General features: G+C 69.6%; 101 protein-coding genes and 1 tRNA gene. 50 read left to right on the forward strand and 52 right to left on the reverse strand.

The window, feature by feature from the left end; translation table 11 throughout:
• Positions 1–898: TIGR03557 family F420-dependent LLM class oxidoreductase (locus IMZ11_RS16230; RefSeq protein WP_228642238.1), on the reverse strand; the 898-nt coding region annotated here is incomplete at its 3' end.
• A 126-nt stretch (positions 899–1,024) separates the two neighbouring features.
• Here IMZ11_RS16230 and IMZ11_RS16235 point away from each other — a divergent pair.
• From IMZ11_RS16235 to IMZ11_RS16250, 4 genes are all read left to right on the forward strand, one after another.
• The gene (locus IMZ11_RS16235; RefSeq protein ID WP_228642240.1) at positions 1,025–1,918 is read left to right on the forward strand and encodes an ABC transporter ATP-binding protein; all 894 of its coding nucleotides are present in this window, start codon (positions 1,025–1,027) and stop codon (positions 1,916–1,918) included.
• 87 nt (positions 1,919–2,005) lie between these two features.
• Positions 2,006–2,776 carry an ABC transporter permease gene (locus tag IMZ11_RS16240; protein ID WP_228642242.1) on the forward strand — a complete coding sequence of 257 codons (771 nt, stop codon included), beginning with the start codon at positions 2,006–2,008 and terminating at the stop codon, positions 2,774–2,776.
• Between the two features lie 105 nt (positions 2,777–2,881).
• Complete coding sequence (locus IMZ11_RS16245; RefSeq protein ID WP_228642244.1) at positions 2,882–4,150, forward strand: sensor histidine kinase; 1,269 nt, start codon at positions 2,882–2,884, stop codon at positions 4,148–4,150.
• A complete protein-coding gene (locus tag IMZ11_RS16250) occupies positions 4,147–4,752 on the forward strand; it encodes a DNA-binding response regulator (RefSeq protein WP_228642246.1) in 606 nt (201 codons plus the stop codon). Before IMZ11_RS16245 ends, IMZ11_RS16250 begins: the two co-directional genes overlap by 4 nt.
• Before the next feature lie 119 nt (positions 4,753–4,871).
• On the opposite strand, the gene IMZ11_RS16255 is transcribed toward IMZ11_RS16250, so the two are convergent.
• The gene (locus IMZ11_RS16255; RefSeq protein ID WP_228642248.1) at positions 4,872–5,294 is read right to left on the reverse strand and encodes a hypothetical protein; all 423 of its coding nucleotides are present in this window, start codon (positions 5,292–5,294) and stop codon (positions 4,872–4,874) included.
• Positions 5,295–5,533: 239 nt separating this feature from the next.
• Here IMZ11_RS16255 and pip point away from each other — a divergent pair, with 239 nt between their 5' ends.
• The 6 genes from pip to IMZ11_RS16285 all read left to right on the forward strand — a co-directional run bounded on the left by pip (position 5,534) and on the right by IMZ11_RS16285 (position 10,443).
• Positions 5,534–6,496, forward strand: a complete 963-nt coding sequence (gene pip / locus IMZ11_RS16260; protein ID WP_228642251.1) for a prolyl aminopeptidase — start codon at positions 5,534–5,536, stop codon at positions 6,494–6,496.
• A 148-nt stretch (positions 6,497–6,644) separates the two neighbouring features.
• Positions 6,645–7,388 (forward strand): MOSC domain-containing protein, encoded by a 744-nt coding sequence (locus IMZ11_RS16265; protein WP_228642253.1) that lies wholly within the window; start codon positions 6,645–6,647, stop codon positions 7,386–7,388.
• Between the two features lie 54 nt (positions 7,389–7,442).
• A complete protein-coding gene (locus IMZ11_RS16270) occupies positions 7,443–8,186 on the forward strand; it encodes a cyclopropane-fatty-acyl-phospholipid synthase family protein (protein WP_228642255.1) in 744 nt (247 codons plus the stop codon).
• A 201-nt stretch (positions 8,187–8,387) separates the two neighbouring features.
• On the forward strand, positions 8,388–9,572 hold the full coding sequence (locus IMZ11_RS16275; protein ID WP_228642257.1) for an acyltransferase: 1,185 nt from the start codon (positions 8,388–8,390) through the stop codon (positions 9,570–9,572).
• Between the two features lie 131 nt (positions 9,573–9,703).
• A complete protein-coding gene (locus tag IMZ11_RS16280; RefSeq protein WP_061260165.1) occupies positions 9,704–9,898 on the forward strand; it encodes a DUF5999 family protein in 195 nt (64 codons plus the stop codon).
• Positions 9,895–10,443 (forward strand): ATP-binding protein, encoded by a 549-nt coding sequence (locus tag IMZ11_RS16285; protein ID WP_228642259.1) that lies wholly within the window; start codon positions 9,895–9,897, stop codon positions 10,441–10,443. Before IMZ11_RS16280 ends, IMZ11_RS16285 begins: the two co-directional genes overlap by 4 nt.
• Here the strand turns inward: IMZ11_RS16285 and IMZ11_RS16290 are convergent.
• The 9 genes from IMZ11_RS16290 to IMZ11_RS16330 form a co-directional block, all read right to left on the reverse strand.
• The gene (locus IMZ11_RS16290; protein ID WP_228642261.1) at positions 10,423–10,851 is read right to left on the reverse strand and encodes a nuclear transport factor 2 family protein; all 429 of its coding nucleotides are present in this window, start codon (positions 10,849–10,851) and stop codon (positions 10,423–10,425) included. The genes IMZ11_RS16285 and IMZ11_RS16290 overlap by 21 nt on opposite strands.
• Before the next feature lie 161 nt (positions 10,852–11,012).
• A complete protein-coding gene (locus IMZ11_RS16295; protein WP_228642263.1) occupies positions 11,013–12,440 on the reverse strand; it encodes an L-fucose/L-arabinose isomerase family protein in 1,428 nt (475 codons plus the stop codon).
• A 106-nt stretch (positions 12,441–12,546) separates the two neighbouring features.
• Positions 12,547–14,625, reverse strand: coding sequence for a bifunctional aldolase/short-chain dehydrogenase (locus IMZ11_RS16300; protein WP_228642265.1), 2,079 nt, complete (start codon positions 14,623–14,625; stop codon positions 12,547–12,549).
• 90 nt (positions 14,626–14,715) lie between these two features.
• Positions 14,716–15,873: an L-rhamnose isomerase gene (rhaI, locus tag IMZ11_RS16305; protein ID WP_061260065.1), complete on the reverse strand. Its 1,158-nt coding sequence runs from the start codon at positions 15,871–15,873 to the stop codon at positions 14,716–14,718.
• Between the two features lie 12 nt (positions 15,874–15,885).
• Positions 15,886–16,203 (reverse strand): L-rhamnose mutarotase, encoded by a 318-nt coding sequence (locus IMZ11_RS16310; protein ID WP_061260066.1) that lies wholly within the window; start codon positions 16,201–16,203, stop codon positions 15,886–15,888.
• Positions 16,204–16,234: 31 nt separating this feature from the next.
• Complete coding sequence (rhaS, locus tag IMZ11_RS16315; protein WP_228642267.1) at positions 16,235–17,326, reverse strand: rhamnose ABC transporter substrate-binding protein; 1,092 nt, start codon at positions 17,324–17,326, stop codon at positions 16,235–16,237.
• A gap of 4 nt (positions 17,327–17,330) precedes the next feature.
• Positions 17,331–18,353: an ABC transporter permease gene (locus tag IMZ11_RS16320; protein WP_228642270.1), complete on the reverse strand. Its 1,023-nt coding sequence runs from the start codon at positions 18,351–18,353 to the stop codon at positions 17,331–17,333.
• Positions 18,343–19,365 (reverse strand): ABC transporter permease, encoded by a 1,023-nt coding sequence (locus tag IMZ11_RS16325; RefSeq protein WP_228642272.1) that lies wholly within the window; start codon positions 19,363–19,365, stop codon positions 18,343–18,345. The genes IMZ11_RS16320 and IMZ11_RS16325 overlap by 11 nt, the downstream gene beginning before the upstream one ends.
• 34 nt (positions 19,366–19,399) lie before the next feature.
• Positions 19,400–20,914: a sugar ABC transporter ATP-binding protein gene (locus tag IMZ11_RS16330; protein WP_061260167.1), complete on the reverse strand. Its 1,515-nt coding sequence runs from the start codon at positions 20,912–20,914 to the stop codon at positions 19,400–19,402.
• A 226-nt stretch (positions 20,915–21,140) separates the two neighbouring features.
• Between IMZ11_RS16330 and IMZ11_RS16335 the strand changes: the two genes are divergently transcribed.
• Both IMZ11_RS16335 and IMZ11_RS16340 read left to right on the forward strand, forming a co-directional pair.
• Entirely contained in the window at positions 21,141–22,148 is a 1,008-nt protein-coding gene (locus IMZ11_RS16335; RefSeq protein ID WP_228642414.1) for a LacI family DNA-binding transcriptional regulator, read from the forward strand.
• Positions 22,149–22,158: 10 nt separating this feature from the next.
• Positions 22,159–23,613: a rhamnulokinase family protein gene (locus IMZ11_RS16340; RefSeq protein ID WP_228642274.1), complete on the forward strand. Its 1,455-nt coding sequence runs from the start codon at positions 22,159–22,161 to the stop codon at positions 23,611–23,613.
• Here the strand turns inward: IMZ11_RS16340 and IMZ11_RS16345 are convergent.
• The 3 genes from IMZ11_RS16345 to IMZ11_RS16355 form a co-directional block, all read right to left on the reverse strand.
• Positions 23,597–23,911 carry a hypothetical protein gene (locus tag IMZ11_RS16345; RefSeq protein WP_228642276.1) on the reverse strand — a complete coding sequence of 105 codons (315 nt, stop codon included), beginning with the start codon at positions 23,909–23,911 and terminating at the stop codon, positions 23,597–23,599. The genes IMZ11_RS16340 and IMZ11_RS16345 overlap by 17 nt on opposite strands.
• Positions 23,912–23,956: 45 nt before the next feature.
• Positions 23,957–24,184, reverse strand: a complete 228-nt coding sequence (locus tag IMZ11_RS16350) for a hypothetical protein (protein ID WP_228642278.1) — start codon at positions 24,182–24,184, stop codon at positions 23,957–23,959.
• A gap of 66 nt (positions 24,185–24,250) precedes the next feature.
• Positions 24,251–24,712 carry an NUDIX hydrolase gene (locus IMZ11_RS16355; RefSeq protein WP_228642280.1) on the reverse strand — a complete coding sequence of 154 codons (462 nt, stop codon included), beginning with the start codon at positions 24,710–24,712 and terminating at the stop codon, positions 24,251–24,253.
• 253 nt (positions 24,713–24,965) lie between these two features.
• On the opposite strand from IMZ11_RS16355, the gene IMZ11_RS16360 reads away from it, so the two are divergent.
• Positions 24,966–27,233: an MMPL family transporter gene (locus tag IMZ11_RS16360; RefSeq protein WP_228642282.1), complete on the forward strand. Its 2,268-nt coding sequence runs from the start codon at positions 24,966–24,968 to the stop codon at positions 27,231–27,233.
• A 13-nt stretch (positions 27,234–27,246) separates the two neighbouring features.
• Here IMZ11_RS16360 and IMZ11_RS16365 read toward each other — a convergent pair whose 3' ends face one another.
• On the reverse strand, positions 27,247–28,128 hold the full coding sequence (locus tag IMZ11_RS16365; RefSeq protein ID WP_228642284.1) for a hypothetical protein: 882 nt from the start codon (positions 28,126–28,128) through the stop codon (positions 27,247–27,249).
• Between the two features lie 88 nt (positions 28,129–28,216).
• On the opposite strand from IMZ11_RS16365, the gene IMZ11_RS16370 reads away from it, so the two are divergent.
• Entirely contained in the window at positions 28,217–29,458 is a 1,242-nt protein-coding gene (locus tag IMZ11_RS16370) for a nitrate/nitrite transporter (RefSeq protein ID WP_228642286.1), read from the forward strand.
• Here the strand turns inward: IMZ11_RS16370 and IMZ11_RS16375 are convergent.
• Positions 29,450–30,196, reverse strand: a complete 747-nt coding sequence (locus IMZ11_RS16375) for an MBL fold metallo-hydrolase (RefSeq protein WP_228642288.1) — start codon at positions 30,194–30,196, stop codon at positions 29,450–29,452. The genes IMZ11_RS16370 and IMZ11_RS16375 overlap by 9 nt on opposite strands.
• Before the next feature lie 137 nt (positions 30,197–30,333).
• Between IMZ11_RS16375 and IMZ11_RS16380 the strand changes: the two genes are divergently transcribed.
• Both IMZ11_RS16380 and IMZ11_RS16385 read left to right on the forward strand, forming a co-directional pair.
• Positions 30,334–31,164, forward strand: coding sequence for a putative RNA methyltransferase (locus IMZ11_RS16380; RefSeq protein WP_228642290.1), 831 nt, complete (start codon positions 30,334–30,336; stop codon positions 31,162–31,164).
• 174 nt (positions 31,165–31,338) lie between these two features.
• Complete coding sequence (locus tag IMZ11_RS16385; protein WP_374462278.1) at positions 31,339–33,054, forward strand: prolyl oligopeptidase family serine peptidase; 1,716 nt, start codon at positions 31,339–31,341, stop codon at positions 33,052–33,054.
• On the opposite strand, the gene IMZ11_RS46215 is transcribed toward IMZ11_RS16385, so the two are convergent.
• Positions 33,029–34,561, reverse strand: a complete 1,533-nt coding sequence (locus IMZ11_RS46215; protein WP_228642294.1) for a PP2C family protein-serine/threonine phosphatase — start codon at positions 34,559–34,561, stop codon at positions 33,029–33,031. The two genes, IMZ11_RS16385 and IMZ11_RS46215, sit on opposite strands and share 26 nt — an antisense overlap.
• A gap of 157 nt (positions 34,562–34,718) precedes the next feature.
• On the opposite strand from IMZ11_RS46215, the gene IMZ11_RS16395 reads away from it, so the two are divergent.
• Entirely contained in the window at positions 34,719–38,888 is a 4,170-nt protein-coding gene (locus IMZ11_RS16395; protein ID WP_228642296.1) for a HAMP domain-containing protein, read from the forward strand.
• 3 nt (positions 38,889–38,891) lie between these two features.
• Positions 38,892–39,524: a two-component system response regulator gene (locus tag IMZ11_RS16400; protein WP_228642299.1), complete on the forward strand. Its 633-nt coding sequence runs from the start codon at positions 38,892–38,894 to the stop codon at positions 39,522–39,524.
• 394 nt (positions 39,525–39,918) lie between these two features.
• On the opposite strand, the gene IMZ11_RS16405 is transcribed toward IMZ11_RS16400, so the two are convergent.
• Both IMZ11_RS16405 and IMZ11_RS16410 read right to left on the reverse strand, forming a co-directional pair.
• A complete protein-coding gene (locus IMZ11_RS16405; RefSeq protein WP_255706566.1) occupies positions 39,919–41,502 on the reverse strand; it encodes an NYN domain-containing protein in 1,584 nt (527 codons plus the stop codon).
• Between the two features lie 208 nt (positions 41,503–41,710).
• A complete protein-coding gene (locus IMZ11_RS16410; protein ID WP_228642303.1) occupies positions 41,711–44,326 on the reverse strand; it encodes a sigma factor in 2,616 nt (871 codons plus the stop codon).
• A gap of 179 nt (positions 44,327–44,505) precedes the next feature.
• Here IMZ11_RS16410 and IMZ11_RS16415 point away from each other — a divergent pair, with 179 nt between their 5' ends.
• Positions 44,506–45,048 (forward strand): orotate phosphoribosyltransferase, encoded by a 543-nt coding sequence (locus IMZ11_RS16415; protein ID WP_061260083.1) that lies wholly within the window; start codon positions 44,506–44,508, stop codon positions 45,046–45,048.
• Between the two features lie 21 nt (positions 45,049–45,069).
• Here the strand turns inward: IMZ11_RS16415 and IMZ11_RS16420 are convergent, their stop codons facing one another.
• Positions 45,070–45,504: a hypothetical protein gene (locus tag IMZ11_RS16420; protein ID WP_228642305.1), complete on the reverse strand. Its 435-nt coding sequence runs from the start codon at positions 45,502–45,504 to the stop codon at positions 45,070–45,072.
• Positions 45,505–45,583: 79 nt separating this feature from the next.
• A complete protein-coding gene (locus IMZ11_RS16425; RefSeq protein ID WP_228642307.1) occupies positions 45,584–46,267 on the reverse strand; it encodes a DedA family protein in 684 nt (227 codons plus the stop codon).
• A 137-nt stretch (positions 46,268–46,404) separates the two neighbouring features.
• Between IMZ11_RS16425 and fbaA the strand changes: the two genes are divergently transcribed.
• The 4 genes from fbaA to IMZ11_RS16445 all read left to right on the forward strand — a co-directional run bounded on the left by fbaA (position 46,405) and on the right by IMZ11_RS16445 (position 50,476).
• The gene (gene fbaA / locus IMZ11_RS16430; RefSeq protein ID WP_061260086.1) at positions 46,405–47,427 is read left to right on the forward strand and encodes a class II fructose-bisphosphate aldolase; all 1,023 of its coding nucleotides are present in this window, start codon (positions 46,405–46,407) and stop codon (positions 47,425–47,427) included.
• Positions 47,428–47,576: 149 nt separating this feature from the next.
• Positions 47,577–47,996, forward strand: a complete 420-nt coding sequence (locus IMZ11_RS16435; RefSeq protein ID WP_228642309.1) for a DUF3151 domain-containing protein — start codon at positions 47,577–47,579, stop codon at positions 47,994–47,996.
• A gap of 165 nt (positions 47,997–48,161) precedes the next feature.
• A complete protein-coding gene (locus IMZ11_RS16440; RefSeq protein WP_228642311.1) occupies positions 48,162–49,445 on the forward strand; it encodes an adenylosuccinate synthase in 1,284 nt (427 codons plus the stop codon).
• A gap of 104 nt (positions 49,446–49,549) precedes the next feature.
• Positions 49,550–50,476 (forward strand): glycerophosphodiester phosphodiesterase family protein, encoded by a 927-nt coding sequence (locus tag IMZ11_RS16445; protein WP_228642313.1) that lies wholly within the window; start codon positions 49,550–49,552, stop codon positions 50,474–50,476.
• 18 nt (positions 50,477–50,494) lie between these two features.
• Here the strand turns inward: IMZ11_RS16445 and IMZ11_RS16450 are convergent, their stop codons facing one another.
• Complete coding sequence (locus IMZ11_RS16450) at positions 50,495–50,722, reverse strand: ferredoxin (protein WP_228642315.1); 228 nt, start codon at positions 50,720–50,722, stop codon at positions 50,495–50,497.
• A gap of 13 nt (positions 50,723–50,735) precedes the next feature.
• On the reverse strand, positions 50,736–51,935 hold the full coding sequence (locus IMZ11_RS16455) for a cytochrome P450 (protein WP_228642317.1): 1,200 nt from the start codon (positions 51,933–51,935) through the stop codon (positions 50,736–50,738).
• A 109-nt stretch (positions 51,936–52,044) separates the two neighbouring features.
• Here IMZ11_RS16455 and IMZ11_RS16460 point away from each other — a divergent pair, with 109 nt between their 5' ends.
• Positions 52,045–52,680, forward strand: coding sequence for a TetR/AcrR family transcriptional regulator (locus IMZ11_RS16460; RefSeq protein ID WP_228642319.1), 636 nt, complete (start codon positions 52,045–52,047; stop codon positions 52,678–52,680).
• 39 nt (positions 52,681–52,719) lie between these two features.
• Here the strand turns inward: IMZ11_RS16460 and IMZ11_RS16465 are convergent, their stop codons facing one another.
• Positions 52,720–53,511 (reverse strand): DUF2785 domain-containing protein, encoded by a 792-nt coding sequence (locus IMZ11_RS16465; protein WP_228642321.1) that lies wholly within the window; start codon positions 53,509–53,511, stop codon positions 52,720–52,722.
• A 57-nt stretch (positions 53,512–53,568) separates the two neighbouring features.
• A complete protein-coding gene (locus tag IMZ11_RS16470; protein WP_228642323.1) occupies positions 53,569–54,618 on the reverse strand; it encodes a magnesium and cobalt transport protein CorA in 1,050 nt (349 codons plus the stop codon).
• 585 nt (positions 54,619–55,203) lie between these two features.
• Between IMZ11_RS16470 and purD the strand changes: the two genes are divergently transcribed.
• From purD to IMZ11_RS16495, 5 genes are all read left to right on the forward strand, one after another.
• A complete protein-coding gene (gene purD, locus IMZ11_RS16475; RefSeq protein WP_228642325.1) occupies positions 55,204–56,445 on the forward strand; it encodes a phosphoribosylamine--glycine ligase in 1,242 nt (413 codons plus the stop codon).
• A gap of 56 nt (positions 56,446–56,501) precedes the next feature.
• Entirely contained in the window at positions 56,502–57,350 is an 849-nt protein-coding gene (locus tag IMZ11_RS16480) for a phosphoribosylaminoimidazolesuccinocarboxamide synthase (protein ID WP_308066799.1), read from the forward strand.
• A gap of 99 nt (positions 57,351–57,449) precedes the next feature.
• Entirely contained in the window at positions 57,450–58,727 is a 1,278-nt protein-coding gene (gene murA, locus IMZ11_RS16485) for a UDP-N-acetylglucosamine 1-carboxyvinyltransferase (RefSeq protein WP_061260096.1), read from the forward strand.
• Positions 58,728–58,950: 223 nt separating this feature from the next.
• Complete coding sequence (locus IMZ11_RS16490; RefSeq protein ID WP_228642418.1) at positions 58,951–60,237, forward strand: transcriptional regulator; 1,287 nt, start codon at positions 58,951–58,953, stop codon at positions 60,235–60,237.
• A gap of 31 nt (positions 60,238–60,268) precedes the next feature.
• Complete coding sequence (locus IMZ11_RS16495) at positions 60,269–61,195, forward strand: EamA family transporter (RefSeq protein ID WP_228642327.1); 927 nt, start codon at positions 60,269–60,271, stop codon at positions 61,193–61,195.
• Between the two features lie 13 nt (positions 61,196–61,208).
• Here the strand turns inward: IMZ11_RS16495 and hisC are convergent, their stop codons facing one another.
• The 5 genes from hisC to IMZ11_RS16520 all read right to left on the reverse strand — a co-directional run bounded on the left by hisC (position 61,209) and on the right by IMZ11_RS16520 (position 65,419).
• A complete protein-coding gene (hisC, locus tag IMZ11_RS16500; RefSeq protein ID WP_228642329.1) occupies positions 61,209–62,273 on the reverse strand; it encodes a histidinol-phosphate transaminase in 1,065 nt (354 codons plus the stop codon).
• A gap of 80 nt (positions 62,274–62,353) precedes the next feature.
• On the reverse strand, positions 62,354–62,998 hold the full coding sequence (locus IMZ11_RS16505) for a response regulator transcription factor (protein WP_228642332.1): 645 nt from the start codon (positions 62,996–62,998) through the stop codon (positions 62,354–62,356).
• Entirely contained in the window at positions 62,989–64,143 is a 1,155-nt protein-coding gene (locus IMZ11_RS16510) for a sensor histidine kinase (protein ID WP_228642334.1), read from the reverse strand. The genes IMZ11_RS16505 and IMZ11_RS16510 overlap by 10 nt, the downstream gene beginning before the upstream one ends.
• A complete protein-coding gene (locus IMZ11_RS16515; protein ID WP_061260174.1) occupies positions 64,128–64,790 on the reverse strand; it encodes a DedA family protein in 663 nt (220 codons plus the stop codon). Before IMZ11_RS16515 ends, IMZ11_RS16510 begins: the two co-directional genes overlap by 16 nt.
• Positions 64,791–65,005: 215 nt before the next feature.
• Positions 65,006–65,419, reverse strand: a complete 414-nt coding sequence (locus IMZ11_RS16520; protein WP_228642336.1) for a GNAT family N-acetyltransferase — start codon at positions 65,417–65,419, stop codon at positions 65,006–65,008.
• Positions 65,420–65,642: 223 nt separating this feature from the next.
• Between IMZ11_RS16520 and IMZ11_RS16525 the strand changes: the two genes are divergently transcribed.
• The 4 genes from IMZ11_RS16525 (at position 65,643) to IMZ11_RS16540 (ending at position 70,585) form a co-directional block, all read left to right on the forward strand.
• Positions 65,643–66,515: a leucine-rich repeat domain-containing protein gene (locus IMZ11_RS16525; protein ID WP_228642338.1), complete on the forward strand. Its 873-nt coding sequence runs from the start codon at positions 65,643–65,645 to the stop codon at positions 66,513–66,515.
• 91 nt (positions 66,516–66,606) lie between these two features.
• Positions 66,607–68,592, forward strand: coding sequence for an ATP-binding protein (locus tag IMZ11_RS16530; protein WP_228642340.1), 1,986 nt, complete (start codon positions 66,607–66,609; stop codon positions 68,590–68,592).
• Positions 68,577–69,242, forward strand: a complete 666-nt coding sequence (locus IMZ11_RS16535) for a response regulator transcription factor (RefSeq protein WP_228642342.1) — start codon at positions 68,577–68,579, stop codon at positions 69,240–69,242. The genes IMZ11_RS16530 and IMZ11_RS16535 overlap by 16 nt, the downstream gene beginning before the upstream one ends.
• Before the next feature lie 77 nt (positions 69,243–69,319).
• A complete protein-coding gene (locus tag IMZ11_RS16540) occupies positions 69,320–70,585 on the forward strand; it encodes an alpha/beta hydrolase (RefSeq protein WP_228642344.1) in 1,266 nt (421 codons plus the stop codon).
• A gap of 280 nt (positions 70,586–70,865) precedes the next feature.
• On the opposite strand, the gene IMZ11_RS16545 is transcribed toward IMZ11_RS16540, so the two are convergent.
• A complete protein-coding gene (locus tag IMZ11_RS16545; protein WP_228642346.1) occupies positions 70,866–71,975 on the reverse strand; it encodes an FAD-dependent monooxygenase in 1,110 nt (369 codons plus the stop codon).
• A gap of 134 nt (positions 71,976–72,109) precedes the next feature.
• Between IMZ11_RS16545 and IMZ11_RS16550 the strand changes: the two genes are divergently transcribed.
• Positions 72,110–73,081 (forward strand): TetR/AcrR family transcriptional regulator C-terminal domain-containing protein, encoded by a 972-nt coding sequence (locus tag IMZ11_RS16550; RefSeq protein ID WP_228642348.1) that lies wholly within the window; start codon positions 72,110–72,112, stop codon positions 73,079–73,081.
• A 69-nt stretch (positions 73,082–73,150) separates the two neighbouring features.
• Here IMZ11_RS16550 and IMZ11_RS16555 read toward each other — a convergent pair whose 3' ends face one another.
• Positions 73,151–73,486: a YnfA family protein gene (locus IMZ11_RS16555; protein ID WP_228642350.1), complete on the reverse strand. Its 336-nt coding sequence runs from the start codon at positions 73,484–73,486 to the stop codon at positions 73,151–73,153.
• On the opposite strand from IMZ11_RS16555, the gene IMZ11_RS16560 reads away from it, so the two are divergent.
• A complete protein-coding gene (locus tag IMZ11_RS16560) occupies positions 73,485–74,390 on the forward strand; it encodes a CU044_5270 family protein (protein WP_228642352.1) in 906 nt (301 codons plus the stop codon). The two genes, IMZ11_RS16555 and IMZ11_RS16560, sit on opposite strands and share 2 nt — an antisense overlap.
• Before the next feature lie 419 nt (positions 74,391–74,809).
• Positions 74,810–76,036 (forward strand): MFS transporter, encoded by a 1,227-nt coding sequence (locus IMZ11_RS16565; RefSeq protein WP_228642354.1) that lies wholly within the window; start codon positions 74,810–74,812, stop codon positions 76,034–76,036.
• Positions 76,037–76,258: 222 nt separating this feature from the next.
• Here IMZ11_RS16565 and IMZ11_RS16570 read toward each other — a convergent pair whose 3' ends face one another.
• The 5 genes from IMZ11_RS16570 to IMZ11_RS16590 form a co-directional block, all read right to left on the reverse strand.
• The gene (locus IMZ11_RS16570) at positions 76,259–76,915 is read right to left on the reverse strand and encodes an NUDIX domain-containing protein (protein WP_061260109.1); all 657 of its coding nucleotides are present in this window, start codon (positions 76,913–76,915) and stop codon (positions 76,259–76,261) included.
• 63 nt (positions 76,916–76,978) lie between these two features.
• Positions 76,979–78,814, reverse strand: coding sequence for a DUF4434 domain-containing protein (locus IMZ11_RS16575; protein ID WP_228642356.1), 1,836 nt, complete (start codon positions 78,812–78,814; stop codon positions 76,979–76,981).
• A gap of 66 nt (positions 78,815–78,880) precedes the next feature.
• Positions 78,881–79,969: a glycosyltransferase gene (locus tag IMZ11_RS16580; RefSeq protein WP_228642358.1), complete on the reverse strand. Its 1,089-nt coding sequence runs from the start codon at positions 79,967–79,969 to the stop codon at positions 78,881–78,883.
• Between the two features lie 13 nt (positions 79,970–79,982).
• Positions 79,983–81,254, reverse strand: coding sequence for a nucleotide sugar dehydrogenase (locus IMZ11_RS16585; protein ID WP_228642360.1), 1,272 nt, complete (start codon positions 81,252–81,254; stop codon positions 79,983–79,985).
• Positions 81,255–81,358: 104 nt separating this feature from the next.
• A complete protein-coding gene (locus IMZ11_RS16590; protein WP_228642362.1) occupies positions 81,359–82,993 on the reverse strand; it encodes a glycosyltransferase family 4 protein in 1,635 nt (544 codons plus the stop codon).
• Between the two features lie 84 nt (positions 82,994–83,077).
• On the opposite strand from IMZ11_RS16590, the gene wecB reads away from it, so the two are divergent.
• The 3 genes from wecB (at position 83,078) to IMZ11_RS16605 (ending at position 87,951) form a co-directional block, all read left to right on the forward strand.
• A complete protein-coding gene (gene wecB, locus IMZ11_RS16595; protein ID WP_228642364.1) occupies positions 83,078–84,211 on the forward strand; it encodes a non-hydrolyzing UDP-N-acetylglucosamine 2-epimerase in 1,134 nt (377 codons plus the stop codon).
• Between the two features lie 50 nt (positions 84,212–84,261).
• Positions 84,262–86,325 (forward strand): glycosyltransferase, encoded by a 2,064-nt coding sequence (locus IMZ11_RS16600; protein WP_228642367.1) that lies wholly within the window; start codon positions 84,262–84,264, stop codon positions 86,323–86,325.
• Between the two features lie 81 nt (positions 86,326–86,406).
• Positions 86,407–87,951, forward strand: a complete 1,545-nt coding sequence (locus IMZ11_RS16605) for an MDR family MFS transporter (protein WP_228642369.1) — start codon at positions 86,407–86,409, stop codon at positions 87,949–87,951.
• A gap of 69 nt (positions 87,952–88,020) precedes the next feature.
• Here the strand turns inward: IMZ11_RS16605 and IMZ11_RS16610 are convergent, their stop codons facing one another.
• From IMZ11_RS16610 to IMZ11_RS16625, 4 genes are all read right to left on the reverse strand, one after another.
• Positions 88,021–89,499 (reverse strand): flotillin family protein, encoded by a 1,479-nt coding sequence (locus tag IMZ11_RS16610; protein ID WP_228642371.1) that lies wholly within the window; start codon positions 89,497–89,499, stop codon positions 88,021–88,023.
• Positions 89,500–89,534: 35 nt separating this feature from the next.
• A complete protein-coding gene (locus IMZ11_RS16615; protein WP_228642373.1) occupies positions 89,535–89,714 on the reverse strand; it encodes a hypothetical protein in 180 nt (59 codons plus the stop codon).
• A 343-nt stretch (positions 89,715–90,057) separates the two neighbouring features.
• Entirely contained in the window at positions 90,058–91,170 is a 1,113-nt protein-coding gene (locus IMZ11_RS16620; protein ID WP_228642375.1) for an acyltransferase family protein, read from the reverse strand.
• Between the two features lie 72 nt (positions 91,171–91,242).
• Positions 91,243–92,076 (reverse strand): SDR family NAD(P)-dependent oxidoreductase, encoded by an 834-nt coding sequence (locus IMZ11_RS16625; protein ID WP_228642377.1) that lies wholly within the window; start codon positions 92,074–92,076, stop codon positions 91,243–91,245.
• Positions 92,077–92,261: 185 nt separating this feature from the next.
• On the opposite strand from IMZ11_RS16625, the gene IMZ11_RS16630 reads away from it, so the two are divergent.
• From IMZ11_RS16630 to IMZ11_RS16645, 4 genes are read left to right on the forward strand one after another with little or no spacing between them, the layout of a single operon-like run.
• On the forward strand, positions 92,262–94,805 hold the full coding sequence (locus IMZ11_RS16630) for a nitrate- and nitrite sensing domain-containing protein (protein ID WP_228642379.1): 2,544 nt from the start codon (positions 92,262–92,264) through the stop codon (positions 94,803–94,805).
• A complete protein-coding gene (locus IMZ11_RS16635; protein ID WP_061260117.1) occupies positions 94,802–95,200 on the forward strand; it encodes a roadblock/LC7 domain-containing protein in 399 nt (132 codons plus the stop codon). The genes IMZ11_RS16630 and IMZ11_RS16635 overlap by 4 nt, the downstream gene beginning before the upstream one ends.
• A 43-nt stretch (positions 95,201–95,243) precedes the next feature.
• Positions 95,244–95,612: a DUF742 domain-containing protein gene (locus IMZ11_RS16640; protein WP_061260118.1), complete on the forward strand. Its 369-nt coding sequence runs from the start codon at positions 95,244–95,246 to the stop codon at positions 95,610–95,612.
• Positions 95,593–96,171, forward strand: coding sequence for an ATP/GTP-binding protein (locus IMZ11_RS16645; protein WP_061260119.1), 579 nt, complete (start codon positions 95,593–95,595; stop codon positions 96,169–96,171). Before IMZ11_RS16640 ends, IMZ11_RS16645 begins: the two co-directional genes overlap by 20 nt.
• 23 nt (positions 96,172–96,194) lie before the next feature.
• Here the strand turns inward: IMZ11_RS16645 and IMZ11_RS16650 are convergent, their stop codons facing one another.
• The 5 genes from IMZ11_RS16650 to xylA all read right to left on the reverse strand — a co-directional run bounded on the left by IMZ11_RS16650 (position 96,195) and on the right by xylA (position 101,958).
• Entirely contained in the window at positions 96,195–96,575 is a 381-nt protein-coding gene (locus IMZ11_RS16650) for a DUF742 domain-containing protein (RefSeq protein WP_228642381.1), read from the reverse strand.
• Complete coding sequence (locus IMZ11_RS16655; RefSeq protein WP_228642383.1) at positions 96,572–98,473, reverse strand: nitrate- and nitrite sensing domain-containing protein; 1,902 nt, start codon at positions 98,471–98,473, stop codon at positions 96,572–96,574. Before IMZ11_RS16655 ends, IMZ11_RS16650 begins: the two co-directional genes overlap by 4 nt.
• Before the next feature lie 117 nt (positions 98,474–98,590).
• Entirely contained in the window at positions 98,591–99,280 is a 690-nt protein-coding gene (locus IMZ11_RS16660) for a DUF998 domain-containing protein (RefSeq protein WP_228642385.1), read from the reverse strand.
• A 93-nt stretch (positions 99,281–99,373) separates the two neighbouring features.
• Positions 99,374–100,816, reverse strand: coding sequence for a xylulokinase (gene xylB / locus IMZ11_RS16665; protein WP_228642387.1), 1,443 nt, complete (start codon positions 100,814–100,816; stop codon positions 99,374–99,376).
• Positions 100,813–101,958 (reverse strand): xylose isomerase, encoded by a 1,146-nt coding sequence (gene xylA, locus IMZ11_RS16670; RefSeq protein WP_061260124.1) that lies wholly within the window; start codon positions 101,956–101,958, stop codon positions 100,813–100,815. The genes xylB and xylA overlap by 4 nt, the downstream gene beginning before the upstream one ends.
• Before the next feature lie 100 nt (positions 101,959–102,058).
• Between xylA and IMZ11_RS16675 the strand changes: the two genes are divergently transcribed.
• Positions 102,059–103,225: an ROK family transcriptional regulator gene (locus IMZ11_RS16675; protein ID WP_228642389.1), complete on the forward strand. Its 1,167-nt coding sequence runs from the start codon at positions 102,059–102,061 to the stop codon at positions 103,223–103,225.
• Positions 103,226–103,358: 133 nt separating this feature from the next.
• On the opposite strand, the gene IMZ11_RS16680 is transcribed toward IMZ11_RS16675, so the two are convergent.
• Positions 103,359–103,571: a hypothetical protein gene (locus IMZ11_RS16680; RefSeq protein ID WP_228642391.1), complete on the reverse strand. Its 213-nt coding sequence runs from the start codon at positions 103,569–103,571 to the stop codon at positions 103,359–103,361.
• Positions 103,572–103,690: 119 nt separating this feature from the next.
• On the opposite strand from IMZ11_RS16680, the gene IMZ11_RS16685 reads away from it, so the two are divergent.
• A complete protein-coding gene (locus IMZ11_RS16685) occupies positions 103,691–104,200 on the forward strand; it encodes a VOC family protein (RefSeq protein WP_228642393.1) in 510 nt (169 codons plus the stop codon).
• 156 nt (positions 104,201–104,356) lie between these two features.
• Here the strand turns inward: IMZ11_RS16685 and IMZ11_RS16690 are convergent, their stop codons facing one another.
• Positions 104,357–105,541 carry a serine hydrolase gene (locus IMZ11_RS16690; protein ID WP_228642395.1) on the reverse strand — a complete coding sequence of 395 codons (1,185 nt, stop codon included), beginning with the start codon at positions 105,539–105,541 and terminating at the stop codon, positions 104,357–104,359.
• A gap of 400 nt (positions 105,542–105,941) precedes the next feature.
• On the opposite strand from IMZ11_RS16690, the gene IMZ11_RS16695 reads away from it, so the two are divergent.
• From IMZ11_RS16695 to IMZ11_RS16710, 4 genes are all read left to right on the forward strand, one after another.
• A complete protein-coding gene (locus IMZ11_RS16695; RefSeq protein WP_228642397.1) occupies positions 105,942–106,772 on the forward strand; it encodes an SAM-dependent methyltransferase in 831 nt (276 codons plus the stop codon).
• Positions 106,773–106,783: 11 nt separating this feature from the next.
• Positions 106,784–107,248 carry a MaoC family dehydratase gene (locus tag IMZ11_RS16700; RefSeq protein WP_228642399.1) on the forward strand — a complete coding sequence of 155 codons (465 nt, stop codon included), beginning with the start codon at positions 106,784–106,786 and terminating at the stop codon, positions 107,246–107,248.
• Between the two features lie 200 nt (positions 107,249–107,448).
• Positions 107,449–107,521: transfer RNA gene (locus IMZ11_RS16705), tRNA-Arg, on the forward strand.
• 478 nt (positions 107,522–107,999) lie between these two features.
• Positions 108,000–108,590, forward strand: a complete 591-nt coding sequence (locus tag IMZ11_RS16710; RefSeq protein WP_228642401.1) for a DUF5677 domain-containing protein — start codon at positions 108,000–108,002, stop codon at positions 108,588–108,590.
• A gap of 381 nt (positions 108,591–108,971) precedes the next feature.
• Here IMZ11_RS16710 and IMZ11_RS16715 read toward each other — a convergent pair whose 3' ends face one another.
• The 3 genes from IMZ11_RS16715 to IMZ11_RS16730 form a co-directional block, all read right to left on the reverse strand.
• Complete coding sequence (locus tag IMZ11_RS16715) at positions 108,972–110,138, reverse strand: protein kinase family protein (RefSeq protein WP_228642404.1); 1,167 nt, start codon at positions 110,136–110,138, stop codon at positions 108,972–108,974.
• A gap of 1,140 nt (positions 110,139–111,278) precedes the next feature.
• Positions 111,279–111,848: a hypothetical protein gene (locus tag IMZ11_RS16725; RefSeq protein WP_228642406.1), complete on the reverse strand. Its 570-nt coding sequence runs from the start codon at positions 111,846–111,848 to the stop codon at positions 111,279–111,281.
• The gene (locus IMZ11_RS16730; RefSeq protein WP_228642408.1) at positions 111,845–112,261 is read right to left on the reverse strand and encodes a hypothetical protein; all 417 of its coding nucleotides are present in this window, start codon (positions 112,259–112,261) and stop codon (positions 111,845–111,847) included. The genes IMZ11_RS16725 and IMZ11_RS16730 overlap by 4 nt, the downstream gene beginning before the upstream one ends.
• A gap of 37 nt (positions 112,262–112,298) precedes the next feature.
• On the opposite strand from IMZ11_RS16730, the gene IMZ11_RS16735 reads away from it, so the two are divergent.
• Positions 112,299–112,463, forward strand: coding sequence for a hypothetical protein (locus IMZ11_RS16735; protein ID WP_228642410.1), 165 nt, complete (start codon positions 112,299–112,301; stop codon positions 112,461–112,463).
• A gap of 93 nt (positions 112,464–112,556) precedes the next feature.
• Here the strand turns inward: IMZ11_RS16735 and IMZ11_RS16740 are convergent, their stop codons facing one another.
• The gene (locus IMZ11_RS16740) at positions 112,557–113,360 is read right to left on the reverse strand and encodes an HNH endonuclease (RefSeq protein ID WP_228642412.1); all 804 of its coding nucleotides are present in this window, start codon (positions 113,358–113,360) and stop codon (positions 112,557–112,559) included.
• Positions 113,361–114,028: the final 668 nt, after the last annotated feature.

A 114,028-nucleotide genomic window follows, 5' to 3' on the forward strand; every position in this document is an offset into this window, starting at 1 on the left:
GGCCGATCTGGACCAGGGCGACGTGGGTGAACCCGGCGTCGGTGTACTGGCGCACCGCCTCCACCACGGCGTCGACGTCCGCGCCGCACGGGACCTTCTCCGCGACGTCCTCGGGCCGTACGGTCGCGGCGCAGGCGTCGAAGTTCACCGGCGCGGGCAGTTCGGCCATGACCTTCCAGCCCGCCACCGCCCAGCGCCAGAGCCGGTGGGCCCGCTCCACCGCCGCTCCCCGGTCCGGGTCGTAGGCGATGGCCAGCTGGCCGTAGACCGGCTTGTCCTTGCCGCCCTCGGCGACGAACTTCGCGACCAGGTCGGCGTCCGGATCCGTCGCGACCAGGCCGTCGCCGTACTCGGCGGCGATCTCGCAGGACTGGTCCCCCGAGGCGGCGACCGCGATGGGCACCGGCTCGTCCGGAAGGTCGAACAGGCGGGCCGAGTCGACGTCGAAGTGCGCGCCGCGATAGCTCGTGTACCCGCCCTCGAACAGCTCCTGGATGATCTCGATGGCCTCGCGGAACATGTCGTGCCGCGTGTTGACCGGCGGCCAGCCGTGGCCGATCACGTGCTCGTTGAGGTTCTCCCCCGCTCCCAGGCCGAGGGTGAACCGTCCCTCGGACAAGGCTCCGACGGTGGCCGCCTTCTGCGCGACCACCGCCGGGTGGTACCGCATGATCGGGCAGGTGACGTACGTCATGAGCGGCAGGCGCCGGGTCGAGACGGCCGCCGCGCCCAGCACCGACCACGCGTACGACGCGTGCCCCATCTCCTCCAGCCAGGGGAAGTAGTGGTCGGAGATCACCGCGTAGTCGAACCCCACGCGCTCGGCGATGACGACGTCGTCGACCAGCTGCCTGGGGGGTGTCTGCTCGGTCATCATGGTGTACCCGATCTGAGCCATACGCCGACGACTACCCACCTCCGGCCGGGGCTCGCCGAGGCGGGAGGTCTCTTTGCCGGGCGTCCTCTCACGGAAGTCGTGAATTCTTCACTGCCGCCGTCCCGTGGCGATCCGAAGAATCGGACCATGGAAGCGATCCGGGTGGACGGGCTCAGGAAGAGCTACGCGGACTTCGAGGCGGTCAGAGAGATCTCCTTCAGCGTGGCCAAGGGCGAGATCTTCGCCCTGCTCGGCAGGAACGGCGCGGGCAAGAGCACGACGATGGAGATCCTCGCCGGGTTCCAGCGCCCCGACGGCGGCACCGTACGGGTGCTCGGGCTCGACCCGGTCAAGGACCGCGCCAAGGTGCGCAAGAGCATCGGCATCATGCTGCAGGAGGCGGGGTTCTTCCCCGACCTGACCGTGGCGCAGACCGTCGACTCCTGGAGGGAGTTCGTCCCGGTCGCCCGGCCCCGCGCGGAGGCCCTGGAGCTGGTCGGTCTGACCGGCAAGGCGGGGACCAAGGTGCGCCAGCTCTCCGGCGGTGAGAAGCGCCGGTTGGACCTCGCGCTGGCCACGCTCGGCCGTCCCGACCTGCTCTTCCTCGACGAGCCCACGACGGGCATGGACCCCGAGGCGCGCAAGGCCACCTGGGACGTCGTCACCGACCTGGCCGCGCGGGGCACCACGGTCCTGCTCACCACGCACTACCTGGAGGAGGCCCAGCGGCTCGCGACCACCATGGCGATCATGGACAAGGGCGCGATCGTGGCGAGCGGCGGCATGGCGGAGACCCTGGCGGCCCAGACCGGGCGGGTGGCGTTCGAGCTGCCTTCGGGGGTGGAGGCGCGGGACCTGCCCGTGGGCGTCACGGCCGTCGAGGGCACCACGGTCGTCTGCCGCGTCCCCGATCCCGACGTGGCCGCGCAGACGCTGCTCGGCTGGGCCGGGGAGCGCGGGCTGCGGCTACGCGGCCTGGAGGTCCGTACGGCGACGCTCGAGGACCTGTTCCTCGACCTGGCGAGCAAGGAGAAGGCGTGACGACCACGGTCTGCGAGACCCTCGCGAGCAAGGAGCGGACGCGATGACGACCGTGGGCGAGACCCAGACAGGTAAGGAGCGGACGCGATGACGACGGTACGCGAGACCCTGGCGGTCGCCCGCCTCGGCGGCCGGATCTACTGGCGGGACAAGCAGGCGCTGACCGCGACGGTGCTGACCTCGGTGGGGCTCGGCATCGGCCTGCCGGTCATGATGGACCGGCTGCGCCCGGGCGAGACCTCGGTGATCGTCGCCCAGCTGCTCGGCATGCTGGCGGTGTCTCTCACGCTCAGCGGGTTCAACCAGAGCGCGGTCTCGTTGACCGCCCGGCGCGACCAGCTCATCCTCAAGCGGCTGCGGGCCTCCGGGCTGGGCGACGGTGCGGTGCTCGGCGGTGAACTGCTCAACATCATGGCCCAGGGCGTGCTGATCGCACTGGTCACCACGGTCGCGGTGGTGAACCTCACCTCGGCCACCGCGCCGCGCGACCCGGTCCTGTTCACGGTCTTCGTGGTGCTCGGCGCGGCCGTGATCACGTCGCTCGGCGCCGCCTGGACCGTGGTGATCCCCCGGGCGGAGGTGGCCGCGCCGCTGAGCATCCCGTTCTTCATGATCGCGGGATTGGGCGCCGGTGCCTTCGGGCCGATGAACCAGCTCCTTCCTGGCTGGCTGTCGACCGTACTCGACCTGCTGCCCACGGCCGCGGTGGTCACGGTGGGCAGGGCGACGTTCGCCGACGGCACGTTCGCCGGTGACCTGCAGGCCGCGGTGGTACCGCTGCTGAACCTGAGCGTCTGGGCCGCCGTCGCGCTGCTGGTCATCAGCCGCCGGTTCCGCTGGGAGCCGCGCCGCTCATAGTCGGGCCGCTCATAGTCGGGCCGCTCATAGTCGGGCCGCTCATAGTCGGGCCGCCCGAATCGGGCCGGTCATAGCCGATCACGCCATAATCGGGACGTCATGCGTATGAGTTCGCAAACCCTGGCCATCGCCGTGGTCGGCACGATCTCGGTGGGATTCACGATCACCATGATCGCCTCGGTCCTGATGTTCGGCTCCTTGCTGTACGACGGGATCATGGTCGCGGGAATGGCCGGGTTCTTCGTCCCCCACTACCTTCAGATACGCGCGGCCCTGCGGGAACGAGTCTTCCGGGGATTCCCGGTCGCTCTCCTCGTGCAGGCGGTGGCCACCTACGCGCCGATGCTCGCGTTCGGCCACTACTGGATCGCCCCGATGGCTCCGATCCTCATGGGGGCGGTGCTGCTCCGCCTGCGGTTCGCCGTGGCCCTGCCGATCGTGGCCTGCGCCATGACCGTGCACGCCTGGGTGTTCACCGTCACGCCGGGCGGCACCGTGGGAAGCGGCTTCTACTACGCGATCACGGTTTTCGTGACCGGTTTCGTGATCTACGCGGTGACCCGGCTCGTGGTCGTGACCAGGGAACTCGAGCGGGCCCGTGCCGATCTCGCCGAGGCCGCGGTACTGAAGGAACGGCTGCGCATCTCCCGCGATCTCCACGACGGGCTCGGACACAGCCTGTCCGCCATCGCGCTCAAGGGCGACCTGGCCAGAAGGCTCGTCGAACGTGACCCCGTCATGGCCTCCGGCGAGCTCGACGAGCTGGTCCGGGTCGCCAGGGACGCGGCGCAGGACGTACGGCAGGTGGCCCGCGGGTTCAGGGAGATGTCCCTGACGCAGGAGGTGCACCGGGGCACGGCGCTGCTGGAGGCCTCCGGCGTCGACTGCCACGTCAACCTCGCCGAGATCGAGCTTCCGAAAGCCGTCGGCGAGACCCTCGCCTGGGGTGTGCGCGAAGGCGTCACCAACGTCGTACGGCACAGCCGCGCGACCACCTGCTCGATCAGCACCTCCCGCCGGGGCCGTGCCGTACGCCTTGAGGTGGTGAACGACGGCGCCTCGGGAACCGGCGCCTCGGGACCCGGCGCCTCGGCAGGCGGCACCAATCAGGACGGCGCCATGCAGGACGGCGCCATGCAGGACAGTGCCAAGCAGGACAGTGCCAAGCAGACCGGCGTTCCGGGGGCAGGTGGCTCCGCCGGTAGTGGTGGCGGCGACGGCGGCAACGGGCTGGCGGGGCTGCGTGAGCGGGCCGCCCAGATCGGCGGATCCTTGCTCGCGGAGCGCGTCGGCGACAGCGGGTTCCGCCTGGTCATGGAGGTGCCCCTGGCCGTACCCGCTCCCGGAGCGGCGGGAACGGAGGTGCCGGTGTGATCAGGGTGCTGCTCGCCGAGGACATGCATATGATCAGAGCGGCGCTGACGGCGCTGCTGCGTCTCGAATCCGACATCGACGTGGTCGCCGAGGTTACCCGAGGGGACGAGATCGTCCCCGAGGCCCTCCGCGCGCGACCGGACGTGGCGGTCGTCGACATCGACCTCCCCGTCGTGGACGGCATCACCGCCGCGGCCGAGCTGCGCGACCGCCTGCCCTCCTGCCGGATCCTGGTGCTCACCGCGATGGGCCGGCCCGGACAGGTACGGCGCGCCCTGTCGGTCGGCATCGAGGCGTTCCTCGTCAAGGACGCCCCCGGCGACCGGCTCGCCGACGCCATTCGCCGTACCGCGCAGGGCCTGCGCGTCCTGGATCCCGAACTGGTCGCGTCCGCGATGGAGTACGGCGCGAGCCCGCTGACGCCCCGGGAGACGACCGTGCTCAAGGAGGCCGCCCGCGGCTCGGCGGCGGAAGAGATCGCGGGGCGGCTGCACCTCTCCGCCGGAACTGTTCGGAACTACCTGACCAGCGCGATCGCCAAGACCGGCGCACGCAACAAGATCGACGCCATCCGGGTGGCCCAGGACGCCGGCTGGCTCTGACCCGAGTCCGTGTACAGGAGGGGGCACCTGCCGATCGGATCGGAGAACTTCGTCGTCGTGACAGGAGGGCCATGATCCGCTGACCCCCTCGGATCGATCTCACCGGCCCTTCGGGTCGCTCAGTCGCGGCGGCCGAGCTCTTCGCAGAGAAGGCTGGCGCCGATGCCCACGAGCCAGGTGTCCTTGGCGATCGCGATCCCCTCCCGCGTGGGCCGCAGGCTGCCCTCCTCCCGCAGACCGGGCGTCTTGAGGTACAGGCCCATCAGTCCGCCGGCGAACGCGGTGAGCGCGGCTCCCGCGAGAACCGACGGGACGACCGGGACCAGCAACGCCACCCCGAGCGCGATCTCCGCCTTGGACAGCAGGTTGACGAAGGACATGGGGTCCATGTCCTTGAGGAAGGGATAGGTCCCCGAGGCCATCCCGTGCAGACCGGCGGCGGTCTCCTCGTCCGCGGACGCCTTACTGAGTCCCGAGTTCAGCATGAACAGCCCGGTGGCCAGCCGTACGGGAATCTGGTGTGGCCGGACAAGAAACCTCATGTCTTCCCCCGAAGAGCGATTCATCCGGTCAATCCGCCCTACCCGGTGGCGTCCCCTGTATCCCCCGCTTGAACTTTTATTGATCGCCGCGAGGGCGGGGCTGTGCCACCGGAACGCGCCTGGAACAGCGGCTCGCGGGAACAGCGAGCCGGGAGACGGCAGGTGGTGATGACAGGGATCGTGGGACAGCGGTGCCGCACAGCGCCGACCGGGGTGACGACGGATCATAATGACCGCTCATGAGGACGCTTTATCCACCGATCGAACCCCATGATTCCGGCCTGCTCGACGTCGGCGACGGCAACCAGATCTATTGGGAAGTGTGCGGCAACCCCCGGGGCAAGCCCGTCGCCATGGTCCACGGAGGTCCCGGAGGCGGCTGCACCGCGGAGCACCGCCGCCAGTTCGATCCGGAGGCGTACCGCGTCGTGCTGTTCGACCAGCGCAACTGCGGGCGCAGCCGGCCGCACGCGTCCGATCCCGCGGTGTCCCTTGAGCACAACACGACCTGGCATCTGGTCGCCGACATGGAGCGGCTCCGCGAGCATCTCGGGATCGACCGGTGGCAGGTGTACGGCGGGTCCTGGGGCAGCGCGCTCTCCCTGGCGTACGCACAGAGCCATCCCGACCGGGTGTCCGAGCTCGTGCTGCGCGGCGTCTTCACGCTGCGGCCGGTCGAGCTGCGCTGGTTCTACCAGGAGGGGGCCTCGATGGTCTATCCCGACCTGTGGGAGAGCTACGTCGCGCCGATCCCGGAGGACGAGCGGCATGACCTCATCGCCGCCTTCCACGCGCGGCTGAACGATCCCGATCCCGCCGTACGGGTTCCCGCGGCGCGGGCCTGGAGCGTGTGGGAGGGCTCGACCATCACGCTGCACCGCGATCCCGGGATCATCGCCAAGCACGCCGACGACGACTACGCGGTCTCGTTCGCCAGGATCGAGAGCCACTATTTCGTGCACGGCGGCTTCTTCTCGGAGGAGCAGTTGCTCCGCGGCATCGACCGGATCAGGCACATTCCCTGCGTCATCGTGCAGGGACGGTACGACATGTGCACTCCGGCGGCCACCGCGTGGGACCTGCACCGGGCCTGGCCGGAGGCCGAGTTCCACATCGTCGACGACGCGGGGCACGCCTACTCGGAGCCCGGCATCCTGGACCGCCTCATCGAGGCGACCGATCGCTTCGCCCATCGGCGCTGAACGGAAGCACCGGCGTTCGCGGGGACCGTGAGGTCCAGGCCGCGGGGACCGTGAGGTCCAGGCCGCGGGGACCTCGCCAAGCGCCTTCTCGTAAACAGGGGCTTTGCACCGTTGCGTCCGATTTACCAGACGACCCTAAAATCGAGGCATGTATCGGGGAACCGTCGACGGCCTGTACCGCTGGCCGGTCAAGTCCTTGCGCGGAGAACGCGTTGCCGCCGCGCTGCTGGATCACCGGGGGCTGGCCGGCGACCGGGCGTACGCGCTCATCGACGAGCGTCCCGCGCACGCGGGGAGGCGGCTCACGGTACGGCAGTCGCCCGGGATGCTGGCCTGGGAGGCCGCGTACCCGGCGACCTGCGACGGCTCTCCCGAACCGCCGGGGTCTCCGGTGCTCTACTCGCCCGGCGGAGTGCCGTGGGCGTGGGACGATCCCGAGCTGCCCGCCGAGCTGACCGGCTCGTACGGCGTACCGCTCTCGCTCCGGGCGGCGGACGGCCAGCAGGACCGGGGCCCGACGGTGCTGGTGACCTTCGAGGCGTCCCTGCGCGGCCTGGAGGAGGAGATGGGCGCGGAGGTGGAGCTGGACAGGTTCCGTCCCAACGTCCATCTGGTCACCGACGCGCCCGCGTTCGCGGAGGAGTCGTTCACGGAGGGCACCGTGATCTCGGTGGGCGAGGCCGTCCTGGAGGTGACGGGCGACCACACGGGGCCCTGCATCCGCTGTGCCGTACCGAGTTGGGATCCGCAGGGGCGGCAACGCTGGCCGGAGCTGCAGAAGCATCTCATCACGGCCCATGAGAACAAGTTCGGCGTGATCATGCGGGTGACCGGTCCGGGAACGGTGCGCGTCGGCGCGGCCGCCGAAGTCCGGCCACAGCCGCACCGATAGCCCACAAGGGATATTCAGTAGCGTTCCGGGCGCAGCATAGGAAAAGGTCTGCGGATGGAACGTGATCTGATCAGCCACATCGCGCACGACGACCACCCCATCGCGTCGCCCATCAGCGAAGCCCATATCGACCGCCTGCTCACCCGTGCCCGGCTGCCCAAGGGGGCACGGGTCCTCGATCTGGGCTGCGGCGGGGCCCAGTGGACGCTACGGGCACTCGCGCTCTATCCGGACGCGACGGCCGACGGTGTGGACATCTCCGCCCACGCCCTCGCCTCCGCCGCCGAGGCCGCCGAGGAGGGGCGGGTGACCGACCGGATCCGCCTGCACCAGGCGTCCGCCACGGAGTTCACCGGCGACGACGGCCCGTACGACCTCGTGTTCTGCGCGGGGGCGACGCACGCCTTCGGCGGACTCGTCCCGACCATGGAGGCGATCGCCCGCCACCTGCGTCCCGGCGGCCTCGCCCTGGTCGGTGAAGGATTCTGGGAGCGGACGCCCACCCCCGAGGCGCTCGCGCTGGTCGACGATCCGGATGACTACGCCGATCTCGCCGGGACCGTGGCGCGGGCCGAGAGCGCGGGCTACGTCACCGTCTACGCCCATACCAGCGAGCTCGGGGAGTGGGACGAGTACGAGTGGTCCTGGACCGGAACCCTGCTCCGCTGGGCCGAGGAGAACCCCGGCCCCGACGGCACGGCGGCGCGCGAGGCCGCGCTCGACCACCGTGACATGTGGCTGAAGGGATACCGGGGCGTCCTCGGCTTCGTCTCGCTCCTGCTGCGCCGTACCCGCTAGCCGGGTCGTCTCCGGCCGGTCACGCCCTGCCGCGCACGGCCCGGTCCGCCACGCCTCCCGCGTTTCATGGATCTTCCTGGCCCGTCGCCGCCTGTCGCCCTGGCGGCCGGGATCCACGAAACGCTCCCGGAGGCGGATCACATCCGGTCGAACCTGGCACTCCCTCTGCGCGCACAAGGCGCATCCTTTAATGTGACATGAGTGCCGATTGACGACCAGCCGCCCATAACCCGATATAGGTGGCTCGATGCGTTGCGCGGGCTGGGCGCGACCGCGGTGCTCCTCGAACACATGACGTACCGTTTCCTGCCCGATGTCCGACCGACCTGGTTCAACCTGGGCAACTACGGCGTACTGGTGTTCTTCCTGGTCAGCGGGTACATCATCCCCGCATCGCTGGAGCGCAGGGGCGACGTGCGGGCGTTCTGGATCGGCCGGGTCTTCCGCCTCTATCCGCTGTACGTCCTGACCATCGTGATCGTCCTCGCGATGGCCTCGATCGCGCCGTTGCGCAAGAACATCGACCTCGTCGGGCACATCACGATGCTGATGGAGGTCACCGGCTCCTGGGCGTTCACCGAGCCGATGTGGACGCTGTCCTACGAGATGGTCTTCTATATCCTCGTCACCGCCCTGTTCGTGGCGGGCGTGCACCGGCGCAGCGGGCTGTTCGCCCTGGCGTTCGGGCTGCTGTCGGTCCTGGTGGCGTTCGCCATGCCGACCCGGGGCCTGCTCGGCGGTCCGGTGGTGCCCGTCGTCGTGCTGGCGGTGCTCCTGGCCGGCCTGGGCGGCGTCCTGTTCGGCTCCGGGAGGGTCCGTACGGCGGGGGCGCTGATCCTGGGCACGCTCGCCATCGCGCTCGTCGTGGTGGGCAGCCGTGTGCCCTGGCAGGGGGCGATGGTCCTGGCGGTCATGTTCACCGGCACGGTGATCCACCGATGGGAGCGCGGTCAGGGATCGGGGATCTGGCCCGTCCTGGGGGTGGCGTTCCTGATCTGCCTGACCCCTTTCATGAAGCCGGTGACCGTGAACGGGATGGCCAACCTGATGACGGTCGCCCTGGCCGGGGGCACGTTCTGCCTCTTCTACGCCCTGCGCGGCCGGCGCATCCCGTACGGCCTGGCCTGGCTGGGGCTGATCAGCTATTCGGTCTACATGTTGCACATGCCGTTGCTGCGGCTCTTCTTCTTCGTCGCGGGCGATCCGCTCAGGTTCCCCGTGGTGGTCCAGCTCGGGCTCGGCCTCGGTGTCCTCGCCGCCGTGTGCGGTGTGAGCTGGCTGACCTACCGGTTCGTCGAGCTGCCGATGCAGCGGGTCGGCCGCCGCCTGGCGAAGGGACGCCCCGCGGTCCCCTCCCCTCCCCGGGACCGCATTACCATTGGTTAGCACGAGTGGGTAGCGGAGAATACGTACCCATATGGGGGTTTATCCCCTCACGACGTGGTCGCTCCCTTGGGCATCCTGATGGTGGAAGAAAAACCACCACGACCAGCGAGGATCTCCCGAAGGACGACATGATGTGCAAGCACCGGCCTTCCTGCCCTCCCGCCTCCGCCTCCGATCACGAGGCGGCCATCCTGGTGGCCTACCACCCGGAGCAGGGCTGGGGCCTGCTTTGCAACGGTGTGGTGGTCTTCGACGACAGCGGTGAGCTGCTGCCCGACGGGCGCAGTGTCCCGGCCGATCGGAAGCTTTCGGGGTGTGCGGCATGACCATCGACATCGCGGCCGCGGGCGTGCGGAACGCCCCGGTCACTTCGGCGTTCTCGGCCCGGCGGACCTGGGCCGTCGACTGGGACCGCGCGTGGGTCAAGGCCGAGACCGAGGCCGTCCGGCCCTCCCGCGAGCCCGAGCGTGCGCCCGAGACGCTCACCGCCACCTGGGAGCTGCCGCAGCGCCTGGCCTCCACCTGCATGGCGAGGCGCGTGACCCGCGCCCGCCTCAACACGTGGGGCCTGCCGCAGGACACGATCGACGTCGCCGAACTGCTCGTCAGCGAGCTGGCCGGCAACGCGCTGCGCCACACCCACGGCCCCGTCCAGCTCTCCCTCTTCTTCACGGAGGGCCTGCTGCGCTGCGAGGTCGAGGACGCCGACCGGAACCCGCCGCGCATCCGCGAGGCGGACGACGACGACGAGCGGGGTCGCGGGCTGAGCATGCTCGACCTGCTCTCCTGCTGCTGGGGAAGCGACCCCACGCCCACCGGCAAGATCGTGTGGTTCGAGCTGTCGGCACGCTCAGACGTCGGCCTCCGGTAGGAGGCCGAGCTGGGCCAGCAGCTCAAGCTGGTCGAAATAGAAGCGCATGCTGACCATGAGGCCGTCCTCGACCGTGCACATGGCGCAACAGCGGAGCTGGATGGGCCGGCCCGTTCCGGGGACGGCGCGGCCGCCGGGCATCAGATAGGTGCCCCCGTGGGTGCCGACCATCATCAGCTCCTCGGCCGCGAGGTCGCCGTGGTCGACCTTCTCCCACACGATCGCGCGGACGTCCGGGAACGCGGCGAAGAACTGCCCGATGTACGAGGCGATCTCCTCGTGTCCCTCCGCCGGGCCCTCGGGGCTGATCCACACCGCGGCCGGGCTGACATTACGCAGCAGCGCGTCGATGTCGTGGTTGTTGAACGCGGCCGTATGCCTGTCCAGAACCTCCCGGGCCTGGGTCATGATGCCTCCTTCCCGCCGGTGGTCGTCGTACCGTTCCCCCTGCGCACCCCCCTACGCGAAATGGTACGACGCACCGGCGGGACCCCCCGGCCCCAGCTACGGGACCCAGCTACGGGACGCTGCGGCGACCCATAGCTGGTGAACTCCTGAAGAGCGCGAAATCACGGAGCGACCTCGACCAGGTCCACGCCGAGAAGGTCGGCCACGGCGCGCAGCTCGGCCGCGCGGTGCCCGACGCCGAGCGCCCAATGGTGGGAGATCCCGGTGGCGCTCCACTGGTCGACCCACTCCCCGGGGTCGCAGCCGAAGTCGACCCGCGAGGTGGTGTTGCCGATCCGCAGCAGCGGGCCGTCCACGACCTCGCCCTCGGACACGACGAAACCGAACCTGCCGTCGGGCTTGTGCAGCAGCCCGAACGCGGTGACCGGACCGTGCGCCACGTCGAACTCGACCGACACACCCCAACCGCGCTTCCCGTGGTAGACGCCGAGCCCGCGCAGCAGCGGGCGCCGGGCGCTGATGGCCAGGTGGGCCGGCCCGTCGTGGCCCATCTCGACGTGTCCACGGGTGAAGTCGAGCGCCTGCAGTTCGGTGAACGAGCCGCCGCCGCCCAGCCGGTCCATGATCATCATCGCCAGCGAGGTGCGCAGCTCGTACTCGCCGGCCGTGGGCACGCCCCGGGCCGTGAGCAGCGAGGCGCCGAGGATCATCCCGGCGCCCAGCCGCTCGTGGATCTCGCCGTCCAGACCGCGGTGGTAGTACGCGAGGCTGTCCAGCGAGAAGTCGTCCACCAGCCGGTCGAGGCCGACGGACACGCGTGCCGCCCAGGAGAAGTCGTCCTCGTTGACCGTGTCGGCCAGCTCGAAGACGTCCCTGGCCAGGTCCATCCGCTGCGTGACCTCGGAGTCGGTGACCTTCTCCACCCGTACGCGGAGGTCGTCGAACTCCAGGACCTCGACGTGACCGCCGAGGTTGGCGGTGACGAGGGTGAGGTCGGTCGCGACGTCGAGCATGCCCGGGTAGAGGTGGCCCATCAGGCCGTGCCGTCCCCGGCGCAACGCCGCCCGCACCCCCGCCGCCCTGACCCAGCGGCCGATCTTCGACCAGGCCCGCTCGTCCTCCAGGTAGCCGGAGACCGAGCGGAACGGGATGCCGCAGCGGGTGAAGGCGTTCGCCATCTCCGGCAGCGGGCAGGCGCCGCAGTACGCGAGCCACTGCCCGGTGTCGAAGGTGGCGTGGTCCATCGACTCGGTCGGCTGCAGGTTGATCAGCAGCACCGGAGCGCCGCTGCGCTGCGCGACGGGGACGAGCATCGTCGCCGTCATGTACGTGGTGAGGAAGCCGACGATGATGTCGCAGCCCGCCTCGCGCAGCCGCTCCGCCGCCGCCGCGCCCTCCTGGGCGTCGGAGATGAAGCCCACGTCCACGACGTCGCAGCCGAGATCGCGCATCCGTTCCGACACGCGGTCGGCGGAGCGCCGCAGCTGCGGCAGCAGGTCGGGGAACTGCGGCCAGTACGCGCCGAGTCCCCCGGCGACCAGCCCTACTCGCGTGCGCGGAGGGCTGATCCGATCCAGCTCGATGGTCATGACACGTCCTCTCGGGGGATGGCGTCGGAACGTCGAGGAACGATCGCCGGGACGCCGAGGACCGGCGCGGAGAACGCCCGGTCCTCGGCGCGAAGAACGCCGTTGCTCAACGAAGGAAGGCCGCCGCCACTCCGGCGTCGACCGGGATGTGCAGTCCGGTGGTCAGCGACAGGTCGCCGCCGGTGACGGCGAACACCGCCGCCGCGATGTGCTCGGGCAGCACCTCGCGCTTGAGCAGGGTCCGCTGGGCGTAGAACTCGCCGAGCTTCTCCTCCGGCACGCCGTACACGGCGGCGCGGTTGGCACCCCAGCCCGAGGAGAAGATGCCCGAGCCGCGGACCACGCCGTCGGGGTTGATCCCGTTGACGCGGATGCCGTACTCGCCCAGCTCGGCCGCGAGCAGCCGTACCTGGTGCGCCTGGTCGGCCTTCGCCGCGCCGTACGCGACGTTGTTGGGGCCGGCGAAGACCGAGTTCTTGGACGAGATGTAGACGATGTCGCCGCCCATGCCCTGGTCGATCATGATCCGGGCGCCCTCCCTGGAGACCAGGAAGGATCCGCGCGCCATCACGTCGTGCTGCAGGTCCCAGTCCTGGACCGTGGTCTCCAGCAGCGAGCGCGAGAGCGACAGGCCGGCGTTGTTGACGATCAGGTCGACGCCGCCGAAGGCCAGCGCGGCCTGCCCGAACGCGGCGGCGATCTGCTCCTCGCCGCTCACGTCCACGCCCACGGCCACCGCGACGTCCGCGGCCCGGTACGCGCGGGCGCCGAGCTCGGCGGCGACCTTCTCCGCCGCGGCGAGGTCGCGGTCGGCGACGACCACGCAGGCCCCTTCGGCGGCGAGGCGGCGCGCGGTGGCGGCCCCGATGCCGGACCCGCCGCCGGTGACCAGGGCCACCCGCCCGGCCAGCGGCTTGGGCGCGGGCAGGCGGCGCAGCTTGGCCTCCTCCAGCTCCCAGTACTCGATCCGGAACTTCTCCACCTCGGGGATGGGCGCGTAGGAGGAGACGGCCTCGGCGCCGCGCATCACGTTGACGGCGTTGAGGTAGAACTCGCCGGCCACCCGGGCGGTCTGCTTGTCCTTGCCGAAGGAGAACATGCCGACGCCGGGGACCAGCACGATCGCCGGGTCGGCGCCGCGCATGGCCGGGGAGTCGGGCGACGCGTTGCGGTCGTAGTACGCGCGGTACTCCTCGCGGTAGACCGCGTGCAGCTCGCGGAGCCGGGCCGTGGCCTCCTCCGGCGACGCGGTCGCGGGGAGGTCGAGCACGAGCGGGGCGACCTTGGTACGGAGGAAGTGGTCCGGGCAGGACGTGCCGAGCGCGGCCAGGCGGGGGTGCTCGGCCCGGGACAGGAACTCCAGCAGCTCCGGGGTGTCGGTGAAGTGGCCGACCTGCCGCGCGTCGGTGCTCGCCAGGCCGCGGATGAGCGGGAACAGCGCGGCGGCCCGCGCGCGCCTGTCCTCCTCCGCCAGCGGTTCGTAACCGGGCAGGACCGGCCCGAACGGCTCCGGCCTGCCGTGCTCGGCGATGTACGCCTCGGCGGTACGGATGATCTCCAGCGAGTTCGCCTGGCACGCGTCGGAGGTGTCGGCCCACGCGGTGATGCCGTGGCCGCCCAGGATGCACCCGATGGCCTGCGGGTGCTCCCTCCTGATCGCGGCGATGTCCAGGCCGAGCTGGAAACCGGGCCGCCGCCAGGGCACCCAGACCACCCGGTCACCGAAGATCCGCCGGGTCAGCTCCTCGCCGTCGGCGGCGGTCGCGATCGCGATGCCCGCGTCCGGGTGGAGGTGGTCCACGTGCGCGGCCTCCACCAGGCCGTGCATGGCGGTGTCGATGGACGGCGCCGCGCCGCGCCGCGTCCGTCCCGGCTCCGCCACCCCGCCCAGGCCGAACGCGCAGAAGTCGAACGCGGCGACCATCTCGTCCTCGCGCTCGACGCCCGGGTAGACGCCGGTCAGCGCGCGCAGCCGGTCGAGCCGGAGTACGGCGAGGCCGGACTCGGCCAGCGTGCCGAGGTCGCCGCCGGACCCCTTGACCCACATCAACTCGACGTCGGAGCCGGTCACCGGGTCCACGGCCACGCCCTTGGCCGAGGTGTTACCCCCGGCGAAGTTGGTGTTCCGGGGGTCGGCCCCGAGTGCGTGCGACCGGTTCAGCAGCTCTTCAACCGGCGAAGTCATGAAATATCCCCCAAAGTGTTCTCAGGCGTCACGGTTGCCGCGGTGCCTCGGTGTTCCCAGGCGTCACGGTCGCGCGATGCCTCGGTGTTCTCAGGCACCCCAGCCGGCCTGCCGGCCGCCCACTCGCTCGGTGCGGATCTTCTCGAAGTAACCCGAGCGGGCGTACGCCGCCATCGGGTCGCGGTCCAGGCCCTGCTCCTCGCGGAGCTCGGCGAGCAGCGGGCGGACGTCGGTGTTGTAGGCGTCCATCAGGACCGCGTTCGCGCCGAGCACGTCGCCCGCCGCCTGCGCCGCGGCCAGCGCGTCGCCGTCCACGAGCAGTGCCTTGGCGGTGGCCTCCTGCACGTTCATCACCGACCGGATCTGGCCGGGGATCTTCGGCTCGATGTTGTGGCACTGGTCCAACATGAACGCCACGCCGGAGTCCGGGCCGTACCCGCCGCCGCGCACGACCTCGTACATGATGCGGAAGAGCTGGAACGGGTCGGCCGCGCCCACCATCAGGTCGTCGTCGGCGTAGAAGCGGGAGTTGAAGTCGAACCCGCCGAGCTTCCCCTCGCGCAGCAGGAACGCCACGATGAACTCGATGTTCGTCCCCGGCGCGTGGTGCCCGGTGTCCACCACGACCTGGGCCTTGGGTCCGAGTCGCAGGCAGTGCGCGTACGCCGTGCCCCAGTCGGGCACGTCGGTGACGTAGAACGCGGGCTCGAAGAACTTGTACTCCAGCAGGAAGCGCTGCCCCTCACCCAGCCGGTCGTACACGGCGGAGAGCGCCTCGGCGAGCCGGTCCTGGCGGGCGCGGATGTCGTCCTGGCCGGGATAGTTCGTCCCGTCGGAGAACCACAGCTTCAGCGTGTCGGACCCGGTGAGGTCCATGATGTCCACGCACTCCAGCAGGTGGTCCAGGGCCTTGCGGCGCACCGCCGGGTCCGGGTTGGTGACGCTGCCCAGCCGGTAGTCGTCGTCCTGGAAGACGTTGGAGTTGATCGCGCCGATCCGCACGCCCAGCTCGGACGCGTGCCTGGCCAGATCGCCGTAGTCGTCCACCTTGTCCCACGGGATGTGCAGCGAGACCCGCGGCGCCACTCCCGTGAACGCGTGCACCTGGGCGGCGTCCGCCAGCTTCTCGTACGGGTCGCGCGGCACGCCCTCCTGCGCGAACACCTTGAACCGGGTGCCGCTGTTGCCGTACGCCCATGACGGCGTCTCGATGGACTGCTGCCGCAGCGCCGCCTTGATGTCGCTCATCGAACCCCCGGTTCAGTCGAGATGGAAAACTTCGCGGAGGGCGACCATGCCCTCGTCCGGAGCGCCGTCGAGCTCCTCGAAGAACGGCGCCATCTCGGCCTGCCAGCGAGCGTTGACGTCCCGCTCGGCCATCGCTGCCCGCGCCGCCTCGAAGTCGTCGGTCTCCAGATAGCCCACGAGGAGGCCGTCCTCGCGGAGGAACAGCGAGTAGTTGTGCCAGCCGGTCTCGCTCAGGGCCTCCCGCATCTCCGGCCACACCGCCTGGTGGCGCTCGCGGTACTCCTCCAGCCGGTCCGGCCGGACCCTGAGCAGGAAGCAGACGCGCTGCATGATCACGTTCCTCGCTGTTCCGTACGCGGGATCAGAAGTCGAACTCGTCGATGTTCTCGGCGTTGAAGGTGAAGGGCGGGCCGAGGATGACCTCGCCGTCCTTGCCGATGGTGAACTCGCCGAGCTTGCCGGCTGTGAACTTCTCGCCCTCGGCGCCGGTGATCCGGCCCGAGGCCAGCGCGGCGGCGCTGAAGCTCGCCAGGTAGCCCAGGTCCTTCGGGTTCCAGAGCGCGAACTCCTTGACGGTGCCGTTCTTGACGTACTCCCGCATCTGGTTCGGCGTGCCGAGCCCGGTCACCGCGACCTTGCCCTTGTACTTCGAGCCGGAGATGTAGCGGGAGGCGGCCGAGATACCCACCGTGGTCGGGGAGATGATGCCCTTCAGGTCGGGGTACGCCTGGAGCAGACCCTGGGTCTCCTGGAAGGACTTCTGGTCGTCGTCGTCACCGTAGGCGACCTTGACCAGCTTGAGGTCCTTGTACTCAGGCTTGCCGAGCTCGTCCTTCATGAACTCGATCCAGGCGTTCTGGTTCGTCGCGTTCGCGGTCGCGGACAGGATCGCGATCTCACCCTTGCCGCCGATCTGGTCGGACAGCATCTTCACCTGGGACCGGCCGATCTCCTCGGAGCTGGCCTGGTTGATGAACAGGTTCCGGCAGTCCTTCGCGGCGTCGGAGTCGTACGCGACGACCTTGATGCCCTTGGACATGGCCTGCTTGAGCGGGCCGCAGACGGCGTTGGCGTCGTTGGCCGCGATCAGGATCGCGTCCTGCTTCTGCTGGATCAGCGTGTTGATGTAGGACACCTGCGAGGAGGCGGAGGCGTCGGACGGGCCGACCTCCTTGGCCTCGCCCTTGTACTCCCCGGCCGCCTCGATGCCCGCCTTGTCGACGATCGTCTCGTACGGGTTGTTGATCTGCTTGGGCAGGAAGGCGATCTTCAGGCCCTCCTTGATGGGGGCGTTCGGATCGGCCGACGCCGGAGCCGAGCCGGTGGTCTGGCCGCCCCCGCCCTGCGCGGCGGTGGAGTCCTTGGTGGTTCCGCCTCCGCAGGCGGACAGACCGAGCGAGAGCAGGCCGACCAGGGCGGCGGCCGAGGCGACCCTTCGCGAAGAAGTGAACATGCGTCTATCCCTCAGGAGTTGGCTGGGTTGTGAGCGTCGGAGTGCGCCGTCGTTGCCGTACGGCGGCCACGAGACGAGGAGTGATCACGGAGATCACCAGGAGCAGACCGGTGACGATGGACTGGATCTCGGTCGACACGTCGTTGAGCATCAGCAGGTTGCGGAGCAGCCCGATCAGCAGCACGCCGGCGATGACGCCCCCGAGCGTCCCCTTGCCGCCGTCGAAGTCGACGCCGCCGAGCAACACGGCCGCGATCACGGCCATCTCCAGGCCGCTGCCGTTGTCGGCACGCGCGCTGCCGTACCGGAAGGTGTAGATGACACCGGCGAACGCGGCGACCACGCTCGCCACCACGAACAGGATGAGCTTGATCCGCTTGACCCGGATGCCGGCGAAGTGCGCGGCCTCCACCTGCGCCCCGATGGCGAACAGCGACCGGCCGAAGCCCGTGGCGTGCAGCACCACCCCGGTCACCGCCGCGAGGACGACGAACAGCATGACGGGGTACGGGATGAACGTTCCGGGCACGTCGTTCACGGCGAGATCGGTGAACTGCTGGGGGAACCCGGCCACCGCGCGGTCGCCGAGCACGACGTAGGCGAGGCCGCGGTAGAGCGCCATCGTGCCGATCGTCACCGCGAGCGACGGCAGCCCGAGGCGGGTCACCAGCAGCCCGTTGACGAGGCCGCACAGCGCGCCCACCACGACGACCAGCGGGATGATCGTCTCGATCGCCCATCCGGCGTCCCAGAGGTTGCCCACCAGCGCGCTGGACAGGCCGAGCACCGAGGCGACCGACAGGTCCACCTCCGCGGCGACCACCAGCAGGGTCATCGCCAGCGCGATCAGCGCGATCTCGCCGAGGTCGCCCAGGGCGAAGGACAGGTTGTCGATGTTGCCGAACTGCGGCGATCCGGTCAGGCCGCCGGCGAACACGAGCACGAGCAGCACGCCGACCAGCACATCCCAGCGGAGGAAACGCTGGAGCGAGCCTCCGAGTGCGCCTGTCGTCACGTCAGGAGCCATGCCGGGCGTTCCTCCTCCGTAGAATCCGCGCGACGCGCAGGGCGAGCAGCCGGTCCACGCTGATCGCCAGGAGCAGCAGCGCTCCGGTGATGGCCTGCTGCCAGAACGGATCGACCTTGAGCACGACCAGCGCGCTCGTGATGGTGGTGAGCAGCAGCGCTCCGAGTGCCGCGCCGTACACGCTGCCGACGCCTCCGGTGATCGCCACACCGCCGACCACGACGGCGCTGACCACCTGGAGCTCCCAGCCGTTGGCCGCGTCGGCGACGACCGTGCCGAACCTGGCCAGCCAGAGCACCCCGGCCAGTCCCGCCAGTCCCCCGCTCAACAGGTAGGCCGTCATCACGCGGCGCCGTACGGGCAGGCCCGCCAGCCGCGCCGCCTCCGGGCTGGAGCCGATGGCGTAGAAGTCCCGGCCCGAGGCGTACGAGCGCAGGTAGTAGCCGGCCGCGGCCATCACCAGCACCGCGATCAGCGGGAGGTACGGGATGCCCAGCACGCCGCCGTTGCCCATCGACAGCAGCGCGGAGGGCAGGTCCACGGCGTTGATCTGCCGGCCGTGGGCGATGAAGTGGTCCAGCCCCTGGATGACGTACAGCGTGCCGAGGGTCACCACGAGGGCGGGCACCCGGCCGAAGCTGACCAGCAGCCCGTTGGCCAGGCCGCAGACCGCGCCGATCGCGACGCCGAGGACGACCGCGAACACGATCCCCCGGCCGTGGTCGGCGGCGAGGAAGTCACCGACGGTGAAGGCGACCAGGCCGACGACCGACCCGACGGACAGGTCGATGTTCTTGGTGATGATCACGAAGGACTGGCCGACGGCCAGCAGCACCAGGATCGACGCGTTGAGGAAGATGTCCTTGACGCCCTGGCCGGAGAGGAAGTTGCCGTTCACTCCGGTGGTCACCGCGACCAGCAGGACCAGTGCCGCCACGATGCTCAGTTCGCGGGCCCGGAACACCAGGTCGACCAGGCTGCGGCCGCCGCGCCCGGCGGTGACGGCGGTCATGCGCGCTCCCCCGTCCCGCCGCTGCAGTGCTCGTTCACGAAGCCCTCCCGGTCGCCGCTGCCATCACGCTCTCCTCTGTCGCCGCGTCCCGCGGGATCTCGGCGACCAGCCGCCCCTCCTGCATGACCAGCACCCGGTCGGCCATGCCGAGCACCTCGGGCAGGTCGGAGGAGATCATCAGTACGGCGAGGCCGTCGGCGGCCAGCTCGGACAGCAGCCGGTGCACCTCGGCCTTGGTGCCGACGTCGATGCCGCGGGTGGGCTCGTCGATGATGAGCACCCCCGGCCGGGTCGACAGCCACTTGCCGAGCACGACCTTCTGCTGGTTGCCGCCGGACAGCACGTTGACCGCGTCCGACAGCCGGTTGAACTTGAGCTGGAGCCGGATCGCCCAGTCGCGGGCCCGGTCCCGCTCGGCGGCCCGCGAGATCACCGGACCGCGGCGGAGGTTCTTCAGACCGGTGAGGCCGATGTTGCGCTCGATCGACTGCTCCATCACCAGGCCCTGCTGCCGCCGGTCCTCGGGGACCAGGGCGAGGCCCGCCGACATCGCGGCGGTCGGCGACGCGGCCGGAAGCCCGCGCCCGTTCACCTCGACCGACCCGGCGTCCCAACGGTCGACGCCGAAGATCGCGCGGGCGACCTCGCTGCGTCCCGCGCCGACGAGCCCGGCGAGCGCGACGATCTCGCCGCGCCGTACCTCGAAGGAGACGTCGGTGAAGACGCCCTCCCGGGTGAGCCGGTGGACCTTGAGCGCCACCTCGCCGGGGACGGTGTCCAGCTTGGGATAGAGGGCGTCGAGGTCGCGGCCGACCATGCGCCGGATCAGGTCGTCGTGGGTCATCCCGGCCACCGGCTCGCTGGCGATCCAGGTGCCGTCGCGGAGGGTCGTGACCCGCTGGCAGAGCTCGAAGATCTCGTCCAGGCGGTGCGAGATGAACAGGACCGCGCATCCCTGCTCGCGCAGGGCCTTGACCACGTTGAAGAGACGGGTGACCTCGGCGCCGGACAGCGCCGCGGTGGGCTCGTCCATGATCAGCACCCGGGCGTCCCTGGAGAGTGCCTTGGCGATCTCGACGAGCTGCTGGTCGGCGATGGACAGGCCGCGGGCGGGCTGCTCGGGGTCGAGTGCCACGCCGAGCCGCTTGAACAGCTCGGCGGCGCGGCCGTGCATGGCCCCGCGGTCGATACGGCGGAGCGCGGCGCGCGGCTGGCGGCCGATGAAGATGTTCTCCGCGACCGACAGGTCGGGGAACATCGTCGGCTCCTGGTAGATCACGGCGACGCCCGCGTTCTGGGCGTCGGCCGGACTGTGGAACTCGACCGGCTCCCCGTCGAGCAGGAGCTGTCCGGTGTCCGGCCGGTACACCCCGGTCAGGGTCTTCACCAGCGTGGACTTCCCGGCGCCGTTCTCACCCGCGAGGGCGTGCGCCTCCCCGGCGAACAGCTCTAGGGAGACGTCGCGGAGCGCCTGCACGGCACCGAACGCCTTGCTCACCCCGCGCAGCGCCAGGACGGGCGGCGCGTCTCCTCCGGGCGGCTCGGTCACCGCGCCCACCCCTTCCCAGAAAAACGTTTTAGCGAACTGCCCCCGGACGGTAATCGCCCAGCTAGAAGCTTGTCAATGGGAGATGAAGCGCTCGTTTCCAGAGCGTTACCCAGCTCCCGATGCAGGATACGTGCAACCATGCTGACCTGCATGTTCAGGTAAGGTCTTGCCAAATCTGGCTAACACGTTTTAATAGATCGCGACCGGAGGAGGGCAGTTGGGCACCGTGACCATCAAGGAGGTCGCCCAGCGCGCGGGGGTGTCTCCAGGCACGATCTCCAACGTGCTCAACCGGCCGGAGCGGGTGGCCCCGGCCACCCGGAAACGCGTCGAGGAGGCGATCCGCGAGCTGGGTTTCGTCCGGCACGGCTCGGCGTCGACGCTGCGCGCCGGTCACAGCCGGATCATCGGCCTGTCCGTGATGGACATCGGCAACCCGTTCTTCACCGACGTCGCGGCGGGCGTCGAGGAGACCGCGAGCGCGCTCGGCTACGCCGTGATCCTGGGCAACTCGGCCGGCTCGCTGGCCAAGGAGGAGCGCAACCTGCGCGTCCTGGCCGAGCAGCGCGTGCGCGGCGTCCTCATCACGCCGTCGGACGACGATCCGGCCCGGTTCGACCAGCTGCGCGATCGGGACATCAGCGTCGTCCTCGTCGATCACCCGGCGCACCGCCCGGACCAGTGCTCGGTCACGGTCAACGACGTGGGCGGCGGCCAGATGGCCATGGCGCACCTGCTCGACCGGGGCGCCCGGCGGATCTGCCACCTCACCGGCCCGCTGACCATCCGGCAGTGCCGCGAGCGAAAGCTCGGCGCCGAGCAGGCCGTGATCGCCGCCGGCCTCGATCCCGCCACCACGCTCGAACTCGTCGAGGCGCCCGCGATGACGGCCCGCGCCGGACAGCAGGCGGCCGAGGGCATGCTCGCCACCGGCCGGCTCCCCGAGGCGGTGTTCTGCGCCAACGACCTGCTCGCCGTCGGCGTACTGCGCGGCCTGCTCCTCGCCGGCGTGAACGTCCCCGACGACGTCGCCCTGATCGGCTACGACGACATCGACTTCGCCGCCGCCTCCACGGTGTCGCTCAGCTCGATCAGACAGCCCACGTACCGGCTCGGCCAGATCGCCACCGAACTGCTGCTCGACGAGTGCGACAACCCCGGCACACACGCCCACCAGCAGATCATGTTCCAACCCGAGCTCGTCCTGCGCGAGTCCACCGGCTCCCCCCGCTGAGAGGTACGAAATGAGCGTTCACGCGGCTGTCGATCTCGGCGCGTCCAGCGGCCGGGTGATGACCGTACGGATCGACGGCGACCGGCTCGACCTCACCGAGACGCACCGCTTCGCCAACCGGCCGGTCCGCGTCGGCGGGACCCTTCACTGGGACGTCCTGGCGCTGTACCGGGGCGTGCTGGACGGGCTCGGCCGGGCCGGACGGGTCGACTCGATCGGCATCGACTCCTGGGCGGTCGACTACGGCCTGCTCGACGCCTCAGGACGGCTGATCGGCAACCCGGTGCACTACCGCGACGAGCGGACCGCCGGGATCATGGAACGCGTCTCCGCCGAGCTGGGGGCGGGCACGCTCTATCAGGTCGGCGGCCTCCAGTTCCTGCCGTTCAACACGATCTACCAGCTGCTCGCCGATCCGCTGCTCGACCGGGCGGAGACGCTGCTGCTGATCCCCGACCTGCTGGCGTACTGGCTGACCGGCTCCGTCGGGGCCGAGATCACCAACGCCTCCACCACCGGCCTGTACGACGTGCGCGCCGGGTCCTGGGCGCACGATCTGGCCGACCGGCTGGGCCTCCCGTCCCGGATCCTGCCCGCGCTGCGGCCGCCCGGCGCCCCCGCGGGGACGCTGCGCGCCGACGTCGCCGCCGAGGCCGGACTGCCCGGCGCCACCCCGGTCACCGCGGTCGCCTCGCACGACACCGCGTCGGCCGTGGCCGCTGTCCCGGCGGTCGGCGGGCGGTTCGCCTACATCTCCTCGGGCACCTGGTCGCTGGTCGGCCTCGAACTGGCCCGGCCCGTGCTCACCGAGGAGAGCCGGCTGGCCAACTTCACCAACGAGGGCGGCCTGGACGGAACCATCCGCTACCTCCGCAACGTGATGGGGCTGTGGATCCTCCAGGAATGCCTGCGCGCGTGGGGCGAGAGCGACCTTCCCGCGCTGCTGGCCGCCGCCGGGCGGGCCCGGCCGTTCGAGGCCGTCATCGATCCGGACGACCCGGCCTTCCTGCCGCCGGGTGACATGCCCGCCAGGATCGCGGACTTCTGCGCGCGCACCGGCCAGCGCCCGCCCACCGGCAGGGCGGAAGCCGTGCGCACCGTGCTGGAGGGCCTGGCCCTCGCCTACCGCAGGACACTCCGCGACGCCGTACGGCTCAGCGGGCAACAGGTGGACGTCGTCCACGTCGTCGGCGGCGGTGCCCGGAACGCGCTGCTCTGCCAGATGACCGCCGACGCCACCGGCCTTCCCGTGGTCGCCGGTCCGGTGGAGGCCGCCGCGCTCGGCAACGCGCTGGTCCAGGCCCGCGCCCAGGGTGTGGTCTCCGACATCCGCGCCCTCGTCCGGCACAGCGAGCGGCTCGTGACGTACGAGCCGCGGGGAGACCGCGCGGCCTGGGACGCCGCCGAATCCCGCCTCGCCGAGCTCACGGCCGAGCTTCCCCCTGACCTCACCGCCAGGCTCTGACCAGGTCATCCGGCCCGTACGCGGTCACGCCGGAGCAGGACACCCCGCTCCTCGACACCGCGACCAGCGGGAGTACCCGGTCCGTGAGCGCGGACCTGTGCTTGATCAGCCGCTGCAGATCATGATCGTCGAAGGGGCCTTCGAGCCACTTGATCGACCCGACGAAGCGCAGCTGCGAGCAGTTGGAGCGCGCTGTTCCAGTTGCCCGGCGCCGCCTCGGCGAACCGGTCACGGTGAGGCAGCGCCGAGAGCGCGACATCGGCCCGCAGTTGCTCCAGTCGGCCATGCTGAATGGCACTTCGAGGGATACTATCGCCGGCGAAACTATCGTCGATCGAAGTATTCACGCCTGGCCGAGGCGGCGGAGCAGCTGCTCACGTCTGAGTTCGAGGTCCTCGATCAACGCTTCCTGCTGTTCGACCTGGGTGATCACGGCCGACATCTCGGCGGCGTCCGTGGGGCCGGCCCCACGCCCCCCGATCTCCCTGCGCATGTCCACCACCTCCTGGCGCAACCGCACCAGATCGGCGTCCACCCGCTCCAACTGCTCCCTGTACTTCAGTTCGTTCATCGATTCCCGCCCGTCGTCGTAGGCCGTCCTTCAACGACATTCCCCTACACACCGGACTAATCGGACTCAGGGCGCCAGGTAGACGACGGTTCCGTCCGTACGGGCGGTCTGCGCGGCCCTGAACCGGGCGACAAGGAAGGACGGCATCAGCGCGTCGGCCTCCTCAGCGGTGAAGAACCCGAAGTCGTCGAGCTCCTCGTCCTGCAGGACGATGCCGTCGCCGCCGTCCAACGTGCCGCAGTCGAAGAGGAAGTGCACCAGCGGGACCGGACGGTCGTCCAACGGCTCCACCCAGTTGACGACGAGCAGCGGCCCTACCGGCAGCGTCAGGCTCAGCTCCTCGCGCACCTCCCTGCCGCAGGCCGCCTCCGGCGACTCACCCTCGTCGACGTGCCCGCCGGGCCAGCCCCAGTGGTCGCGGTAGTTCGGCTTGACCAGCAGCACGCGACCGGCGGGGTCGGTGATGAACCCGCCGGCGGCCACGATCACCTTGTGCAGCCCGGCGTAGAACACGTCAGCGGGGATCACGGGCGGGCCCTCCAGTGGAATGGACGCATGCCCCCGAGCATAGATCGTCGCCCTCTCGGGGTGGCAGACCGCCGGTGAGCTGCGGATTCGGGGCGTCACCCCGGCTCCCGGCAGGTCGTCCCCTACGCGGCCCCCAGGGATGTCCAGTAGCTCTCGAGGCGGACCCGGGTGTCGTCCGCTCCGTCGACGGCAGGAGCACGGGTTGGTCTTCCGGCCGGAGGTTTCCGGCCTCATCGATTCCTACGGTTTCCCTGTGACAGGGAAGACGCCGACGCGCCGCCGTAGAAACCTCGCCGCCTCGATCGGAGGCTGGAGCGCCCGCCACAGATGGTGGGCGTTGCTCATCTGGACCACCTTCGTGATCGTCTCGGTGTTCGCCGGGAACGCCGTCGGCGTCGCGAAGATGAAGTCGTACGAGAACGCGAACGGCGATTCCCGTGAAGCCGCGCGGATCCTGGACGGAGCCGGGTTCGAGGACGTGGCGAGCGAGGTCGTCCTCCTCCAGAGCGGCACCCTGACCATCAAGGACCGGCGGTTCCGCGACGCCGTCGCCGATGTGAAGAAGGCCGTCGAGGCCACCGGCCAGGTCGAACACGTGCGCACGCCGTACGACAAGGAGCCGTCGCCGGTCACCGAGGACGGGAAGACGGCGCTGGTCCAGTTCGACATGAAGGGCGAGGGCGCGACCGCCAAGGATCGGGTCCGGCCGGTACTCGACGCCGTGGCCGGGGTCGCGGCCGCGCATCCCGGCGTGCGGATCGAGCAGGCGGGCGGGGCGAGCGCCGACAAGCTGATCGGCGAGGCGATCGACGAGGACTTCGTCCGCGCCGAGCAGCTCTCGCTGCCGATCACCCTCGGCATCCTGCTCGCCGCGTTCGGCGCCCTGCTGGCCGCGGTGGTCCCGGTCGCGCTGGCGATGACGGCGATCGTCTCGGCCACCGGCCTGCTGGCCCTGACCAGCCACCTCCTCCACGTGGACGACGCGACGAGCAACGTGATGCTGCTGATCGGCCTCGCGGTCGGCGTGGACTATTCGCTCTTCTACATCATGCGCGAGCGCGAGGAGAGGGCGAAGGGCCGGGACAAGCGGCGGGCCATGGAGATCGCGGCCGCCACGTCGGGCCGGGCCGTCCTGGTCTCCGGCGTCACCGTGATCGTGGCGATGGCGGGGATGTTCCTGACCGGCAACGGCATCTTCATGGGCTTCGCCGAGGGAACGATCCTCGTGGTGCTGACGGCCGTGGTCGGCTCGCTGACCGTGCTCCCCGCGCTGCTCTCCCTGATCGGCGACAAGATCGACGCCCGGGTGATCCACGGCACGGTCCGCGCCGTCACCCGCGGCCGGGTCACCTGGCGGCGCGTCCTCGGTGTACGCGGTGGCGAGAGCCGCTTCTGGGGCGCGGTCCTCGGCCCGGTGCTGCGCCGCCCGGCGATCTCCGCCGTCCTCGCCGGCGGCCTGCTCGTCGCGCTGGCGATCCCCGCGGTGGGCCTGAAGACCGGCCCGCAGACCATCGACGACCTCCAGGGCGACTACGCGATCGCGGAGACCTTCAAGCGGATCGACACGGCGTTCCCCGGCGGCAACGAGCCGGCCGTGGTCGTGCTCAAGGCTGCCGACGCGACCTCCCCCGAGGTCACCTCGGCGATCGAGGAGTTCCGGAAGCGGGCGCTGGCCACCGGCGAGGCGAACGAACCATTCAACGTCTCGATAAATCCGGACAAGACGGTGGCGCGGATCGCCATCGGAATCAAGGGAACCGGCACCGACGCCGTGTCCGAGCACGCCGTCCACACGCTGCGCGAGAAGGTCATCCCCGCCACCATCCCCGGCGCCCATGTCACCGGCGCCACCGCGGGCTCGATGGACTTCAACGACCAGTTGGCCCGGAGCCTGCCGCTCGTGTTCGGGTTCGTGCTCCTGTTCGCGTTCCTCCTGCTGCTGGCCTCGTTCCGCTCCCTGGTGGTCGCGGTCAAGGCCATCGTGCTCAACCTGCTGTCCGTCGCGGCGGCGTACGGCGTGCTCGTACTGGTCTTCCAGAAGGGGTACGGCGAGAGCCTGCTGGGCTTCGAGTCCACCGGGACGATCACCGACTGGTTGCCGCTGTTCCTGTTCGTGATCCTCTTCGGGCTCTCGATGGACTACCACGTCTTCATCCTGAGCCGGGTGCGTGAGGCGTACGACAGGGGCATGCGGACCGAGGACGCGGTCGCGTACGGCATCAGGAGCACGGCGGCCGTGGTGACCAGCGCGGCGCTCATCATGGTGGCGGTGTTCGCGACGTTCGCCACGCTGTCGCTGCTGACGTTCATGCAGCTCGGGGTCGGCCTGGCGGTGGCGGTCCTGATCGACGCCACGATCGTGCGGGCGGTGCTGCTGCCCGCGACCATGAAGCTGCTCGGCGACTGGAACTGGTACCTGCCCCGCTGGCTCCGGTGGCTGCCCCAGCTCTCCCATGGCGAGGACAGCGAGGAGGAGGAGCGGCCCGCCGATCGGGGCCGCGTCCCGGCCCCGGTCGGCTGACGCCTCGGGCGGGCTACGGCATCAGACCGAGGAGGGCGAACTTGCGTGCCTGCGCGGGCTCGGCCATCCGCTGGACCTCCTTCAGGTTCGTCCCGAGTACGACGATCGTGTTGTTGGGCGTTCCCTTCACCCGGACCGCGAGCCTGCCGTCCGTGAGGTAGGTGGCGCCGATCAGGCTGCCCTTGACCGGCAGCTTGATGGTGCTCCCTGTCACGGTGTCGACCAGCGTGGGACGGAACCACAGCGGCCAGGAGCCGTCACCGCCGGGGGAGCTCGCGCCGATCTTGTTGACGATCACCCGGCGGCCGTCGGGCGACAGGCTCTGGACGTGGTTCGCGAGCTTGATCCCCGCCGCCCGCCGGGTCTTCCCGATGGTGGTGTCGAGGAGGAAGACGCCGTCGGTCGTTCCGGCGTAGCCGGCCAGGTAGCGGCCCCCCGCCGACCAGGCGAGGTGGCACACCCCGTACGACTTGCCGATCTTGCGGCGGTTCTTGCCGTCGGCGCCGACGATCCCGATGGGCGCCATGGACTCCGCGGCGGTCATCGCGTACGCGATGCGGGTGGAGTCGGCGGACCAGACAGGGGTGGCGCACGGAACGCCGGAGACCGCGCCCTTGGCGACGACGGTGTCTCTCGTTCCCTGGGTCACGTGCAGGCGCCCGTTGTCGTCGACCCAGGCGACCTTCTTCCCGTCGGGCGCGGCCGAGATCTGGATCATGGTGCCGACCTTGGTCTTCGTGAAGCCCTTGCCCGGCAGGTACGTGTGGACGATGGCCGCGGTCCCCTCGTATCCGAGGAAGGTCGCTCCACTCACCTGCCGTGCCGCCGCCTGGGCCGGGGCCGGAACGGCGAGGAGGGGTAGGGCGAGCACCGGCAGAGCCGTCATGATTCGCATAGCCGTAACGATTATCGGATCATCGCCACATACGGCAATTCACCCCCCAATTTGTCCGGAAAAATCATGTTTAGGTAAAGTTTGCGCCATGGGGGCTCTCGGAATCGTTCGACGGCCCCTGACCTTCTGGATCGTGGGCGTGTTCGCCTACATCGTCGCCGTCTTCCACCGCCAGTCGCTCGGCGTGAGCGCGATCGACGCGACGGCCAGGTTCGGTATCGGCGCGACGGGCCTCTCCCTCCTCGCGATGCTCCAGCTGCTCGTCTACGCGGCCATGCAGATCCCGGTCGGCGTCCTGGTCGACCGGCTGGGATCCAAAAAGATGATCATCATCGGCGCGGCCGTCATGGCCGCGGGGCAGGTCGTCTTCGCGCTCGCGGACGGCCTGCTCGGAGCCGTCGCCGGCCGGATCCTGATCGGTTCCGGCGACGCGCTGACCTTCATCAGCGTGATCCGCATCGTGAACCTCTGGTTCCCGGCCCGCAGGAACCCCCTGATCGTGCAGATCACCGCCCAGCTCGGCCAGGTGGGCGCGATCGTGTCGGCGGTGCCGCTGATCAGCTCACTCCACTCGTACGGCTGGACCCCCACCTTCCTCGGCGCCGCCGCCCTCAGCGTGCTCGTGCTCGTCTCGGCGGTGATCCTCCTGCGCGACCGGAGACCGGACGCGACCACCGCGGGGATGGGAGTGCGCGCCGCGTGGGCCCACCCGGGCACCCGGCTGGGCATGTGGACCCACGCCGCGACCCAGTGCTCCTCGGCCGCGTTCACGATGTTGTGGGGATATCCGTACCTGGTCGAGAGCCAGGGGCTGTCCCCGCAGGCCGCCGGCCTGCTGATCACCACGCTGACCGTGCTGTCGATGACGGCCGGGCCGTTGCTCGGCTACCTCGCCGGGCGGTTCCCGTTCCACCGTTCCCGGATGGTGTTGATCGTCATCGGCGCGACGGCGGCGGCGTGGACCGCGGTGCTGCTGTGGCCGGGCCACGCCCCGCAGTGGGTGCTCGTGCTGCTGGTGGTCGTGCTCGCGACGAACGGCCCCGGCTCGGCCATCGGCTTCGACTACGCGCGGACGTTCAACCCCACCGAGCGCATCGGCGTGGCCACCGGCATCGTCAACAGCGGCGGCTTCGCGGCGTCGATGACGGTGATCACCACGGTCGGCGTCCTCGTCGACCTGGTCGGGGACTACCGCTGGGCGTTCGCCGTGCAGTACCCCATCTGGCTGCTCGGCGCGGTGCAGGTCGTCCGCTACCGCGTGCGCGCCCGGCGCCTCCAACCGGCCCCGGCCCCGGCCCTGAACCCCAACCCCGGCACCGCCTCAGCCTGAGACCGGGGCACCGGTCGGTACGAAGGGGTCGGCGAAGTGCCCGGTGCCCAGGACGGCGACGCGGCCGAGGAGGGCGACCCGGCTGCGCACCGCCAGTTCCGGATCCTCGTCGTAGACATAGGTGATCGTGGGATCACGCAGCTGCTCCGGATGGAGCACCACGTCCCCGCTGAGCGCGAGATCGCCCACCTCGACCGTCTGGTGCCCAGGGGTGTGGCCGGGGCTGTGGACGGCGGTGATCCCGGGCAGCAGCTCGGCCGTGCCGTCCAGGATCTGGAGCGAGTCGCCGAGCGGGACGACGACCTGGTCGCGCATCGGACCACGCACCCAGTCGAGCTCGGCCCGCTGTACGGCATAGCGCGCGTTGGGGAACGCGGGACCGTCACCGGTGACGCTGCCGCTCGCGTGGTCGCTGTGCAGGTGCGTCAGGACGACCAGGTCCACATCCGCCGCGGCGACGCCGTGGGCGGACAGCTCCTCGAACAGCCGTCCCGGCACGGGTGCCCAGCTCGCCGCGGGAGACCCGGCTCCGCCGATCCCCGTGTCGACCAGGACGGTACGGCCGGCCGCCCGCAACAGGTAGCAGTGGAAGTGGAGGATCCACTCCTCACCGTCCGCGAACGATCCTCTGGGGAACATCTCGGGCAGCGGCTTGCGGATGTGCGAGCCCATCGGCCCCACCGCATCACACAATGGGATGACCTCGACACCGGACACGATCCTCGCTTCATGCGCCATGGCCCACACAATAGGAGAATCAGGGCTCTTCCATATCTCGCTCATCTCTCTCGCTGAACGCCGATTTCGGCACGAAGGCCAGCAGATCGCTCCGGGCGGAGCGTCGCCCCGCACCGGGGCACGCCATGATGGAACGCATGCTCGCCGACGTGATCGATCACCTGACCTGCCCGGTCTGCCGGGAACGGCTGGCACTGGCCGAAGGCACCGTCAGGTGCGAGCGCGGGCACAGCTTCGACGTCGCGCGGCAGGGATACGTCAGCCTGCTGACGGGATCGGCGGTCCCCGGCACGGCCGACACCCCTGCGATGGTGGCGGCCCGCGCGGACTTCCTCGCCGCCGGCCACTACGCGCCGCTCGCCGGCCGTCTCGCCCGGCTCTGCGCGGACGCGGACGCGTCCGTGGTCGCGGACGCGGGCGCGGGAACCGGCTACTACCTCGCGCACGCCCTTCCCGGCCGGGCCGTCGGCATCGCGCTCGACGTCTCCAGGCACGCGATCAAGCGGGCGGCGCGGGCGCACCCCCGGATCGGCGCCCTGGTCGCGGACGTGTGGCGGCCGCTCCCCGTCCGGGACGCGAGCGTGGACGTGCTGCTCAACGTGTTCGCGCCGCGCAACCCCTCCGAGTTCGCGCGCGTCCTGCGGCCCGAGGGGACGCTCGTGGTGGTCACGCCGGCCGCCGGCCACCTGCGCCCGCTGGTGGAGCGCCTCGGCCTGTTGTCGGTGGACGAGGACAAGGAGCGGCGGCTGGAGGATGCCTTCGGCGACCGGTTCACGAAGGCGGGACGCGAGGACGTGGAGATCACGCTCGATCTCTCCCATCCGGCGGTCGAGGCCGTGGTGGGGATGGGCCCGAGCGCCTGGCACACCGACCCGGGCACGCTGGCCGAGGGCGTCCGCGCGCTGCCCGATCCGGTACGCGTGACCGCGTCGTTCCAGATCACCACATGGACGCGAAAGCCCTCCTGATACTCCAGTGACTAAAGGGGTATTTCGCCAGAAATTCCGCTTTAAGATCCTCCGGTTCTCCGGCCATTCCGCAGATTCGCGGGACATACTTGACGCGACCCCGCCGGCATCGATTCCAGGGGAGGCTGCTTGAAAGCCGAGGAGCGCTGGCAGGCCAGGTTCCGCGCGCCACGCATGACCCTGCCGACATGGGCCCGCCAAGCACCACATCACGCCGTGTACCGCGGCGACGCCTCCGGCACCTGGGAGATCCACGCCTGGGACCGCTCGACCGGGCGTACCCGCCAGGTGACCGACCGGCCCGGCGGCACCACGCACGCGGCCATCGACCCCACCGGCCAGTGGATCTGGTGGTTCGCCGACACCGACGGCGACGAGTACGGCGGGTGGATGCGCCAACGGTTCTCCGGCGGCCCCGACATCCCGGTGGACACGCCCCCCGGTCACCCCGGCGGGCTCGGCCTGTCCGTCGCGGGCGGCGCGGCGGTCGGACGGTCCGGCCGCGACGGCTTCCAGGTCCTGCTCGTCCGCGACCAGGAGGACCCGGTCACGATCTACGAGCACGGCGAGCGCGCCTCCGTGGCCGCGATGTCCCTCGACGGGTCGCTCATCGCGATCGACCACAGCGAGCACGGCGACTCCCGTCATCCCGCCCTCCGGGTCGTCAGGGCGAACGGCCGCACCGTCGGCGAGCTGGACGACGGCACCGGCAAGGGCGTGACCGGCGTCCGGTTCGCCCCCGCGCTCGGCGACCGACGGCTGCTCGTCCTGCACGAACGGCGCGGCCGGCACGAGCCGCTGATCTGGGACCCCGCCACCGGCGAGCAGCGGGAGATCTGGCTCCGGGTGCCCGGGGAGATCGACGCGGACTGGTACCACGACGGCCGCGCCCTGCTCATCGTGCACAACCACCGAGGCCGTACGGAGCTCCTGAAGTACGACCTCACCGGCGGCGGGCTCACCCCGATCGACAGCCCGCGCGGCGTCATCGACGCGGCGGCCCCACGCCCGGACGGCTCCGTGGAGTACTCCTGGTCGAGCGCCTCCCAGCCGCCCGTGATCAGGTCGAGCAACGGCCACGTGGTGATGAACCCCGGGCGGGCCGCGCCGGCCTCGGTGCCCGTCGAGGACGTCGACGTCGAGGGCCCCGGCGGCCGGATCCACGCGTTGATCTCCCGGCCGGAGGCCGGTGCCCCGCCGTACCCCACGGTGTTCCTCCTGCACGGCGGCCCGGCCGCGCAGGACGGCGACGCGTTCCTGCCCGGTGTCGCGGCCTGGGTGGACAGCGGGTTCGCCGTGGTCCGGGTCAACTACCGCGGCTCCATCGGATACGGCTCCGCCTGGCGCGACGCCCTGCACGGGGACGTCGGGCACATCGAGCTCGCCGACGTGACGGCGGTGCGCGAATGGGTGGTCGGCCGGGGCATCGCCGATCCCGAACGGCTCGTCCTCGCCGGCGGATCGTGGGGCGGCTACCTCACGCTCCTCGGCCTGGGCACCCAGCCGAAGATCTGGGCCGCCGGCATCGCCGCCGCGCCCATCGCCGACCACGCCGCCGCGTACGAGGACGAGGCGGAGCGGCTGCGGGCCTACCATCGGGCGCTGCTCGGCGGGTCACCCGACGAGATGCCCGAGCGGTACGCCGCGTCCTCCCCCATCGCCTACGCCGACCTGGTCCAGGCGCCGCTGCTGGTCCTCGTCGGCGAGAACGACCCCCGATGCCCGATCCGGCAGATGGAGGACTATCTCGAAGCCCTGGCCCGGCGAGGGCACGACCCGCACACCTACCGGTACGACGCGGGGCACGGCACGCTCGTGGTGGAGGAGCGCATCCGGCAGATGTCCCTCCAGATCGACTTCGCGATCAGGGCGCTCGCAGAACGAGAATAGCCAGGTCGTCGGCGCTCGGCTCGGGGGCGAAGTCCTGACAGGCACGGCGGATCCGCTCGGCCACCGCCCGCGCGGACAGGTCCACGCACTCCGCCAGCAGCTTGGCCAGCCCGCCGTCGTCGTCGAGCAGCCGCGAGCCGCACCGCCTCTCGGTCACCCCGTCGGTGACCCCGAGCAGCACGTCGCCGGACTCCAGCCGGACGCTCTCCTCGTGGAACTCCGCCTCCGGGAAGACGCCGAGCAGGGACTGCGGGGACGCGACGGCCTCCACGACGCCGCTCGGCCGGAGCCGGAGCGCCTCGGGATGCCCGGCGGACACCAGGTTGATGTCGAGGCCGCCCTCTGTACGCGTGATCTCGCCGTGCAGCAGGGTCAGGAACCTGGCCCTGTCGCCTTCCTCAAGGATCGCCTGGTTGAGCCGGGCGACCACGGCGGCGACGCCGTACCCCTCCCGGGCGAGCAGGCGGAGCGCGTGCCGGGCGAGGCCGGTGACCGCCGCCGCGACCGGGCCGGTGCCGCAGACGTCGCCGATGGCGAACCGCCAGATGCCGTCTCCGACGGGGAACAGGTCGTAGAAGTCCCCGCCGACCTCGTTGGTCTCCCCGGCGGGCTCGTAGATGACGTGGGAGTCCAGGCCGGGTGTGTGCGGCTCCTCCGGAGGCAGCAGGCTGCGCTGGAGCGCCAGGTTCGCCGCCGCCTGCTGGGCGTACAGCCGGGCGTTGTCCATCGCCAGGGCGGCCCGCCGGCAGAGGTCCTCGGCGAGCTGCATGACCTCGTCGGGGAAACGGTCGCTGCGGCCGACGCACATGATGCCGAGCCGCCGCCCGCGCGCGGTCAGCGGGAACGCCAGCGCCTGCCACTCGCCCACGTGCAGCACGGCGGGTCCGTCGCCCGGCGGCATGGCGATGTCCGCGAGCTCGTCACGCAACGCGTCCATCTGCGTCTCGTCGGCGTGCCAGAGGTAGGCGGGCACCACGTCGCCGGAGCCGTGTTCCACGGTGTAGACGGCGCACCAGGTGGCGAGCCTCGGCACCACGATCTGGGCGATGATCGCCGGGACCATGTCGGGGTCGAGCGTCCCCGCGAGCAGGTCGCTGGCGTCCGCGAGGAAGCCGAGCCAGCCCGGCCCGTGCATCGCCTCGCCCACCCACTCCTCGCTGGTACGGCCGACGCCTCCGGGCAGGTCGATCCGCGCCCAGCGCGTGCGGGCGGCTCCGCTGAACGTGACGCCCCAGGAGACGGCGTTCGTGGGCGGATCGACCGCCTCCGCCTCACCCTTCTCGCGTACCTCCACCTGGACGGAGTCACCGTGGTGCACCCACATGACCTCGAAAGGACCGTCTCCGGCCTCCTCGACGAGGTCGCCGGCGAGACGCTCGGCGTCGACGCTCACGGACATGGCGGCCCACGCGGTCATCACTTCACGCGTGAACCGCCTCGCGGCTGGTACGGCCTCGTCGCCCGGCGCGAAGGACGCGGCGAGCACGGCACGTGGGGTAGTTGTCACCGGTTCCGTGTTATCACACTTCGACCTGACCCTCGTCAAACAAGCAGACGACTACATGCCACGGAACGTGACAGACTGGCATGAGGTTCGTGCTCGGCACGGCTGCGGTTCCGCTGTGCTCGTTGGACCTGGAAATCCCGCAGGGGAAGGAGGCTCGATGTCGCGTGCCAACGGTGAGGCCGCAGATTCGGAGCGGTGCTACACCGAGTCCGACCTGAAGCCGCTGCTCGACACGCTCGTCACATGGCGGGACGGCGACTTCCGCCGTCGTGTGCCGCACGCGCCTCCCGGGATCCTCAGTGAGATACGTCTCCTTTTCAACGAGGTCGCCGACCGACGCGAGCACCTGGCGAACGAGTTGGTACGCGTCCGGCGCGAGGTCGTACGCGAGGGCCGGTTCGCCGAGCGCCTCATGCCCGGCCCCGGAGTCGGCCTGTGGGCGGAGAACGTCGAGTCCGTCAACGACCTGCTCGACGCGCTGGTCACCCCGGTCAGCAGCGCGGCCGACGTGATCGACGCCGTCGCCAAGGGCGACCTCTCCCGCCGCATCGACATCTCGCGGAGCGCCCGCGGCGAGGTGCGGCGGCTCGGCAAGGCCGTCAACGGCATGGTGGACCAGCTCGCCCTCTTCACCTCCGAGGTGACGAGGGTCACCAAGGACGTCGGCACCGAGGGCAAGCTCGGCGGCCGGGCCAACGTGCGCGGCATGTCGGGCAGCTGGCGCGACCTCACCGAGGCCGTCAACACCATGTCCGGCCGCGTCTCGGCGCAGGTCCGCGACATCGCCGTCGTCACGACCGCGGTGGCCCGCGGCGACCTGAGCCGCAAGGTCACGGTCGACGCGGTCGGTGAGATGTTCGAGCTGAAGAACACCGTGAACACGATGGTGGACCAGCTCTCGGCCTTCGCCGAGGAGGTCACCCGCGTCGCCCGCGAGGTCGGCACCGAAGGCCGCCTCGGCGGCCAAGCCCAGGTCCGCGGCGTCTCCGGCGTCTGGAAGGACCTCACCGACAACGTCAACTTCATGGCGAACAACCTCACCTCACAGGTCCGCCAGATCGCCGCCGTCTCCACCGCCGTCGCACAGGGCAACCTCTCTAAGAAGATCACCGTCGACGCCCAGGGCGAGATCCTTGAACTCAAGGACACCCTCAACACGATGGTGGACCAGCTCTCCGCCTTCGCCGACGAGGTCACCCGCGTCGCCCGCGAGGTCGGCACCGAAGGCCGCCTCGGCGGCCGCGCCGAGGTCAAGGGCGTGTCCGGTGTCTGGAAGGACCTCACCGACAACGTCAACTCGATGGCCAAGAACCTCACCTACCAGGTGCGGAACATCGCCCAGGTGACCACCGCCGTCGCGAACGGCGACCTGACCCGCAAGATCGACGTGGACGCCCAGGGCGAGATCCTTGAGCTCAAGGACACCATGAACACGATGGTGGACCAGCTCTCCGCCTTCGCCGACGAGGTCACCCGCGTCGCCCGCGAGGTCGGAACCGAAGGCCGCCTCGGCGGGCAAGCCCGCGTCCTCGGCGTCTCCGGCGTCTGGAAGGACCTCACCGACAACGTCAACTCGATGGCGAACAACCTCACCTCACAGGTCCGCCAGATCGCCGCCGTCTCCACCGCCGTCGCACAGGGCAACCTCTCCAAGAAGATCACCGTCGACGCCCAGGGCGAGATCCTTGAGCTCAAGGACACCATGAACACGATGGTGGACCAGCTCTCCGCCTTCGCCGACGAGGTCACCCGCGTCGCCCGCGAGGTCGGAACCGAAGGCCGCCTCGGCGGGCAAGCCCGCGTCCTCGGCGTCTCCGGCGTCTGGAAGGACCTCACCGACAACGTCAACTCGATGGCGAACAACCTGACCTACCAGGTGCGCGACATCGCCGAGGTGACCACCGCCGTCGCGAACGGCGACCTGACCCGCAAGATCGACGTGGACGCCCAGGGCGAGATCCTGGCGCTGAAGACGACGATCAACACGATGGTGGACCAGCTCTCCTCGTTCGCGTCCGAGGTCACCCGCGTCGCCCGGGAGGTCGGCTCCGAGGGCCGCCTCGGCGGCCAGGCGCGGGTCGAGGGCGTCGAGGGCATCTGGAAGGGCCTCACCGAGAACGTGAACGAGCTGGCCGGTCGCCTCACCACTCAGGTGCGCGCCATCGCCGCCGTGACCAGCGCGGTCGCCCGCGGCGACCTCACCCAGTCGATCACCGCGGAGGCCGAGGGCGAACTGGCCGACCTCAAGGACAACATCAACACGATGGTGGGCAGCCTGCGGCTCACCACCAAGGCCAACCAGGAACAGGACTGGCTCAAGTCCAACCTGGCCAGGATCTCCCGCCTCATGCAGGGCCACCGCGACCTGATCGAGGTCGCCCGGCTGATCATGAGCGAGCTCACGCCGCTCGTGTCCGCCAGCCACGGCGCGTGCTACCTGGTCGTGGACGGCGAGCTCACCCTGATCGCGGGGTACGGCATCCAGCCCGGGTCGAGTCCCCGCCAGCGTTTCGCCCTCGGAGAGGGGATCGTCGGCCAGGCGGCCCTGGAGACCCAGCAGATCATCCTGGAGAACGTCCCGGCCGAGTACATCACGATCGAGACCGGCCTCAGCACGTCCACCCCGGCCCAGATCGTGGTCCTGCCGATCCTGTTCGAGAGCCAGGTGCTCGGCGTCCTGGAGATGGCCTCGTTCAACCAGTTCAGCGAGGTGCACCTCGCCTTCCTGACCCAGCTCGTGGAGACCATCGGCGTCACGATCAACACGATCATCGCCAACTCCCGCACCGAGGACCTGCTCAAGGAGTCCCAGCGCCTCGCGATCGAGCTGCAGGAGCGCTCCGACGAGCTCCAGCGCCAGCAGGAGGAGCTGCGCCGGTCCAACGCCGAACTGGAGGACAAGGCCGCGCTGCTGGCCAAGCAGAACCGCGCGATCGAGATCCAGAACTTCCAGATCGAGCAGGCCAGGCGCACCCTGGAGGAGCGGGCCGAGCAGCTCGCGGTCTCCTCGCGCTACAAGTCCGAGTTCCTCGCCAACATGTCCCACGAGCTGCGCACCCCGCTGAACAGCCTGCTCGTGCTGGCCAAACTCCTCACGGAGAACGCCGAGGGCAACCTCACTCCGCAGCAGGTCGAGTTCGCCAGGACCATCCACGGCGCGGGCTCGGCCCTGCTCCAGCTGATCAACGACATCCTCGACCTGTCCAAGGTCGAGGCCGGCCGCATGGACGTCCACCCGCAGCAGCTCTCACTGCCCAAGCTGGTCGACTACATGGACGCCACGTTCGCCCCCGTCGCGCAGGACAAGGGACTGTCCTTCTCGGTCGAGGTCGATCCGAGCGTGCCCGGCGAGCTGCGCACCGACGAGCAGCGGATGCAGCAGGTCCTGCGCAACCTGCTCTCCAACGCGATCAAGTTCACGCCCAAGGGCGAGGTCCGGCTCAAGGTCAGCCACGCTCCCGCGCACGTGCTGTACGTCGACGAGACGCTTCAGGCGTCGGACAACATCCTCGCCTTCTCGGTGATCGACTCCGGCATCGGCATAGCGCCGGACAAGCTTGAAGTGATCTTCGAGGCGTTCCGTCAGGCCGACGGCACGACCAGCCGCAAGTACGGCGGCACCGGCCTCGGACTGTCCATCTGCCGGGAGATCGCCCGCCTCCTCGGAGGCGAGATCCACGTCGACAGCGAGCCGGGCCAGGGCAGCACGTTCACCCTCTACCTGCCCATGGCGTACTCCGGACCGCTCGCGGCACGAGACGGCGGCGCCACGACCAGCGGCGCGTACAACGCGGGCGACGAGCTCATCGAGCGGGAGAGGGACGAGATCCTCCCGGAGATCCCGCTGCCGACCGACCTGCCGGTGCCCCAGCTCGCGCCGGTGCTCAACGGCCAGGACTGGCAGGGCGACGACCCGCTCAACGGCGCCAAGATCCTGATCGTGGACGACGACATCCGGAACGTCTTCGCGCTCACCAGCGTCCTGGAGCGGCACGGCTCCACCGTCGTGTACGCCGAGAACGGCCGCGAGGGCATCGAGCAGCTCGAACGCAACGAGGACGTCGCCCTCGTCCTGATGGACATCATGATGCCGGAGATGGACGGCTGGGCCACCACCACGGCGATCCGGCAGATGCCCCAGTTCGCCGACCTGCCGATCATCGCGCTGACCGCCAAGGTGATGCGCGGCGACCGGGAGAAGAGCATCGCCTCCGGAGCCTCCGACTACGTGCCCAAGCCGGTCGACGTCGACCGTCTGCTCGAGCGCCTTCGAGGCTGGCTTCTGCGCGGCCGTGAGGCCACCTCCGAGACCCGCGAAGGAACCTGATCGATGCCGGACCGCGCCAAGATCCTCCTTGTCGACGACCGCGAAGAGAACCTGATCGCTCTGGAGGCGATCCTCAGCTCGCTCGACCTGATCCCCGTCCGGGCCCGCTCGGGTGAGGAAGCGCTGAAGGCCCTGTTGGGCACCGAGTTCGCGCTCATCCTCCTCGACGTACGCATGCCCGGAATGGATGGGTTCGAGACCGCCGCCCACATCAAGCGGCGGGAGCGCACCCGCAACATCCCGATCATCTTCCTGACCGTCGTCGACAGCGCCCCCGACTACGCCTTCCGCGGGTACGCCGCCGGAGCGGTGGACTACCTGACCAAGCCCTTCGACCCGTGGGTGCTGCGCGCGAAGGTCGCCGTCTTCGTCGAGCTCTACAACATGAACCGGCGGCTCACCGAGCAGGCCACCCTTCTCCGCGAGCGGCTGACCTCCGAACTACCCGAAGGAAACGGCGCCGACCAGGCCGAGGTGCTGCCCGAGCTGTCCCGCCGGCTCAGCGCCGTCGAGGACGAGCTGGCCCGGGTACGCGAACTGGTCGGCAAGACCGGCGAACCCCCCCTCATCGGCCACATGAGCGACCTCGCCGAACGCGTCGGTCGCCTCAGAGCCGGTTTCGACGCCCTCGCCTGACCTCAGCGTCCCACTCGCTCGTCGGTCAGCTCAGCGTCGCGCCCGCTCAGCGTCGGAGAGCCTCGCTCCGCTCGGCGGGAGCAGGCGCCCTCAGCCGCCGGCTTCCGTCCTCACTCGGGACTCCTTCGTCGCCCACTCGCTCGTCGGTCAGCTCAGCGTCGCGCCCGCTCAGCATCAATGGCCTCGCTCCGCTCGGCGGGAGCAGGCGCCCTCAGCCGCCGGCTTCCGTCCTCACTCGGGACTCCTTCGTCGCCCACTCGCTCGTCGGTCAGCTCAGCGTCGCGCCCGCTCAGCATCAATGGCCTCGCTCCGCTCGGCGGGAGCAGGCGCCCTCAGCCGCTGGCTTCCGTCCTCACTCGGGACTCCTTCGTCGCCCACTCGCTCGTCGGTCAGCTCAGCGTCGCGCCCGCTCCAGGGCATCCCAGAAGCCGCGGCGCAGGGCCTGGCGGACCTCCTCATGGAGGAGGAAGTCGATCGGGAGCGACGAGCCCTGGAGAAGCCGGGCCTCCAGGTCGGACGGCATCCGGGGTTTGCGGGCGAGCACCGCCTCCAGCCACAGGACGGGAGCGTCGCGGGCGACCGACTCCCCGAAGTCGAAGCCCTCCTTGTGCGCCGCCTGCACCGACTCGGCGAGCGTGGTCGTGCCGCCCGCGCTGTGCGCCGCCGGCTGGGTGGGCTGCGGTCCGGTGTACGGCCCCAGCGGCACCGGACCGGGCGAGGAATAGGCGTTCTCGGAGCTCCCGGAATAGTTCGAGGAGCTCGGGTAGCTCGGGGAGTTCCCCGCGTAATGGTTCTGGGTCGCCGGAGCGCTCGGTGCGGGTGGCGACCCGAGGGGCGCCGGCAGCGGCGACGAGACCGGCGCGAGGGAAGAGATCTGGGCCACCGGTGAGACCTGCGCGGGCGGCGACGCCGGTGGCGCCGTCGGTGCGGGCAACTGGGCCGGCGGGGACACCTGAGGCAACGGCTGCGCGGGCGGCGTGGCGGCCAGCGGCGCCGGCGCGGGCGCGGGAAGCTGCGGGGGCGGCTCCGGAGAGTAACCGGTGTACGCGGGAAGGGCCGGCTGGACCGGCTGGGCCGGACGGGCGTGCGCGGCACCTGAGGAGGGAGTCGCGGCGGGCGCGGCGTGATCACCACCCACGGCACCACCACCCACGGCACCACCGCCTGCTGCTCCACCGCCTGTAGCCCCGCCACCCAACGCGCCGCCGCCCAGCAGGCCGTTGTTCGGTGTGCCCGGTAGCAGGCCGTTGGTGGAGGCACCGTTGGTCGCCAGCAGGCCGTTGGTGGACACGCCGCCGCCCACCGGCAGGCCGTTGGTGGACACGCCGTTGGTCGAGCCGCCGCCCGACCCGCCGACGCCGAACGTTGCGTTGGCGGGCTGCCCGGCGCCGTTCTGCCGGGACTGACCGTTCAGGGCGGGCTGCTGACCGCCCGCGTGGGCGGGAGCCGGGTCGGCGTTCGCGCTCGAAGTGACATACGGCCGGAGGTGGCCGCCACCGATCTCGATGAGGTCGTCGCACTCCTGGCGCAGCGTGCGGGAGGCCGACCAACCGCCGTCGACGGCGATGTGGATGACGGTCACCCGGATGCCGAGGTCCTGCGCGTCGCTGACGACCTCGACGAGGTCTTCGTCGCCGGTGACCACCACGGCGTCGCAGATCGCGTTGTTGCGCGCCAGCGTCATCATGTCGCGGTGCACCTGGGCGTCGACGCCCTCACGCCGGCCGGGGCGGATCCGGGCCAGGCGGAGCTTGAGTCCGGGAAGATCGGCCAACGCGTCGTGCTCCGCCGTCCGGCGGCCTTCGACCGTCGCCTCATACCAGTAGCATCGGAGCAGCGGAAGGCCGGTGCGTTCCTTGCACAAACCGGCCAGCAACTGGAGCAGCCCGGGGTAGTCCCAGGAGACGGCCTCTCGGTGGCGGGTTCCGTGCGCGGCCAGGGCGCCGTCCGCCAGCAGGTAGCCGGCGTCAACGAACAACGCGCAGCGATCCACGCGACACCGCCCTTCCTACGTGGCCATCTCAGGGTAATCAAGCGGGTGAAGCGGCGAGGGTGAATCGGCACGATTCAGGCCTCGCCGACACGATGGGGGTCTCGTGTGCCCCGGCCCCGATGCCGTAGCGTTCACGGAGACCGTACCAGTTTGTCCTGGTCTTGCCTTCCCCCCAATTCGGTATAAGACAGGGTCATGGCAGGGCCGGAACACTGATCGCGGCGACACCGAAAAGCAGCGCGTCCTTCCTGGTCAGGATGTTGAGTACCGAACTCTGACCACGCAGCGTGACCGAGTCGCGCCGGGGCCCGGCCTTCCCCGGCCAGGTCAGAACGTCCAGCTTCGCCTGCCGTCCCCCGGCCGCCAGACCGCCGAGCGTGACGTTCAGCGGCCCGCCTCCCCGGAGCAGCGACGCCGTCTCCAGCACCGCCGCCTGCCCGTACGGCTGTTGCGGGTCGGAGGCGACCACGACCAGCGTCCACCCGGCCCGCCCGGCGGAACCGGCGGAACCCTTCGCTCCGCCGGACGCCCTGCTGTCCGGCACCCTGCTGTCCCTGCCGTCGGAGGCCCTGCCGTCGGAGGCCCTGCCGCCGGAGGCGGACACACGCGAAGGACCGGTTCGGATCGACGCGTCCGCGACCCACCACACGCCGGCCGGACCGCCGGCTCGTACGAGCCCCGTCACGTCGGCGAACGCGAGATAGCCGGTCCCGGTGGGAAGGGTGCGCCGGGACACCTCGGCGGCGTGCACCGTCACGTAGTGCCGTGAACGTGGCGCCCGGACCCGGACGTCACCGGCGGGAGCGGTCCCCTCGCCACCGGCCGACCAGTAGAGCCCGGCCCAGAGCACCCGGCTCCGGCTCGGCAGCGTGAGACGCGCGGGGCTGGAACTGCGCGTCGCCGGGTCCTTGTCGAGATCCACCAGGACCTTCTCCGTACACGTGGTCCGCTTCTGCGGACAGCCCGACAGGGCGTTCCCGACGGCCTGGCCGGTCACGTGACCGTCGGTCGCGAAGCGTGCCGTGGCACCGGAGGCGCGGACCCCCTTGGCCGACGTCGCGGCCGCCCGCAGCGTGCCCGCCCGGACCCGTACGGTCGGGCCGCGGTCCTCCGGAGCGTCACCGGACACGTTCACCGGCAGGAAGAGCGAGGTGGCCTGGCCCGCCGCGAGCGCGTCGTGCGCGCACCGCACTCCCTTCCCGCTCGTACGGCACGCCCAGCCATCCGCCGTCTCCGCCGACGCCGCGTGTCCTCTGCGCCCTCCGACGGTGGCGGGGACGACTCCCTTGGGCAGGTCAACGGCGGCTTCGACCTCCTGCGAGGCGGCGTTCCCCGTGTTGCGCAGCCGTACGGCGACGATGCCCCGGCGAGCCCGCACGAGCCCGCCGACCGGTTCGACGGTCGCGGCGAGCCGGGCCACCCGGGGCACGGGAGCCTGGGCCTGTTCCTTGGACATGAAGGGCCGCTCGACGACCGGCGGTTCCGGTGTCGTCCCTCCGGGTTTACGCGCCCCACCCGACGGTGCCGGTGAGGCCGAGGACGAGGGCACAGGCGAGACGGAGACCGAGGCGGCGGGTGAGGCGGCGGGCGAGGAGCGGTGGAACGGGGAGAGCGGCGGCACCCCCGGGTGGGACGGCCCCTCCGGGGAACGCGCGGCCGACGCCCGCCCGGACGGCGACAGCCCGGTGGGTGAGGGCACGGGTGGGGACGGCGCCGGTGGTGACACCACGGGTGGGGAGGGCACCGGCTGCGGGCGGCCGTGCCCGTCGTCCACGCCATGATCGCCGGTTCCGCCGGTTCCGCCGTTCCCACGGTCTCCGCCGGTTCCGCCGGTTCCGCCGGTTCCGCCGTTCCCACGGTCTCCGCCGGTTCCGCCGGTTCCGCCGGTTCCACGGTCTCCGCCGCTCCCGTCCCGGCCGTCGTGGGAGCCGTGCCCGTCGTAGGAGCCGCGCCCGTCGTGAACGCCCTGTGCGGACGGGTGGCCGCCACCGATGACGACGTCGGAGAGGAACAGCCCGCCGGCCGCGGCCGCGGCCGTGCCCGCCGCGGCGGCCCAGTACGCGAGGGGCACCCGCCGCACCCAGCGGACGACGCCGGTCCGTCCCCCGCCTCCCGCGGCGGCGGCGCCGCGGAGCGCGGCGAGATATCCGGTGAGGAAGGGACCGGCGACGAGCGGACCGACGACGACCCGCAGGCCCTGAACGACGTCGGACAGTTCGAGGAAGACCGTCCGGCAGTCGACGCAGTCGGCGACGTGGCCATCCACCAGGCGGGTCTCCCGCCGGGTCAGGCCACCCCGGACGTAGGCCGCCATCTTCTCCACCATCACCCGGCAACCGGGCAGCGGACCGCCGTCCAGGTGGATCTGGAGGAACGCCTGGCGCAACCCCTCGCGGGCGCGGTACGCGAGGGTCGCGACCCCTTTCACGGAGAGGCCGAGCATCAGGGCGATCTCCCCCGCGCCGCAGGCCTCCACCTCGGTGTGCCACAGCACCATCCGCCACCGCTCAGGCAGGGAGAAATACGCCGTGGCGACGAGCGAGCGCTCCAGCCCGGCGTAGGCCGGGTCCACGTACGGCGTGCCGAGCGCGTCCTCGTCGGTCTCCCCCGCTGCCGTACGGCGGAGCGCGGTCAGGAGGTAGGGGCGGAAGGCCGATTCCGGCCCACCGCCACTCCTGATCGCGTTGAGAACGGCCGCGAAGGTCTCGGAGACGATGTCCTCGGCCTCCGCGTCGCCCTCGACCATCTGGCCGGCCAAGGAGCGGGCCGCGGCGACGTGACGATCGAAGAGCGGCGCATAGGCCGCCACGTTGCCACCCCGCACCGCGTCCAGGAGTTCTGCATCGGTTTGCCGGATTCCCGCACTCATTGTTACCCCACGATTACGCTGAGTCGTCCCGCACATGATTCCGCCGACCATGCGATGCCTAAACCGGTGACGGGTCCTTACCTCCGAACCGGTGGCCGCGACCTCGTAGGCTGGGCGCCATGAACGACCGCGAGAAGCTGCTTGACGAGATCAAAAAGAAGGGGGTCGTGCACGGCAGGGTCGTGCTCTCCTCGGGCAAGGAGGCCGACTGGTACGTCGACCTGCGCCGCATCACGCTCGACGGCGTGGCGGCCCCGCTCGTGGGGCGGGTGATGCTCGACCTGACCGAGGACCTCGGCTATGACGCGGTCGGCGGCCTGACGCTGGGCGCGGACCCCGTGGCGACCGCGATGCTGCACGCCGCCGCCGCCCGGGGCCGGACTCTTGACGCCTTCGTCGTACGGAAGGCGGGCAAGGCCCACGGCCTGCAGCGCCGGGTCGAGGGGCCGGACGTGAAGGGGCGCCGCGTGCTCGCGGTGGAGGACACGACGACCACGGGCGGCTCCGTGCTGACCGCCGTGGAGGCCCTGCGCGAGGCGGGCGCCGAGGTCGTGGGCATCGCGACGATCGTGCACCGGGGTGGCGACGAGAACCTGGCCGCCACCGGTCTGCCGTACCGCTCGGCCTACGGCCTGGCCGATCTGGGGATCACGTCGGCCTGAAAGTTTCAGCCCGGCGGTATCTCAGCGGGAACGGCTCACCTTGAACGCCTGGCGCTCCCCGGTCTCACCCGGGGGGCGCTGGGTCCCGTTCTCCAGGACCGTGACCGTGCTCGCGTCGCCGAGGACCACGTCGAGTTCGGGGTCGAAGTAGGACGCCTGCTCGCCCCGGGTCAGGTCCCGGTCCATCAGCACGTCTCCGCCGGGGATGCGGACGAAGACCGGGCACCGGTCGGCGCTGCACACGATCTGGACGGTCGCCGTCCGGGTGCTCGCGGGTGAGGGCGTACCCCCGGAGACGCGGGGCGAGGAGGAAGGGACGGCCTCGGCGTCTCCCGAGCCGAGGACCGTCAGCAACGAGGTGGCGAAGGCGCCGGCGACAGCCAGCGCGAGCAGGACCGCCAGGCCGATGAGTACCAGCCGGGCGATCCCCATCGGATCAGACCTGTGGCGTCCCACATACCGGAGGGTAGCGGCTCCACGAAGAGGTCAACAGCACCCAAATGGGGATTAATCACTCTTTCATGCACCAGAGGGGTCAGCGTCCCGCGTGGTGCTTCCCCTTCGGCTCCGCCACGGCACCGGCCTTGCGGTTCTTCAGGACCTCGCGGACGATCGGCACCAGCGACAGCGCGACGATCACGAAGACGCCGGGCAGGATGTACTTGTCGATGCCCTCGACCTTGCTGCCGAGGAAGTAACCGAGCAGCAACAACGCCTCGACCCAGACGACGCCGCCCACGACGTTCCACACGAAGAACTTGCGCGCGTCCATTTCCAGGACACCGGCGACGGGGTTCATGAAGGTGCGGACGATCGGCATGAACCGCGCCGCGACCACGGCCTTGGCCGGGCCGAACTTCTCGAAGTAGTGCTCGGCCTTTTCGACGTGCTCCTTTTTGAACAGCCGGGAGTCGGGCTTGTCGAAAAGCTTGCGGCCGATTCGCGCGCCGAGCAAATGGCCGAGCTGGGCGCCGAGGATCGCGGCCAGCGGTGTTCCGACGAGCAGGGTCGGCAGCGAGAGGGGTTCGATGCCCAGCCCCTGCGCCGCCGCGGCGGAACTGAAGATCCCGGCCGCGACCAGCAGCGAGTCGCCCGGCAAAAAGAAACCGACGAGCAACCCGGTCTCGGCAAAGATGATCGCGATGACGCCGACCGTCGCGAAGGCGCCGAGCATGGTCAGCCACCACTGCGGGTCAAGAAGGTTCAGGATCACGTCCACGCCCCGAGCTTACCGGTCGGATATGAGGCGACACTTAAAGAAGACGGGCCGCGGCCCCGAGCCTGCTTCACACATCGGCGCACGCTTCGGGATACTTGCGACCGCCGGTAACTGTCTCAGAAGGAGATGAATTTCCGATGCCTATCGCGACTCCAGAGGTCTACGCCGAGATGCTCGACCGGGCCAAGGAGGGCGGCTTCGCCTACCCGGCGATCAACGTGACCTCGTCCCAGACGCTGAACGCGGCGCTGCGCGGCTTCGCCGAGGCGGAGAGCGACGGCATCATCCAGGTGTCGACCGGCGGTGCGGAGTTCCTCTCCGGCACGACGGTCAAGGACATGGTGACCGGCTCGGTCGCCCTGGCCGAGTACGCCCGGGTGGTGGCCGCCAAGTACCCCGTGACCGTCGCCCTGCACACCGACCACTGTCCGAAGGACAAACTGGACGGTTTCATGCGCCCGCTGATCGAGATCTCTCGTGAGCGGGTCGCCAGGGGCGAGGAGCCGCTGTTCCAGTCCCACATGTGGGACGGCTCCGCCGTACCGCTGGAGGAGAACCTCTCCATCGCCTCCGAGCTGATCGAGAAGTGCGCCGCGGCGCGTGTGATCATGGAGATGGAGATCGGCGTCGTCGGCGGCGAGGAGGACGGCGTCGTCGGCGAGATCAACGAGAAGCTGTACACCACGGCCCAGGACGCCATCGCCACCGCCGAGGCCGTCGGCCTGGGCGAGCGCGGCCGCTACCTCCTGGCCGCGACGTTCGGCAACGTGCACGGCGTCTACAAGCCGGGCCACGTCAAGCTGCGTCCCTCCGTCCTGAAGGACATCCAGGAGGCCGTCGGCGCCAAGTTCGGCAAGGAGAAGCCGTTCGACCTCGTCTTCCACGGCGGCTCCGGCTCGCTGCTGGAGGAGATCCACGAGGCCATCTCGTACGGCGTGGTCAAGATGAACATCGACACCGACACGCAGTACGCCTTCACCCGCCCGGTCGCGGACCACATGTTCCGCAACTACGACGGCGTGCTGAAGGTCGACGGGGAGGTCGGCAACAAGAAGGCCTACGACCCCCGTTCGTACGGCAAGGCCGCCGAGGCGGGCATGGCCGACCGGGTCGCCGAGGCCTGCCGCCACCTCAAGTCGGCGGGCACCAAGCTCCGCTGACCGAAGCCCGGTCGACCACACGTCTGACCAGGCGTCGCCGCGCGGAACACGTTCTTCCGTTCCGTGCGGCGACTTCCCGGAGAATTTCCGTCAATCTTGCCCCCGCCCGCTCATCACAGTGCGGGCTGTCCACAGGTAAGACTGTGGACATGGAATCGCATGAGAACCTCCTGGCCGGTCCGCCGCCCACCCTCCTCCCGGACAACACCGAGGCCCGAGAGATGCTCGAGTCCGGCGCCAAGGCGGCCGACGTGGCCGCGCGCTTCCCCGCCTACTCGGAAGCCTGGGCGGCGCTGGCCGACGACTACTTCGCGGCCGGGCACGCCGTCACGTCGTACGCGTTCGCGCGCACCGGCTACCACCGCGGCCTCGACCAGTTGCGCCGGGCCGGATGGAAGGGCCACGGCCCGGTCCCGTGGGACCACGGGCCGAACAAGGGCTTCCTGCGCTGCCTGCACGCGCTGAGCCGGGCCGCGCAGGCCATCGGGGAGAAGGACGAGGCCGAGCGCTGCGCCCGGTTCCTGCGTGACAGCAGCGCCGACGCCGCGAGGGAGCTCGCCGGACACTGAAGTGCCGTGACCTGCCCGAGCCGGTGGGAGCCGTACACGCGGGGTGACCGCCCACTTAGGACCCGGAGATCCCATTTTCCGACCGGCTCAGGTAGTCTCTGTTTGCAAGAGGCCCCTGTCGTGCTTGCGCCAGGGGTTTTCGTTTTGTGGTGCAGGAGTCAGACCATGCCGGCTGTGGTTCTCGTAGGCGCCCAATGGGGCGATGAGGGCAAGGGAAAGGCCACCGACCTGCTCGGGGGCGACGTTCACTACGTCGTGCGCTATCAGGGCGGTAACAACGCGGGCCACACCGTGGTCATCGGCGACCAGAAATACGCCCTGCATCTGCTGCCGACGGGCGTCCTCTCCCCGGACGTGGTCCCCGTGATCGGCAACGGCGTCGTGATCGACCCGGGTGTGCTGCTCAGCGAGATCGACGGGCTGGCCCAGCGCGGGATCAACGCCGACCGGCTGCTGATCTCGGCGAACGCCCACCTGATCATGCCGCATCACAAGGCCATCGACAAGGTCAGCGAGCGCTACCTGGGCAAGGCCAAGATCGGCACGACCGGGCGCGGCATCGGCCCCGCCTACGGCGACAAGATCTACCGCATGGGCATCCGCGTCCAGGACCTGCTGGACCCGGGCATCCTCAAGCAGAAGATCGAGATCGCCCTCGGCGACAAGAACCAGATCCTCACCAAGATCTACAACCGGCGCGGGCTCGACCCGGCCAAGGTGCTCGACGAATACCTCGCGTACGCCGAGCGGCTCAAGCCGCACATCACGGACACGTCGCTGGTGCTGAGCAAGGCGCTGGACGACGGCAAGGTCGTCCTCCTCGAAGGCGGCCAGGGCACGCTGCTGGACATCGACCACGGCACCTACCCGTTCGTGACCTCGTCGTCCCCGACCTCGGGCGGCGCGTGCGTCGGCTCGGGCATCCCGCCGTCGCGGCTCACCCGCGTCATCGGCATCCTCAAGGCGTACACCACGCGGGTCGGCTCGGGGCCGTTCCCCACGGAGCTGACCGACGAGATGGGCGACTGGCTGCGCTCCACCGGCGGCGAGTACGGCGTGACCACCGGCCGCAACCGCCGCTGCGGCTGGTTCGACGCGGTCATCGCGCGCTACGCCACCCGGATCAACGGCGTGACCGACTTCTTCCTCACCAAGCTGGACGTGCTGTCCGGGCTGGAGCGCATCCCCGTCTGCGTCGCGTACGACGTGGACGGCGTGCGCCACGAGGAGATCCCCATGACGCAGACCGAGTTCCACCACGCCAAGCCGATCTACGAGGAGCTGCCCGGCTGGCAGGAGGACATCACCGGCGCCAAGACGTTCGAGGACCTGCCGCCCAAGGCGCAGGATTACGTCAAAGCGCTCGAGGAGATGAGCGGGGCCCCGATCTCCGCGATCGGCGTCGGTCCCGGCCGCACGCAGACCCTCCAGATCCGCCCGCTGATCTGAGCGCGTTTCCCCACTCTCGCAGGTTGTGCGGCATTTGAGCGGATGCGCGCCGAGGGGGTGGGGATGCTCGGGCACCGCCGGCCCACCCAGTAGGGTTCGCCGTTGTGCACGGACACGTTGAACTACACGGCCATCGGGGAGCGCGCGGGCTGCGGCCCGAGAACACGCTTCCCGGGCTCGCTTTCGCGCTGGAACTCGGGGTCGACGCACTGGAGTTCGACGTCGCCCTGAGCTCCGACGGGCAGATCGTGCTCACGCACGATCTGATCGTCTCGCCGGTGACCAGCGCGGACACCGGGATGGCCACGGCGGGCGACGAGATGTTCCCGTACGTCGGCAAGCCGATCGGCTCCCTGACGCTCGACCAGCTCAGGACGCTCGACGTCGGCATCCGGATGCCGAAGCGCCCCGACGACCCGTTCGCGCTCACCCAGGTGCCGCTGCCGGACACCCGGATGCCCACGCTCGGAGCCGTGCTCGGCCTCGTCGACGCGTACGGCGCGGACCAGGTCAGGTTGCACGTCGAGCTGAAGTCCGACCCTGAGCGCCCGGACCTCTCGGCCGATCCGCGCGCGTTCACCGAGCTCGTGGTGAAGGAGCTCGACCGGCACGGCCGGCTCGCGAACACCGCCCTGCTCAGCTTCGACTGGCGCGTCCTCGAGATCGCGCGCCCGCTGGTCGACCGGCGGTACGCGCTGGTCGAGCAGGTGACGATGACCCCCACCTGGATGAACGGCCTGGAGCTGGCCGACTTCGACGGCGACCTGGCGGCCGCGGCCCTGGCGGTCGGGGCCACCACGCTGTCCCCCGACCGCGTGCTGGTCGACCGGGCACTGATGGCCGGCGCGGCGGACCGCGACCTTCCGGTGGTGGTGTGGACGGTCAACGATCCCGACGAGGCCGCCGGGCTCATCGACCTGGGCGTGGCGGGCATCGTCACCGACTATCCGGACCGGATGCGGCCCCTGTGGGCCGCCCGGGGGCTTTCCCTGCCGTCGCCGATCCCCCCGCTCCGCAACGCCGTCGCCTAGCCCCGTCGCCTAGCCCCGTCAGCCGTCCCCGGCGTCCTGCTCCTCCTCTGGCGATTCCGCGATGGACAGGGCGCCGGACGGGCAGAGCTGTACCGCCTGCCTGACCGCGCCCGCCATGGAGGCGGGCGGCTCCGGAACGAGCAGGACGACGGTCCCGTCGTCCTCGCTCTGGTCGAACACCTCGCCCACGGCGAGCACGCACATCCCGGCCCCGATGCAGCGGCCGGTATCCGCGACGATCTTCATGGTCGTCCCCCTCCTACCAGGTGACCGGCAGCCGGTGCACCCCGTAGATCGCCATGTTGGTCCGCATCGGGACCTCCTCCGGCGGTACGGCGAGGCGCAGGCCGGGGAAGCGGCGCAGCAGGGCCGGGTAGGCGATCCGCATCTCGGTCCTGGCGAGCTGCTGGCCGAGGCACTGGTGGATGCCGTGGCCGAAGGTGAGGTGCCCGCCGGCGTTCCGCGTCACGTCGAGCTCGTCGGGCTCCGGGAACCGCTCGGGATCGCGGTTGGCGGCCGACACCGACAGCGTCACCGACTCGCCTGCCCGGATGAGACGACCGTCGATCTCGACGTCCTCCAGAGCCGCCCGTACCGGGCCGATGTGGATGACGGTCAGATAGCGCAACAACTCCTCGACGGCGTCCTCCACCACCTCGGGCTTGTCCCGTACGGCGGCGAGCTGGGCGGGGTTGCGCAGCAGGGCGTAGGTGCCGAGGGCCAGCATGTTCGCGGTCGTCTCGTGGCCGGCGATGAGGAGCAGCGTGGTGATGCCGGTGAGCTCCTCGTCGGTCAGGTCGGTGTCCGTCGCGAGCCCGCTGACCAGGTCGTCGTCCGGCTCGGCCCGCTTGCGCCGCACCAACTCGTCGAGGTAGTCGAGGAGGTCGTTCATCGCGGCCTCCACCTCCTCGAGCGTGGAGTCCAGGCTGAGCAGCACGGCGGAGTCGCGCTGGAACTTCTTCCTGTCGGCGTACGGGACGCCGAGCAGCTCGCAGATCACGAGGGACGGGATCGGCAGCGCGAACGCCCGCACGAGGTCGATCGGGCCGCCCACGTCCTCCATGGCGTCCAGATGATCGCGGGTGATCTCCTCGATCCTCGGCTCCAGCAGCTTCATCCGGCGGACCGTGAACTGGCCGGCCAGCAGGCGTCGGTAGCGGGTGTGGTCAGGCGGGTCCATGCGCAGGAAGAAGCCCGGACGCCGCAGGGTCGAGCGGAACTGCGCGGCCCGCTGCGGGATCGGCATGTGCAGGAGGTCGATGCGCGTGCTGAAGCGTGGGTCGGCGAGGATGGCACGAGCGGCCGCGTGGCCCGTCACCAGCCAGCCCTGGTGGCCGTCCGGGTAGGCCAGCGGGCGGATGGGGTCCTCCTCACGCCAGCGGGCCAGGTCCTCCGGCGGATCCAACGGGCGTACGCGCGCGAGGGGAAGGGTCACCGGACGGGTCGTGGCCTCGGTCATGACGGGCTCCTTGTGGAAGAGCTGCCGGAATTCGCTGCACCTATTCCACGGAACAACATTTAATGCAAAGTTGCAATGAATGAAGATATATATGTCGTAAAGTTGGACTATGTCGCACCCTCCTGGCCTGCGGGAACGTAAGAAGATCCGCACGCGCAACGCGCTTGTCGACGCGTCTCTGCGGCTGTTCGAGGAAAAGGGCTACGACGCGACCACCATCGCGGAAATCGCCGCCGCCGTGGACGTCTCGCCGCGGACGTTCTTCAGTTACTTCACCAGCAAGGAAGACGTCGTCTTCTTCGACAACGAGGTGCGGGTCGCCGAGGCCCTCCGCGTGATCGCCGACCGCCGGCCCGGGGAGTCCGCGATGGATCTCCTCGTCCGGGCGGCACGGCAGAGCCTGGACCGCGACTTCGCGGACGCGGACAGGTCCGTCGAGGCGGCCCAGCGGCGCACGCACCTGATCGAGTCCGTCCCCTCCCTGCAGGCGCGGGCGCTGCACCTGCTCTTCGACACGCAACGCCGGGTGGCCCGCGCCCTGCACGAGGCGTGCCCCGACCAACTCGACCCCGTCGAGGCCGCCGCGGCGGTCGGCGCGATCGTCGGCGCGGCCAGGCTCGCCGCCATGACGTGCGGCGACCAAGGAGCCTCTCCCCCGGAGGTACGGGCCGCCATCGACAAGGCGATCGACATCACGATCAGAGGTCTCGGCTCCTTCGGCTCCCCCGGCCACGACGCCCGTTAGCCGCGGCCCCTTCGGTGACGTCAGGTCGGGAATGCCGGATCAGTGGAGCCGCAGCACCTCCGCGAGCCTGTTCTTGATCGCGACGCGATGGGGAAGCGGGACGCGCTCCGACGATCTGGTCCGTCGAACGCCGAGGTCGGCCAGGATGTACAGGCCCCGCAAGGTGCGCAGGCAGTTGGACACGTACGCGGGAATCGGCGCACCGAGGTCCGCGAAATCCGCCTCGATCGGAGCCAGCCAGGCGACTGTCTGCTCTTCGGTCAGCTCCGGCCGGGTGAGGACCCTGCCGATCGCCTGGGCGAGCCGGTCATCCTCCTCTTGGTCGAAGAGGTAGCTGGTGGGCGCGAGCAGCCGGGCGACGGCCAGGTCGAGCATGGCCGTCGGCGCCACCTGAGGATGGAGGCCGAACGTGCCCAGCAGATCCGCGCCGTGTGCCGCCGCGTGCAGCCAGCCCAGCTCGGCGTGATACCCCCGCAGGTCGGTCTCGGCGGGGTACCAGCGGGAGAACGTGGTCAGCCACTCATGGTCGAAGTCACCCCGGGAGACGATCATGTTCAGTACCAGGGGGGCGAACGTCCTGGCCTGGATCTCCGGATCGTCGAACCGCGCCGACATCACCGCCCCCAGCCCGGCACGGTGCTCCGGACCGATCACATCACGCTCGATCCAGGTCCGCAGAACCACGTACGGGTAGCCGTCGCGGACCTCCGGGTCCGGATCCCGGAGGGCGGCGGCGAGTTCCTCGACCAGCCCGTCAAGGTGACGGCCGGACGGCAGGGCGTAGCCGTCGGCCGCGATGTTCTTCCAGTCGGTCGTTTCGATAGTGCTCATGCGAGCAATCTATGGACGCCCGCAAGAGGATTTGCGGACGCAAGGGGTATCTCGATCTCAGAGCCAGCCGTTGCGGCGGAAGGCGCGGTGGAGCAGCGTGCAGGCGACGACCATCACACCGATCACCGCGGGGTAGCCCCAGGCGGTCTTGATCTCCGGCATGTGCTCGAAGTTCATGCCGTAGACGCCGGCGATCATCGTGGGCACCGAGATGATGGCGACCCAGGCCGAGATCTTCCGCATGTCCTCGTTGGCCAGGGCGTTCGAGCGGGCGAGGGCGGCCTGCAGGATGGAGTCGGACAGTTCGTTGGACGCCTGCACCTGCTCGCACACCCGGGACAGGTGGTCGCCGACGTCACGGAAGTACTCGCGCATCTCCGAGGGGATCATCCGCCGCTGCGGAAGGGCGTTGAACGGCGTCTGGAGCGGGCCGACGGCCCTCTTGAGCTCCAGCATCTCGCGCTTGAGCTGGTAGATCCGGTTGATGTCCCGGGAGCTGACCTCGGCGAAGACGGCCGCCTCGACGTCCTCGAGTTCGTCCTGCATCAGGTCGGCGACGTACAGGTACTTGTCCACGACATAGTCGGCGATGGCGTGGAGCACCCCGGTCGGTCCGCGCCCGAGCAGCTTGTCGTCGTCCTCCAGCCTCTCCCTGACGTCCGCCAGGGGACACTGCCTGCCGTGCCGTACGGTGACCACGAAGTCGGGGCCGACGAACACCATGATCTCGCCGATGGCGATGATCTCGCTCGCGGCGGTGGGCGTCTGGTTGTCGATGAACGCCACGGTCTTGAGCACGACGAACAGCGAGTCGCCGTACCGCTCGACCTTGGGCCGCTGGTGCGCCTTGATCGCGTCCTCGACGGCGAGCGGGTGCAGTCCGAAGACCTCCGCGAGCCATTCGACCTCGGGCGCGGCGGGCTCGTAGAGACCGACCCAGACGTACGCGTCGGGGGTGGCGTTGCCCTCGTTGTGCGCGCGGACCAGGCGGACCGCCTCGGCGATGCCGTCGGCGTCGACCTTCCTTCCCCCGATGTACGCGCCGAACTCCAGCAGGGAGTTGCTCGGCGGCACGCAGCGGTCGGTGACGGACGGCTGCTCAGGCACCGGCACCGGCTTCGCCAGTCGTGGCGGAATCACCCGGGCGTGCCGGGAAATGAGTGGAAAAAGCGTTGAGGAGCGCATGGCGGACCCTTCCCGCCCGGGCCGGCACGCTCCACGCGCGACGCGATGTCACCCCTTTTTCAGGCGTGAGCTTGCCCCTCGGGCTCAGAGATCAGGTGGTCGGGAATGCGCACGTCGCACGTGCGCGGGCACGTACTGACGGGATCACCAGAATTCACCCCGAACCACCTCCAATCGCCACGAGACATAGCAAAGCTGAGCCAACCTATCACGATTGGCTGGCTTGTCTCTAGGATAGCGACCCGCTCCGCGGCGATCAGGTACTTCCCCTCAAAAGCCTCCAAGCCACCCCGAGCCAGCCCCTCAATGCCCTCAATCCCGCGCGAGCAGAGTGAGCGCCAATAGACACAGCGAGGGGCGCGGCGGGGAAGTAACCGACGAGCGAGTGGGGAGCGAGGTACGAGCGACCCCGAGCGAGGAGGGCACGAGTCGCCTCGAGGGCGCCCCGAGCCGCGCGCGAGCGGAGCGAGCGCCAATAGACACAGCGAGCGCCCATAAACTCAGCGGGTGCGCGTTCTAGTCATTGGATCCGGTGGTCGCGAGCACGCCCTGTGCCGGGGGCTGCGGCTCGACCCGTCCGTCTCGGAAGTTCACTGCGCCCCCGGCAACGCCGGGATCGCGCGGGTGGCGACCCTGCACCAGGTGACGCCGACCGACGGCGCGGCGGTGTCGGCGCTGGCGGTCACGCTGGGGGCCGATCTCGTGGTGATCGGCCCGGAGGCGCCGCTGGTCGCGGGCGTGGCCGACGCCGTACGGGCGGCGGGGATCCCCTGCTTCGGCCCGTCGAGCGAGCCGGCCGGGATCGAGGGGTCCAAGTCCTTCGCCAAGGACGTCATGACCGCCGCCGGGGTGCCGACCGCCCGCGCGTACACGTGCGTCACGGCGGACGAGGCCGCTGCGGCGCTGGACGAGTTCGGCCCGCCGTACGTGGTGAAGGACGACGGCCTGGCCGCGGGCAAGGGCGTCGTGGTGACCGGGGACAGGGACGAGGCGCTGGCGCACGCCCAGGCGTGTGAGCGTGTCGTCATCGAGGAGTTCCTCGACGGCCCGGAGGTGTCGCTGTTCGCCCTGTGCGACGGCGAGACCGCGGTGGCGCTGCAGCCCGCGCAGGACTTCAAGCGCGTGGGCGACGGCGACGCGGGACCCAACACGGGCGGCATGGGCGCGTACACGCCGCTGCCGTGGGCGCCGGAGGGCCTGACCGAGCAGGTCATGTCCGAGATCGTGCACCCGACCGTGGCCGAGCTGGCTGCGCGCGGCATGCCGTACACGGGTGTGCTCTACGCGGGCCTCGCTCTCACGGCGAAGGGGCCGCGTGTGATCGAGTTCAACGCGCGGTTCGGCGACCCGGAGACCCAGGTCGTGCTCGACCGGCTGGAGACGCCGCTCGCCGGGCTGCTGCTTGCCTGTGCCACCGGCACGCTGGCCGCGCACGAGCCGCTCCGCTGGCGCGAGGGCGCCGCGGTGACCGTGGTCGTCGCGGCGGAGAACTACCCCGGCGAGCCGGTCAAGGGCGACGTCATCGAGGGGCTGGACGCGGACGTGCCGGGGGCCTACGTGCTGCACGCGGGCACGGCGTTCGACACCGACGGTCGGATCGTCTCCAACGGCGGCAGGGTGCTGAGCGTGGTCGGCACGGGACACGATCTCGGCGAGGCGCGGTCGCGCGCGTACGAGGCGGTCGGGCACATCCGGCTGCGCGGCTCGCACCACCGCTCCGACATCGCTCTCCGCGCCGTCGAGTCGTAGGAGGCCGGGGTGGGGGTGGTCGTCAAAGAGGTCTGAACCACTGGCAAAATGGCATAGTGAAGCACCTCCACTCCGGCAAGGTCCGCGATCTGTACGAGACCGAGGACGGGCTGCTGCTGATGGTGGCCTCGGACCGGATCTCCGCGTTCGACCACGTTCTCGCGCCCGGCATCCCCGACAAGGGCACGATCCTCACCCAGCTCTCGCTGTGGTGGTTCGAACAGCTCGCGGACGTGGTTCCCAATCATGTGGTCTCGACCGACGTGCCCGCCGAGTTCGCGGGCCGAGCGGTGTTGTGCCGCAAACTGCGGATGGTCCCGGTGGAGTGCGTCGCGCGTGGATACCTCACGGGTTCCGGGCTGATCGACTACCGCCGCGAGGGCGTGGTCTCCGGCGTGTCCCTCCCCGCCGGGCTGACCGACGGCTCGCGACTGCCCGAAGCGATCTTCACCCCGTCGACCAAGGCGCCGATCGGACAACATGACGAGCCGATGACGTACGCGCAGGTCGTCGAGGAGGTCGGGGCGGACGTCGCGGAGCGACTCAGGCGGATCACGCTCGACGTCTACGTCCGCGGCGCCGAGATCGCCAGGGAGCGCGGCATCATCCTGGCCGACACCAAGATCGAGCTGGGCTGGGACGCCGACGGCGAGCTGGTCCTGGGTGACGAGGTGCTCACACCCGACTCCTCCCGCTTCTGGCCGCTGGAGGAGTGGCAGCCGGGCCGGTCGCAGCCGTCGTTCGACAAGCAGTTCGTCCGTGACTGGCTGACCTCGCCGGAGTCCGGATGGGACAAGGCGTCCGACGAGCCGCCGCCGCCCCTTCCCGACGAGATCGTCGAGCGCACCCGGCAGCGGTACGTCGAGGCGTACGAGCGGCTGACGGGCCGCGTCTTCCGCGGATAGTTCCTCCGCATAACGCCAGTCCCAGCGGCTACTCTGGTCAGCCTCGCCGCCGCCTTATGCGAGTCCCCACCTTTGACTTTTGACTTAGGAGTCCCATCCATGGTCCGTTACCGCGTGCGCGGTGGCAACGTACTGCGCGGAACCGCCTTCATCCAGGGTGCGAAGAACGCCGTCCTTCCCATGATCGGCGCCGCGCTGCTCGCCGCGGAGGGCCGTACGGTGCTCCGCAACGTGCCCGTGATCGAGGATGTGCGCCGTGCCGTCGAGCTGGCCCAGGCGGTCGGCGCCAAGGTGCAGTTCCACGAGGCCGAGCGCACGCTGGTCATCGACGCGTCCCAGCTCACCAGCCCGGTGTTGCCCGCGGAGATCGCGCGGCGGTTCCGCGGTTCCGTGTTGTTCGTCCCGGCCCTGCTGCACCGCCTGGGTGAGGCGATCATCGAGGGTGTGGGCGGCTGCAATCTCGGCAGCAGGAACCTGGACTTCCACTACCTCGGCTACAAGCGGCTCGGCGCGGTCGTGGACGAGGGCGAGACCGTCATCCACATCAAGGCGGCCGGGCTGACCGGCGCCAAGCTGTACCTCGACACCCCCTCGCACACCGGCACCGAGAACCTCATCATGGCGGCCACCCTGGCGGGCGGCACCACCGTGATCGAGAACGCGGCGCTCGAGCCCGAGGTGCTCGACGTCATCACCATGCTCTCCCGGATGGGCGCCAAGATCCGCGGCGGCGGCACCGGGTTCATCACGGTCGAGGGCGTCACCGAGTTGACCGCGGTCGAGCACACCGTCATGCCGGACCGGCTGGACGCGGGCGTCTTCGCGATGGCCGCCGCGATCACCGGTGGCGAGGTCAACCTGGTGGGCGCCTCCCTGGAGCACCTCGGCGTGGTCCGCTGGAAGCTGGAGCAGATGGGCGTGGAGTTCGCCACCGACGGCGCGGTGCTCAACGTCCGCAGGAACCGCACGCTCCGGCCGATCAACGTCATCACCGACACCTATCCGGGGTTCGCCACCGACCTGCAGTCGCCGCTGATGACGGTGGCCTGCCTGGCCGACGGCTCCAGCTACATCCACGAGCGGATCTTCGACGGGCGCTTCGCGCTCGCCGGTGAGCTGAACAAGATGGGCGCCAGGATCGAGGTCGACGAGAGCCGGGCGGTCGTGCACGGCCCGACTCCGCTGCACGGCGCCGAGGTCACCGCGCACGATCTCCGTTCGGGCATCGCGCTCGTTCTCGCCGGGCTCGGCGCCGAAGGCGAGACGACAATCGACTCGGGTTATCTCATCGATCGTGGTCACGCTCATCTCGCGCAGCGTATGCAGGCGCTCGGGGCAGATGTGGAACGCCAGATTTCCCCTTTGGCCGCAGACTGATCCCTGGGTCCAATTTTGTGCCATTGACCTGGCAAAACGTTCTGATTGGCCTTCCACGGGTCGTATGCAGAACGGAATTCCGGAAAATTTGGGCGTGACATTACGGCCGCCACACGCGATCGTTCCAAAGAGAGCTTCAACCAATTTGGAAACGGTCACGCGGATGGGACAGACATTGGTCGAGCGCACGGAAGAGAATCCGCGCGGGTCACGCCTGGGCACGATGACTCCGGATCTCACTATCGGTGTGGTGGGGCCGCATGATCTGGTCGAGCGAGTGATGCTCATGGGTCATGCGGCCGCGCCTGTGCCGTGCCGCCTGGTGGCGGCCGCCTACCGGGACGAGCAGGAGGCGGCCGACAAGGTGACCAGGCTCGGCCCGAACGTGGACGCCTGCCTGTTCTCCAGCCCCGCACCCTACGAGATCGCCCGCCGCGCGGGCGTCCTCACCATGCCCGCCACCCACGTACAGCTGGGTGGCGCCGCCCTGGCCGCCGCCATCGCCCAGGCGGCGATGGACGAGCGGATCGACCCCCGGCGGGTGAGCGTGGACGTGCTCACCCGGGCGGAGATCGACGAGGCGTACACCGACCTGGGCCTGCCCTCCGGCGAGGTGCACAGCCGCGACGAACCCGGTGCCACCGGCACCATCGCCGCGTTCCATGAGCGCCTGATCCGGCAGGGGGCCGCGACGGGGGCGCTGACCTGCGTTCCCGGGGTCGCCGACCGGCTGTCCGCCGCGGGCCTGCCCGTCGTGCGGATCCGCCCCACCTCGGCCGCGGTCCGTACGGCACTGCACACGGCGGCGCTGCTCGGGGCGCACCACCGGCTGGAGGAGTCGCAGCTCACGGTCGTGCTGGTGGAGGTCCCCACGCTGCGCGAGCCGGTACGGCGGGCCGCGCCCCGCTACTGGCGGGACGAGCTGCGGCTGTCGCTGCACCGCCTGCTCGTCCAGGAGGCCAACCGGATCAATGCCAGCGTGTGGCCGATCGACGACCACAGCTACCTGGTGGTGGCGTCACGGGGCTCGATCGCGGCCGCGACGGACGGCTTCCGGGTGCTGCCGTTCGCCGCCAAGATCAGGGACGAGCTCGGCCTGGCCGTCGAGGTGGGGGTGGGCATGGGCCGTACCACCCATGACGCCGAAACGCACGCGCGCGGCGCGCTGGGGCGCAGCCAGGGGGCGAAGAACTCGCAGGGCTTCGCGGTCGACAGGGAGGGCCGCGCGCTGGTCCCGCCGCCGCGGATGCCTCCGCACACGGCCGGTATGGCCAAGCCGAAGGGCGTCGAGGTGCTCGCCCGGCTGGCGGCCAAGCTGGAGGGCGGCGACACAGTGGTGGACGCCGAGGGCGCGGGCAAGATGCTCGGCGTCACGCCGCGCACGGCCCGGCGGTTGCTGCGCACGCTGGTTGACGAGGGACTCGCGTGGCCGCTTCCGCCGAACCGTACGCCCGCCCCGGGCCGGCCGCGCCAGCTCTACCGGCTCATCGTGGAAAAACTCAACCGCTGAGTCAGGACATGTCCGGCTATTGTCATGAGCCATGGGGAAGAACACTCATGGCATCAGGATCTGGCTGGCGTTGACGACCGTCTACATCGTGTGGGGGTCGACCTACCTCGGCATCCGTGTGGCCATCGAGACCTTGCCCACCCTGCTCAGCGGTGGGCTGCGGTTCGTCACCGCCGCGCTGGTCCTCGGCACCGCGTTGCTGCTCATCAAGGGACGCGTGCCGTTCCGCATGACGTGGCGGGAGGCGGGCGGCGCGGCGTTGGTGGGTGTACTGCTGCTGACCAGCGGCAACGGCCTGGTCGCGGTCGCCGAGGAGCACATGGGCACAGGGCTCGCGGCGCTGCTCGTCGCCTCCGTCCCGCTCTGGCTCGTCATGCTGCGCACGGTCTTCCGGGACCGGCCGCAGGCGCTGACGCTGGCCGGTGTGCTGGTCGGGTTCGTGGGGGTCGGCGGGCTCTCTCTGGGCGGCGCGACCGGGTCGAACCCCATCGGGGTCACCGTCATCCTGAGCGCGTCGCTGTCGTGGTCGCTCGGCTCCTTCCTGTCGGCGCGCATCCCCATGCCCAAGAACCCGTTCGCGGCGAGCACGGTGGAGATGGCCGTCGGCGGCGCAGGGCTGCTGCTCATCGGCACCGGGCTGGGCGAGCGCCTGGACCCGGCCGCCGTGAGCGGCCGGTCCTGGGCCGCGCTGGCCTACCTGATCGTGGTGGGCTCGCTCGTCGGCTTCACGTCGTACGTCTGGCTGCTGGGGAACGCGCCCATCTCGCTCGTCTCCACCTACGCGTACGTCAACCCGGTCGTGGCCGTGCTGCTCGGCGTGGCCGTGCTCGGGGAGAGCGTCACCGCGGGCATGCTCGGCGCCGGCGCGCTGATCGTGATCGGCGTCGCCCTGGTGGTGTCCACCGAGCGCCGCGGCCGCGGCGCGGCCGTACCGGAACCGGAGGCCGTGCCGAGCTGAACCGCGGGACAGGTCAGGCGCCGAACGCCTCGGCGGCGGCGAGGAACGTGTCGTTGGCCTCCTGGTCGCCGATCGAGACCCGCGCCCCCTCGGTGCCGAAGGGCCGCACGGCCACGCCGTACCCGGCGCAGAACTCGGCGAAATCGGGGGTCCGGTCGCCGAGGCGCATCCAGACGAAGTTGGCCTCGGTCGCGGGGATCGTCCAGCCCTGGGAGATCAGCGCCTCCCTGACCCGGGTGCGCTCCTTGACCACGGCCTCGACGCGCTCCAGGAGCTCGTTCTCGGCCTTGACGGACGCGATGGCGGCGGCCTGGGCGATGTGGTTGACCGCGAACGGCACCGTGGTCTTGCGCACGGCGGCGGCCACGGGCTCGGGCCCCACCAGGTAACCCACGCGCAGCCCGGCCAGGCCGTACGCCTTGGAGAACGTGCGCAGGACCGCCACGTTCGGGCGGTCGCGGTAGATCGTCAGGCCGTCGGGGACGTCCTCGTCGCGGACGTACTCGCGGTAGGCCTCGTCGAGGATCACCAGAACGTCGTCGGGGACACGGTCGAGGAACCTCACCAGCTCGGCGGAGCGGTTGACCGTACCGGTCGGGTTGTTCGGGTTGCAGACGAAGATCAGGCGGGTCGCGTCGGTGATCGCCTCCGCCATGGCGTCGAGGTCGTGCGTCTCGTCGTCGAGCGGCACCTGGACCGAGGTCATGCCGGCCAGGTCCGCGAGCAGGGGGTACGCCTCGAAGGAGCGCCACGCGTAGATCGCCTCGGCGCCCGGCTCGCCGACGGTCTCGAAGATCTGCTGCGCCACCGTGACTGAGCCGGGGCCCAGCGCGACATGCTCGTACGGCACGGCGAACCGCTCGGCCAGGGCCTCGGTGAGGGCGACGGCGGCGGGGTCGGGGTAGCGGTGGATCTGCGTCGCGGCCTCGGCGATGGCCTCCCGGACGCTCGGCAGCGGCCCGAACGGGCTCTCGTTGGAGGACAGCTTGAACGATCTGCCGTCAGGGGCGACGACGGCCTTGCCCGGCTTGTACGGGGGCATGGTGTCGAGTACGGCCCTGAAACGCGGCGTCGACATGCTCGTCCTCCTCGAATCAGTCGGTTTATGCACTAAATACCCTACTGATGATGGCGGACTGAGGGAGACGGCCGACGGCGTCACGACCCGAGATAGCGCAGCACGGCGAGCATCCGTCGGCTGTATCCGCTGACGTGCTCGATGCGCAGTTTCACGAAGATCGAGTTGATGTGCTTCTCGACCGCGCTCTGCGAGATGTGCAGTGACTCGCCGATCGAGGCGTTGGTGCGGCCCTCCGCCATGTGCGCGAGCACGTCGCGCTCCCGGGACGTGAGCGCGACCAGCGGGTCGACGTGGGTGGTCCGGGCGAGGAGCTGCCTGACGACCTCGGGATCGAAGGCCGCCCCACCGGCTCCGACGCGTTCGAGGGCGTCGAGGAACTCGTCCACCTGCGCCACGCGGTCCTTGAGGAGGTAGCCCACCCCCTCCGTGTCTGAGGTGATCAGCTCGGTGGCGTACCGCTTCTCGACGTACTGCGAGAGGACCAGCACGCCGACGCCAGGATGCCGCCGCCGGATCTCCAGCGCCGCCCGCAGGCCCTCGTCGGCGTGACCGGGAGGCATCCGGACATCGGTGACGACCACGTCCGGCGGGTCCTGCGCCACCGCGGCGACCAGCGCGTCGCCGTCCCCGACCGCGGCGAGGACCTCGTGGCCCTCGTCGGCGAGCAGCCGTACCAGGCCCTCGCGCAGGAGCGCCGAGTCCTCGGCCAGGATCACCCGCACGGGAGCGCCACCTCGATCACGGTGGGCCCGCCGGGCGGACTGTCGACCAGGAGCCGCCCGTCGAGTGCGGCCACCCTGCGGGCCAGCCCGCCCAGGCCGGTACCGGAGGGATCGGCCCCGCCCCGGCCGTCATCGCATATGCGCATGGTCACCACTTTGTCGCCTGCGATCAGGTCCGCGGTAATCCGCTCGGCCTTCGCGTGCTTGGCCGCGTTGGTCACCGCCTCGCAGACCACGAAGTAGACGGCGGTCTCGACGCTCGGCGGGAGCCGTACGGGCAGGTCGCAGGTCATCGTGACCGGCACGGCCGACCGCTCGGCCACTCCGGACAGCGCCTCCTCCAGCCCGAGCGTGTCCAGCGCCGTCGGATACACCCGCCAGGCCACGTCGCGTAGCTCCCGCAGCGCCTCCCTGGACTGGTCGTGCGCCTGGCGCAGCAACTCGTCGAGAAGCTCCGGGCGCCGTCCCCGTCGGGCCCGGCCGAGCAGTACGGCCAGCGCGACCAGGCGTTGCTGGACTCCGTCGTGCAGGTCGCGCTCGATGCGGCGCCGTTCCTCGTCGACCGCCTCGACGATGCCGGCCCGGCTCGCGGCCAGCTCGTCGATCCGCCTGTGCAGCAACTCCTCCGGACTCGGGCCCAGCAGGCGGCGGGCCAGCCGCCGTTCCAGAGCGCCGACGCCCGCGATGCCCTGCAGGACGAGGAAGAACATGACCGCGCCGGCGACCACCAGGTACGCGATGATCGGCGCGGTCGGGGCGATGCCGTCCGGCCGTTCACCGGCCAGCCAGCCGCCGACGAACAGCACCCCGGTCGTGAGACCCCACGCCAGCAGGACCAGCACCAGCCCGCCGAGGAGCCCGAGAGGCACCCGCGCGGCCAGATAGCGTGTCGCCCGCGCACCCTCGTACTGCGGCGGCACCTCCACCCCGTGGAACACCGCCACCCTGCGGCGCTCCAGCTCGGCGAGCCGTCGCGCCCCGGCCGGCACGTAGGGCGTGAGCCTCGGCCACAGCCGCCCCGCGAGCAGCGCCACGCCGGCGACCGCGAGATAGCCCGCCGCGACCACCGCGGTGAGCGTGCCGGTCGCCAAGCCCGCGAGCGTACGGCACCAGCGGACGAACGCGGAGGTCAGCGGCCGTCCCACTCCTGTCTCCCCTCGCCGTCGTCGCCCTCGAGCCGGTGCCGTCCCTTGCGGGAGCTGACGAGCCGGGTCACCACGAAGACCACCATGACCACCACGACCAGGATGAGGACGCCTTTGGAGTAGACGTCCACATAGTCCTGGACAATCCACCAATTCTCGCCGAGCAGATAGCCGGCCAGGACGAACGTGCAGTTCCAGATCAGGCTGCCCAGCGTGGTGTACGCCAGGAAGGTCACCAGCCGCATCCGCTCGATCCCGGCGGGAATGGAGATCAGGCTGCGGAAGATCGGGATCATCCGGCCCAGGAACACGGCTTTGCCGCCGTGCCGGTAGAACCACGCCTCGGTGCGGTCGATGTCGGACACCTTCAGCAGCGGCACCCGGTCGGCGATCAGGCGGATCCGGTCCGCGCCGAGCAGCATGCCGAGGAGGTACAACACCAGGGCCCCCGCCACGGAACCGCAGGTGGTCCAGAAGATGGCCCCGCCCAGGCTGAGATCACCACGGCTCGCGGTGAACCCGGCCAGCGGCAGGATCACCTCGCTCGGCAGCGGCGGGAACAGGTTCTCCAGCGCGATCGCCAGACCGGCTCCGGGGCCGCCCAGCTTCTCCATGATTTCCATCGCCCAGCCGGCGATGCCGTCCATCGTCTCGATCACCTGGTCAACGCTAGGAACCGGGCCCGCCCGTCACCATGATGAAGCCCGCCGACCTGGCCCGGTCTTGCCTCACTATGACCCTGCGGAAGACCACAACCGGCGGATCGCGCCTAGGCTGATCGTCGACGTCCCGGCGACCGGGTCCCGGGGCCCGGCACGGTCCGCTCGGCCCCCCGACGCGAGGGGTCTGACCATATGACCGTTCAGGCCAGGGGTTTCACCCAGCGCCCCCACTGGGGTTGGGGGGCATAGCCGGAGGCCGACCAGGCATGGTGGGCGAGATCGTTGTCGTGCAGGACCATGGCGTCCGCGCGGAAGGCGCCGAACTTCCTGAACCGGTCTTCCGCCGCCGCGATCAGACGCGAGCCGATGCCCTTCCGCCGCTGACCGGGGTCCACGGCGAGCCGGTAGAGATGGGCCCGCCAGCCGTCCCACCCGGCGATGAGCGTGCCGACCATCCGCCCGTCGAGCTCGGCGATCAGCAGCGCCTCCGGGTCACGTTCGACGAGCTGGACGACCTTGTCCGCGTCGTCGCGGCGATCGGTGCCCTCGGCCGCCTCGGCCCAGAACCGGAGCACCGCCTCGACGTCGTCGAGCTTTCCGTATCGGATCCTCAATCCGGGGGTCCCCATGGCAGACGAAACTACCAAAGCGGTCAGCGCCACCCCGGGCGCGCATTGCCACGTTCCACGGCCTCCACGCCGTACGTGTGGCCTGTCGAAGAGCGCGGGCGCGTGGGGAACGACTCCCCGTCGCAAGTGCGTCTCCAGCGCCGTCCCCTAGCGTGATCGCCGCCGGGGCCGAGCCCGCCCGGCGGAAGAAGGACGAAAGGAGATCACGATGGGGGACACGAAGGTCCCGAGAGCCGCCGTGCTGCGGATGAACCGGTGCCTGCGGACCGGATCCGACCGGCTCGACCTGTCTCTGTGTTCCATGTCGACGTTGCCCGAACGGCTGCGCGAGCTGACCCACCTGCGTGAGCTCAACCTGACCAGCACCCACCTGACCGAGCTCCCCGAATGGCTGGGCGAGTTCACCGGACTGACCACGCTCACCCTGTGGCGCAACCGGCTGACCCGCCTGCCCGAGTCGCTGAAGAACCTCACCGCTCTCACCACGCTCAACCTCAACGACAACGACCTGTCCGAGGTACCGGAGTCGCTGGCGAACCTCACCGGCCTGACCGTGCTCGACCTGGGGGGCGGCAACCGGCTGACCGAGATCCCCCGATGGGTGGGAGACCTCACCGGCCTGACCGTGCTCAGCCTGAACGGCAACCCGCTGGTCACGGTCCCGGAGTCGCTGGGAAACCTCACCGCGCTCACCGATCTCCGGTTGATCCGGACCCAGTTGGACGAGGTCCCTCGATGGGTGGAGAACCTCACCGGCCTCACCGAGCTGTGGCTGGGGCTCAACCGGCTGACCGAGGTCCCCGAATGGCTGGGGAACCTGACCGGCCTCAAGGAGCTCTACCTGAACCAGAACCGGCTGACGGGCCTTCCCGATTCGCTGCGGAACCTCACCGCCCTCACCACCCTCAACCTGCGGAGCAACCAGTTGGCCGAGATCCCCGAATGGCTGGGCGACCTCACCGCGCTCACCCGGCTCGAACTCCAGGGCAACTGTCCGCCGCCCGCGATCCCGGAGTCCCTGAGCCGTCAGGCCCGGACCTCACGGCTGTGGCGCAGGTTCCTGGAGGGCCTCGACCACTGAGCGACCTCCCGCACGACTCCGGCGCCGGGCGACCACGATGCGCCGAAGTCGCCCATTTCACCGGGCGGGCACGCGCTTACCATTGAGCGGCATGGAGGGCTTGCCCTGGGTCCTGCCGCCCGTGGCGGCGGCGATCGTCTACTGGGTCGCCGTACGGCGCACCGCCGGGGTCGCCGCCGTCGTCGCCGTGGTCATGGTCGCCGCGGCGGCGGGTGTCGCGGCCGCGCTCGGGGAGTCTCCGCGGACCATCGCAGGGCTCGCGCTCCTGTGCGGTGGAACGGCGGCGGCGATCTGGGCGTCGGGCCGGTCCCGCAGGCGTGGACGAGCCCGGCGTTCCGCAATGGACGCGTACCGAGCGGGCCGGTCGGCGGTGCCGGACGCGGCGGCGGACGCAGAACGGCTCAGGTTGGCGGCCGAGCTGCACGACACCGCCGCGCACCGGCTCACCGGCATCGCAGTCGGCGCGGCCTCGGCGCTGCACGTGACGGAACCGGCGCTGCGGGCCGAGGCGCTGCGTCACGCCGCCGAGGCGGGCCGCCTGGCCGCCTCGGAGTTGGACAGCCTGGTCGCAAGCGGCGCGGTCGGCACGGACACCGCGGACGCGGGTCACGCGGAGCTCCTCAGGATCGACGCCCTGATCGGCTCCTGGCCCGAATCGGCCGTCCGATATCGCAGGAGTGCCGCGTTCGCCGCGCCGCAGGTCGCCGCGGTGGCGTACCGGGTGGTCCGCGAGGCGCTGACCAACGCCATGCGGTATGCCGGGGGCGCGGACGTTCGCGTCAGCGTCGAGAACGACGGCGACCGCCTGCGCGTCGAGGTCGGCGATTCGGGGCAAGTGCCGCGGGGCGGGGACGGGGCCGGCGACGGGCAGGGGGTGGTCGGGCTGGGCGGCGGGCACGGGTTGGCCGGGCTGCTCACCGCCGTGACCGACTGCGGCGGGACCTTCACCGCCGGCCCCATCGGTACGGGATGGACCGTCGTGGCGGAGTTTCCCCACACCGTCGCAACCCCACCGGTGAGACGAGCCGTCTGGCGCGGCCGGCAGGCCTCGGACGGGGCACTGGTGGCCCTCGCCCTCGCATTGTCGATCGGGACGTACCTGTTGCCGGACGACACCCCGGCGGCCTCCGAGGCGCAGCTCGCGCTGTTGATGCCCTTGTTCGCCGTGCATGCCGTACCTCTGTGGTGGCGGAGGCGGACGCCCGGCCGGAGTCTCGCGGCGGCGCTGTCGATATACCCGGTGATGCTCGCGGCGCGGGCGGCCGGCTGGTCCGTACCTCCGGCGGGCGATCTCTTCCTGTGGGGGTGCTGGGTCGAGCTGGCGCTGGTCTACGCGGCCGGAGCGTACGGCGGGCGCGGCAGAGGACTTCTCGCGCCGCCGGCCGTGGCGGGGATCGGAGGCCTGGCGCTGGCCCTCGGGCCAGGGATCACCGGGCCTCCGGCGGCCGCATGGGCGGTACTGGCGCTGGGCCTGCTGATCCCATCGGTCCCGGTATGGGCCCTGGGCCGGGCCGTCGCCGCGGCACGGACCCGGCGACGCGCGGCCGAGCGGGCGGAGCATGACCTGCTCAGCGGCCGTGCCTCGGCCATGGTGCGCGCCGAGCGCGGGCGGGTCACCGCGGGCGTGCGCCGTACGGCACTGCGGCATGCCGAGGCCGTCGTCGCCGCGGCGGACGCCGGCCGCCTGACGCAGGTGCTGGCCGAAGCCCGGGCAGGGCTCGGCGCGCTCAGGGACCTGCTCGACGAGCTGCGCGCCCCTATGAACGGCGAGGATTTCCCGCCCACCCTGGTCGGGCTGTCGGCCCTCGCGACCCGCGCCGACGCGGGCGTGCGCTGCGTCGGGGACCGTCGCCCTCTGGCCCCCGCCGTCGAGGCGAGCGTTTTCAGAGTGGCCAGGGAACTCGTGGGCGCCGCGGCCGGCTCGGTGACCACGGTGTCGTTTCTGCCCGGCGGTGTCGCGGTGGCCGGGCGCGCGGATCAGGCAGGAGTACAGCGGTTGCGCACACTGGCCGACGCCTGCGGCGGCAGTCTGTCACCCGACGAGGAAGGGACGGTGTGGGTATGGCTGCCCGAATGATCCGGGTAATGGTCGCCGACGACCAGGCGGTGGTCAGGGCGGGCATCGCCGCAGTGCTGGGCGGCGAGTCCGACCTCCAGGTGGTGGGCCAGGCGGCCGACGGCGAGACGGCGGTGGCGCTGGCCACGTCGCTCGCGCCCGACGTGGCCCTCATGGACATCCGGATGCCTGTTCTGGACGGGCTCCAAGCCACCGCCAGGATCGCCGCGGAAGCTCCCGGCACCAGGATCGTCGTGCTGACGACCTTCGGCCTCGACGAATACGTGTTCGCCGCGTTACGCGCGGGCGCGTCGGGATTCCTCCTCAAAGACGCCGAACCCGCCCGTATCACCGACGCCGTCCGCGTGATCGCACGTGGGGACGCGCTCATCGACCCCGCCATCACCCGACGGCTTCTGGACCGCTTCGCCTCGGCCCCCGATCCCGGCAGGGCGGCGGAACTCGACCGGCTCACGCCCCGCGAGACCGAGGTGCTCAGGCACGTCGCAAGGGGCCGGACCAATGCGGAGATCGGCGTCAGCCTCGGCATCAGCCCCGCGACGGTCAAGGACCATGTGGCCGTGATCCTCGCCAAGCTGGGTGTCCGCGACCGGCTGCACGCGACCATCTCCGCCTACGAGTCCGGTCTGATCCGTCCCGGGGTCGACTGAGCCCCGCCGCACGGCGGGGGTACGGGTCGGCCTCTCGCAGGAGGAGGGGCCGCACACCGGTTCCTAGCGTGATGGATATGAGATTCCAGCGCTTGTACGGTGTCGCCTTGCTGATCGCCGCCGAGATCGCGGCACTCGTGGCCGGGGCCGCCGTGTTCTTCCTCACCGCCGTCGTCACCGCCAGTGTGCCGGTGTTCGCCGGGGCGGGATCGGCCGCGGTCGCGGCGATGAGCCTGCTCATCGGGCGGCCCGCGTTCCGACGCCTCGGCCTGCCCCGATCGCTGGTGCCGTACGTCGTCGTGAACACCCTTGCCGTGGCGACGCTCGTGGCGTTCACGGTCTTCCGCCCCTTCCCCGTGCCCGCACCCGGCGCGGTCCCCACCGGCATCGCGTACTGGGATCTGCCCACCGGCTCGCGAATCGCCTACGTCAAGGTCCCCGCCTCCGGCACGCCCAGACCGACACCGGTGATCTTCCTGCACGGCGGCCCCGGCACCCCCGGGGAGGGCGTCCCCGAAGCAGGCAAGGAACTGGCGGCCGCCGGATTCGACGTCTACGCCTACGACCAGGTCGGCGCCGGGCGCTCCACCCGCCTGGCTGACCTCACCGGCTACACCGTCGCCCGTCATGTCGCCGACCTGGACGCGATCCGCGAGACCATCGGAGCCCAAAAGATCATTCTCGTCGGCAGGTCGTGGGGCGGCACCCTGTCGGCCGCCTACCTCGCCGCTCATCCCGGCCACGTCGCCAAGGCCGTACTCACCTCGCCCGGCGCCATCTGGGAACCCGCCTACCCGAACGGACCGGGCGGGCCTTGGGACGACCTGCCCGCCGAACGAAAGGCCCGCGCCGACGAGTTGACCGACGACCCCAGAATGCTCACCCAGGCTCTGCTGCTGCAGCTCAACCCGGCCGCGGCCCACGCCCTGGTTCCCGACGCCGAAGCCGACGCCCGGATGCGCGCGCTGCTGCTCACCGCCAAGGACGCCACCGGCTGCCGGGATGCCGCACCCGCCCCCGTGCACGACAATCCCCCCGGCTTCTACACCAACCAGCTCACCTCGGCGGACGCCTCCACCGTGCCCGACCCCCGGCCTCGGCTCAGGGGTGTCCGTGTGCCCACGTTGATCATGCGTGGTCAGTGTGACTATCTGAGATGGGAGGTCACCGACGATTACCGGCGCACGCTGCCGAACTCCACCCTCGTCTACATCCCCGGAGCGGGCCACTCCATCGCCAACGGCCGCCCCGACCTCTACCGGGACCTTCTCATGGCCTTCCTGCGTGACCGTCCGCTGCCCATACCCGCGTACACCGGAACCACGGACCCCGCGAAGAACTGAGCATGTCCCGCATCGCCGAGTCCTGGCCAGCGCCCCTCCCGTCGATCTTCGCCCCGTCACGTCGTGACGCAGGCGCTCGCAGATGTGACCACCTCCCCGTTCTCTCTGCCGATGAACCGCAGCCCCGGTGCGCCGGGCCACGCGGTTCCTGATCCGCCGCGTCCAGCACGCCGAGGTGGCCCACCAGCGGAGCGAGGCCCGTCCGGTACCCGGTTGCGGCGAGCACCAGGTCGGGCCGGAGGCGGCGGTGGTCGCCGCAATGCCGCAGAACCCCGACTGGCTAGGCGTCCAGGGAGATCCCGTTCTTGGCACGCTCGACGGACTCAGGGGAGGCCGGGCCGCCGGGGTTCTCCGTGGCGAGCGCCTGGTTGAGCTCGACGTACGGGCGCATGCGCTCCTCATATCGGGCGAACGCGAGGCGGTGGTCGCCACCCGCCCCGCCGAGTTCCTCGGCCAGCACGTAGGCACCGACCAACGCCAGGCTGGTGCCCTGGCCCGACAAGGGCGAGGCGCAGTATCCCGCGTCACCGAGCAGCGCCACCCGGCCCTTCGTCCAGCGGTCCATGCGGATCTGGGCCATCGAGTCGAAGTAGAAGTCCGGCGCCTCAGCCATGGCCTTCAACAGTCGGGGGGTCTCCCAGCGCAGGCCGGCGCATCCGTCCGCGATCAGCTTCTTCTGCCGCTCGATGTCGCGGTGGTCGTAGTCGAATGACGGCGACTCGAAGCCGATCGTGACCCTGATCTCGGTGTTGTCCTTCACCGGGTAGATGCCGAAGCCCGCGTTCCCGTCCCTGAGCCAGACCTGCCAGTTGTCGAGGTTCAGGAAGTTCTCCATGCTGAAGACCGCAAGATGCGTGCCGAGGTGGTGGATGAAGCGGCTCTCCGCCCCGAAGGCGAGCCCTCGCACGTTCGAGTGCAGGCCGTCGGCGCCCACCACGAGGTCGAAGGTGCGGGAGTCTCCGTGCTCGAACGCCACCCGAACACCGTGCTCGTCCTCGTCGAGGGTCGTGATCGAGTCGCCGAAGACGTATTCGACGTCGTCGCGCGTCCGTTCGTACAGGAGCCGGGTGAGGTCCTCGCGCAGCAGTTCGACGTCGTCGCTGTCGAGCCGGCCGCCGGAGACCGTCTCCTCGGTGGAGCGCATGATCTCGTTGCCGTCGCCGTCGAGCATGGACATGCCGCGCATGCGCGTGCGCGCCTGCCGTATCTCCGCGAGGAGGTTCATCCGGTCGACGACGTCGAGGGCGACACCGCGGACATCGACGGCCTGGCCTCCCAGGCGCGGCGCGGGGGCCCGCTCGACCACGGTCGGCGCGAAGCCGTGGCGGCGCAGCCAGTACGCGAGCGCGGGGCCGGCGATGCTCGCGCCGGAGACGAGCACGTTCTTCATGGGGGGATCTCCATTCATGTACGTTGTACGCGCTACTGAATATACATCGTACATACAGCATTTCAACGCACTTCATTGGCGGTCTTTGAGCTAGTACAGGTATGCTTCTGTACTAGAACAGAAGGGAGTGCGTGGTGCCCACAGACCCGCCCTACATGCTGATCGTCAGCGAGATCCGGCGCCGCATCGCGGACGGAGAGCTGAACCCCGGCGACCGGGTGCCGTCCACCCGGCAGATCGCGCGGGAGTGGAACGTCGCGCTCGCCACCGCGACGAAGGCGCTGAACACCCTGCGCCAGGAGGGTCTCGTCCGCGCCGAACCGCGCGTCGGCACCGTCGTCGCCCCTGATCCGGCGGCCACCGGCACGGCCGGCGCGCACCCGGCGTCCTCCCGGCGGCGGCCGGCCGCCGATTCCGACCGCGAGCTGACCCGTAAACGCGTCGTGCGGGCCGCCGTCGAGATCGCCGACGCCGAAGGCCTGGACGCGCTGTCCATGCGCGGGATCGCGGCTCGGCTCGGCGTGGCCACCATGTCGCCCTATCGCTACGTCAACAGCAAGGACGACCTCATCCTGCTGATGGCCGACGCCGTCTTCGACGAGCCGGAGTATCCCGAGGAGGTGCCGGAAGAGTGGCGGGCCTGCCTGGAGTTGTGGGCGCGCATGTTGTGGGAGCTGTACCGGCGGCACCCATGGCTGCCCGACACCAGCTCGCTCACGAGACCGGTGATCCTCCCGAACCAGATGCGGCACGCCGAGTGGGTGCTGCGCGTCCTCGACGGCCTCGGGCTCGACGCGTTCACCACGTTCCACATGCATGTGCTCGTCTACAGCTACGTGCAGGGCATCGCGACGAACCTCGAACGCGCGGCCCGGTCGGCGGCCGAGACCGGCATGTCCGAGCAGCAGTGGATGGACGCCCAGGAGCCCGCGTTCGGCGCGCTCCTCGGGTCAGGCTCCTATCCCACGGTCGCCAGGATCCTCGAAGAGCTGGGCGACGACTACGATCTCCACCTCGACGAGTTCTTCGAGTTCGGTCTCCAGCCCCTGCTCGACGGCCTGGCCGTACTCGTCGAGCGCGGCCCACGGCGGGACGCCTCGGCTTGATGAACGCGCAGGCGGCGCGGGTCGCGGCCTTCGCCGCGCCACGCCCGCGATCGATGCGCGCGGCCGGGGTCAGTGGCCTCGTGGCGCGTACATGATCACGGCGACTCCGGCCAGGCAGATCAGCGCGCCGACGACGTCGTACCGGTCGGGCCGGTAGCCGTCCATCACCATGCCCCAGATCAGGGAACCCGCCACGAACACCCCGCCGTACGCCGCCAGGATGCGGCCGAAGTGCGCATCCTGTTGGAGCGTGGCAACGAAGCCGTACGCGCCGAGCGCGATCACCCCAGCGCCGATCCACGCCCAGCCACGACTCTCGCGCGCGCCCTGCCACACCAACCAGGCGCCACCGATCTCCAGTACGGCTGCCAGGACGAACAGTGCCACAGAGCGCACAACGGTCATGAGGCTGGACTCTACGCCGCCGCCCCGACTGGCCGCGGCCCGGGCGCGCGGCCGCGTCGGCGGGCGCCCCCGGCTCACCTCCGAGCAGGCCGCGCTCGCCCAACAGCTGTATGACGCCCGGACCAGGACCGTCCAGCAGATCGCCGCCAAGGCCGAAGCCGCCCCCGAAGGGGCCTACTGGCATCTCAAGGAGTTGGACGTAGGGCCGGCGGGGCCGTACGGCAAGAACGGCAACACCTACCATCTGGAAACCTCCTCCCTCTGGGAGAAGTGGGTGGCCAAGGACGGCCGCGGCTGGATCGGCCGCAGGCAGCTGGCCGCGCGCCCCCTGGACCTGGAGGCATGGCGCCGGGACGGCTCGCCGACCGAATGGGAGATCGGGCCGGACGGCGGCGTCTACTCCACCTCGCCCGGCGAGGGCACGCTCACCCCGCTCAAGGGGGAGCAGAAGCTCTACTGGAGTGCCATGCCCCTGACCTTGAAGGAGATCGAGGCGCTGCCCGCCGACCCTGAAGCGCTGAAGAAGCGGGCCGCTGAGGCGATCCTTAAGCAGAAGGACTTCGCCGGTTCGGTGGAGGACGGCCTGCCGCCTACCCTGGCCTCGCTCCTGTACGAACTGCCCGCCTCCCCACAGGTGCGCGGCGCCGCCTACCAGGCGCTGGCGACGCTGCCCTCGGTGCGGGTCGAAGGCCGGACTACCGACCCGGAGGGGCGGCCGGGCGTCGCTGTGACCTTCCCGATCCAGGAGGGCCAACCCACCGAGGGCAGGCTGATCATCGACCCCGACACCTCCAAGGTGCTGACCTTCGAAGTCACCGGCATGCCGCAGAAGGGCGACCGGGTCAACGTGGTGCTGGAGTCCGGCTGGACCGACACCAAGCCATCCCCGCCCACGACCGAGTGAAGCCCACCGGGCTGGCCGGCCGGGGCGCCGACCTGGATACATCCACCCTCGGTGAGGGATCGTAGGCGGTTAAGCGGCGGTGAGGTCGAGCCGGGTGTCCGTGTCCAACCGGAACCCTGGGGTTCGTTCGGAGCTTCAGGCATGTGAGGCACGTGGGCTTCTGCGAACATGCCTGAAGAGCTATCTGGGGTTGTAAGGCAAGTAAGGAGCCCTCGGGTCGCCCGGGTAAGTGTTGCCGCTGGTGATGTCTTCTGGGGGTAGCGCCACCGGCCGTTTGGTTGCTGCTCAAGTTCCTGAGGCAAAGAGCCGGCTCACGTTGTCGCCAGTGAGCGCGCTCGCCGTGACCCTCCTCACCACATAGCGCGTAGACGCGAAAACGCGTTGCCGTAGATGCTCTCAAAACGTATGGTTTTGCGCTCGTGATCACAGTGGTGGAGCGAGTCCTGCCTGCCCGGCTGGGGACAGGATTCCGGTGGTTGCTGGCCTCAAGCTGGCTGACAAATCTCGGTGATGGGGTCGCGGCCGCGGCGGGCCCACTGCTGATCGCGACGTTGACTCGCGACCCGCTGATGATTTCGCTGTCGGCCCTGGTGGGCTGGGCGCCTCCGCTGCTGTTCAGCCTGTTTGCGGGCGTGCTGTCGGATCGGTACAACCGGCGCAGGATCGTGCTCGTCGCGAACGCGGTGCGGGCCGTGGTGCTGGCGGCGCTCGTCGCGGTCATGGTGACCGGCACCGTGACCGTGGCGACGGCGCTGGTGGCGCTCACGCTCCGGTCCATCGCCGAGGTGTTCGCCGACAGCGCGACGACCACGCTGACTCCCATGATGGTCAGCAAGGACGATCTCGTCATCGCCAACGCCCGCTTGGGCACGGGGTTCATCACGCTCAATCAGCTCGCCGGGCCGCCGATCGGCGCGGCACTGTTCGGCCTGGGCTTGACCTGGCCGTTCGCGGGCCAGCTGCTCCTGGTGGTGGCGGGGATCGTCCTGGTCTCCCGGATCACGTTGCCGCCACACGGCCGACAGGCCGACGACCTCATGCCCAACACCGTACGGGAACTGATCGCCGGGTTCAGCTGGACCATCCGGCACGCGGCGGTCCGCACGCTGGCGCTCACAATCCTGATCTTCAACTTCACGTTCGGCGCGGCCTGGTCGGTTCTCGTCCTCTACACCCAGGAGCAGCTCGGCCTCGGCGCCCTGGGCTTCGGTCTGATGACCACCATCGGCGGGATCGGCGGCTTGATCGGCACCGGCCTGTACGGGGCCATCACCCGCAGGGTGAGCCTCGGCGCCCTGATGCGGATCGGACTCATCATCGAAACGTTCACCCACCTGGGCTTGGCCCTGACCCATTCGCCGTGGGTCGCCGGGGGCATCTTCCTGGCCTTCGGCGCGCACGCGTTCATATGGGGCACGACCTCAGTCACCGTCCGCCAGCGCGCGGTCCCGCACGAACTGCAGGGCCGAGTGGGCAGCGTCAACACCGTCTGCGTCTACGCCGGTCTGGTGGTCGGCTCGTTGGTCGGCGGTGTCCTGGCCACCCGCCTCGGTGTCGCAGCGCCCTTCTGGTTCGCCTTCGCTGGTTCCGCGGTGTTCGTGGTGCTGCTGTGGCGGCAACTCATGCTCATCGCCCACGACGACTGAGATGTTCGGTGGATGTGAACGCTCGATCTGGTCGACGACACCGCGACTCCGCGCCTGACCGTGGCGTTCACCAGCGGCTTCGACTCCATCGTGGAGGATGCCTCCGTTGCCGTCGAGGCCGCGGCGCTGCGCCGTGGCTACAACTTCCTGGCCTACGACGGCCCGGGCTGGGTGCCGCGCTCCGCGAGCAGCACCTGCTCTTCCGGCGTGTGGCGCCGGGTCCTACACCCGGAGCATCGGGGGGTGCAGGACCAGGGCGGGGCCCCGGCGGTAGAGCATGGCCGGACGGCCGCCGTCACGGGTGGTGGTCTCGCCGGTCGGGATCAGGAACCCCTCGGTCTTGGTGACCTTACGGTGGAAGTTGCGCGGATCCAGCGGCCTGCCCCACACGATCTCGTACACCCGGCGCAGCTCCGCCACGGTGAACTGCGGGCGGCAGAACGCGGCGCCGAGCGGGCTGTACTCCAGCTTGGCCCTGGCTCGCTCGATGCCGTCGAGCATGATGCGGCGGTGGTCGAACGCCATGCGGGTCAGCGAGTCGACCGGCTGCCAGCTCATGTGCGCCTCGGTCGAGGCCGGCAGGTCGGGGGCGAGCCCGAGATAGGCCACGCTGACCACCCGTTGCCGGGGGTCACGGTCGGGGTACCCGTACGTCTGGAGCTGCTCCAGGTGGACGGGAGCCCCGGGAAGACCGGCCCGCTCCGCGAGCACCCGGGCGGCGGCGGCCGGAAGGTCCTCCTCGAGCTGGATGAAGCCTCCGGAAAGCGCCCAGCACCCCTCATATGGAGGTCTGTCCCGCCGCCAGACCAGCGCGCAGAGCGCCTGCGACCTCACCGTGAGAACGACGAGATCCACGCTGACGGGAATACGCGGGATCATGTACAGAACGCTACCGGAACCCGCACATCCCGGGGTCCCTCCATTCGATCACTGAGACGGCGCTCAGCCGGTGTTCTTGTAGTACACCGGCTCCGCGGCCTTGCGGCCATCGAGCGAGCCGATCTCGATCCGGACCCACACGTCCGAGGGCACCGTGGCCCAGTCGACCGGGATCCAGATCTTCTCGACGCCGTGCGGAAGGCCCTCGTTCGGGGTGGCGTCGTGCCAGCCGACCGACGCCGAGTCGACGACGCGCGGGGTGTCCAGGCCGGTCCAGTTCAGCGTGACCTTGGCCGATCCGAGGTGGTAGCCGCGGACTTCGAGGCCCTCCTGGATCTGCCTCGCCTGCTTGACCGCCTGGATCGCGATCGGGCGGTCCCAGTCCTCGGTGATCTCTCCGGAGAGCGACGGCGAGCCGCAGGTGAAGAAGTCACTCCACATGTAAGAAATGATCTTCGAGACGTACGGGCCGGCCAGCGTCACCTGGGTGTCCAGGCGGGACTTGTCGGTACGGCTGCGGGTGGCCTGCGTGCCGCACTTTGGTGTGTTGGACTCCTCGGGCGTGGACGGCTCGAACGCCTCGACGTTGGCCCAGAGCTGGACCTCCACGCCTTCGGAGGCGAGTTCCTGCCGCGCCTGCGCCATCTCCCGGTAGTAGTCGCGGGTGCCTCCGTAGTACGCGGAGGCGTACGTGGACTCGCCCACGCCGTTCACGATCTTCAGGCGGTCGTCCACGTCCTTGTTCTTCCAGTTCGGCCAGAACAACCCGACCTTGCCGGTGCCGCGGCCGTCCTGCGGCGCGATGATCTCCACGCCGGTCTTGGCCAGGGCCTTGAACCCCCGGGCGACCTGCTTCGGCGTGGCGGTGAACTTCACCTTGCGGCGCGCGTCGAGGTACGGGCTGACCAGGATCGGCTTGCCGGGTAGCTCCTGCTCGACGATCAGGTGCTGCTCGGCGTAGACCTGGAGCGTCTGAACCTTGGACGGGTCGGGCCAGTCGCGGAGTTGCAGCTCGAACGGCTGGTAGACGCCTCCGAGGGACTCCCTGCCACCGAAGCGCGAGCCGTAGTCCTGCAGGACGCGCCGGGTCAGGGTGGTCAGGGTGCCGATGTGCCGCGGGTCGGCGCGGGTGCTGTTGGCCGGGTCGCGGGGCGCGAGCGGCAACGCGGGGAAGACCCTGATGCCGAACCGGTCGCCGAGGTCCAGCAACTCGGTCAGGCTGTCCGTGGCTCCCCCGGAGATCAGGATCAGATGGTAGTTGCGCCCCTTGGACGAGAAGTCGCAGGTCGCGTCGTCCGAACCGTCCTCGGGGGCGATCAGCCGGTAGAACACCGCCGATCCGACGACGATCTTGCGTTCCATCGTCGGGCAGCGGAAGATCCCCTGGCCGAACTGCTCGTCGGTCCGGTAGACGTACGTCCAGGTGATCCGGTTGCCGGGGTTGGCCGCGACGAGGTCCTTCTCGGCCGCCCGTACGCAGGAGAGGTCGTTCTCCTTGCAGACGCCGTACCGAGCGTCGGCCTTGGCGCCCTCCTTGTCCATGATCTGGCCGTTCTCCTCGTCCGTCCGGCGGGGGGACAGGCCGAAGCCGAGCCGGACGACGGTGTCACCGCCCACCTTGTGGATCGCCTGGAGCTGGCGCCGCCAGGTGCACCGGTCCGCCGTGGGAACGAGCCAGTAGCCCGTCACCGCGTACGGCGTGGGCGTCGTGGTGTCGAACGTTCCGCACGGATCGGTGAACGCGCTGGCCGTCGGGGAGCTCGGCCCGGAGGGGCGGGCCGAGGAGGTGCTCCCGACACCGGTGACGTGGGACACGGGCCGGTCGTGCCGCATGACGATCACCACGGAGGCGACACCGGCGAGTATCGCGACGCCCAGAAACAAAGTGATCCAGCGCACCTTCAGGACACTACCGCCCATCGTTTCAGGACCAGATAAATCGAACCCGCCGGACAACGGGGTCGGTCAGCGCCTGACGCCGGCCCACTCTTCGAGCTGTGTGACGAAACGCCGGGCGGAGTTCGGCCAGTGATGGTTGGCCCGCGCGGCGGCGTAGCCCCGAGAACCGTGCCCGTGCCGCTCCTGAGGGTTGTCCCTGAGGAAGAGGACGGTTCGCGCGACCGCCTGGGGGTCCTGCCATGGGACGACGAAACCGGAGCGGTAGCGCTCGACGAGCTCGACCGCCCTCGGGGACGGCGTGGTGATCACGGGGATGCCGTGCGCCATGTACTCCACGATCTTGGTGGGCATGGAGTGCCGGTAGTTGGGCTCGTCGTGCAGGAGCGAGAGCCCGGCGAGCGCGCCGTCGAGCCGCTTGAGCGCCTCGTCGTTCGGCATGAAGTCACGCCATTCGAGCACGCCCTCGGCGACGGCCTGGTTGAGCAGCGGCCGGGTCTGCGGATCGGCGTACCCGATCAGCTCCACGACCACCCGGTACGGCTGGAGGATCCGGGCCACCTCGACGGCCTCGCGGACGCCCCGCGCCTCGGACAGCCAGCCGAGGTACACCACGCGGTCGTCGCCGGGCGGGCTGACGGTGTCCGGGACCCAGGTCTCGTTCGGCACGACCAGGTGCGCGTGCTTGAACCGCCCCGCGTACGCGGTCTCGGCCAGCAGCAGGCGCAGGCGGCGTTCGGCCGCGCCCTCCAGGAGCCGGGCGAGGAACCGGGTCGGCGGGCGTAAGAACGCGGGCAGCCACGGTTTCAGGGAGAGCGTGGCCGGCGTGTCCTCGTGGACGTCCCAGACGACCGGCGGACGCTTGCGCACGCCGACGACGGCGAGCAGCAGCTCCGGGTCGTGGATCAGGGCCAGGTCGATCTTGCCCCGCATGCTCTTGAACAGCTTGCGGGCGGCACGTACCGCCGCGAACCTGCGCCGCTCGGCGGCGCGCGGCAGATCCACCCCGTTGACCCAGGATCGTGGGACCACCCCGCGCGCGGTGTACGGCGCGGCATACGTGACCTCATGACCGGCGTCGACGAGCGCGCGGATCTGCCGGTGCAGGATCCGGGCGTCCTCGGGGTGATGCACCACCGTCATGACGAGCACGTGCACGCGCGGACCCCTCCTACAGTCGCTCGACGCGATCGCTCGTGGCCAGAACGCCGCGAGTGTCGAGCACGAGCTGGGCCCGTTCCTCCACCACACCGAGGTCGAACGCCGAGTGCTGCTGCAGGAGCAGGGTCACGTCGGCGTCGGCCACCGCCGCGGCCAGGTCGTCCACCCGCGGAACAGGACTGCCCTCGACCGTCCATTCCTTGACATATGGATCGCAGAAGACCAGTTCGGCGCCGAGCTCCAGGAGCGCCTCGGCGACCGGGATCGCGGGCGTCTCACGCTCGTCGGCGATGTCGGGCTTGTACGTGACGCCCAGCAGCAGCACGCGGGATCCGTTCACGGGCTTGCGCGCCCGGTTCAGCAGCCGCTGCACGCGGGCCACGACGTACGACGGCATCCGCTCGTTGATCTCCTGGGCCAGCTCCACGAAACGGAACGGGTACCCGAGCTTGCGGACCGTGTAGGACAGGTAGGACGGATCGACCGGGATGCAGTGCCCGCCGACACCCGGGCCGGGCAGGAACTTCTGGAAGCCGAACGGCTTGGTGGAGGCCGCCTCGATGGCCTCCCACAGGTTGATCCCGAGCTCGTCGCAGAAGATCGCCATCTCGTTGACGAGGGCGATGTTGACGTGCCGGTAGGTGTTCTCCAGCAGCTTGGCCATCTCGGCCTCGCGGGTGCCGCTGACCGGGACGACCCGCTCGACGAACTGGCTGTAGAAGGAGGCGGCGCGGTCGCGGCAGGCGACGGTGTAACCGCCGACTACCTTGGGCGTGTTGCGCAGGCCGTACTTCGTGTTGCCCGGGTCGATGCGCTCGGGCGAGAAGGCGAGGTGGAAGTCGGTGCCCGCGACGAGCCCGGCGCCCTCCAGGATCGGCCGCGCGACCTCGTCGGTGGTGCCGGGCCACGTGGTGGACTCCAGCACGACGAGCGTGCCCGCCCGCAGGTGCTGGGCGACGGTGCGCGTCGCCCCTTCGACGGCGGACAGGTCGGGACGGTGGTCCTCGTCCAGCGGCGTCGGTACGCAGATGACGATCGTCCGCGACTCGGCGAGCACCGAGGCGTCCAGCGTGGCGGTGAAGCCACCGGCCAGCATCGCGTCGAGGTCGGCGTCGGTCAGGTCGTCGATGTAGGACCGACCGGCGTTCAACGCGTCGACCTTGCGGGGATCGACGTCCAGACCGGCCACCCGCAGGCCCGCCGCCGTGGCCTCTTTGGCCAGCGGCATACCCACGTATCCCAGCCCGATGACCGTGAGATCGAAACCGGTTCGCTCGCTCACGATGAGACCTGGGGGCGGAAACAACACTTCATGGTGGCAAAGGCTATCTCAAGTCAGCACCAACGGTGCCTGATGCCGTAGATCGGAACTCCCCGTCATTTCCATTATGAGGTCAATGATTGGTAGATCGCACGGTATGTCCGGGCAAGGCTGCTCCACGTGCGTTTCGCGGCCACCTCGGCCTTTCCGGCCTCGCCCATCTCGCGGCGCCGTTCGGGATCGTCGCGGAGCGCGGCCACCGCGTCGGCGAGCGCGGCGGGATCTCCGGCCGGCACCAGCATCCCGGCCCCCTCACCGCCCACAAGCTCGGAAAGCGCGGGCAGGTCGCTGAGAACGACCGGCTTGCCGAGCGCCATCGCCTCGACGGGTTTCAATGGCGTAACAAGTCGGCAAACCCGGAGGTCCTCGCGCGGGCACGCGAAGATGTCGATCGCCGCCTGCGCCTGGAGCGCCTCGTCCGGGCCCACGCGGCCCGGCAGGATCGCGATGTCGCCGAGGCGGAGCCGCTCGACCTGCTGGAGCAGGTTCGGCCGTTCCGCGCCGTCGCCGACGAGCAGCACCCTGACCGGCGTTCCCGCGTCCCTGAGCAGCGCCGCGGCGTTCAGCAGGGTGGCGAAGCCCTCGTAGCCCACGATGCTCGACACGGAACCGATGACCACCTCGCGGTCGCCGATGCTGTACTGCCGGCGGAAGGCCGCGCCGTCGTAGTCGGCGGTCAGCAGCGCGTCGTCCACGGCGTTCGGCGCGAGGTGGATCCGCTCGCGGGGCACGCCACGCTCGACGATCTCGGCCGCCATGGTCTCGGCCAGCGTCACGACCGCGTCCGCCTCGCGCATGATGTGCGCCTCGCGGTCACGCTGCATGATGTGCCGCTCGCTGCCGATCCGCTTGGGGTCCCTGGACGTCCAGGTCTCCTCCAGGAAGCCGCGCACCTCGTAGACGAACGGCGTGTTCGTCCGCTCCCGTACGGCGAGCGCCACGGAGCCGTTCCGGTGGTCGGTCGCGGCGTGCAGCACCTGCGGGCGCAGCCTCCTGACCAGCTCGGTCACCTGGGCGGCGCCGCGGATCATCCGCCCGCGGCTCTCGAAGGGCAGGTCGCCCCCGTTCGGCAGCAGCCGGTGGTAGGGGATCTCGTCGATCTCCTCGTACGACGTGGCGTCGGTGTGGCCCTGGAGCATCGGCCAGCCCCAGCTCGTCACGACGTGCGGGTCGAGGCCGGCGTTGCGCTGCGCGGTGACGATGCGGTGCGTCCGCACGGTGTACCCCGCCTGCGTGTACGGCAGGGCGTTGGTGACGAGGTGGAGGACCCGGCCCTCCTCGCGTGAGCCCATGATCACCTTGGGCTTCGGCGGGATCGGGGCGGGGCCGATCGCGGCCATCTCACCCTTGTAGTAGGCGATCCTGCGCCGGATGAACGGCCACCGGGTGTGCGGCTGCAGCACCTTGATCGCCTGGGTCATGCGCCCAGCCTCGAAGTGGACCTTCGCCGCCTCCAGCGGCCCGTCGGCCATCCTCCGGACGATCTTGCGCACGGTCACCCTGGCGTATCGCGCGGCGGGCCAGGCGACACGACCGATGATCGGGCGCATCCCGCTCGGCATCGCCTCGGCGGCGGCCTGCGCGACCCGCACGGGATCGGACTTCACCTTGCTCACAACGATGCGGGAGACGACCACCGGATTCTTCACGAAACCGCGGAGCAGACCGCCCATCCCGGCCCTCGCCGACTTGGCTGACACGGACGGTTTCTTGGCCTCGGATACCACGGCGTGACCGTACCATAGGCAACGTTTGCCCCAGTCCCACCATGAAAGGCGAGGTCAATGAGGGACAACCCCCTCGTCCTGCACGTGCTGGGCGCCCGGCCCAACTTCGTCAAGGCCGCTCCCGTCGTGCGGGCGCTCGACGAGATCGGCGTACGGCAGGGCATCGTGCACACGGGCCAGCACTACGACGCGTTGATGTCGGACGTCTTCTTCGCCGACCTCGGCCTGCCCGAGCCGGTCGCCAACCTCGGCGTCGGCTCCGGGTCGCACGCGCGGCAGACGGCGGCGCTGCTGACCGGCCTGGAGGACGTGGTGCTCGAACACCGGCCCTCGCTGGTCGTCGTGTACGGCGACGTGAACTCCACGCTGGCCGCGATCCTCGTGTGCGCCAAGCTGCACGTGCCGACCGCGCACGTGGAGGCGGGCCTGCGTTCCTTCGACCGGGAGATGCCCGAGGAGGTGAACCGGGTCGTCACCGACTCGCTGTCGGACATCCTGTTCGCCACCTCGCCGGACGCCCTGTCGCACCTCGCCCGCGAGGGCGCCGACCCGGAGCGGGTGCACCTCGTCGGCAACCCGATGATCGACAGCCTCTTCTCCGCGCTCCCCAAGCTCGACCCCGCGCCGGTCCAGGAGCGCCTCGGCGTGTCCGGAAGGTACGCGGTCGCGACGCTGCACCGGCCGGCGAACGTGGACGACCCGGAGTCGGCCCGCGAGCTGGTCGAGGCGGTCCTCGCGGTCGCCGAGCAGGTGCCGGTCGTCGTCCCGCTGCACCCGCGCGGGCGGCAGCGCCTGGCCGACGCCGGGCTGGTCGACCGCGAGAACCTGAAGATCATCGACCCGTTGGGATATGTGGACTTCCTCTCCCTGGTCCGGGGCGCCGCGCTGGTCGTCACCGACTCCGGCGGTGTGCAGGAGGAGACCACCATGCTGGGGGTCCCCTGCCTGACCGTGCGGCCCAACACCGAGCGGCCGATCACCGTCACGCACGGCACGAACCGCCTGGTCACGCCGGCCGGACTGCCCGCCGCCGCGGAGAAGGCCCTGGCGGACGGCTCGGCCACGCCCAGCGGCGAGCTTCCCCCGCTCTGGGACGGCGCGGCGGGGCCCAGGATCGCCCGGGTCATCGCCGCCTGGCTGCGCGGGGACAACCTCTCCCCCGCCGCTCAGGGGCACAATCGCCAGTCATAGACCCGGCAAAAGCCGTACGATGGCACATTCCTGGACGCGATGGGGGCGACATGTCTGACCAGAACCCTTCAGATGAGCCGAAATTCCAGCGCCTCGGGCCGGTGAACTGGCTGCCGGAGGAGCGCAAGGTCGTCGAGCGCTACGAGCAGCGGATCCGCGAGCTGGAGAAGAAGCTGGCCACCCAGGAGGCGCGGGCCGACTACGCCATCTGGAAGCTCAAGGCCACCCAGACGCAGCGGCCGTACCGCGTCGCCCAGGCGCTCACCGGTGCCACCAAGCCCGCCAGGTTCGCGCGGCTGCCGCGCGACCTGAGCAAGGCCATGAAGACCGGGAAGAGCCCGAAGGCCCCGATGTCGGTGATCGAGGCCGCCGAGCAGGCCGAGGCCAAGGGCCCCGAGGTCAAGATCCCCACGTTGCAGTGGCCGGACGGTCCGGTGGTGCGCCCCGACCTCAAGGTGGCCGTCATCCTGGACGACTTCTCCCGGCTCGCGTTCAAGTACGAGTGGGATCAGATCGAGTTCGGGCTCACGGACTGGCCGGAGATCTTCGCGGAGAACCGGCCCGACGTGCTGTTCTGCGAGTCGGCCTGGCACGGCAACCAGGGGCGCTGGCGTTACCAGATGACCGGGACGAAGGCCCCCAAGCAGGAGCTGCGCGACCTCATCGCGTGGTGCCGGTCGGAGGGCATTCCCACGGTCTTCTGGAACAAGGAGGACCCGCCGAACTTCGACTTCTTCATCGACACGGCCAAGCTGTTCGACTACGTGTACACGTGCGACGGCGACATGATCCCGAAATATCGGGAAATTCTGGGGCATGACCGGGTCGGCGTGCTGCAGTTCGCCGCCCAGCCCCGGATCCACAACCCCATCCAGACCAAGCAGGGCCGGCCGTACGACATCGTCTTCGGCGGCATGTACTTCCGGGACAAGCACCCCGAGCGGCGCGAGCAGATGGAGACGCTGCTCGCCCCCGTACGCGAACTCGGCCTGCACATCTTCGCCCGCAACGGCACGGTGGACGACAAGTACGCCTGGCCCGAGGAGTACCGCCCGCACATCGTGGGCGAGCTGCCGTACGAGCAGATGCTGGCCGCGTACAAGATGTACAAGGTCTTCCTGAACGTGAACTCGGTGATCGACTCCCCGACGATGTGCGCGCGGCGCGTCTTCGAGCTGTCGGCCTGCTCGACCACCGTGCTGTCGGCGTGGTCACGCGCCATCGAGGAGACCTTCGGCCCGCTGATCCCGATCGCCCACTCGCAGGAGGAGGCGTACAACCGGGCGCTGTACTTCATCAACAGCCCCGAGCTGCGCGCCCGCCAGGCGCACCTGGCCATGCGCGAGGTGTTCGACAAGCACCTCTTCTCGCACCGCGTCGACCAGATCCTCACCGACCTCGGCCGGCCGGTGGCGTCCCGGTCCCGCTCGGTGTCGGTGGTGCTGCCGACCAACCGGGCCGGCCAGCTCGAACACGCCATCGCGCAGGTCGCCAGGCAGCGGCACCGCGACGTCGAACTCATCCTCGTGCTGCACGGCCTCTCCGAGGACCCCGGCGTGGTCCGCGACAAGGCGCTCGCGGCCGGGATCCCCGGCGTCAAGGTGCTGACCGCCGACCCGTCCTGGACGCTCGGCGAGGTGCTCAACCACGGCATCGCGCACGCGGACGGCGAGCTGATCGCCAAGATGGACGACGACAACATCTACGGCGAGCACTACCTGTCCGACCTGCTGCGGGCGTTCGACTACGCCGACGCGGAGATGGTGGGCAAGGGCGCGCACTACACGTACTTCCCCGACCAGAACGTCACCGTGTTCCGCCTGCCCGGCCTGGAGAACCGCTACGCCCACCTCATCCAGGGCGCCACGATCGTCGCCAAGGCGGACCTGCTGCGGTCGATGCCGTTCGAGCCGGTCAACGCGGGCGAGGACACCCGCCTCGTGCGGCGCTGCAAGGAGGAGGGCGTCCGGATCTACTCGGCCGACCGCTTCAACTTCATCTACATGCGCGGCTCCGACGCCACCGCGCACACCTGGCAGGCGGCGGACTACAAGCTGACCCGCAACGCCCAGTTCTGCTTCGCCGGCAACCCGGAGCAGCACGTCCTGATCTAGATCGCGTTCCTCGGAATGTACGGGAGCGGACGACGGTTGGCCACTCCCGTAACGGCAGCATGCCCAGGGGAGCTTGGCCACGTGAGCACGAACACAGGCGAGAAACTGGACGGCATCGGGTTCAGGTCCGAGCGTGGCCCGGTGCTCGCCGCCATCATGCTGTGCACCGGTCTCGTGGCCCTGGACAGCACGATCATCGCGACGGCGGTGCCGTCCGTCGTCGGCGACCTCGGCGGGTTCTCGCAGTTCCCGTGGCTGTTCTCGATCTACCTGCTCACGCAGGCCGTGACCGTGCCCATCTACGGCAAGCTCGCCGACGTCTTCGGGCGCAAGCCGGTGATGTTCTTCGGCATCGCCGCGTTCCTCCTCGGTTCCGTGCTGTGTGGCGTCGCCTGGAGCATGCCGGCGCTCATCCTCTGCCGTGCGATCCAGGGCATCGGCGCCGGAGCCGTCCAGCCCATCAGCATCACCATGGTCGGGGACCTGTACTCGGTGGAGGAACGTGCCCGGGTGCAGGGCTACCTCGCCAGCGTCTGGGGCGTCTCGGCCGTCGTCGGACCGACGCTGGGCGGCGTCTTCTCCGAATACGTGTCCTGGCGGTGGATCTTCTTCATCAACCTGCCGCTCGGGGCTGTGGCCGCCTGGACGCTGGCCCGGCGGTTCAAGGAGCGGGTGACCCGAGGCTCACACCGGATCGACTACCTGGGCGCCGTACTGCTCACCGCCGGTTCCTCCCTGCTCATCCTCGGCCTGCTCGAAGGAGGGGTCGCCTGGAACTGGGGGTCGCCGGTCAGCCTGGCCATCTTCGCGGGCGGCGCCGCCATGCTGATCGCGTTCGTCCTCGTGGAACGCCGTGCGGTCGAGCCCATCCTGCCGCTGTGGGTGTTCCGCCACCGTGTGCTGACCGGCGCCAACCTCGCCGCGCTGGGGATCGGCACACTCACCATCGGCCTGAGCTCCTATGTGCCCACGTACGCGCAGGGCGTGCTCGGCACCGGCGCCCTGGTGGCGGGTTTCACCCTGGCCGCGCTCAGCATCGGCTGGCCCCTCGCCGCGGCGCTCTCCGGCCGCCTATACATGCGCATCGGCTTCCGCGACACCGCGCTGATCGGCGGCGCCGTCACCGTGGCCGGGGCCGTACTGTGCGCCGTGCTCGGCCAGGAATCACACATCTGGCAGGTCGCGACCGCGTGCCTGATCGTCGGCGTCGGCCTGGGCCTCACATCGAGCCCGACGATGGTCGCCGTGCAGTCCGTCGTCGGGTGGGAGCACCGCGGTGTGGTCACGGCGACCAACATGTTCTTCCGCTCCATCGGCAGCACCGTCGGGGCCGCCGTCCTGGGCGCGGTCTCCAACGCGACGCTGTCGGACCGCTTCGCCCACCCTCCGGCCTCGGTCAGCGGCGATCACCTGCCGAAGAGCGTCGACGCCACGAGCGACGTGCTGACCGGGCAGGGCGCGGAAGGTGTGGGCGGCGTGAGCTCGGCCGTGACGTCCTTCGTCCGCGGAGCGCTCAACGACGCCGTCCACAACGCCTTCCTCACGGCGCTCGTCGTGGCCGTGCTCATCGTGGGCGCGGTGCTGCTCATGCCCCGTGTCCGCGCCGGGACCGGCAACGGGACCTGAGGCGGGAGAACGAAAGCGGCCGCCCCGCTGATAGCGGGGCGGCCGTGTGCCTTCAGTGAACGTGCGAGGTCAGGAGGCGGTGTCCGCGTTGTTCTTGGGCTCGGCGCCGTTGAGACTCGCGGGGGTGCCGCCGGCGAGCAGGGTGCGGGCCAGGCCCAGACCGGTGCCGCCGAGTGTGAGGGCCTTGGCGAGCATCTCCTCGATGCCCTGGGCGCCGTTCAGCACGACCATGTGGTCGACGTTGCCGAACGCCTTGGAACCCGCCTCGACGATCTGCGGCCAGTTCTCGGCGAGCTGCTGGGCGATGACGGCCTCCTGGTTCTCGGCCAGCGCCTCGGACCTGGCGCGGATCGCCTCAGCCTCGGCCAGACCCTTCGCCTTGGCCGCCTCGGCCTCCGCGAGACCCTTCGCCTTGGCCGCCTCCGCCTCGGCCAGACCCTTCGCCTTGGCCGCCTCGGCCTCACCGAGACCCGTCGCCCTGGTCGCGGCCGCGGCCGCCTCGCCGCGGAGCCGTACGGACTCGGCGTCAGCCGCCGCGGCCTGCTTCACCTGGGACGCCTGGGCGGTGGCGCGCAGCTCCGTCTCGCGGGCCTCGGCCTCGGCCTGGGCGATGCGGGCGTCACGATCCGCCTGCGAGAGCGTCACCGTCTCGTACGCCTTGGCGTCCGCGGGCTTGCGGACCTGGGACTGGAGCCGCTGCTCGGAGAGCTGGGCCTCCAGCTCGGCCGCCCTCGTCTCCTGGACGACGACCTCCTGGCGGGCGGTGGCCTCCGACAGCGGGCCGGCCTGCCGGGCCTTCGCCGCCGCCTGGTCCACCTCGGCCTGGTAACCGGCCTGCTGGATCTGGGACTCCCGGATCGCGGCGGCCTTCCTCGCTGCGGCGACCTGCTCGGCCTCGGTGGCCTCCTGGTCGCGCTGCGCCTCGGCGATGCGGGCCGAGGCGGCGATCTTCGCGGCGTGCGGCTTGCCGAGGTTGACGATGTACCCGGTCTCGTCGTCGATTTCCTGGATCTGCATCGAGTCGACGACCAGGCCCAGCTTGCTCATCTCGTCGGCCGCGGAGCTGCGCGCCTCGCTGGTCAGCCGCTCGCGGTTGAGGATGAGGTCCTCGACGGTGAGGTTGCCGATGATCGAGCGCAGGTGACCGGTGAACAGTTCGTGGATCGCGCCGTTCATCGAGTCCTGCTGGTCGAGGAAGCGGCGGGCGGCGTTGGCGATGCTGGCGAAGTCGTCACCGACCTTGTAGATCACCACTCCGCGCACCTGGACCGGGATGCCCTGCTGGGTCACGCAGGACACCTGGAGGTTGGTCGCCCGGCTGTCCAGGCGGAGCCGGCGGGCCGTCTGGAACCCCGGCAGCACCGCGGTTCCCTTACCGGTGACGATCTTGAATCCGAGACTGTCGGCCAGGTCGTTCTTCGACCGGGCGGCGAGCCCAGAAATGATCAATGCCTCGTTGGGCTCGGCGACCCGCCAGATGGCCTTGAACAACAGGACGATGATGATGAGGGCGACAACGATCGCGCCGCCGAAAACCAGAAATTCCATGGGCATCTAGCCTCCACTTCCGGGGGAACAGGGGGTCAGGCGATCGCGCGCGTGACGTAGACCGTACGCGGTGGCGAATACTCGACAATGACGACGATCGCTCCGACCGGGATCTCCTCGTCCGGAAGGTTCGGATGTGCGTAGAACGCCTCGACGCCCCCGCGAATCGGCACCATCACTTCACCAACAAGGCCCGGACCGATCTTGCCCGTCACCCTGCCCTGCCTGCCGACCACCGCGTCACCCCGTCGTGTTCACTTGCACCGCGAATGCGCACGTTACCCCGAATTCGTGCAGTACGTCATCACGCGGCGACGCGTCCACCGACGGCCGCCCCGGATGACATACGACGTCCACGGCCACATGCCATCGACCCGGACAACGAACACCACTCGCGAAACGTTCCGATATCGCAACACAACCGCTTACATCGAGATGTGAGCGTTATGTTCCAGCGAATTTCTGCGGCGCTTACCGTTTCCCGCTGATTTCACGGTGGATTCTCGCGGAAAACCACCCGATTTTCGCGGCCGATCGGGATTCCGGCGGAATATGGCGTCACACCGCGCCCGCCGACCGGCCGGGAACGCCCCGCCCCGGGCGCCGGAGCCGGGTGAAGGCCCAGGACACGTCCGGCTCCACGGCCCAGCGGAAGAACCGCCGCACCGGCGCCGTGCACAGGACCGCCGAGAGGCCCACCCCGAAAAGGATCATGACGGCGACGCCCCACGGGGTGACGAGAACATCGTTGTATCGTTCGGTCACCTTCACCACGAACCCGTGCAGCAGGTACGCGTACATGGTGGCGGCACCGAGTCCGGTGAACCAGGTACGGCGGGCCGGGGTGACCGCGAGGAACGCCATGACCAGAAGCGCTCCCGTCGCCAGCATGGCGAGCCTGATCAGGGTTCCGGTCAGATCGTCCACGCCGATCACCGTGTTGGCGTGCCGCCAGCGGATCCACTCGGTCGGCACGGCGCGATGGACGGCCAGGGCCACGCCCACCCCCGTGGCGAGGACCAGCGCCCCGCATGCCCGCGCCCAGGGCCTCCTGAGCGGCTCCAGATGCCGCGGCCTGAGCATCAGCCCGAGCACGTAGAACGGCAGCAGCCCGAGCGTGCGGTTCATGGACAGCTCGTCCGGCAGCGCGCTCGTCCCGGAGAGGAGCGACACCCCCACCGCCACCGCCAGCGGCCACCGGAGCTGCTGCCACACCGGCGTGGACAACCGCCAGAGGAACAACGACATCAGGAACCAGGTCAAGTAGTACGGATCGAGCAGGCTGATCTCCAGCTTGCCGTACAGGAAGAACCTGGGCAGCGAGTAGGCGACCTCGAAGATCACGTACGGCACGGCCAGCCCGCTGATCAGCTTTCTCGCCTTGCCCGGCGAGAAGGCGAAATTTCCCGATAGATAGCCGCTGACCATGATGAACAGCGGCATGTGGAACAGGTAGCCGAAGAAGTACAGGGCATGCGCGACCTCCACGTCACGCAGGTCCTCGATCAGATGCCCGGAGACCACCAGGACCATGGCCAGGAACTTGGCGTTGTCCAGGAACGGGTCCCGCACGCGGGCCGAGGTGTCGGGAGCGACGGCGGGCGTGCCGGAGGCTTCGGCGGGAGCGCCGGGAGCACCAGGAGCATCAGGAGGAGCGGCGGGGACGGTCACGGAGCCGGACGCTAGCGACGGCCCCCGCACGCGGGCAGGCAACGACGGCCGAACATTGCCCGAACACTTCCGTCACCCGGACGCCGAGGACCTGTCGTTCGCCGACCCTGTCGCGATGAGGCTGGCGGACCAGAGGGCCGCGGCGAGTTCCGGGTCGGCCATCTGGACGGGCACGGTGACGGGGATGTTCCCGGCGAAGTAGCGGCCCGGATGGTCGACGCCGTCCCGGTGCGTGGCGAGGTGGGTGATCCTGGCGGCCCCCGCCTCGACCGACTCCCCCATCCTCGGCACATGGAGCACCAACTTCATGAGGAACGTTCCCGGCGCGAACCCGGTCCGGATGACTCCGGGATGCAGGCAGGTGGCGGCGATCCCGCGCTCGGCGAGGGAGACCGTGAAGAGGGCGTTCGCCTGCTTGGAGTCGCCGTATTGCAGCCATCCGCTCCACCGGCGCCGCTCCCGCGACAGGTCGGCCGGGTCGAGCCGACCGGTCTTGGCGGCGCGTGAGCAGGTCGTGACGACCCGGCCGGACGACTCCCTGATCCGGTCGAGCAGCAGGTTCGTCAGCAGGAACGGCGACAGGTGGTTCACCTGGATCATCAGCTCGTGTCCGTCGGCGGTGTGCTGCCGCCTGGTGGACATGACCCCGGCGTTGTTGATCAGAACGTCGATGCGCTCGCACCGGTCGAGCAGCTCCGCGGCCAGCCAGCGCACGTCCTCGAACGAGGTGAAATCCCCGGTCAGCGTGCCGGGACGGCGGCCCGTGATCGCGGCCACCTGGTCCGCGACCGCTGACAGCTTGGACGGGGTTCGACCCACCAGGATGAGCTGGTGTCCCTTGCGGGCGAGCTCCAGCGCGGACGCTGCGCCAATTCCGTCGCTTGCCCCGGTAATGACAGTATTCATCAGGTCCTCCAATGCGCTCGAACTGTATCGGTGCTAGTCTCCTGTGCGATCTTCCGGAGGTGCATTTCCCCATAAATGCGGCGCGACCTCCACGCACTGCAGGAGTGGCCATGGGTTCGAGAAACCGGTCGATTCGGTTCAAGATCTTCTTATTGCTGCTCTTGCCACTGCTCACTCTGAGCGCTTTGTGGGGGTTTGTCCTTAATCTGACCGTCAGCGACGGCCTGGCCCTCGTACGCTCCGGAAAGCTCTACGACACCGTCGGCGTGACCTCCACCGACCTCGGCCTCCAGCTCCAGGCCGAACGCGCCGTCGCCGCCGACACGCTCAGCTCCGGCCAGACCACGTCCACCGCGCTCAGCGCGCAGCAGCTCAAGACGAGCACCTCCGTGGACAAGTTCATCAAGGCCGCGAACGACGACGAAGCCCGTGACTCCATGGGCGAGGAGCTGCGCGCCCCGGTCGACAGCCTGGTGGAGGCGCTCGGCCGCCTGACCTCCGTCCGCGAGTCCGTGACGCTCGGCAAGTACACCCGGCTCGACGCGCTCACCGCGTACAACCAGATCGTGGACGAGCTGTTCGCCGTCTACGCGCGGATGGTCTCGGTCCCCGATCTCGGGATCCACGAGCAGGGCAGCGCCATGCAGGCGATGGGCAACGCGTACGAGATGATCGCCCGCGAGGACGCCCTGATCCGCGGTGTGCTCGCCCGGGGCCAGATGAGCCAGCAGGAGCACAACGCCTTCAGCGAGTGGGTGGCCACGCGCCGCTTCCTGTACCAGAAGAACCGGCCGATCCTCGAAGGCGGCATGCGCCGGCCGTACGAGGAGGTGCTGACCTCCGAGCTGTTCGACAAGTTCACCGGCCTGGAGGATCGGATCGTCGACCAGGTGCGCTCCGGCGGGCCGCTCCCGACCGACGCGGCCCGGTGGAAGTCCACCACGAACGCGCTCTTCACCAGCCTGGACACCGCCCGGATCAAGGCGTCCGACGCGCTCAGCGAGCGCGCGGCGTCGGTGGCGGGCGGCATCATGACCCGGATCGCCGTCGCGGGCGGCGTCGGCCTGATCGCGGTGATCGCGACCATCATCTTCTCCGTCCGGTTCGGCCGCCGTCTGGTGCGCGACCTCGCCGGGCTCCAGCACGCCGCACTCGAACTCGCCGACGTCCGCCTTCCGAACGTGGTCGAGCGGCTGCGCAGGGGCGAGGAGGTCGACGTCGACGCCGAGGCGCCGCCGATCGAGGCGCGCGGGTCGTCCGAGGTCGAGGACCTCGCGCACGCCTTCAGCTCGGTGCAGCGCACCGCGGTCGAGGCGGCGGTCGGCCAGGCCGCCCTGCGGCGCGGCGTCAACCAGGTCTTCCTCAACCTGGCCCGGCGCAAGCAGGGCCTGCTTCACCGCCAGCTCACGCTGCTCGACACGATGCAGCGCCGGGCCAGCGACCCGGAGAGCCTGGAGGACCTGTTCCGGCTCGACCACCTCACCACGCGCATGCGGCGGCACGCCGAGGGTCTGATCATCCTGTCCGGCGCCACTCCCGGCCGTTCCTGGCGCAAGCCGGTGGCCGTGGTCGACGTGGTACGCGCCGCGATCGCCGAGGTGGAGGACTACACCCGCATCACGCTGATGCCGATGCCGAACGCGTCGCTGGCCGGATCGGCGGTGACCGACCTGATCCACCTGGTCGCCGAGCTGCTCGAGAACGCGACGATCTTCTCTCCCCCGCAGACCCGGGTGCAGGTACGCGGCGAACTGGTGGCCAACGGCCTCGCGATCGAGGTCGAGGACCGCGGTCTCGGACTCGCCCCCGAGGAGTACGCCACGATCAACGAGCGGCTGGCCACCCCGCCGGAGTTCGACCTGGCCGACAGCGACCGCCTCGGCCTGTTCGTGGTCAGCCAGCTCGCCTCGCGCTACGGGATCAGCGTGGTGCTCCGCGCCTCGCCGTACGGCGGCACGACGGCGATCATTCTCATCCCACGCGAGCTGGTGGCCAAGGACGGCGTGCCCCCCGCCATCACCGGCTCGGTGGCGTCGGAGGCGCCGGCGGCCATCACCGGCACGGTGACACCCGGCCCGGTCACCAGGTCGATGACCGCGGCCGCCATCATGGGCGGCTCCGCGACCACGCACCCGGACGCCCCGGACGCCCCGGACGTTCCGGCCACTCCGATGGCCGCCGCTCCGGCCCCGGCGGACCCGGGTCCGGGTCTGGGTCTGGGGACGAACCCGCCGGCGTCGGACCGGTCGCCGTTCTTCACTCCGGCCGCGCAGCGCGGCGACCCCGTACCGTCCGCAGCGCGCGAGGACGGCCACGAGGAGAGCCGGGTGCGCAACCTCAGCATCGTGCAGAACGGCTCCGAGCCGGGGCTTCCGAGCCGAGGCAAGGACTCGGGGTTGCCGAGCCGAGGCAAGGACTCGGGGTTGCCGAGCCGAGGCAAGGACTCGGGGTTGCCAAGCCGAGGCAAGGACTCGGGGCTGCCCGGCCGCCGGGCCTCCGGTGCGAGCGGCACGCACGCCGGTCTCCCCCGGCGGGTCCGGCAGGCCAACATCGCCCCCCAGCTCCGCGAGCGGTCCCAGCCGCTGTCCGCGCCTGTCCCGGTCACAGAGGAACGCTCGCCGGAGCAGGTCAGGGCGACGTTCGCCGCCTTCCAGCAGGGGGCGCAACGAGGCCGTGAGGACGCGGACGACAATTCCGGTAACACGCAAGGCGAGAAGGGTGACGAATGACCAGCAAAGTGGCATCGGCCGGCGAACTGAACTGGCTGCTGGACGATCTCATCAGCAGGGTCGGCGCCGTCCGCCAGGCGGTGATCCTCTCCACTGACGGCCTCGTCGTCGGAGCCTCGCAGGGACTCAGCCGCGAGGACGCCGAGCACCTGTCCGCCGTCGCCGCGGGCTTCCAGAGCCTGGCACGCGGCGCGGGACGGCACTTCGGCGGAGGCGAGGTGCGCCAGACCATCGTCGAGATGGAGTCGGCGTTCCTGTTCGTCACCGCCGCCGGACAGGGCACCTGCCTCGCCGTGCTGGCCGCCTCCGACGCGGACGTCGGCCACATCGCCTACGAGATGGCCATGCTGGTCAAGCGGGTCGGCCAGCACATCTCGACCAACCCCCGCCGGTGACCCGCCGATAACCCGCCGATATCGAGGGCCCCGAGGAGGAGGCGTGACGGAACCGCAGTGGCTTGACGAGGAGGCCGGTCCCATCGTCCGGCCGTACGCGCTGACAGGAGGCCGTACGCGGTCGTCCGGTGACGACTTCGACCTCATCGCGTTGGTGACGGCCACCGACGGGCAGGTGAAGGACGACAGCGGTGTCGGTCCGGAGCAACGCCGGATCCTCGCGATCACCAGGGAACCCATGTCCGTCGCGGACATCGCGTCCGAGATCGATCTGCCTCTCGGTGTGGTCCGCGTCCTTCTCGGGGATCTGCACGACCATGAGCTGATCAGCGTGCGACCACCCGCCCAAGTGGCGCCGCTGCCCAGCGCGCACATTCTCAAGGAAGTGATCAATGGCCTTCGCGCCCTCTGAGGAGCCGGTCGCCCTCAAGATCCTCGTCGCCGGCGGCTTCGGCGTCGGAAAGACCACGCTGGTCGGCGCGATCAGCGAGATCCGTCCCCTCCGCACCGAGGAGGTCCTGTCGGACCGCGGGGTCGGCGTCGACGACGTCGACGGGGTGGAAGGCAAGACCACCACCACCGTGGCGATGGACTTCGGCCGGATCACGATCCGCGAGGGCCTCGTGGTCTACCTGTTCGGCACGCCCGGCCAGGAACGCTTCTGGTTCATGTGGGACGAGCTGTCCTACGGCGCCCTGGGAGCGGTCGTCCTCGCGGACACCCGCCGGCTCACCGACTGCTTCCCGTCGATCGACTACTTCGAGCAGCGCGGGACGCCGTTCATCGTCGCGGTGAACTGCTTCGACGGCGCGGACAAGCACGAGCCCGACGATGTCCGGGTGGCCCTGGACCTCGACCCCGAGGTGCCCGTGCTTCTCTGTGACGTACGGCGGCGCGCCTCGGCCAAGGTCGTCCTCGTCACGCTCGTGGAGCACGCCCTCAAGACGCTGACGGCCGCGCAGAGCAAGTAGGCCGCGTGCGACGGCCCGCGCGCCTACAGGGCGCGCAGGCCGTTGATCACTTCCAGCAGGATGCTCTCCATGGGCCGGGACGCCTCCGGCGCCGGCGGCCGTACCAGGATCAGCCCGTGGTCGAGCAGGTCGCCGACCAGCACGCGGACGACGCCGAGCGGCAGCCCCGCGTCCGACGCCACGTCGGCGAGCGGCCGGGCCCGCCGCACCAGGTCCAGCAGTCGCAGATGCTCGCGCCCGAGGTCCGCGTGGTACGGCACGGCCGCGCCGGTCGCGACGACCACGGCGACCAGATCGAGCGTGGCCGCGGACGTGGGCTGTACCCGCCCCTTGGTCAGGGCGTAGGCCCGGACGACCGGTCCGTCCTCGACCAGGTCCTCGTCCCAGTCCTCGTGATCGGTCACGTGCCCGCTCCTTCCGGGATGCCGAGCCGTACGGGCTCCGGGTCGTCGTCGCCCGTGGCGGCCAGCAGAGTCGCCGGCAGCAGCACGATCGCGGTGGTTCCGCCGAACGGCGAGGGACGCAGCTCCACGCGGACCCCGTGCCGGGAGGCGAGCCGGGCGACCACCACGAGGCCGAGCCGGTCGGTGTCGGCGAGGTCGAGCTCGGGTGGGCTGGCGAGCATGTGGTTGATCGCGTCGATCTCCTCGTCGGAGAGCCCGAGCCCCCGGTCCTCGACCTCGACCGCGTACCCCCTGGCCACCGCCTCTCCGCGCAGGGAGACCTCGGTGTGCGGCGGCGAGTAGGCCGCGGCGTTCTCGATCAGCTCGGCGAAGAGGTGGATGATGTCGGCCACCGCGCTCCCGGAGACCGCTGCCTCGGACATGGGGTACACCCGGACCCGCGTGTAGTCCTCCACCTCGGCGACCGCGCCCTGGAGCATGTCCGCGACGGGCACGGGCCTGCGCCACGTACGGCCGGGCGACCCTCCGGCGAGGACGATCAGTCCTTCCGCCTGGCGGCGCATCCGGGTCGTCAGGTGGTCGAGCCGGAAGAGGTCCTCCATCGTGCTCGGGTCCGTGGTGCGGCGTTGCATGGCGTCGAGCAGCCGGAGCTGGCGCTGGAGCAGCCCCTGGCTGCGGCGGGCGAGGTTGCGCAGCGCCTGGCCGACGCTCTCGCGCGTGCGTGCCTGGTCCACCGCCGCCTCCACCGCGGTGTGCTGGACGGCGCTGAACGCGGCGGCCACGTCGCGCACCTCCCCGGTGCTGCCTATCGGCTCCAGCGGGGGCGCCTCCGCCTCGACGTCGCGCACCTTCTCGCCGCGCCGCAGGCGCTGGACCAGCCGCGGCAACCGTACGTCTGAGAGCTCGGTGGCGGCCTCCTTCAACCCGACGAGTTCGCGGGTGAGGCCGCGGCCCATCCGGATGGAGATGATCAGCGAGGCGACGACCGCGCCGAGGCCGAGCAGTCCGGCGGCGCCGGCGCGGACGAAGACGCCGATCGCGGCGGGCTCGTTGCGCGCGTTGTACACCGCCCCGGCCTTGCTGAGCGCGTTGGTGTACGCGTTGTCCACCCGGTCGACGACGGACCGCCACAGGACGGGCGAGACCTGGCCGGTGACCTCGCCCTGGAGGAGGCGGTCCTCCAGGTTCGTCACCTGCCGGTACGCCTCCGACTTGGTGAGGACATCGAGCGGTGCGCGCAGCTCGTCGTCGAGCTCGTTCATCCCCTGGTCGAAGAGCACCCTGCGGGTCGTGACGTGCTGGGCGAACCTCAGCTTCTCCGCGTCGGTGAACGTTCTCGACTGCCCGAGCACGCCGGCCACGAGCGCCCGCTCCTTGGCCAGCACGTGCTGGGCGCCCGCGATCGAGACGAGGCTGCGGCCCTGCTGTGCGGTCGTGACGACGGTGTGCATGGCGGCGACGACGGAGAAGCGCTGCGAGGCGTCGGGGAAGATCTCGTAGTTCTCGCCCAGGTTCGCGAGGTCGAGCTGGCCGGCGTCGAACTCCATCCGCACGGTGTCGAGCCGGGCCGCCGCGTTCTTCATGTCCTCGTAGGGCTTCCTGCTCGCGTCGATGAGCATCGACTCCGCGTCGCCGTCCGCGACGAGCTCACGCATCCGCGTGCGCGCCCGGTCCACTACGGCCCGCTGGGCGAACATGTCGCTCCGGTCGACGTCCGAGCGGGAGGCCAGATATTGGGCGGAGAGCAGGTACTCGCGTTCGATCTCCGTGGCCAGCGCGTGGGCGGGCTCGCCGACGCCGCTGTAGACCGTCGAGGCGTTGAGCAGCCGGAACGCGTCGCCGACGGTCAGGGAGGCGGAGAAGATCCACAGCGCGACAAGCGAGATCAACGGGATCACCAGCAATAAGGTGATCTTGAATCCAATGGACCTGCTCGCCGCCATACGCCCTCTTCTCGATCTTTAAAAGATCGACGGAAAGGCTAGCAGTGAACCGATCCAATTTCTATATACCTCTTATATGCCACGAAGCCGGTGAAGCACCTGGTCAGCACGTCGGGCGATATTTCCGACGGCCGCGGCCTGATCGAGAAAGGCATCCCTCCACGCGAGCCGCGCCAGCTGTACGGCGAGCACCCCGAGAACGGTCACCTCGACGGTCAGAAACACCCGCTCCACGAGCCCGATCATGAGCCCGTGGCCGGGCAGGGCGAGATAGGTCATCGCGGCGAGCCCGATGCCCGAGGCCAGCGTCAGCCACTCGACCGGGCGGGCGACCGCCTTCCAGCGATCGTCCGCGGCGAATCTGCCGACGAGCAGGGCGGTCGCGGCGGGCAGGCTGACGAAGGCGGCGACCGAGACGTACCTGTGTACCTGCGCCGCCCAGGTCATCCCCTCGGCGATCGCCGACGTGGGAACGATCGCCGCGACCACGAGCGCGAGGCTCCACACGAGCATGAGCCGCTCCGGCCAGCCCGAGACCGGCGCCCGTACGGCACGCATCCCGGCGAGCAGCGCGAGCGAGCTCAGGCCCAGGACGACCATGGCGACCTCGGTCGCGCCGCTGCGATCGAGCACGGCGTAGTCGCTCAGCGTCAGGTTGATCGGATCCAGGTAGGGATCCGGATCGATCTGTCCCACGACGGCCGCGGCGACGGCGGTCACGATGCCGCCGCAGGCAATCATCGGATAGAGCCTCTTGACCATGACTTGAGAATCTCGCGAAAGATCGGCGCCGACCATCCGGAGAACTCCCTACCCGCCCCTGATGCCGCCCCCCGAGACGGCATCAGGGTCACCTCAGGGGCGGGCCGCCGCGTCCGCGTAGCGCTCTCGGAGGCCGGGGGTCGGCGCGGCCTCGTAGACCGCCGTCTTCCCCGCCGCCCACTCGGGCGGTTCCGTCCCGCCCGCCAGCGACCAGGCGGCCTGCCGCGCGGCCCCGTCGGCCACGTACTCCCCCGGCTCCGGCACCAGCACCGGACGGCCGAAGACCGTGGGGGCGATCCGCCGTACCGCCTCCGAGCGGGCGCCTCCGCCGATCAGCAGCACCCGTCGCGGTTCCAGGCCGAGCGCGTCGAGGGCGTCGGCCAGGCCGCACAGCATGCCCTCCACCGCCGCGCGGGCCAGGTGCGCCGGGGTCGCCGTGGTGAGCGTGAGCCCCCGCAGCGAGCCGGTCGCCTCCGGCAGGTTCGGCGTGCGCTCGCCTTCCAGGTACGGCACCAGCACCAGGCCGCCGGCACCCGGAGGACCCTGCAGGGCGAGTTCGTCGAGCTCCGCGGGGCCGACCCGCAGCAGGCGGGCGGCCGCGTCGAGCACCCGCGCCGCGTTCAACGTGCAGACCAGCGGCAGGAACCTGCCCGTGGCGTCCGCGAAGCCCGCGACCGCGCCGCTCGGGTCGCTCGACGGAGCGTCCGCGACCGCGAAGGCCGTACCGGACGTGCCGACGGACACCACGACGTCGCCCGGCCGCGCCCCCACGCCGAGGGCCGCCGCCATGTTGTCCCCCGTGCCGGGCGCGAGCCGTACGGGAGCGCGGGTTCCGGCCCGTGCGACGGTCGCCGCGTCCTCGACGGTTCCGGCGTCCGCGACGGTTCCCGCGTCCGCGATGCTTCCCGCGTCGTCGGCGGGACCGAGGACGCGGGGCAGGGCCGGGACCGCGCCGAACGCCAGCTCCAGCAGGTCGGTGCGGTACGCGCCGGTCGCGGGTGACCAGTAGCCGGTCCCGGACGCGTCGCCGCGGTCGGTCGTGATCGTGTCCGGGGAGCCCGCGAGCCGCCAGGTGAGCCAGTCGTGCGGCAGGCACACCCGCGCGGTGCGGCGCGCGTTCTCCGGCTCGTGCTCGGCCATCCAGCGCAGCTTGGTCACCGTGAACGAGGCGACCGGGACGCTGCCGACGGCCTCCGCCCACCGCTCCGGACCGCCCAGCTCCTCGACGAGGTCCCGGGCCGCCCGCGCGGAGCGGGTGTCGTTCCAGAGCAGCGCGGGCCGTACGACGTCTCCCCGCTCGTCCAGGCAGACCATGCCGTGCTGCTGCCCCGCGACGCTCACGGCGGCGACGCCGTCGAGCCCGCCGGCCCGCTCGATCGCCTCCTGGAGCGCCGCCCACCAGTGGTCCGGGTGGACCTCGGTGCCCTGCGGGTGCGCCGCGCGGCCCTGGCGGACCAGGGCTCCGGACTCGGCGTCCCTGATCACGACCTTGCAGCTCTGCGTCGACGAGTCGACGCCGGCGACGAGGGTTCTCACCCCCGCACTCCGAGGATGTGCTCCAGCGCGAGCTGGTTGAGCCGGGTGAAGTGGAAGCCGCGCTCGGCCGCCTTGTCCAGGTCGAAGTCGTCCCGGGCCAGGTCCTCGTAGGTCTCGCCGGGCGCCAGGGTCGGCTGCGCCAGCTCGGTCACGCGGGAGCCGGCCAGGGCCTCCTGGACCTCGGGGTCGGCCCGGAACGCCACGGCCTTCTCCTTGAGGATGAGGTAGGTCCGCATGTTGGCCGCGGCGGAGTCCCACACGTCCGCCGCGTCCTCTGTGCGCAGCGGCTTGTAGTCGAAGTGCCGTGGGCCGTCGTAACCGCCGTGCTCCAGGAGGTCCACGAGGAAGAACGCGTTCTTGACGTCGCCGTGGCCGAAGATCAGGTCCTGGTCGTACTTCGGCCCGTGCTGGCCGTTCAGGTCGATGTGGAAGAGCTTGCCGTGCCACAACGCCTGGGCGATGCCGTGCGCGAAGTTCATCCCGGCCATCTGCTCGTGGCCCACCTCGGGGTTGAGGCCGACCCGCTCGGAGTGCTCCAGCTCGTTGATGAAGGCGAGGGCGTGGCCGATCGTGGGCAGCAGGATGTCGCCGCGCGGCTCGTTGGGCTTGGGCTCGATCGCGAACCTGATGTCGTAGCCCTTGTCGACGACGTACTGGCAGAGGAGGTCCAGGCCCTCCTTGTAGCGGTCGAGCGCGGCCCTGATGTCCTTCGCGGCCTCGGACTCCGCTCCTTCACGGCCGCCCCAGCACACGTACGTCGTGGCGCCGAGTTCGGCGGCGAGGTCGATGTTGCGGATGACCTTCCTGAGGGCGTACCTGCGGATGTCGCGGTCGTTGCTGGTGAAGGCACCGTCCTTGAACACCGGGTGGGTGAAGAGGTTCGTCGTGGCCATCGGAACCTTGAGTCCGGTCTCGGCCAGGGCGCCCTTGAAGTTCGCGATCGCCCGGTCCCGGTCCGGCTCGACGGCCAGCAGGTCGTCGTCATGGAAGGTCACACCGTACGCACCGAGCTCGGCCAGCCGGTGGACGCTCTCCACCGGGTCGAGCGGGGCCCTGGTGGCGTCGCCGAACGGGTCGCGCGCCTGCCAGCCGACCGTCCACAGGCCGAACGTGAAACGGTCATCGGGGGTAGGTGTGTACACGTGACGCCTCCGAATTAGTCTAAGTTATGGACTAAATATCCGGCGTCGCCGGCGGCAGGTCAAGAGGGCCGTTCGCCGCGCGACAGGTCAAGTGGGTGCGATGACACAGGCGGTCCGGCACGACGCGATGCGCGCGCGCAATCTGGCGCTCGTCCTCGGCGAGGTCAGCGCGCGGGGCTCGGTGACGCGCGCCGCGCTCGCCGAGATCACCGGACTGGCCAAGACCACGGTGTCGAAACTGGTCGGCGACCTGATCGAGGCCGGGCTGGTGATCGAGACCGGCGTCGTCAGGGACGGTGAGCGCGGGCGCCCCGGCATGGAGGTGCGGGTCAGCGGCCGGCGGGTCGCCGCGATCGGCCTGGAGATCAACGTCGACTACCTGGCCGCGCGTGTCGTCGATCTCTCCCGTTCGGTACGGATCCGCCGTACACAGCCTGTGGACAACCGGATGGCCTCGCCTGGGGATGTCATAGCGATACTGCAGGATCTGGCGCTTTCGGTTGTGGACGAGGCTGTGGACAGCGGGCTTCGCGTGGTCGGCGGGGTGCTCGCCGTTCCCGGGACGGTCGACCTGGCGACCGGCACCGTCCACAGCGCGCCGAACCTGGGATGGCGGGACGTGCCGCTGCTCTCGCTGCTGCGGACGCCGTTCCCGCTGCGTGTGGACAACGAGGCCAACCTCGCGGCGCTGGGCGAGCTGTGGTTCGGCGCCGGACATCCGGACTTCCTGCACGTATCCGGAGAGATCGGCGTCGGCGCGGGCCTGATCGTACGCGGAGAGCTGTTCCGGGGCGTCCACGGATTCGCCGGAGAGCTCGGGCACGTGGTGGTCTCCCCCGGTGGCCCGCCCTGCCGCTGCGGGGGACACGGATGCCTTGAGATGTACGCCGGGCAGGACGTCCTGCTGGCCGCCGCCAGCGCCGAACTCGGTGCGGGCATCGCCGGGCTTCTGACGGAGCTCGACGCGGGCAACCGGGACGCGCTGGCCGCCTGCGAGCGGGCGGGGTGGGCCCTCGGCGTCGCCCTCTCCTCAGCCGTCAATCTCGTGGACCCGGGCACGATCGTGCTCGGCGGGATCTACGCGCCGCTCTTCCCGTGGATCGGCGGCGTGGTGACCGAGACGCTGGCCGCCAGGCTCGGCCAGATGCGGGAGGTCGTGCCGTCCGTCGAGGTCTCCCGGCTCGGCACGGAGGCGGCGACCCTCGGCGCGGCCGGGCAGGTGATCCAGCAGGTCATCGCCGACCCCGCCGCGCTCCTGAACGCCTGACCCGGCTCCGCGCGCCTGACCCGGCCCCACGCGCCGGCCCCACGCCGAGCCCGGCATGTCACGCCCGCGCCGGACACTCCGTCGCGCACTCCCGCGTTACCTGACCTCGGGCCGAGCGCCGGGACTCGGCGGCTCAGAGGCCCGAGGGATCGCGGCCCACGCTGATCTGCTCGGCGATGCGGCGAACCTCCGGCTCGTCCAGGCCGGGGACAAGCGGAAGGCTCCCCTGGAGGATGGGCAGGACCTCGTGGAACGGCCGTCCGGCATGGCGCACCGCCACCTCGTGGACGACCCGGAACAGGGTCTTATTGGCCTCGTGCTCCTGGGTGACCCGGTCAGCGATCATGAAAGCGCCCCCTCCGTCGGCTCCAGTCCGCTGGCAACCGTACGGCCTGCCACCGACAGTTTCCGTGACCGCCGCGTCGCGTAGAATAATTGAGAGTTCAATTATTTTCGGGAGGGGCCATGCCGGTTCAGCGACTCAACCACGCGGTGCTGTACGTAAGGGACGTCTCGGCGAGCGTCGCGTTCTACCAGGAGGCCCTCGGCTTCCGCGTCGTCATGGGCGGCCCCGGGGCGGCGTTCCTGCAGGCCTCCGGTTCGGCGAACGACCACGACCTCGGGCTCTTCGAGCTGGGCCCGCAGGCGGCGTCGTCCCCCGCCGGCCGGTCGGCCGTCGGGCTCTACCACCTCGCGTGGGAGGTGGACACGCTGGCCGAGCTGCAGCGCGTCGCGGTGAAGCTGAGCGAGATGGGCGCGCTCGTCGGCGCTTCGGACCACTCCACGACCAAGGCCCTGTACGCCAGAGACCCCGACGGGCTCGAGTTCGAGGTGTCCTGGCTGGTCCCGCTCGCCCTGATCGACGACGAGACCCTCGCGGGCCGCGCGCGCGTCAGGCCGCTGGACCTCGCCAAGGAGCTGGAGCGGTACGGCGCGGAGACGCGGGGCGGCGTCGGAGTCTCCGTCCCCGCGTGACCGTTCCGGCCGTACAGGTCGATCACGGTCGGCCGGCTCTCCCGGCCACCTCGGGTCGCCACCGACCCGAGGTGGCGGCACACCCGGCCGGGGCCGGGCCGGCATGGCTGAACCCCGGCCGGGGCGCGACCGGGGACAGCATCGGGGGCGTCGGAGCTATTTGGCGAAGGCCGCGAGCGCGACGCCGAGTCCGCGCTGGTTCTGCCCCGAGGCCTTGGCGTCGGTGGAGTTGATCGAGTAGGCCACCGTACGGCTCAGGTCGCGGGTGGCGCCGACACCGGCCGCGCTGCCGTACCTGGCCCCGGTCTTGCCGAAGGCCACGATGCCGCCGGGCAGTTCCAGCCTGGTCAGGCCCGAGGTGTAGACGGCGGGCTGGTCACCGCCGTACATCGTGACCTGGGGCACCGTGAACATGGGTTCAAGCTGCGCGGCGGGCACCACCTCGCCCCTGAACAGGGCGATGATGAACTTCTCCAGGTCTGCGGTGGTGGAGACGAGGTCGCCGGAGGCCCAGGTCGAGGTGACGCTGGTCTCGGTCATGTCCACGACATACTGCTCGCCGTACTTGATCGCGTTCTGGAATCCCTTGGGCACGACCTGGTAGCCCTTGTTGTGCCGTCCACGGATGCGGATGGAGTCACCGGGCAGATAGCTGTCACGCATCCCGACCGGCTTGAGGATCCGGGTGGTCACCTCGTGCTCGTAGGAGCGGCCCGTGATCTTCTCGATCAGCAGGCCCGCCACGAACGTGTTGGTGTTGAGGTAATGCTGCCGGCTCCCCGGCGTGAACTCGATCGGGTTCTCCACGGCCTTGCCGACGTACTCCTCCGGAGTCCACTTCTTGAACCTGGTGGCGTAGACCCACTCGAAGCCGTCGCCGAACGTGGGCGAGGGCAGCCCGCTGGTGTGGTTGAGCAGCTGGGCGACCTTGATCGCCGGATAGTCGTCGGGCAGCAGGCCGGGCAGGTACTTCTGGACCGTGTCGTCGAGCGAGATCCGGCCTTCGGCGACGAGCTGCAGCACGACCGCGACAGTGAAGATCTTGGTCACGCTGCCCGCCCGGAACCGCGCGCCCTCCTTCGCCGACCGCTCGGTACGCAGATCGGTCACCCCCGTGACACCGTGCCACGACCCCTTCGAGCCGCCCACCCGGACCTCCGCCGCGGTGGCGTCGGGAGCGGGCAGCCCGGCGATGCTCTGCTTCAACGCCGCCTCGTTGATCGGCGGCACCTGGCTCTGCGTGACGGTTGACTGCGTCGTCTGGGCGGCGAACGCCGGTGTTCCCACGGTCGAGACCAGGGCGGCGAGGGCGAGACCGGCGGCGATACGGGTGCGCTTCATGTCGGGGTATCTCCAGGTGCGAGGCGTTTCGGGCGATGCCTCAGATCCTGTCGATCAGGCCCGGTCGCCCGGATCGCCGACGCAGGCGATCTTCCGGCTCCCTCTTCGGAGGGAGGCCCTCACTCGGCCGACCGATCTCGGGGCGCCGAGCGGTTGCGGCCGTCATGGTTCCGACAAGCGTGATCCCATGCTCGGATGAGCACGGTTCCCTGCCCCGACCAACGTGGTTCCGCACTCCGGCCAACGCGGGTTCCCTGCTCCGATGAACGTGGACCCGTGCTCCGACGCACGGGCAGCCAGAAGATCCATTGACAGCAAATATTCAGTCGGGACATTTCGCCACCGGCACGTTACGCTTTGCGGTGATCTGTTACTGATCGATGTCTCAGAGGGACGAGCCGTGGCTGACGGGGACAAGGATCACGCGCCGTCCGACATCGACACGTCCAGGCCCAACGTCGCACGCGTCTACGACTACATGCTCGGGGGCAAGGACAACTTCGCCGCCGACCGCCAGGTGGCGGAGATGACGCTGCGGATCGCCTCCGACGCCCGTCAGCTGGCCCGGTTCAACCGGGAGTTCATCCGGCGCGTGGTGCACTACCTGGCCGGAGAGGCGGGCATCCGCCAGTTCCTCGACATCGGCTCCGGCCTGCCCGCTCGGGAGAACGTCCACCAGATCGCCCAGAGCATCGCGCCCAAGGCCCGGGTGGTCTACGTGGACAACGACCCCATGGTGCTGGCCCACTCCAGGGCCGTCCTCGCCACCACCCGTACGACCTCCGTCGTCGCGGCCGACCTCCGCCGCCCGAGCGAGATCATCGAGCATCCCGACGTACGGAGGCTCATCGACTTCAGCGAACCCGTCGGGCTGCTGCTCTTCGCGGTCCTGCACCACCTCGGGGACCGGGACGATCCCGCGGGCGTGACCGCTCGACTGCGCACCGCGCTGCCACCGGGCAGCCACCTCGCCATCTCCCATCTCCACAACCCCGGCCCCGCGCGCCCCGGCACCGCCCGGCGGGCCGCGATGGTCCAGAAGCTGTTCAACGAGAAGCTGGGCAGCGGCCGATGGCGGACCCGCCAGGAGATCCTCACGTACTTCGGTGACCTGGAGCTCGTCGAGCCCGGCCTGGTGCCGCTCACGGAGTGGCGCCCGTCACCGATGGACCGGGCCGAGCAGAGCGTCATGCACCACGGCGCCTTGGGCGGCCTGGCACGGAAACCGTAAAGTGCTGGTCTATGCGTATCTTCACCAGCCTTGCCGAGCTGAAGGCGGCCAAGGGCGAGCACCTCGGCTACACCGAATGGCGTGAGATCACCCAGGACCAGGTGAACCTGTTCGCCGACGCCACCGACGACCACCAGTGGATTCACGTGGACGCTGATCGGGCCAAGGACGGCCCGTTCGGTGGCACGATCGCCCACGGGTACCTCTCGCTGTCCCTGCTGCCGTCCCTCATGCAGCAGCTCTACCGGGTGGATGGCCTGCGCATGGCCATCAACTACGGGCTGAACAAGGTCCGCTTCCCACGCCCTGTGCCGGTGGGGGCGCGCATCCGCGCCGGCGCCGAGATCCTCGACGTGAAGGGCACGCCCTCCGGCACCCTCTCGACCCTGCGGGTCACGATCGAGGTCGAGGGAGCGGACCGGCCCTCCTGCGTCGCCGAGGCTCTCTCCCTCTACGTCCCCGCCGAGGATTCCTGATCCCCGGCTCGTCGGTCCCGTTTTCCCGACCTCGCCCCGCCGTCCTGAGCCCGCCGTACAACGCCTGACCAGGTACGGAACCCCCGCCAGCACGGCGAAGGAAGGCCGGGAGGCGGCGTACGGGAGCGATCTCGCGACGGCACGCCGCAAATCCAGTTCGGAGCATGCCGCAGAAGCCGCTATGATTACTGACGTCGCAAGCGGCCGTAGCTCAATGGATAGAGCATCTGACTACGGATCAGAAGGTTGGGGGTTCGAGTCCTCCCGGCCGCGCAGCAGGTCAAAGGCCCTCCGGGATCATCCCGGGGGGCCTTTGTCGTGTCCGTACAGCAGCGAAATACAGCAACGCCGCCTGACGCCTTCGCGTTCCGACGGGCTCTGACAGTCTGGTCAGGCGCTGAAGTCGCCGTCCGGAGCCCTGGCAGGAAACGGCGGGCATCCGTGTGCGCGTTCTCCAGAAGCGATTTAGGCCAGAGGCTCGACGTCCAGGCAGGCAGTCGGATGGTGGCTTGGCCACGTCCATGGTGGCGGCGAGCTGTCGGTAGGTGCACGGAGAAGGTCTGACGCCTGGGCATCGGGCAACTCGACGACGTCATGCCATGTAGCAGAGCTCACCACGACATGCGACGAACCAGCACCTAGCCACTCAACTGCGGCTTCACAAACGTGTCGGACATCTCCCCTAATGTTGATCGTGAGGGCTGAATCCGGCCTTCGGCCCACCTACGACCGTGCCCACCAGGAGGTCCATTTGGCCTATAAGTTCTCCGACAGCCCCGCGACGCTAAAGCGTGCAGAACTGTTCGCCGTCAAGCTGATGCAGGAGGCGGATGACCTCATCAAGACGGGCAGCGCCGACGTTCGCTGGGAGTACAAGAAGGCATTTCCGATCATGTTCGGGTGGTGGAGACTGATCAACCGCAGTACCGCTGCCTTCTGGGACTTGACGGGGCGCGGCTACACCATCGAGGCCGCACCTCTCATGCGGAATATCGTCGACCACACTCTGGCCATGGTTTGGCTGGCTGACGTGGGTGATGACGGGTTGCCCGCACTGGAGCTGTCCGCTCACTACTCCCAGGACAAGCTAGCCAAGCTGGCCAAGGAGTTGGGGTGGTCGATCCCGCCGGGAGCCGACCAGGTGTCTCCGCCAGTACCCGACACCGACCCCGACTACAAGAAGTACACGGCTCTGTCCGGCGAGTTCGCCAACTTCTCCAACCGAGTCAACGCATTTGCCATGCGGGACATGTACGTGGTGTATCAGTACTTGTCGCGATACTCCCACGCGAGTCTTCACACTGCGGCGAAGTACGCCCAGTTGCAGGACAACGGGCCCTGAGCCGGGAAAGTCTTCCGGTAGCCGAGGAGATCCCTCCGTAAGGCTGCCGCGCCGCTTCCGTTCCTCGGGCCTGGCGGCCCTGCGGTACGGGTCGGCTTGCCACCGAATGACATGGCGACCTGGTCGGGGCCCTCTCTGACCAGGCGAGAGGAGGCGCAATCTTGCGAGATCCGTACAACTCCGGCTTCGCCGGAAAGTCTGGAGGCAACTGTTCCTGGGAAGTAGGGTGTGTCTTCCAAGATTAACTGTCTCCCTAAGATGGGCTCCCAGATGCGGGGGAGTCGCCGCACACCTCGTGGCTGACAGCACCGACCAACTTGGTTGACAGCGCCGGGACTGGATTGAGATTGCGGGTCGTCCTGTCCTCGCTGGTGCTCACCCTCAAGCGGATGTGTCCGCCGACAGCGCGCTGAGTTGCTCGACGTCAGCGATCAGGTCACGGACCGCCTGGTACCGGCTCGTGATGTCGTGCGCTGCGCACTTCTGCACTATGCGGCTCACCGCGTCGCCGGTCGCTGACAACGACTCGCGGCCGGTGAAGATGTACGACAGCACCCAGCCGATGGAGTAGATCTCGTTGAGGACTCCGTACTGCCGGAAGTCGTGCAGAAGCGGGTCGCGGATGGTGCCACGCATCTCCGTCTGGGTCCGGGTGAACGTCGACGACGGGTCCTTGACCAGACCGAAGTCCGATAGTTTGACCAGGACAGCACCGCTCTTATACACCTTCAGCAGCACGTTCTGAAGACTGATGTCACGGTGCAGCAGCGGCTGGCTGTGCAGATAGCTGATCGCGTACAGGAACTGCAGTGCAATCCGCTTACGCGACGCGAAGGACAAGTTATTGTTGCGCTGCGCGATAAACGATCTCAGAGTGGCATCGCAGAACTCCATCCGGTACTCGTTGCGGGTGTCGTCGTACTGGTACACGTCGAGGATATACGGGAAACTCAGCCGTTTCATCGTCTCGAACTCATTCTTGAAGCGGATTAGGTCGCGATTGCTGATTCCCTTCTTCGCGCGCTTGACCGCGAACTTAATGCCGTAGTCCGGGTCGATGTACGAGTAAACGATCGCGTACGATCCTTCCCCTTCCATCTTCAGGTTCACCGGTCTTCGGTCTTTCTTTAGAACGGTCGTCGTCGCCGTCCGGACGAACACGGGCTCGTACCGCACCAGCACGACCGGCTCGAAGTCATCCGGGACGGTACTGCCACCACTCGTTGACAGCCACGGCAGGCACCGGTCGACAGCCTGCTGGTACCGATCGTCGAACCGCACGTCGACGCCGGAGGCCTTCAATGTCAGGAGGGCCTGGTTTAGCTCGTCGGCCAGTGCGATCAGTTGCCGACTGTTATCCGCCCAGTAGTGTCGGGTGCTGCGGGCCCTGCCGTTAATGCTGTCGAAATGCTCGGTTAACTGTTCGTGGAAGTACGCGAACATGGCTCCGAGTTCGGAGTCGTCGTATAGGCGGGTGAAGGCCGCCGACGGGTTCTTAGCGGCGTACTTCTCCTTGAAATCCGCCAGCATCAAATCCAAAGGTGTCATCGCCCACCTACCACTGGTTCACACCTTCGCTTTAGTTGCCGCCATGTCAGAATGTCCCTGCCTAGAGACTAATTCGCCTGACCGGCTTCGTAAAGACAGTCGACCGGTGGCAGAGTGCGTGCCTTTCACCCCTCACTTGGCGATCTCGCTACAGGCAAGCCGCTCCAGGAAGTCGGCCTCACTGATCATCTCTATGTGGTGACCTTTCGCGAGGAGCTCTTCAGCCTTCCTGCCCCGGCCTCGACACTCACCATGCCAACCGCGCATGGACTCCCACGGTGTGAATTTGCGGTCTCGAAGTCGATCGCAACCCAAGAATCGCTCACCTTGGCGGTTCTCCTCTCGATCCAGATACTTCCGATTGTGTCGCTACTGCCTCTAATATTCAGCGAGGCGGTTAGACCCACGAGAGTTGACGCTTCTCAGAGGGATTTGGTTGACGGCCACGGTCCGTGTCCTCGATGAGGCGGCGCTGGTCCCCGCGCTGACCGCCAAGCTTGCCGAAGAGGCCGAAGAGCTGCGTCACGCCGGTCCGACGACCGTCTGGAGGAACTGGCCGACATTCACGAAGTGCCGGCGGCCCTCACCGAGGCCCTCGGATTCTCCGGCGAGCAGGTGCAGGAGGCGGCACGTCGCAAGCAGATCGAGCGCGGAGGCTTCAGCCGCCGCCTATGGCTCGAAGAAGTTTCTGGGTGATCCGAATCCAGGCTGCGGCTCGTACCGTACTGGATCGGGGCGATCGGTTGCCGCAGCCCTCCTTCGCCGGGCCTTGCCATCGGATGACGTGGTGGCAGGGCTTGGCCGGGGCGGGATTTGTACGGGATGATCTTGTAAGTGATACGGGCTACGCGGAACGTTCGAGCAGCTCACACGGCGCGCTCCAGTCGTACGACCGCCGCTCTCCTAATGCGGGTGTTGGCCGCTTGCGTTGCCGAATCATACTTGTAGGGCGATCAAGGGCGGCGCTATGCGCCGCAGTGCGGTCCTGCGCCCGGCAGTACGCTGGGCGTGCGGCCTGGATGCCGTTCTCACGCGCGGCCGGCTCCGGGCCGCCAACAAATGAGAACATACCTTCTTCTCTTTTTCCGCCAGGGTACCCGTTGACTATCAAACCGGATTCTCGCGTTGCGGATATCTGCGTCAACGGAAAGGGTGTCGAGTCGGTAGGCGAAAGTCGCCAAAGCGCCTCAATTGAACGATCATCTCTCCAAAGGCCGAGTATGCCTCTCTACGGCTAAGCCCTCGCGCCATCAATGCTTTGATTGTTACTTTCTTGAAAAGTTTATCCCAAACCTCTCGGAAGCCTGTGTCTGGAATCTCAATCAAGATGCGCGTGTCATCCATTTTCTCTATCAATCGGTCGCCGGGAACTCCGGTCTGCATGTATAGTGACTGCATTCTGAGTATCTGATCGATCAATGCGCCGCGGCGCTCGATGTTGAATCGTATGACCATGGTCGATTCAACGGGTCGTATATGCTTCAAGACTAAGCCAACATGGTCATGGGGAAGTCGCGCCCAGTTGACCAGGACTTCACCTTCCGCAAGGTAGCGCGATGCCCTCATCATCTCTTCAATATCAGGTCTAGTCCGGGTGTCGACGATCACTAGGGGAATTAGTCGTCCATGCCCCACTTCTTGATGGGAGATCGCAGCGTCCCAGACAACGTCAATGGGAACGGGAAGTCGTTCGCGCCGCCGAGCCTTCATTTTTGTTCCTCGGATTTCAGTGGGGGATATTTCCCTTCTATAAAAATCTTGGGAATATCTATCGTTTGCCCTCTGCTATCCTCGAGTCTAAGGGTGAAATCCTGGATCTCGCTATCCTCTATCAATCCAGCAGGGATGGTGAATCCGATCGCACCGGAAATGGCTCCGCGTATATCGATCGCTGCCGGTAGGATCAGCGCGGCCTCTCCGGCTTTCTGAATTTCGACCCCTATCCGATCATCGTGTGGAACTTTAACTACATAACGTACGCCGTGTCTACGGTATCCAATCCAAAGCTCGGCCCGGGCAATGGCATTTTCTATTTCGGATGGGTTTCTCACGAGTATCGGGAAAATATATCGGGACTCATCCTCGTTTAGCTCGCAGTAGGCCCGCCCCAGAGTGCCGGTCAAGCGGAGGTTCTTTGCCGACTCTTGCTGTCGTAGCATCTTGATCTCTCTTCTGGCGCTATGGGCGCTAGACCAGGCAAAGGCCGCGGCGGCCCAGGCCGCGATCATTGATGTAAAAGAAACGGTGGCTTCCGGGGTGGCGAACCAATCGGAAGAGATCATTTTTCTGGGCCTGCCAATTCCGCTATATCCAGAAAAGCTTTGATGAGGAAACGTGGCGAGAGGACATAGCGCCATGACTCCTTTGCAGTGACGATGGATTCCTTTGCATATGACTCCCAAGCCGGGGTGATGGTTGTCATGGCATACCATCGCACCCCTCATCTAGTCCCGTCCTCCTCGCTGGTTTGACGGGCTTTCCCTCACTATCGATGACCTCGGCGTCGGCTGCGGGGATCACTTCGACCCGAAGGATTTCCCATGGCGAGGGCTCGGCTTGAGTTGGTCCGCCTGTCAGCAACATGTGGCGTACCCATGCACCGACCAGGTAGCCGTTTTCGGCGAGGCGGCTGATGTAGTCCCCAAGGAGCTTCGCCGCATCTCGCTGCTCCCTGATGCTGTCGAGTTCGCTCGCGATGTCGAGGTAGTCCTTGATCATGTCGAGGAACTCGATCGTCAAGTCTTCTACGGCTTCGGGCTGGTGGTCGGCGTGGGCGTACTCGAAGGCTTTTGCCCTGCGGAGCATCTCCCAGAGAGCGTTCCCTGTGGTGATCGGCGTCAGGAGACGCGGTCGTGGAAAGCTGGGATCCGGGACAAGGCGAACGGGACCGCCATCAGGATTGCCCAGGCGCGCGATCCACTCGCGATGCGACCTCTTGATCTCGTGTAGGCGTTCAACGGTGAACGTTGAGATCTGGTCGTCGATCTGCTTGTGGTGCTCGCTGCACAACAGCAGAAGGTTTGAGTGGTGGTCTATGAGCTCCTCGCCCAAGCCGCCGGCTCTCGGCCCCGAAGCCCCGCGGGCGATGATGTGGCACTCTTCGCCGAAGATCGATGGATCGTCTGTCTCGCTACCTGGAGTCAGGACCTGGCGTCGACAGATCGCGCAACGCCCGCCCGACTCCACCCAGATGATCTTCCGAGTCCGCTCCGAGATCGCCATGGGGAAGAGCCTAGATTTCGCCGCTTCGCAGCGCGGTGAGATAGCAAGATCGCCTGGGATCTCTACGTGTGCTGGCCGAACCTTTCATCGGGCCCAGCCTTCGGAGAGCCTGCGAGATCTCCCACCTGCTTCCAGCACCGAGCACAGCAACGCACCCTCACGGCAGTTCATCGCTCCGCGCACCATCACACGCCTGACCAGCGCACAAGGCTCCTGAGCACGACCCCGCTATTGACTCGAAATGAGGTGATCAGGGGCATCCCGCTAACTGATCTTGCTAACGCTGCTGCTAACAACAGCCGTGGACAGGCCTGGACGATGCTGGACCGAATGACCGCATTGACACCGCCCGACCAGGGCCAGCGAGGTAGCGGTGGACGGTCCTGGACAACCGTGCCCTAGCTACGGATCAGGAAGCGTCACCCGGCAGGAGAAGCGCTCCGCTGAGCAGATCGACGATCAGTTGCCAGTCCGGAGTATCAGAGAGGGGTTTCCCTGCTTGCTCCTGCACAGCGCATCGAAGTTCCAGATACTCCGCTGCCGACGCTAGCCTCGGGCTTTCGCGGTGAATTTCTCCGAGGTTGATCGTTTACATGAGAAAAGCGCCTCTGAACTGGGAGGATCGGGCTTGTCGAGAGTCCTGTCCGCGCCAATTCAGAAGGCACTTT

Source organism: Microtetraspora sp. AC03309 (assembly GCF_020826795.1).
Taxonomy (GTDB): Bacteria; Actinomycetota; Actinomycetes; order Streptosporangiales; family Streptosporangiaceae; genus Microtetraspora; species Microtetraspora glauca.

Bases quoted from the DNA above. Each gene is read 5' to 3' on its own strand.
- IMZ11_RS16235 (WP_228642240.1), top strand. From the start codon at position 1,025: ATGGAAGCGATCCGGGTGGACGGGCTCAGGAAGAGCTACGCGGACTTC.
- IMZ11_RS16240 (WP_228642242.1), top strand. From the start codon at position 2,006: ATGACGACGGTACGCGAGACCCTGGCGGTCGCCCGCCTCGGCGGCCGG.
- IMZ11_RS16245 (WP_228642244.1), top strand. From the start codon at position 2,882: ATGAGTTCGCAAACCCTGGCCATCGCCGTGGTCGGCACGATCTCGGTG.
- IMZ11_RS16255 (WP_228642248.1), bottom strand. From the start codon at position 5,294: ATGAGGTTTCTTGTCCGGCCACACCAGATTCCCGTACGGCTGGCCACC.
- pip (WP_228642251.1), top strand. From the start codon at position 5,534: ATGAGGACGCTTTATCCACCGATCGAACCCCATGATTCCGGCCTGCTC.
- IMZ11_RS16265 (WP_228642253.1), top strand. From the start codon at position 6,645: ATGTATCGGGGAACCGTCGACGGCCTGTACCGCTGGCCGGTCAAGTCC.
- IMZ11_RS16270 (WP_228642255.1), top strand. From the start codon at position 7,443: ATGGAACGTGATCTGATCAGCCACATCGCGCACGACGACCACCCCATC.
- IMZ11_RS16280 (WP_061260165.1), top strand. From the start codon at position 9,704: ATGTGCAAGCACCGGCCTTCCTGCCCTCCCGCCTCCGCCTCCGATCAC.
- IMZ11_RS16285 (WP_228642259.1), top strand. From the start codon at position 9,895: ATGACCATCGACATCGCGGCCGCGGGCGTGCGGAACGCCCCGGTCACT.
- IMZ11_RS16290 (WP_228642261.1), bottom strand. From the start codon at position 10,851: ATGACCCAGGCCCGGGAGGTTCTGGACAGGCATACGGCCGCGTTCAAC.
- IMZ11_RS16295 (WP_228642263.1), bottom strand. From the start codon at position 12,440: ATGACCATCGAGCTGGATCGGATCAGCCCTCCGCGCACGCGAGTAGGG.
- IMZ11_RS16300 (WP_228642265.1), bottom strand. From the start codon at position 14,625: ATGACTTCGCCGGTTGAAGAGCTGCTGAACCGGTCGCACGCACTCGGG.
- rhaI (WP_061260065.1), bottom strand. From the start codon at position 15,873: ATGAGCGACATCAAGGCGGCGCTGCGGCAGCAGTCCATCGAGACGCCG.
- IMZ11_RS16310 (WP_061260066.1), bottom strand. From the start codon at position 16,203: ATGCAGCGCGTCTGCTTCCTGCTCAGGGTCCGGCCGGACCGGCTGGAG.
- rhaS (WP_228642267.1), bottom strand. From the start codon at position 17,326: ATGTTCACTTCTTCGCGAAGGGTCGCCTCGGCCGCCGCCCTGGTCGGC.
- IMZ11_RS16320 (WP_228642270.1), bottom strand. From the start codon at position 18,353: ATGGCTCCTGACGTGACGACAGGCGCACTCGGAGGCTCGCTCCAGCGT.
- IMZ11_RS16325 (WP_228642272.1), bottom strand. From the start codon at position 19,365: ATGACCGCCGTCACCGCCGGGCGCGGCGGCCGCAGCCTGGTCGACCTG.
- IMZ11_RS16340 (WP_228642274.1), top strand. From the start codon at position 22,159: ATGAGCGTTCACGCGGCTGTCGATCTCGGCGCGTCCAGCGGCCGGGTG.
- IMZ11_RS16350 (WP_228642278.1), bottom strand. From the start codon at position 24,184: ATGAACGAACTGAAGTACAGGGAGCAGTTGGAGCGGGTGGACGCCGAT.
- IMZ11_RS16365 (WP_228642284.1), bottom strand. From the start codon at position 28,128: ATGCGAATCATGACGGCTCTGCCGGTGCTCGCCCTACCCCTCCTCGCC.
- IMZ11_RS16370 (WP_228642286.1), top strand. From the start codon at position 28,217: ATGGGGGCTCTCGGAATCGTTCGACGGCCCCTGACCTTCTGGATCGTG.
- IMZ11_RS16375 (WP_228642288.1), bottom strand. From the start codon at position 30,196: ATGGCGCATGAAGCGAGGATCGTGTCCGGTGTCGAGGTCATCCCATTG.
- IMZ11_RS16380 (WP_228642290.1), top strand. From the start codon at position 30,334: ATGCTCGCCGACGTGATCGATCACCTGACCTGCCCGGTCTGCCGGGAA.
- IMZ11_RS16385 (WP_374462278.1), top strand. From the start codon at position 31,339: ATGACCCTGCCGACATGGGCCCGCCAAGCACCACATCACGCCGTGTAC.
- IMZ11_RS16395 (WP_228642296.1), top strand. From the start codon at position 34,719: ATGTCGCGTGCCAACGGTGAGGCCGCAGATTCGGAGCGGTGCTACACC.
- IMZ11_RS16400 (WP_228642299.1), top strand. From the start codon at position 38,892: ATGCCGGACCGCGCCAAGATCCTCCTTGTCGACGACCGCGAAGAGAAC.
- IMZ11_RS16415 (WP_061260083.1), top strand. From the start codon at position 44,506: ATGAACGACCGCGAGAAGCTGCTTGACGAGATCAAAAAGAAGGGGGTC.
- fbaA (WP_061260086.1), top strand. From the start codon at position 46,405: ATGCCTATCGCGACTCCAGAGGTCTACGCCGAGATGCTCGACCGGGCC.
- IMZ11_RS16435 (WP_228642309.1), top strand. From the start codon at position 47,577: ATGGAATCGCATGAGAACCTCCTGGCCGGTCCGCCGCCCACCCTCCTC.
- IMZ11_RS16440 (WP_228642311.1), top strand. From the start codon at position 48,162: ATGCCGGCTGTGGTTCTCGTAGGCGCCCAATGGGGCGATGAGGGCAAG.
- IMZ11_RS16450 (WP_228642315.1), bottom strand. From the start codon at position 50,722: ATGAAGATCGTCGCGGATACCGGCCGCTGCATCGGGGCCGGGATGTGC.
- IMZ11_RS16455 (WP_228642317.1), bottom strand. From the start codon at position 51,935: ATGACCGAGGCCACGACCCGTCCGGTGACCCTTCCCCTCGCGCGCGTA.
- IMZ11_RS16460 (WP_228642319.1), top strand. From the start codon at position 52,045: ATGTCGCACCCTCCTGGCCTGCGGGAACGTAAGAAGATCCGCACGCGC.
- IMZ11_RS16465 (WP_228642321.1), bottom strand. From the start codon at position 53,511: ATGAGCACTATCGAAACGACCGACTGGAAGAACATCGCGGCCGACGGC.
- murA (WP_061260096.1), top strand. From the start codon at position 57,450: ATGGTCCGTTACCGCGTGCGCGGTGGCAACGTACTGCGCGGAACCGCC.
- IMZ11_RS16490 (WP_228642418.1), top strand. From the start codon at position 58,951: ATGACTCCGGATCTCACTATCGGTGTGGTGGGGCCGCATGATCTGGTC.
- IMZ11_RS16495 (WP_228642327.1), top strand. From the start codon at position 60,269: ATGGGGAAGAACACTCATGGCATCAGGATCTGGCTGGCGTTGACGACC.
- hisC (WP_228642329.1), bottom strand. From the start codon at position 62,273: ATGTCGACGCCGCGTTTCAGGGCCGTACTCGACACCATGCCCCCGTAC.
- IMZ11_RS16515 (WP_061260174.1), bottom strand. From the start codon at position 64,790: ATGGACGGCATCGCCGGCTGGGCGATGGAAATCATGGAGAAGCTGGGC.
- IMZ11_RS16525 (WP_228642338.1), top strand. From the start codon at position 65,643: ATGGGGGACACGAAGGTCCCGAGAGCCGCCGTGCTGCGGATGAACCGG.
- IMZ11_RS16530 (WP_228642340.1), top strand. From the start codon at position 66,607: ATGGAGGGCTTGCCCTGGGTCCTGCCGCCCGTGGCGGCGGCGATCGTC.
- IMZ11_RS16535 (WP_228642342.1), top strand. From the start codon at position 68,577: ATGGCTGCCCGAATGATCCGGGTAATGGTCGCCGACGACCAGGCGGTG.
- IMZ11_RS16540 (WP_228642344.1), top strand. From the start codon at position 69,320: ATGAGATTCCAGCGCTTGTACGGTGTCGCCTTGCTGATCGCCGCCGAG.
- IMZ11_RS16545 (WP_228642346.1), bottom strand. From the start codon at position 71,975: ATGAAGAACGTGCTCGTCTCCGGCGCGAGCATCGCCGGCCCCGCGCTC.
- IMZ11_RS16560 (WP_228642352.1), top strand. From the start codon at position 73,485: ATGAGGCTGGACTCTACGCCGCCGCCCCGACTGGCCGCGGCCCGGGCG.
- IMZ11_RS16555 (WP_228642350.1), bottom strand. From the start codon at position 73,486: ATGACCGTTGTGCGCTCTGTGGCACTGTTCGTCCTGGCAGCCGTACTG.
- IMZ11_RS16570 (WP_061260109.1), bottom strand. From the start codon at position 76,915: ATGATCCCGCGTATTCCCGTCAGCGTGGATCTCGTCGTTCTCACGGTG.
- wecB (WP_228642364.1), top strand. From the start codon at position 83,078: ATGAGGGACAACCCCCTCGTCCTGCACGTGCTGGGCGCCCGGCCCAAC.
- IMZ11_RS16600 (WP_228642367.1), top strand. From the start codon at position 84,262: ATGTCTGACCAGAACCCTTCAGATGAGCCGAAATTCCAGCGCCTCGGG.
- IMZ11_RS16610 (WP_228642371.1), bottom strand. From the start codon at position 89,499: ATGGAATTTCTGGTTTTCGGCGGCGCGATCGTTGTCGCCCTCATCATC.
- IMZ11_RS16625 (WP_228642377.1), bottom strand. From the start codon at position 92,076: ATGAATACTGTCATTACCGGGGCAAGCGACGGAATTGGCGCAGCGTCC.
- IMZ11_RS16635 (WP_061260117.1), top strand. From the start codon at position 94,802: ATGACCAGCAAAGTGGCATCGGCCGGCGAACTGAACTGGCTGCTGGAC.
- IMZ11_RS16645 (WP_061260119.1), top strand. From the start codon at position 95,593: ATGGCCTTCGCGCCCTCTGAGGAGCCGGTCGCCCTCAAGATCCTCGTC.
- IMZ11_RS16660 (WP_228642385.1), bottom strand. From the start codon at position 99,280: ATGGTCAAGAGGCTCTATCCGATGATTGCCTGCGGCGGCATCGTGACC.
- IMZ11_RS16675 (WP_228642389.1), top strand. From the start codon at position 102,059: ATGACACAGGCGGTCCGGCACGACGCGATGCGCGCGCGCAATCTGGCG.
- IMZ11_RS16680 (WP_228642391.1), bottom strand. From the start codon at position 103,571: ATGATCGCTGACCGGGTCACCCAGGAGCACGAGGCCAATAAGACCCTG.
- IMZ11_RS16685 (WP_228642393.1), top strand. From the start codon at position 103,691: ATGCCGGTTCAGCGACTCAACCACGCGGTGCTGTACGTAAGGGACGTC.
- IMZ11_RS16690 (WP_228642395.1), bottom strand. From the start codon at position 105,541: ATGAAGCGCACCCGTATCGCCGCCGGTCTCGCCCTCGCCGCCCTGGTC.
- IMZ11_RS16700 (WP_228642399.1), top strand. From the start codon at position 106,784: ATGCGTATCTTCACCAGCCTTGCCGAGCTGAAGGCGGCCAAGGGCGAG.
- IMZ11_RS16715 (WP_228642404.1), bottom strand. From the start codon at position 110,138: ATGACACCTTTGGATTTGATGCTGGCGGATTTCAAGGAGAAGTACGCC.
- IMZ11_RS16725 (WP_228642406.1), bottom strand. From the start codon at position 111,848: ATGAAGGCTCGGCGGCGCGAACGACTTCCCGTTCCCATTGACGTTGTC.
- IMZ11_RS16740 (WP_228642412.1), bottom strand. From the start codon at position 113,360: ATGGCGATCTCGGAGCGGACTCGGAAGATCATCTGGGTGGAGTCGGGC.